The organism is Actinomycetospora chibensis (assembly GCF_028737215.1).
Lineage (GTDB): Bacteria > Actinomycetota > Actinomycetes > Mycobacteriales > Pseudonocardiaceae > Actinomycetospora > Actinomycetospora chibensis.
The window spans coordinates 1-113146 of record NZ_JAQZAM010000010.1; the positions used below are offsets into that span (position 1 = coordinate 1).

A 113146-nucleotide genomic window follows, 5' to 3' on the forward strand; every position below is an offset into this window, starting at 1 on the left:
CCGTCGGGTTCTCGCTGTGGAACAGCCGGACGAACTCCTCGGCCACCTCGGGGTCGACGCCGGGCGTCGCCACGTCGGTCGCGGCCAGGTCCGTCGCGGGCAGGGCCGTCGCGGGCAGGGCCGTCGCGGGCAGGGCCGTCGCGGGCAGGGCCCCGGGCTCGACCTCGATCGTGCTCTCGGGCGAGGCGGTCGCGAGGGCGCCCCCGTCCGGCGCAGCGACGGAGCTGGGCTCGGGGGCACCCGCCGGAGACGTGGCTCCGGGGGCGGGGTCGGGCCCGTGGATCGGTCCCGGCGGCACCACGGGAGCAGGCGGTCCGGCCACCCCGACGACCGCGGGCACCCGGGGCCGGGGCTGGGGTCGACGGTCCCGGGGGTGCGGGGTGGGGACCACGGGGTCCCCGGAGCCGACGACATCGATCGCCACGCCGCGCGTCATGCCACCTCCGTGTCTCGTGCCGTCCCCGCGCGGCCGTCGTCCACTGTGCCGCCCCTGTGCTCGAAGCGGATCTCGCCGTTCGGGTCAATCACACACGAGGGCGTCCGAACCCTGATGGTCTGTTCGGCGCATCGAACGCCACGCCGCCGGCGCGGCACGCCCCGGCACGGCGGTCGGCGAGCCTGCGTTCCCAGCACCTCCGGGTGCCGCCGTCGACGGACAGGGTGGCCCCGACCACGGTGACCACGATCGGGTACGCGGCGACCTCGGCGGACACGCGGCGTCCCGATGCCGGGCACGCTCGCGTCCCGGCTCCCCGTGACGGCTCCACGCGCGCCCACTGTAGTGGGTCGTCCGGGCACCCATTGCACACACCGGGCCTGTCACCCGGACGCCCGAGAAGCGGGTCGTCAGCGGCCGGTCGATCGCATCTGGCACGCTGACCGGTCGACAACGTGTGATGGCCTCGTGCACAGCGCGTCACGTCGTCGGGGACGACGCGCGGACGGGGCCGGGAGGTGCACCGTGACGCGAGCCCCGGGGCCCGCGGGCCGCGAGCCGGACGGCGCGCGGCTCACGCACGCGCCGGCCACGGGCGCGCACCGCGGCCCGGCCGACGCACCGACCGTCGCCCTGCCGGTCGTGCGCCCTGGGGCCGCCCCCACCCGACCGCGTGTCGAGCGCGCCGCCCCGGCGGTGCCCGAGGTGCCCGCGATCGCCGACCTCGCCGCCCCCGGGCGTCCCGACGTCGACGCCGTCGTCGACGACGGCGAATCCGCCCCGCGCCGTCCCCGCCCGTCGCGGCACATGCGCGCCCGGGCCGACGAGATGGCCCGCCTGCTGGCCCGCGCGACCCCCTCGTCGCGGGCCCGGCGCGGGCTGTCGTCGCTGTCGTCACTGCCGGCGGTGGCCGCGGTGATGGGCGCCGTGGCCGTGGGCGGCGTCGGGATCGCCCTGGGCCTGGACGCCGAGCGCACCGGCGTCGCGCTGCCCGACATGCCCGACATCCCGGCGGACCAGACCCCGGTCCCGGAGACCGGCGACGGCACGGGGACGGGCACGGAGACCGTGAGCCCGACCGCCAACACCGGCGTCGTCGAGGCGCTCGAACCGGACGCCGGCGGGGCGCGGGTCGCGTCCCCGTCCTCGGTGGCCGCGGAGGCGGCACGTCCGGCCCCGGCGGGTCCGCCGAGGGCGACCACACCGACGTCCCGACCGCGGAGCACCACGTCGCCGACCCCCTCGACGCGGACCGAGGAGACGACCGCCACGTCGTCGCCCACCCCGCGCTCGACGTCGTCCCCTCGCCCCACCACCCGCTCCGACGGGCCGGACGAGTCGGACGAGTCCACGGCCGACGAGCGCGGGCTGGACGTCGAGGACGCCCCGGGCGCCGGATCCCCGTTCGACGGCGAGGACGCCACCGCGGGCTGAGGCCCGTCCGGCGACGCACGACGCGTCCGACGCGGCCGATCGTGGCGAGATCACGGGGAACGGTCGACGAACGACGACGGATGACGCGGCCGTTCGGCCCTGTCACCCGATGGGGGCGGGCCCGCATCCCGCTCACCGGGCGTGGCCCTACGCTGACCGCACGAATACACGGCAGAGCGGTCCTGCCCGGAACGCGGAGTAGCGTTCCGTGGTCGGGGACAACCGCTAGGGTGGCGCGGCGTCGGGGGTGCCCACTCATCCGGGACGAGGAGTCGACCAGACGTGACCGCAGCGAGGGACGATCGCTCCCTGGCCGGGGGACCGCTCGGCGGGCACCCGGCCACGGGTGTGGGCTCCGACCGTGACCACGGCCCCCGCCACGGCGACGCCGGGTACGGCGCCGGCCCCCGGGGCTCCGAGCCGGACGGGTACGAGACGTCCGTGCCGGCCCCCTCCCGCCCTCTCGGTGCAGGCCGCCAGGGTGGATCCGACCAGACCGACAGCTCGGTCTTCGACATTGCCGACGACCGTCGCGAAGCTCCGTACGGGTCCGCCGTACCGTCAGGCACCGGACTCGAACGCACGGGTTCGTTCCGCTCCGCGTCCGAGGGGAGCCCGATGACCTACCCGTCCGGGCCGCACGGCCCGCCCGCCGGCGTGCGGTCCCGCTACCCCGGTGCCGCGGCCCCGCCGCAGTACGGCGGTGGAGGGCAGCTGTCCGGCCCGCCGTCGGGCCCGGGCCCCATCCCCACCGCGCCCCCGCCGCCCATGCCGGCGTCGGCCGTGCCCGCCGCGCCCGCCGGGCCGCCGGAGGGCGTCGGCCTGCCCGCGCCCCGCGAGGCCGCCGCGTCGAACGACGTCCACGACATGGTCACGACCATCCGGACGAGCTTCAACGCCGTCTCGCACCGCACCGACGAGCTGACGTCGCTGTTCTACGGCTGGCTGTTCCGGATCGCACCGGAGACCCGGGAGCTCTTCCCGGTCACCATGGAGCTGCAGCGCACCCGGCTCCTGCGCGCTTTGGTGCACGTCGTGCAGATGGTCGACCGGCCCGACGAGCTCTCGATCTTCCTGCGCCAGCTCGGCCGCGACCACCGCAAGTTCGGGGTCATCGGCGAGCACTACGACAGGGTGGGCGAGGCGCTGCTCGGCGCCCTCGGCGAGATCGCGGGCCCGCTGTGGACCCGCGAGGTCGAGGAGGCCTGGACCGGCGCCTACGGCATCGTCGCGCAGTCGATGCGCGACGCCGCCGACGCCGAGCGCGGGCCCGCGGTGTGGATGGCCCGGGTCATGGAGCACCGGCGCATCAACCAGGACCTCGCCGTGGTCCGCGTGCAGACCAGCCAGCCGGTGCCCTACCTCGCGGGCCAGTACGTCAGCGTCGAGACGCCGCAGCGCCCGCGCATGTGGCGCTCGATGTCCCCGGCCAACGCCCCGGGCCCCGACTGCGTGCTCGAGTTCCACGTCCGCACCGTGCCGGGCGGGTGGGTCAGCCGCGCGATCGTGTCCCACGCCCGCGTCGGCGACGTGTGGCGCATCGGCCCGCCGATGGGCCAGATGACGCTCGACCCGCGCTCGCGCTCCGACCTGCTGATGGTCGCGGGCGGCACCGGCCTCGCGCCGGCGCGGTCGATCATCGAGCAGCTGATGTTCGAGGGCACCGACCGCAAGGTCTGCCTGTTCGTCGGCGGCCGCACGTGGTCCGACCTCTACGACATCGAGAGCCTGCGCCGTAGCGCGCAGGAGAACCCCTGGCTCACCGTCGTGCCCGTCGTCGAGGACGACGGACGTCCGCACGGGGCGGAGACGGGCACGGTCGGCGAGGTCGTGGCCCGCTACGGCGCCTGGGCCGACCGCGAGATCACCGTCAGCGGCTCGCCGCCCATGGTGCGCGCGACCACCAACGCGCTGCTCGACGCGGGCACACCGTTCCGCAACATCCACTACGACCCGTACCACACGGACTGAGCCCTTCGGGGGTGTCCGCGGGGCCGAGTGCGCCGCCACCTCGACGAACGAACGGCGCTTTCGCTGCTTCCGAAGCAGCGGAAGCGCCGTTCGTTCGTCCGTGGGCGGCCGGTGCTCAGGCGCTCGCGGCCTGGCGCGGGGTCATCTCGACCGACAGCTCCGGCGGCTTCGCCAGCGTCTGGAAGACGACGCAGTACCGCTCAGTGAGCTTGTGCAGCGTCGCGAGGGTGTCGGCGTCGGCATCGGTGTCGATGTCGAAGCGCAGGCGGACCTCGCGGAACCCGACGGGGGCGTCCTTGGCGACGCCGAGCGTGCCCCGGAAGTCGAGGTCGCCCTCGGCGTGCACGTTGCCGCCGCGGATCTCGACGCCCATCGAGGTGGACACCGCGCGCAGGGTCACCCCGGCGCACGCGACGAGGGCCTCGAGCAGCATGTCCCCGGAGCACAGCTGGGTGCCGTCGCCGCCGGTGGCGGGGTGCAGGCCGGCCTCGACGAGCGCCTGGGACGTCTGCACCCGGCACGCGATGCCCGAGCCGTCGACGTCGCCGTCGGCCTTGAGGGTCACGACGGCCGACTCGGGGTCGTTCTTGTACTGCGACTTGAGCGGGCCCTGGGTCTCGGCGAGCTTCGACTTGTCCATGGCCCCGATCCTGCCTCGGTCGTGCCCGTCCGTCACCCGGTGGTCACGGACTGGCGCACGCGGCGCGGACGGCAGGCGGCGACGGCGGCCGCCCCGACCAGCGAGAACGCGATCGCGATCGGCAGGGCGTCGTTCCAGCCCGCGACGAGCCCGGCCGCTCCTCCGCCGAGCGAGGGGCGCGTGGCCACGACGGCGACGACGGTGGTGCCGATCGCCGAGCCCACGTAGCGGGCGGTGTTGTTCGCGCCGCCGCCCATGGCTCCGCGACCGGCGGGCACGCTGGCGACGGCCTCGCGTCCGAGCGCGGCGTTGACCATCCCGCTCGCCGCCCCCGCCACCGCCAGCCCCGGGACGAGCGAGAGCGGGGAGTCGCCGGTCGCGAGCCCGAGCAGCAGCGCCTGCCCGGCCGCCACGACGAGCAGCCCGGCGGCGAGCTGGAGCCGCCCGGACCACGCGGCGGGCAGGCGCCGGGCGAGCACGGCCGTCACCACGCTCGTGCCCGACCACGCGAGCAGCAGCAGGGCGCCCACCAGCGCGGTGCTGCCGAGGCCCCGCTCGACGACGGTCGGCAGGAACGACGTCGTGGCGATGATGCCCATCCCGGTCGCGAGCGCACCGACCGTCGCCGCGACGAACGCGGGCGAGGCGAAGAGCGCCATGTCGAGCATGGGCGCCGCACGCCGGCGCTCGAGCACCACGAAGACGGCGAGCAGCGCCACCCCGACCGCGAGCAGCACGAGCACCCCCGGGCGCCCGAAGCCCGACCGTCCCTCGACGAGCCCGGCGAGCAGCGCCGCCAGCCCGGCGGCGAGGACCAGCACGCCCGGCAGGTCGATCGGCCGGGGCTCCGCGGCCCGCGACTCGGGTACCGCCCGCCGGGTGACGGCGGCGAGGACGACAGCCGCGACCGCGGTCGCCCAGTAGGGCCCGGTCCACCCCACGAGACGGTCGAGGCCCGACGCCAGGAACGGTCCCGCAGCGATGCCGGCGCCGAGGCTCGCGCCCCACACGCTGCTCGCCGTCCGCGCCTCCGGCGTGCCGGCCGGGAACGCGTGGCCCAGCAGTCCCTGGCTGCAGGCCACCAGCGCGGCGGCGCCGACGCCCTGCAGAATGCGGGCGATCACGAGGACGAGCGCGGACGGCGCGAGGGCGGCGAGGACCGACGACGCCGCCAGGACGGTCGCGCCGAGCACCAGCACGAGGCGCCGGCCGAGGTCGTCACCCAGCGCGCCGACCGACAGCAGCGCCACGCCGAGCCCGATGCTCATCGAGCTGAGGATCCAGGCCTGCGCCGCGGGGCCGGCGTCGAGCGCGCTGGCCGTCGACGGGAGCGCCGCCAGGGGCACGGTGAACGCCACCAGCGCGAGGAACGTGGCCGCCGCGGCGACGGCGAGGGTGGCGCGGGGCCGGTCGACCGGGCTCGGGGTCACGTCGGGGGACGCTAGCAGGTCGGGTTCGATGGTTGAACCGAACTGCTAGCGTGGTCACCGTGCCGCTGGGCCGCGACTACGACCGTCAGGACTGCGCCCTCGCCCGCGCCCTCGAGGTGGTCGGCGAGCGCTGGACGCTGCTCGTGCTGCGCGACTGCTTCTTCGGCGTCCGCCGCTTCGCCGACCTGCGCGCCCACCTCGACATCCCCCGCGCGGTGCTCTCCGAGCGTCTGGGCACCCTCGTCGACGCCGGGGTCCTCGAACGCCGGCCGTACGCCCCCGGGCGCGACGAGTACGTGCTCACCGATACGGGCCTCGACCTCTGGCCCGTGGTCTTCAGCCTCGCCCGGTGGGGCGACCGGCACCGTGTGGGCCCTGATGGGGGTCGGCGGCGCTTCCGCCACGCCGACTGCCCGGCCGGCGGCGCCGACCTCGCCGACGGCGGCGTCTGCCCCGCCTGCGGCATGCTGCCCGCGCCGGCGAGCCTGGAGACGCGGCCGCTGGAGCCGGACGCCGGGGCCGACGGCGAGCGCCACGTCCGCGATGACGCCGTCAGCCTCGCCCTGCGCCGCCCGCACCGTCTCCTGGCGCCGCTCCTCTGACGTGCGTGATCTTCTGAGCTGTCAGCTCAGAAGATCACGCACGTCACCACGCGCCCACCGGCCGGCGGATGGTGACGTTGGCGTGGTTGAACAGGTTCGTCAGCGCGATCTGCGCGACGAGCCCGGCCAGCGCCGTGGCGTCGAAGTGCCGGGCCGCCTCGTCCCAGATCGCGTCCGGCACCGGGTCCGGACGGTCGGCGATCCGCGTCGCCGCCTCGCCGAGGGCGAGGGCCGCGCGCTCGGCGTCGGTGAAGCCGGGCGCCTCCCGCCAGACGGCGACGAGGTCGATGCGCTCGTCGGGCTCCCCGTTCTTGCGCAGGCCCTTCGTGCCGGTGTCCACGCAGAACGCGCAGCCGTTGATCTGGCTCACGCGCAGGTGGACGAGCTCCAGCGTCGTCTCCGGCACGCCGGCGCCGCGGATCGCGCCGATCACCGTGCCGATCCCCTCGCCGAGGCCGGGCAGGGCGCGGGTGAAGGTGTCGAGTCGTCCGGTCATGACAAGCTCCTCGTTCGGTGGTCACATCCGCCGGTCCCCGGCGGTCTCCCTGGAGACGTCCCACGAGCGGAGGATGTGACCGATGGACGAGACGGTTCTCGCGGCGGACTTCGAGAGCCACCGCCCGCACCTGCGGGCTGTGACGCTGCGCCTCCTGGGCAGCCCGGCCGAGGCGGACGACGCGGTGCAGGAGACGTGGCTGCGCCTCGCGCGCACCGACGTCTCGGAGGTGGAGAACCTGCGCGCCTGGCTCACCACCGTCGCGAGCCGCGTCGCGCTGTCGATGCTGCGGACCCGCGGCACCCGGGCCGAGTCCGACCTCGACCAGGCCGGCGCGGAACCGGACACCGAGCCCGACCCCGAGACCCGCGCGCTGCAGGCGGACGCGCTGGGCGCGGCGCTGCACGTCGTGCTCGAGCGCCTCGACCCCGCCGAGCGGCTCGCGTTCGTGCTGCACGACCTGTTCGCCGTGCCGTTCTCCGAGATCGCGACGGTGGTCGAGCGCAGCCCCGCCGCGGCCCGCCAGCTCGCGAGCCGCGGCCGCCGCCGCGTCCAGGGCGGGTCGGCCGACGCCGAGGTCGACCCGGCACGGCGCCGCGAGGTGGTCGAGGCGTTCCTGGCCGCCGCCCGCGACGGCGACTTCGCCGGCCTGCTCACCATCCTCGACCCGGACGTCGAGCTGCGCGCCGACCGTGTGGCGGTCGCCGCCGCGAAGGCCAACCCGGGTGCCCCGGACGTCGAGGAGACCGTGCACGGCGCCGAGGCCGTGGCCCGCGTATTCAGCGGCCGGGCCCGCATGGCCCAGCCCGCGCTGCTCGACGGCATGCCCGGCGTGGTCTACGCCCCGGGCGGGACGGTCTACTCGGCGTTCGACATCGTCATCGTGGACGGCCGGATCGCAGCGATCGAGATGATCGCCGACCCGGCCGTGCTCGCGGAGCTGGACGTCGAGCAGCTCTAGATCGTGCGGGCTTTCCCGACCCTGTCGGCGTGCTGCGTCGGATCGTCGGCGTGGCCCCCACGCTGGCACCGGAGGTGCTAGATCAGCCCCATCTTCGAGGCGGCGTAGACGGCCTCGGCGCGGCGGGTGACGTCGAGCTTGCGCATGAGGTTGCCGACGTGGAACTTCACCGTGGTCTCGGAGATGAAGAGCTCGCGGCCGATGGTGCGGTTCGACATGCCGCGGGCGAGCAGGCGCAGGACGTCGAGCTCGCGGCCGGTGAGCGGGTCACCGTGGGGCTGCTGGCCGTTGAGCGAGCGCACGACGGCGGCGGCCGAGCGGGAGTCGAACGCCGACTCGCCGCGGGACACCGCGCGGATCGCGCTGGTCAGCTCGGTGGTGTCGACGTCCTTGACGACATAGCCGCGGGCGCCGGCGTGGACGGCCTCGACGACGAGCCGGTCGTCGAGGAACGTCGTGAGCACGAGCACGCCGACCCCGGGGTGCGCCTGGGTGAGCTGGCGGCACAGCTGCAGGCCCTCGGAGTCCGAGCTCGTCGAGAGCTTCAGGTCGAGCAGCACGATCGTCGGACGCTGGTGGGCGACGACGGCGAGCGCCTCGGGCGCGCTCGACGCCTCGCCGACGATCGCGAACTGCGGCTCGCGCTCGAGCACCGAGCGCAGGCCCTGGCGGACGATCGCATGGTCGTCGACGAGCACGATGCGCACCTCGCCCCTGCGGGCGGTGGCGCGGGCGGGGACACGGATCTCGGTCATGACGGCCTCCCGGACGTCTCGGAGGTGTCGGAGAGCGCAGCGGGCCCGGCGGGCTCGGGGGCCGGGCCGGCGGGGGCCAGTGGCACGCCGACCTCGACCCGGATTCCGCCCTGCGGTGCGCGCCGGATGCGCAGCGTGCCGCCGATCTCGCGGGCGCGCTCGGCGATGTTGACCAGGCCGCGGTGCGAGCCGTCGATGTCGCCGGCGGAGGCGATGCGCAGCGAGCGGCGCACGTGCTCGGGGTCGCCGTGGCCGTCGTCGGACACCGAGAGCACGAGGCGGTCCTTGCGGTAGGCCAGGCGTACGACGGCGACGCCCGCCTCGGCGTGCACGGCCGCGTTGAACAGCGCCTCGCCGGCGACGCGGAAGAGCGAGCGTTCGGCGGCCGACGGCAGCACGACCGGCCGTCCCTCGATGCGCACCTCGACCCGCAGGTCCGAGGGCATGTGAACGGTGGAGAGCTCCTCGAGCAGGGCGGGCAGGCTCTGCCGGCCGCGGTCGCCGTGGTGGTGCAGGGCGTAGATCGCCGAGCGGAGCTGCTCCACGGCGCGCCGGGTGAGGGCCTTGGCGGTCTCCAGGCGCTCGCGCTGGCGCTCGTCGCGGATCTCGGAGCGCACGACCTCGATCTGCATGCCGGCGGAGAGCGCGTACTGGGTGACCGAGTCGTGCAGCTCGCGGGCGATCCGGTGCCGCTCGGAGTCGAGCACCTCGCGTTGGCGCGCGACGGTCAGGGCGTCGCGGGTGTGCTGGAGCTGCTCGTTGCGTGCCGCGAGGTCGTCGGCCTGCTGGCTGGCCTCGCCGTAGAGCCGCATCGTGCGCTGGTGCAGCGCCGAGTTCTGCAGCGCGGCCGCGGTCTGGCCTGCGAGGACGCGCAGCACGGAGGCGTCGGTGGCGTCGATGGCGCGGTCGGCCCCGGTCCAGGCGACGATCTCGCCGACGACGTCGCCGTCGAGGTGGACCGGCACGTGGAGGTGGTGCGGGTCCGTCGCGGCCTCGGCGACGCCGTTGCCGGGCCCCCCGCTGTCGGCGTGGGTGTGCCCCTCGCCCGAGCGGACGGCCCGCAGGTGCACCGCCACCCACGGCGGCACGTCGGGGTCGTCGGCGTCGACCTCCTCGCCGGCGGGACCGAGCACGAGGTGGCGCGGCGCGGCCTCGGGCAGCGCGCCGTCGGCGAGCGCGAACACCACCCAGTGCGCCGTGAGGTGGTCGGCGGCGGCCTCGGCCACCGCGCGCACGAGCGTGCCGGGGCCCTCGGTGGTGCGCACGAGCGCACGGGAGATCCGGTCGAGCGCGTGGATGACCCGGCGGAGGCGCTCGGCCGAGGCCAGGTACTCGACGTAGAAGGACGGCTTCCCGGACCGGATCCCCGTGAGCTGGTCGAGGTCGTGGTGATCCGTGGACATCGGGCTGCTCACCGCCTGGCCACCCCTCGCGGGGCCGTTCGTCACTACATCGCCGCCCGGAACAAGGTCTCGATGTCCGCCTGGTCGGCCTCGCGCGGGTTGGTCGAGAGGCAGGCATCGGCCAGCGTCATCGCCGAGAGCACGCCGATGTCGGACTCGCCGACACCGATCTCGGCGAGCCCCGTGGGCACCCCGAGCTCGTCGGCCAGCCTGCGGACCTCGAGCGCCGCCCACTCCGCGGCCTCGGCGGCCCCGGCGTCGGAGTCCGGCGTGATGGTGCCGGGCAGACCCAGCGCCTGGGCGATGGGGACGAAGCGGTGCGGGTCGGGCTCGGCGTTGAACCGGATGACGTGCGGCAGGAGCACCCCGTTGATGACGCCGTGCGGCAGGTCCAGCAGGCCGCCGACCTGGTGGCTCATGGCGTGCGCCGCGCCCAGGATCGCGTTGGTGAACGCGAGCCCGGCCTCGAGGGCGGCCTGCGCCATGCAGGTGCGCGCCGCCTCCTCGCCGGGGTGGTCCATCGTGCGCTCGAGGTGCTCGCCGACCAGGGCGATCGCCTGCAGCGCGTGGTGGTCGGTGAGCGGGTTGTGCGCGCGCGAGACGTAGGCCTCGATGCCGTGGGTCAGCGCGTCGAGGCCCGTGGCGGCGTTGAGCCAGTCGGGCATCGTGGTGAGCAGCTGCGGGTCGACGATCGACATGTCGGGCACCAGCGCGCGGCCCAGGATCGTGATCTTGGTGTTGCGGGCGGTGTCGGTGACGATGCAGAACTGCGAGACGTCGGCGCCCGTGCCCGAGGTGGACGGCACCATGACCATCGGCGGGATCGGCAGCGCCATCCGGTCGACGCCCTCGTAGTCCAGGATCGTGCCGCCGTTGCCGGCGAGCAGCGCGATGCCCTTGGCCGCGTCGATCACCGAGCCCCCGCCGAGCGCGATGATGACGTCGCAGTTCTCCTGCAGGTAGTGGACGTGCCCGGCGGCGATCTCGTGATCCTTGGGATTGGGCGTCACCCCGTCCCACACCGACGTCCGCAGCCCGGCCTCCGCGAGGTGCGCGCTCAGCTGGTTCGGCCAGCCCGCGGCGCACAGCCCGGGGTCGGTGACGAGCAGCGGGCGACGTGCGCCGAGGCGCACCGCGGCGTGCGCGGCCTCGCTCAGCGAGCCGGGGCCGAAGAGGATCTCGGGGACGTGGAACTTCGCCAGGCGGGGGGTCTCCGTGCGCGGCCGCGTCGTGGCCCGGTCGGCCGGGCTCGCCGACGGGGTGACCGCCGCGCCGACCGCGGACCCGGGGGTCCGACGGCGGGCGATGACGGAATCCCCCGCGCGGGTGACGCTGTGGACGAGGACCACGCTGCCCCCTTCGCTGCCGGACGACGACTGTTGCCCACGTTACAGACGGACGCCGGGCGACGGCAGGGTGAGCAGCGGGTTCTCGTGCTGCTCCGCCCGGGCCAGCCGTCCTCCGGCAGCGTTCGTATCACGCTGCTCCCACGGCTGCGGGTGCGGTGCGCACGAAGGCCTCCTCGCCCCACCAGCGCCGGAACGTCGGGAGCCCGACACCCTCGACGAGGCGGCGCGTCTGGCTGTCCTGCGCGCGCATCGCCGCCATCTTCCGCTCGAGGTGCTCACCGTCGAGCCGTAGGTGCAGGTCGGGGGCGACCTCCGGGGCGGGGTCGTCCATGAACACCCCGAAGGCCTCGTTGATGTCGGCGAAGCGCCGGACGAAGCCGGGCGCGAGGACCGCTTCGAGGAGCTCGGCGCGCGGTGCCGCCGCCCGCCACGCGAGGCGGGCCCAGTGGCCCACCGTCCGGTGGTCGGCGTGCCCGGTGACCCCGTCGTCGGCGAAGGTCACGATCGTGTCCGGCCGGACCTCCTCGACGATCGCAGCGATGCGGTCGGCCGCGGTACGGCGCGGGACCAGGGGGCACGCTCCGTCCTCGTAGCCCAGCCACCGGTGCTCGGCGACGCCCAGGAGACTCAGGGCCTCGTCGAGCTCGCGGGACCGCAGGGCGCCGAGGCGGTCGGCGGGCCAGCGGTCCGGATCGTCGGTGCCGTGCTCGCCGCGGGTGGCGGTGACGACGACGACGCGGTCGCCCCGCTCGCGGGCCGCCAGCATCAGTCCGGAGGACAGGAAGGTCTCGTCGTCGGGGTGGGCCCAGACGCCGAGCAGGGTGCGGGTCACGACAGCACCTCCAGGACGGTCATGACCGCGACGGCGGCCAGGACGGGCAGGGCGGGGTTGCGGAAGCGCCACGCGACGAGCGCGGCGACGGCGAGCGCGAGGTGCATCGGGCCGAGCACCACCAGGGCCGTCGCGCCCCGGGAGCCGACGAGGGCGGTGACCACCAGCGCGGCGAGCGCGGCCGGCGCCAGGTGGGACAGCCCGCGGCGCATCACGGCGGGCAGCCGGTGCGCGGGCACGAGGGTGATGAGCACGACCCGCAGTCCGTAGGTCGCGGCGGCCGTCACGAGCAGGATCACGACGCCCTCCGGGACGGGTCGGTGGTGCGGGTGCGGGTGAGGGGGGTGACGGTGGCGGCGACGACGCCGGCGGCGATCCCGCACAGCAGGCCGAGGCCCGACGGCAGGGGCGAGGCGAGGGCGGCGGTGACGCCGGCGGTCCCGGCGCCCACCACGGCCGGGCGGGCGCGCAGCTGCGGCACGAGCATCGCGAGGAACATCGCGGGCGCCGCGACGTCGAGCGCCGACGACGCCGACAGCACCGGGGCGAGCAGGCCGCCGAGGGCGGTCATCGCCACCCACGCCACCGCGAGCACCCCGCCGGCGGTGAGCCAGTAGCGGCGGAAGCGCGCCGGGTCGTCGAGGTCACCGAGCGCACCGCGCCGGGTCACCATCGCGTAGGTGGGGTCGACGACGAAGTGCGCCGCCGCCCAGCGGAACCAGCGCGGCTGGCCGCGGAAGTGGGGCTCGAGCGCGGCGGCGTAGAGCAGGAAGCGCGCGTTGACCAGCGTCACCGCGGCGAGCACGGCACCGGCCCCGGCGCCGCCGCCCATCAGCGTGATGGCCGTGAGCTGGCCGCTGCCGCCGTAGAGGAGGGCGGACGAGAGGACGCCGGTGCCGGCGCCGACGCCGGAGCGCACGGCCGTGACGCCGATGAGCATCGCGAACGGGGCGAGGCCGAGGACGACCGGCGCCAGGTCGCGCACGGCGTCCATGACCCCGTCGGCCCGGCGGGTGTGACGGAGAGTGATGTCCATGCCGCCACGATGCGGCTGTCCGGGTGGCCGCCACATCGGTGGCCGTTACCCATCCCCGGGCGTCGGCTCCCTAGGTCGCGAGCTCCCGGCGCCGGCGCTCGGGCACGACGCCGAGGCGGCGGGCGACGACCGCGGCCTCGCGGCGGGTCGGCACGTCCAGCTTCGCGAGGATCGCCGAGACGTGGTGGTCGGCGGTCTTCTCGGAGATGAACAGCCGCGCGGCGATGCCGGCGTTGGTGAGGCCCTCGGCGACGAGGCGCAGCACGTCGACCTGCCGGGCGGTGAGCCCCGCAGGATTGGTGCGCGTGGTGGCGCGCGGCCGGGCGGGCACCCCGGTGACGCCGCGTCCCCGCAGGTCGCGGCGCACCTTCGCGGCCACCGCGTCGGCCCCGAGACGATCGAGCAGCTCGAGCGCCGCGAAGACGTCGGCGGGCTCGCCGGTGTCGACGAGCGCGAGCGCCTGGTCGTAGGGCGACCCGAGCTCCGCCCAGCGCTCGGCGCCCGACCTCGGGTCGCCCGCGAGCATCAGGGCGTACGGCGACCCGGGCGGGAGGGTCGGCGCCTCCACGTCGCGCCCGAGCCTGCGCAGCCACACCGCCAGCTCGCCCGCCGACCACTCGGTACCCGTCCGCGTGGCGGCCTGCGCCAGCAGCTCGGCCGCGCCGTCGAGGCGACGGTCCTCCGTCCCGGTCACCCAGCACCGTTCGGCCAGCGCCGACGCGGCCGGGAGCAGCCGCAGGGGCTCGGCGTACCGGACGGCCAGGTCCCAGCCGCGCTCGAGGGACACGTCCGCCCCGGGGCCGCCGCGACGCAGCTCGACGAGGCCCTGCACCAGTGACGGCCAGGTGTGGGTCAGGGGCGCCGCGCTCTCGGTGAGCACCGCGCCCGCGTCGAGGGCGGCCTCGTCCCAGGCGCCGCGCAGCATGTGCAGGCGCCCGCGCACGCCGCGCTGCCAGCCGTGACACAGCGGGACGTCCCACTGGACGGTCAGCGGCAGGCTGCGGTCGAGGGCCTTCTCCGCCGCGTCGAGCCGCCGGTGCTCGACGTCGGAGTTGACCACATTGCTCCAGCCCGCCGAGTGCGCCTCGCAGAACCGGTCGCCGGCCGCGTCGAGCACCGCGAGGATCCGGTCGCGTGCCGCGAGGTCGCCCGACATCATCGCGACCACCGAGTCCACCACCGAGAGCCGCACGTCCAGGCGGTAGTCGACCACCCCGGCGGCGACCGTGCGGGCCCGGTCGTGGCGCTCGCGGGCCGCCACCAGGTCGCTCTCCTGCATGGACTGGACGGCCTGGATCATGAGCGCGCTGCCCAGGAGGGCCGCGCTGCGGCTGCCGGGCTCGGCGCGGGGGGTGAGGATCTCGACGGCCCGCGCCGCGTGCTCCTCGGCGCTCGGGCGGTTGCCGTTGTACCACTCGAACACGGCCAGCGACTGGTGCCCGGCGCCGACGCCGTCGAGGTCGCCGTCCGCCTCCCAGCAGGCGATGGCCCGGCCGCACATGGCGATCGCCTCCTCGAGACGATCCGTGAGGTAGAGCTCCTGGGCGAGCAGCTCGCACAGCCCGGCCCGCGCGGCGTCGGCCTCCTGCGGGGCGTGCTCCAGGGCCGTGGTGAAGAACCGCGCGGCCTCCGTGTGCGCCCCGGACCCGGCCGCGACGCGTCCCGCCCGCGCGGCGTACCGGAACACCCGGCCAGCGTCGCCGGCGGCGAGGGCGTGGTGGGCGAGCACCGCCGGGTCGGGATCCGGCAGCGTCTCGAGGGCCTCGATCATCCGGCGGTGCAGGTCGATCTCGCCGCCCGGTGGGATCGCGCCCGCGACGGCGAGCCGGCAGATGTCGTGGCGGTAGGCGATGCCGCGGCGGTCGCGGGCGATCAGGCCGGCGGTGTCGAGCGTGCGCAGCGGGCCGATGCCGACCCCGAGCGCGGGCAGCAACGTGTCCGGCACGGCCCCGGGGGCGCAGGCGAGCAGGTCGGCCAGGTCCCGGGCGCCCGCGTCGAGCCCCGCCGTCCGGGCGAGCACCGCGTCACGGACCGAGACGGGCAGCGCGCCGTCGACCAGGGAGGAGTCCTGGCTGACGACCTCGGTGACGAAGAAGGAGTTCCCGCGCGTGAGCCGGTGGAGGTGGGCGGGGTCGATGTGGCGCTCCCCCACCAGCGTCGTCACCGCCGCCACCGACAGCGGGTCGAGCTCGACGCGCGTCGCCGACGGCGTGCGCGCGACGTCTCCGAGCAGGGCGCGCAGCGCCGGCTGGGGGTCCGGCTCGTCCGCCCGGTAGGTGGCCAGGATCAGCGAGCGGGTGCCGGCGATCCGGCGCAGCAGGAAGCGCAGCAGGTCGATGGTCGCCTCGTCGGCCCACTGCAGGTCGTCGACGACGAGCAGCACCGAGCGGGCCGTGAGCGCGTCGAGGAGCGCGCGGTGGATCTCGTGCGGCGGCGCCCCGGCGCGCAGCAGCCCGGCGGCGGGCTCGCCGAGGTCGTCGGCGACGTCGTGCAGCGGGCCGAGGGGGCGGGGCACGCCGAGTGGGTCGCAGACGCCCCACAGCACCTGGCCGTCGTCGGGGCCGACGTCCGGGCCGGCGGCGAACAGGCGGGCCAGCGAGGTCTTCCCGATCCCCGACTCGCCCGCGAGCAGGACGATCGACCCTTCGCCGCCGCGCGCCTCCTGCCACGCGCGGCCCAGGAGACGCAGCTCGTCGTCGCGCTCGAGCAGCTCCACCTGTGTCACGGTACGTGATCGAAATCACGGGGGGAACTTCCCGATCGGCCTAGGGCCCTCCCCACACAACATGGGGAGGCGCTCCCGATGTCCGGGGTGACCGGCGCGCGGAAGCCTTCTCTCCACCGGGGTCGCCACCGTCCGTGGCCCCCGCGGGAACTCCGACGAGGGAGAACGACGATGACCGAGACCATCACCGACGCCGCCGCAGACCGTGCTCTCAAGGCGAAGCACCGCACGATGTGGGGCCTGGGCGACTACCCCGACGTGGCTGCCCGCCTCATCCCGGAGCTCGGCCCCGTCCTCGTCACCGCGGCCGGGATCCGACCCGGCGAGCGGGTGCTGGACGTCGCCGCGGGGACGGGGAACGTCGCGGTGCCCGCCGCGCTCGCCGGCGCCGACGTCGTGGCCTCCGACCTCACCCCGGAGCTCTTCACCGCCGGGCGCGCGTTCGCGGAGCGCCAGGGCGTGGCCGTGCGCTGGGAGGAGGCCGACGCCGAGGCGCTGCCCTACGCCGACGACTCCTTCGACGCCGTGCTGTCCTGCGTCGGTGTGATGTTCGCGCCCCACCACCAGCAGGCCGCCGACGAGCTCGTCCGCGTGACCCGCCCCGGCGGGCGCATCGGCCTGATCAGCTGGACCCCCGAGGGCTTCGTCGGGGACCTGTTCCGGACCATGAAGCCCTACGTGCCGCCGCCCCCGCCCGGCGCCCAGCCCCCGCCGCTGTGGGGCGACGAGACGCACGTCCGCGCACTGCTCGGCGACCGCGTCACCGACGTCGAGGTGCGCAAGCAGACCGTCACCGTCACGGCGTTCGATTCGCCGGACACGTTCCGGTCCTACTGGCGGGAGACCTACGGGCCGACGATCGTCGCCTACCGCAACAACGCCGACGACCCCGAGCGCACCGCGGCCCTCGACACCGACATCGCGGCCGTGGCCGAGCGTCACGACCGCGGCAGCGGCACGACCGTCATGGACTGGGAGTACCTGCTGCTGACCGCCCGCGTCGTCTGACGCGGAGCGAGAACGACGCGCCACACCCGTCGTGACCGGCGACGGACCCGGTCCTCATCCCAGGAGAGCGACATGCCGAAGTACATCATCGAGCGCACCGTCCCCGGCGCGGGCCGGCTCGGCCCGCAGGAGCTCCAGGAGATCGCCCGGACCTCCAACGCCGTCGTCGACGGCCTCGACTCGCCCTACACGTGGCACCAGAGCTTCGCGGCGGGCGACAAGATCTACTGCGTGCACACGGCGGTGTCCGCCGACGTCGTGCGCGAGCACGCCCGGTGCGGCGGCTTCCCGGCCGACAGCGTCACCGAGATCGGGTCCGAGTTCGGGCCCTGGAGCGCCTGATCCGGGGGTGGGGTCTGCGGTTCAGGACCCCGCCGCGGCGGAGAGCGACGCGGCCGACACCACCGGCTCGACGTTGGACTCGGTGTGGATGGGGCCGTCGCGACGCGAGAGCGGCGTGCCCCGTCCGCCCCACTGGTGGGCGATCATCTCCGCGGCGATCGACACCGCGGTCTCCTCGGGCGTCCGGGCCCCGAGGTCCAGGCCGATCGGGCTCGACATGCGGGCCAGCTCCGCCTCGGTGACCCCGGCCTCGACGAGGCGCTGCTCGCGGTCCTCGTGCGTCCGGCGCGACCCCATCGCCCCGATGTAGCCGATCTCGGGCAGTCGCAGCGCGACCTCGAGCAGCGGCACGTCGAACTTCGGGTCGTGGGTGAGCACGGCGAGCGCGGTGCGCCCGTCGATCCGCCCGGCCTCGGCCTCGGCGGCGAGGTAGCGGTGCGGCCAGTCGACCACCACCTCGTGCGCCTCCGGGAAGCGGCTCGACGTCGCGAACACCGGGCGCGCGTCGCAGACCGTGACCCGCATGCCGAGGAACGTGCCCATCCGCGCCACCGCGGCGGCGAAGTCGATGGCACCGAAGACGATCAGGCGCGGCGGCGGCGCGAACGACTCCACGAAGACCTGCAGGCCCTCGCCGCGGCGCTCGCCGTCGGGGCCGTAGGACACCAGCGCGGACCGGCCGGCGGCGAGCAGCCCGCGGACGTCGTCGCGCAGCGCGTCGTCGAGGCGAGCCGACCCGGTGCTGCCCTCGACCTCGTCCGGCCAGACGACCAGACGACGGCCGACGCGCTCGGCGGGCCCGGAGACCACGGTGGCGACGGCGACCGACCGGTGCTCGCGCACGGCTTCGGCGATCGCGCCGAGCTGGGGGAAGGACTCGCGGTCGACCCGCTCGACGTAGACGTCGAGGATGCCGCCGCAGGTCAGGCCGACGGCGAAGGCGTCGTCGTCGGAGACGCCGTAGCGCTGCAGCGTCGCGTCGTCGGTGCCCTCGAGGATGCCGGAGCCGAGCTCGTACACGGCGCCCTCGACGCAGCCGCCGGACACGCTGCCCACGGCCTGTCCGTCGTCGCCGACGAGCATCGAGGCCCCGGGCTGTCGCGGGGCGGACCGGAAGGTGCCGACCACGGTCGCCAGGGCGACCGGTCGGCCTTCGGCCCACCAGCCCTCGAGAGTCGGGAGAACGTCACGCATCCCGCAGCACCTCCAGCAGCTCGGCCAGCGTCGTGAGGGAGTGGCCCGCCAGCAATCGGTCAACGTGCGGGAGGGCCGCCGCGATTCCCCCCTGCACCGGGGCGTAGCCGCTCTTGCCCGCGTGGGGGTTCACCCAGACGACCTTGTGGGCCAGCCGCGCGAGACGCGCCGACTGCTCGCCGAGCAGCTCCGCCCCGCCGCGCTCCCAGCCGTCGGAGAACACGACGACGACCGCGCGGCGGGCGACGCCACGCTGGCCCCACCGGTCGAGGAACGCCCGCAGCGCCTCGCCGAGGCGGGTGCCGCCGGACCAGTCGGGGATCGCCCGGGCCGCGTCGCCGAGGGCGCGCTCGGGGTCGCGCTGGCGCAGCTCGCGCGTCACGCGGGTCAGCCGGGTGCCGAGGGTGAACGTCTCCACCGCGGTCGGGGTGCGCCGGGTGAGGACGTGGGCGAAGCGCAGCAGGGTGTCCGCGTAGGGGCTCATCGAGCCGGAGACGTCGACCAGCAGCACCACGCGACGCGGTCGTTCCCGCCGCCGCCGACGGCGCATCTCGCCGATCTCACCGCCGTTGGCGAGCGCCGCCCGCAGCGTGCGGCGCGGGTCCGGCTCGCCGCGGCGGGCCGGGCGGCGGCGCCGGGCCCGGCGCCTCGGGGGTGCCGGGCGCAGGAGCGCGAGCAGGTTCTTGAGGTGCTCGCGCTCGCCGATCGAGAGCTCGGCGATGTCCCGGTCGCGCAGAATCTCCTCGCCGGACGCGGCGACCCGCAGCTCGGGGGTCTCCTCCTCCTCGCCGTCCTGGCCCGAGCCCGGCGGGGGCTCGGTGAGCGCGGCCATGGTCGAGATGCGCGGCTTCGGCGGCGCCGACCGTCCCATGCGCTGGTCGCGGGGGTCGGCGGAGAACCAGGCGGCGAACGCGTGGTCGTAGCGCACGACGTCGTCGGGGTCGGCGCACAGCGTCAGGCGGCCCGCCCAGTACGTGGAGACCTCGCTGGTGAGGTCGGACAGGCGCAGCGCCTGCAGGTACGCCGCGACGCGGTCGGTGGTGACGGGCACCCCGGCGTTGCGGACGAGGCGGGTGAAGGCGACGAAGTCCTCGAGGACGGCGTCGGGGCCCCCGTCGGCCCGGGTGGCATCGGTGGCGGTGTCGGTGCCCCCGCCGAGCGTCTCGACGACGCCGGAGGCCACGACCGCGCCGGCGTGGGGGCGGGGGGCGAGCCCGTCGCTGCTCCCGCCCCGGTCACCTGTACTCATTCCCCGTCGCTCCGCTCGCCCCGGGTGCTCATGACGCGAGCAGGGCGTCCAGCTTGTCGCGCGCCCGGTCGGCGTCCTCGCGGTACTTCAGCACCGCACCCAGCGTCGCGGTGGCCGAGGCGAGGTCGAGGTGACGCGCGCCCACGAGCTGCAGGGCCTGGGCCCAGTCGATCGACTCGGCGACGCCCGGCGGCTTGAGCAGGTCCAGCCCGCGCAGGGCCTGGACCGCGCGGGCGACCTGCTCGGCGAGCTCCGCGGGCAGGTCGGGCAGGCGGCGGCGCAGGATCGCCGTCTCACGGGCCAGGTCGGGGTGCTCGAGCCAGAGGTAGAGGCAGCGTCGCTTGAGGGCGTCGTGGACCTCGCGCGTGCGGTTGGACGTCAGGACCACCAGCGGTGGCGTCTCGGCACGGACGACGCCGATCTCGGGGATGGTCACCGAGTTCTCGGCGAGCACCTCGAGCAGGAAGGCCTCGAACTCGTCGTCGGCGCGGTCGACCTCGTCGACGAGCAGCACGCAGGGCGCGTCCTGCAGCGCCTGCAGGATCGGGCGCGCGAGCAGGAAGCGGCGGTCGTAGAGGGAGGCCTCCACGGCGTCGACGTCGAGCGGCGACTGCGAGGCGGTCGCCGCCGCCTCGAGGGAACGCAGGTGCAGCAGCTGGCGCGGGAAGTCCCAGTCGTACAGGGCCTGCGCCGCGTCGATGCCCTCGTGGCACTGCAGGCGCACCATCGGCAGCCCCAACGCCTCGGAGAGCGCCTGTGCCAGCGCGGTCTTGCCCGTCCCGGGCTCGCCCTCGCAGAAGAGGGGGCGGCCCATGCGCAGTGCCAGGAAGGCGGCCGACGCGAGACCCGCGTCGGCGAGGTACCCCGTGCCGTCCAGGGCCTTCGCCAGGTCGTCCGGACTGGTCGGTGTGGTACTCGCGGTCACCCCACCAGCATCCCGCAGGAGGGAACCCGCAGCCACCGGACGGTCCGTTCGATGAGGACGACCCGTCGCCGTCCTCAGGTTCGGCTGCTCCGAACGGCCGTGCACAACCGTGAGGCCACGCACAGATTGGATCTGCGACACGCAGGGGGAACAGGTCCCGCACGGAGATCAGATCCGGCCTGGAGCAGGGAATCTCCACCGCGACAGGTCACGAAACGGTGTCGGCGGCGTGACCGCGCTCGCAACTGGTCGGCTTGAAAGACGCACTGTGCTCCGTACCGTTCGGACACGGCTCCCGACGACGCGCCGGACTGGTGTGTGCGGGTGCCTGACACCCCCGAGGTCGCCGCGCCGGATGCCCGTCCAGCGGCCCCGGGTGACCCGAAACGAAAGTGGCGGACCGGACGGGCGCGAGGACGTGAGACCGAGGGTGCTTGGCACCCGCGGGCGGTGAGGCCGCGTGGAACCGGCCGTCGACCCCGCCCGTGTGGTCCCTCCCGCGGGGCGCGGTACGGAGAGAGGTCATGCTTCGGAACACCGATGAGTCGCTGACGCGCGCCTTCACCCGGCGCGCAGCCCAGGTCGTCCTGGTGGGCGCGATGGCGGCGGCCCCGCTGGCCCTGAGCACCGGTCTGGCGTCGGCCGACACGGACTGGGACGCGCTCGCCGAGTGCGAGAGCAGTGGCGACTGGAGCACGAACACCGGCAACGGGTTCGGCGGCGGTCTGCAGTTCACCGATTCGACGTGGAAGGCCTTCGGCGGCTCCGGCTCGCCGGAAGACGCCAGCCGCGAGGAGCAGATCCAGGTCGCCGAGCGCGTCAAGGCCGAGCAGGGCATGAACGCCTGGCCGACGTGCTCGAAGAAGACGGGCAACACCGACAGCTCGGCGAACACCAAGGACTCGGGCTCGTCCGACTCGAGCTCGTCCGACTCGAGCTCGTCCGACTCGGACTCCTCCGAGGCCGAGAGCATCGCCGCGACCCCGCAGGCCCAGCCGGCCCAGAAGGCCACGGCCCCGGCCGGCGGCGCCTACACGGTCGCGAGCGGCGACACCCTGAGCTCCGTCGCGTCCGCGCACGGCGTCTCGTGGCAGTCGATCGCGCAGAACAACGCCATCGCCGACCCCGACTCGATCTCCCCGGGGCAGCAGCTGAAGCTGGGCTGAGGCACTCCCCCGGCGCACCTCCCGCACGTCCGACGGCCCCGGCTCCACCCAGGAGCCGGGGCCGTCGTCTGTGATGCCGCTCACGTCTTCTCAGCGACGGACTGTGCGGAAGCGTCGCACTCGGTGACAACGAGACCGCGGAGCAGCATCTTCGTCACTCGTTCGTGACCTCGCGACCGATTCACGAAGCTGAGAGCCACGCACCGTGGCCCCGACGCGGATCTAGCCTCGACGCGTCGGTCCGCTCGAGCGGTGCCGACCGGAGCCCGGGCGCCACCCTGTCCGACGGGCCCCCGCTCCCCGCGACGTACGGCCCGGACAGGGACCCGACCCCGAGCGCCGTCCGCTCCCCGACCCGCGACGGCCCGGGACAGGTCGGCCGTGGCGCGGCTCCGGGAGAACCCGTGGACCTCGTTCGTGCCGTGCTGCCCACCGCCACCACCGGACGCCACCGCGCGCCGCGCCGTCCCGGCCGGCTCGGCCGGGCGACCCTCGCCGTCGTCGCCGCGGGCGCCCCGGTCGTCCCCGCCGCGCTGCTCGCCGCACCCGCGGCGCACGCGGACACCGACTGGGACGCGCTCGCCGAGTGCGAGAGCAGCGGGAACTGGGCCATCAACACCGGCAACGGCTTCGGCGGCGGGCTGCAGTTCACCGACTCGACCTGGCGTTCCTTCGGCGGCTCCGGACAGCCCGAGGACGCCAGCCGCGAGGAGCAGATCCAGGTCGCCGAGCGCGTCAAGGCCGAGCAGGGCATGAACGCCTGGCCGACGTGCTCGAAGAAGACGGGCAACACCGACGACTCGCCCAACAGCAGCGTGCCGTCCGCGGGGTCCTCCGACGACAGCGGCTCCGGCTCCGGGACCAGCTCCGACTCCGACTCCGACTCCGACTCCGCCTCCGCCTCGGGCGACTCCGACTCCGGCTCGTCGTCGGACGACGCCACCCCCGACGCCCGCACCGTGCGCACCACCCCCGCGTCGGGCTCGGCCGGCTCCTACACCGTGAAGGCCGGGGACACGCTGAGCTCGATCGCCGCCTCGCACGGCGCGACCTGGCGGACGCTGGCCCAGGCGAACCCCGACGTCGCCACCGACCCGAACCTGATCTTCCCGGGCCAGACGCTCACGATGAGCTGAGGCCGGGGGCGGGGTCCGTCAGGGGCAGTTGACCCATTCCTCGGTGCCGTCGGTGAACTCCTGGCGCTTCCACACCGGCAGCTCCCGCTTCACGGCGTCGACGAGCTCGCTGCACGCGTCGAAGGCCTGACGGCGGTGCTCCGCGGCGACCGCGCAGGCGAGGGCGACGTCGCCGATGCCCAGCGCACCGACGCGGTGGGTGACGGCGAGCGCGCGCACCCCGGGGAACGCGGCGGCGACGTCGGCGGCCACCTTCTCCACCACGGCCGCGGCGCTCGGGTGGCCCTCGTAGTCCAGGGCCGTCACCGAGCGGCCGTGGTCGTGGTCGCGCACGACGCCCGCGAAGGTCACCACGGCGCCCGCGGCGGCGTCGTCGACCAGCGCGGCGTGCTCCGAGACGTCCAGGAGCTCCTCGGTGACGGTGGCGCGCAGGACGCGGGCCGGGGCAGTGGACGTCACGGGTGGTCCCCTCCGAGAATCTGGTCGACGGCGTGGGCCAGCACCGGTGCGAGCACCGTCAGCCCGTCGCGCACCCCGCCCGGGGAGCCGGGCAGGTTCACCACCAGGGTGCGCTTCGCGACCCCCGCCACGCCACGTGAGAGCACGGACGTCGGCACCGCGTCCGCGCCGGCGCGCCGGATCGCGTCCGCGAGCCCCGGGATCTCGTAGTCGATGACCGCCCGCGTCGCCTCGGGCGTCGCGTCGGTCGGCGAGATACCGGTGCCGCCGGTGGTGACGACGACGTGCGCGCCGTCGGCGACGGCGTCGCGCAGCGCGGCGGCCACGGGCTCCCCGTCGGGCACCACCACGGGGTCGGGCGTGGTGAAGCCCTGCTCGCGGAGCCAGTCGACGATGATCGGCCCACCGCGGTCGGTGTAGACACCGCCCGCGGCGCGGTTGGACGCGGTGACGACGCGCGCCCGGCGCGTCGGGTCCGCTGTGGGGGCCGCTGCGGGCTCCTCAGCGGCCCTCGGGTCGGGTCCAGACACCGGAACGTCCCCCTTCCTTGCGCTCGAGGCGCACTCCGTCCAGCGTCGCCGCCGGGTCCAGCGCCTTGATCATGTCGTGCAGCGTCAGCCCGGCCACGGCGACGGCGGTCAGCGCCTCCATCTCCACCCCGGTGCGGTCCGCGCTGCGCGCCGTCGCGGTGATCGCGACGTGGTCGTCGCCGACGTCGAGGTCGACGGTGACGCCCGCCAGCGGGATCGGGTGGCACAGGGGGATCAGGTCGGGCGTGCGTTTCGCGCCCATGATGCCCGCCACCCGGGCCGTGCCCAGCGCGTCGCCCTTCGGCACGGTGTCGTCCCGCAGGGCGGCGACGACCTCGGCGGTGGTGCGCAGGACCCCGGTGGCCGTCGCCGTGCGGCGCGTGACCTCCTTGTCCCCCACGTCAACCATCCGCGCCGCGCCGGTGGCGTCGACGTGGGTGAGGCCCTGGTGCTCACTCATCGGCGCCCTCCACCGCCTTCGCCGTCTCCTCGCCCAGGGCCAGGGCGGCGCCGACGTCGACGGCCTCGGCACCCTGCTCGCGGGCCCGTTCGACGGTCTTGCGCACAGCGCCGGCCACCGCCGAGGCGACGGTGCTGTCGAAGACGCTGGGCACGATGAACAGCGGGTTGGGCTCCGCGACGACGTCGCCGATCGCGGCCGACGCGGCGAGCAGCATGTCGTCGGTGATCCCCCGGGCCTGGGCGTCGAGCAGCCCGCGGAAGATGCCGGGGAAGGCGAGGACGTTGTTGATCTGGTTCGGGTAGTCCGACCGCCCGGTGGCGACGACGGCCGCGTGCCGTTGCGCCAGCGACGGGTCGATCTCGGGGTCGGGGTTGGCCAGCGCGAACACGACCGCCTTGTCGGCCATCGCGGCGACGTCGGCCTCGTGGAGCAGGTTCGGGGCCGAGACCCCGATGAAGACGTCGGCGCCGGGCATCGCGTCGCGCAGCGTCCCGGTGCGGTTCTCCCGGTTGGTCTGCCGGGCGACCCACTCCAGGCTCGGGTGCAGGCCCTCGCGGTCCGGGTGGATGATCCCGTCGACGTCCACCGCGATCAGGTCGGCGGGCGCCAGCGGCAGCAGCAGCCGGATGATCGCCGACCCGGCGGCACCGACGCCGCAGACCACGATCCGGCAGTCGTTCATCTCCTTCTCCACCACACGCAGCGCGTTGCGCAGCGCGCCGAGGACGACGACGGCGGTGCCGTGCTGGTCGTCGTGGAAGACCGGGATGTCGAGCTTGTCGCGCAGGCGCTCCTCGATCTCGAAGCAGCGCGGTGCCGCGATGTCCTCGAGGTTGATCCCGCCGTACACCGGGGCGAGGACCTCGACGGTGCGGATGATCTCCTCGGTGTCCTGGGTGTCCAGGCACACCGGCCAGGCGTCGACGCCGGCGAAGCGCTTGAACAGCGCCGCCTTGCCCTCCATCACCGGCATCGCGGCGGCCGCGCCGAGGTTGCCGAGCCCGAGCACCGCCGAGCCGTCGGTGACGACGGCGACGGTGTTGCGCTTGATGGTGAGGCTGCGGGCGTCCTCGGGGCGGCGGGCGATCGCCTGGCAGACCCGGGCGACGCCGGGGGTGTAGGCGCGGGAGAGGTCCTCGCGGGTCCGCAGACCGACCTTCGGCGTCACCTCGATCTTGCCGCCGAGGTGGATGAGGAACGTGCGGTCGGAGACGTTGCGGACCCGCACGCCGTCGAGGCCGTCGAGCGCGTCGGTGATCTGCCCGGCGTGCTCCTCGGACAGGGCGTTGCAGCTGATGTCGATGATGATGGCGTCGGTGCGCGACTCGACGACGTCGAACGCGGTCATGACCCCGCCGACGCGGCCGACGGCCACCGCGAGGTCGCCCGCCGCCGTGGCGCTGGCCGGCGCCTCGACGCGGGCCGTGATCGCGTACCCCGGTCCCGGGACGGTCACGGTGTGCCCCTTTCTGTCGTTGTCCCGCGCGCCCAGCGCGCGAGGTCCTCCGGGGTGTCGAGGTCGTCGGGCACCGCCACGTCGGAGATGTCCACCGCCACCACGTCGTCCCGGCCGCGCAGGAAGCCCCGCGCGCCGGCGTCGCCCTCGGCCGCCGCCCGCACCTTCGCCCAGTGCGCCCGGCCGAGCAGCACCGGGTGCCCGGCGCGGCCGTCGACGGCGCCGCGCGCCAGGACGTCGGGGCCGGTCGCCCGCGCGGCCACCCGGGCCAGCGCCGCGGGGCCGATGCCCGGGGTGTCGACGAGCGCCACGAGGACCGCGTCCGCGGCGGTGTGCTCCAGGGCGTCCAGACCGGCGCGCAGCGAGGCGGCCTGTCCCTCGGTGTCCCAGCCCGGGGCGGGCACCCAGTGGGTCCCGGCCGGCAGCAGCTTCGCGACGTCCGGCAGGCCGGCCCCGAGCACGACGACCACCGGGTCGAGCCCGGCGTCGCGCAGCGTCCGCACGCCGCGGGCCACCAGGGGCTCGCCGTCCAGCGCGACGGCGGCCTTGGGCCGGCCCATCCGCCGGCCGCCGCCGGCGGCGAGCAGGAGACCGGCGGCGGTACTCAGCGGTTGATCTCGGTGACCGGGTGCTCGTAGCCGAGCTGGTCGGCAGGCAGCGGGAACTGCGTCTCCCCGAACGGCGACGGCGAGCCCTGGGTGGGCGCCATCAGCTCGGTGATCGGGTGGTCGCCCTCGTCCGCGGGCCACCACGGATCCTGGCGCGGGGTGGTGGTCTCGTCGTCGTCTGCCATGGCCGCTGGCTCCTCCCGCCGTCTCGCACACGCACCCGCCGGGGCGGCGGGGCTCCAGTCTGCCGCACCTCGGGAGTGCGCGCGCCGGAGCCCGACTACCGTGGGGAGGCGATGTCCGGCCGGACCCTGCTCGATCACCTGCGCGCCCAGGACGACGACACCCTGGGCGCGTTGTTGCGCGCGCGTCCGGACCTGGCCCTGCCCGCCCCCGCCGACACCGGCGTGGTGGCCACGCGCGCGAGCGTGCGGATGTCGGTGGGACGGGCCTGCGAGGACCTCGACGCGTTCACGCTCCAGGTGGTCGACGCGCTGCTGGTGGTGCGCGCCGACGAGATGTCCGCCGCCATCGGTGACGTGCTCGCCCTCCTCGGCCCCGACCGCGCCGACGCCGGCCGGACCGCGCTCGCCGACCTCGAGCGCCGGGCGCTGGCCTGGTCCGACGGCGCCACCGTGCCGCCGGAGCTGGCGCGCGCGGACCCGTCGGCCACCGCGGGCGTGCGCGCCGTCCCCGCGCTGCGCGACGTCTCGGTGCGCTATCCCGGCGGCCTCGGGCGGCCGGCGCCGGAGTTCTCGGCGATCGCCACCGCCGACGACCCGGCCGAGATCGTCGAGGCCCTGCCCGCCGACGAGCGCCGGGTGGTCGACGCGCTGGCCGCCGACGGCCCCATCGGCCGCAGCCGAGCCCAGGGTCCCGGTTCAGGGGAGCACGCCGATCGGGGGCCGGTGGGCCGGCTGCTCGCGGCCGGCATCCTCGTGCGCGTCGACCTCGAGACCGTGGAGCTCACCCGCGAGGCGGCCCTCGCGGTGCGCGGCGACCGCCCGCTCGGCGACGTCGCGGTCACCGACCCCATGCCCCCGCCCCGCCACCGCGACCCGGCCGACGTCGACGCCACCGCCGCCGGCGAGATCCTCGAGGTCACCCGGCGCGCGGAGGCCGTGCTCACCGCGTGGTCGGCGAGCCCGCCGGCGGTGTTGCGCTCCGGCGGGCTCGGTGTGCGCGACATGCGCCGGGTGGCCCGCGACCTCGGTCTCACCGAGCAGGACGCGGCCCTGCTGGTCGAGGTCCTCGCCGGCGCGGGGCTCGTCGCGGTCTCCGAGGGGAACGACCCCGCGTGGACACCCACCAGCGCCGTCGACCGCTGGCTCGCCGCCGGCCCCGACGTGCGCTGGGTGACGCTGGCGCGCGGGTGGCTCGACACGCCCCGCGCGCCGTCGCTGGTGGGCGCCCGCGACGTGGGCGACAAGCTCATCGGCCCGCTCTCCGACGAGGCGCGCCGGCCCTGGGCGCCCGCGCTGCGCCGCCGGGTGCTCGACCGGCTCTGCGAGTTCGACGACGGCGACGGTCCCCCGAGCGCCGACGACCTCGTCGCGTCCCTCGCGTGGCGCGCCCCGCGCAAGGGTGGCCGGCAGCGCGACGAGATGGCGCGCACGGTGCTGCGCGAGGCGACGACGCTCGGGCTCGTCGCCCACGACACGGTCACCTCCGCCACCCGCGAGCTGCTCGTCGTCGCCCGCAGCCCCGGCGACGACCCCGACGGCGCCGCGGCGGCCGCGCTGCGCCGTGCCCTGCCCGAGCCCATCGACCGCGTGCTCCTGCAGGCCGACCTCACCGCCGTCGCCCCGGGCCGCCTCGAGCCCGAGCTCGCCGCGGCGCTCGACCGCGTCGCCGACGTCGAGTCCGCGGGGAGCGCGACGGTCTACCGGATCAGCGAGGGCTCGGTGCGCCGCGCGCTCGACCTGGGGCAGACGGCCGCGGACCTGCACGAGCTGTTCCGCACCCGCTCGGCCACGCCCGTTCCCCAGGGGCTCACCTACCTCGTCGACGACGTGGCCCGCCGCCACGGACGCCTGCGCGGCGGGGCGGCGGCCTCGTTCCTGCGCTCCGAGGACGAGGCGCTGATCGCCGAGGTGATGGTCCACCCCGAGGCCGAGCGCCTCGAGCTGCGGCGCATCGCCCCCACCGTCCTGATCAGCACCCAGCCGCTGGTCGAGGTGCTCGAGGCCCTGCGCGCCGCCGGGCTCTCCCCCGTCGCCGAGGACGACGTCGGCGGTGTGCTCGACCTGCGCCCCAAGGGCCGGCGCACCGCCGCGCGGCGTCCCGAGCGCGCGGTCGGCACCGCGCCGACGCTCTCCGACGACCAGATCACCGCCCTCGTCGCCCAGCTCCGCGCCGGCGACCGCGCCGCGAGCGCCGCCCGGGGCCGCGGGGCGACGGGGAACCCGACGCGCTCGGCGACGACCTCGGCCACCGTCGCGGTCCTCGCCGAGGCGGCGCGCTCCGGGCGCAGCGTGTGGATCGGCTACGTCGACGCCCACGGCACGGCGTCCCAGCGCGTCGTGCGCCCCCTGCGTGTCGGCGGCGGGGTGCTCGAGGGCATCGAGGACACCGACGAGGACGGCGAGACCAACGGCGACGTGATCGGCCGGTCGCCCCTGTCCTTCGCCCTGCACCGCATCACCTCGGTCAGCGTCCTCGCCGACCGCTAGGTCCCGGTCTGTCGGCGCGAACGCCCTATCGGCGTGCTCCCCCGATTCGCTGCTTCTGCTCGCGCACAGTCCCCGTGGATCGGGACGGGCACCGCCGTGGTGTCGGACGAGGGGCACGTTCAGCACGCGCGACGGCCTGATGATCATGCGCAACGTGCCCGTCGTGACGGGAACCCCGAGCCGGAGGGGGACCACCGCCGACGGCGGGCGCCTGGCGGGATCAGGCGCGGGCGCCGACCGCCCAGACCTGCATGGCGTGCTCGACCAGCGAGATGAGCGCCTGCTTGGTCGACTCCCGGTCGCGGGCGTCGACGGTCAGGATCGGCACGGACGGGTCGATGGCCAGGGCCTCGCGGACGTCCTCGAGGTCGTGGCGGAGCATCCCGTCGAAGAGGTTGACGCCGAGCACGTAGGGCAGGCGCCGGTCCTCGAAGAAGTCGACCGCGGCGAAGCAGTCGGCGAGCCGGCGGGTGTCGGCGAGCACCACGGCGCCGATGGCGCCGCGCACGAGGTCGTCCCACATGAACCAGAACCGGTCCTGCCCGGGCGTGCCGAACAGGTAGAGGATCAGGTCGGAGTCCAGGGAGACGCGACCGAAGTCCATGGCGACCGTGGTGGTGCGCTTGTTCGGCACCGCCGAGAGGTCGTCGACGCCGGCGCTCGCGTCGGTCATCACGGCCTCGGTGGTCAGCGGGTCGATCTCGGAGACCGAGCCCACGAACGTCGTCTTGCCGACCCCGAATCCCCCCGCCACGACGATCTTGGCCGAGGTGGTGGTCGGGACGGGGTCGGCGACCGCTGCGTCAGAGCCGTCGAAGTCCACTCAACACCCTCTCCATCAACGCCATGTCCGGGACGTCGCCCGAGGTCGAGGCGGTCTGGTGCACCACGACGGTGCCCTGCGAAGCCATGTCGCCGATGAGGACCCGGGCGACGCCCAGCGGCAGCGTCAGCAACGCCGCCACCTCCGCCACCGATCGGGGCTCGCGACACAGCTCGGCCACGGCACGGTGCTCGTACTGGGGGATCCGCGAGGTGTCGCGGCCCGCGTTGCCGATCGAGACCAGGGTCTCGATGGCCAGGTCGTAGACCGGGCGGGTCCGCCCGCCGGTCCAGGCGTAGGGGCGCACGATCGCGACATCGTCGGCGCGCTCGTCCGGCGGCTCGGGCTCCGGGAGCTCGTGCCGCGGCACGCCGCCCGGGCTCGGGACGCCGTAGGGCGCGGTCGCCGGCTCGCCCTCGGCGAGGGCGTGCGCGCCGTCGGGCTCGCCGCTCCCGTAGAGGTAGCCGTCCGCGGCGACGGTGCCGGGCGTGGTCTCGGAGGAGACGTCGTCGGACCCGTCGGACCCGTCGGACCCGTCCGGGACGTCCGACGGCTCGTCGCGGCGACGCCGGAACAGCCCCCGCCGCTCGCCGCGCGACCCCTTCGGCCGCGGCGGTCCGCTGATCCCGTTGAGGACGTCGGCGAAGGACTCGCCGGGGTCATCGCTCACGGGTCGTCACCCCCTCGACGCGCTCATCGCACCGCCGACCCCTGAAGCTCGGCACGGAGCTCGGGGGTCAGCAGCTGGCCGACCCGGTCGACCAGCAACGTCATCTCGTACCCCACCAGGCCGATGTCGCAGTTCGGGGCGGCCAGGGTGGCCAGGCACGAGCCGTCGCTGATCGACATGAGCAGCACGATCCCGCGCTCCATCTCGACCACCGTCTGCACGACATCGCCCGCCTCGAAGCACCGCGCGGCGCCCTGCGTGAGGCTGATCAGCCCCGACGCGACGGCCGCCAGCTGGTCCGCACGATCGCGCGGCAGCCGGCTGGACCCCGTGAGCAGCAGCCCGTCGGCGGACACCACGACCGCGTGCGCCACCCCGGGCACCCGCTCGGCGAAGTTCGAGACCAACCAGCCGAACCGGCTCGGCTGCGACTGGGCTCCCGTCACTGCTCCTCCTCATCCCCGGAACGCGCGTCGCGCTCCGCTCCGGTGTCGGCCGGTCGGGCCTGACGGCTGGTGCGCCCGTCGGCCACGCCTCGTTGGTAGCTCGCGAGACGCCCACGGATCGCGTCAGCGCTGCGCCGTGGTCCGGCGGCGGCTCCGTCCGGGGCTCCGCCGGGTGCGGCGGCGCCGCCGGAGCGGGCGGCACCGGGCACGAGCTGTGCCCGGGGACGCCGCTTGGGCAGGCCCGCCTCGGTGGTGCCGCCGGCGCTGACGCCGGCGTCGAGGGCGTCCGCGGTGGCCGCGGCCGCCCGCCAGCCCTCGTCGCCCGAGCTCGAGGCCCACTCGGCCTCGTCCGGTCCCGCCGACGGCGGCGCCTCCCGGAACCAGGCGGACGCGACCTCGTCGTAGATCGGCGTGCGCTCCCGCTGCGGCGCACCGGGGCGGCCCGGGGGGCTCCCGGGCGTCGCGCGCCCGGGGGCTGCGCCGCCGTTGCGGGTGCGGCCCTCGCCATCCGCAGGTGGCGGTGCGTCGAAGAGCCGTGCGCCGTCGCCCGCCCCGGTGGCTGACCCGTTCGCACCGGCCGGGACCTGTGGCGGCCGGGACGACCGCTGCGGCAGGGCGCCCGGCGCCGACGGACCGGACGGGGCCGGCGGTCCGGACGGCCGCTGCGGCAGCCCACCCACCGCGGGCGCGCCGTTCGGCGCGGGCGGACCGGCGGGACGTCGGGGCAGCCCACCCGGGGAGGGCGGCGGTCCGGCCGACGCGTCCGGCGTCTCCGGCTCGGCCGCCGCGATCTCGTCGGGCGCCCCGGCGGCCGGGGTTCCGACGGCCGGGGGCTCCTCGGTCGTCTCCTGCTGCTCGGCGGGGACGTCGTCGCCCTCGGCCGCCGACCCCGTGCGTCGCGGACGCAGACGGGGCGCCATGCCGGGGGCGAACGGCACGCCGCTGGGCGACAGGCGGCGACCCGCCGGGCGAGCGGGACGGGCGTCCTCGGACTCCCCCGGTTCCGCGGAGGGGTCCGAGGAGGCCATCGGGTCCTCGCCGGCGGGCTCGGCGTCGGCGTCACGCGCCGGTACCTCGACGGCCTGCTCGGGCTCGGCCTCCGGGGCCGGGCCGGCGGGCGTCGCCGTCGTCGCGCCGGCCGGGCTCTCGGCCGGGCTCTCGGCGGCTTCGGCCTGCGGCTGGGGCCGCACGACCCGGGGGCGCAGCGGGAAGGTCCCGCGACGCGACGGGAGTGGCGCGGCCTGCGGGGTCTCGCTCGGCGCGGCGGCGACCTCGGCCTCGGGCGACTCCTCGACCCGCTCGTCGGCCGGGGTGTCGACCGGGCTCTCGACCGACCCCTCGGCCGGCGTCTCGACCTCGTTCTCGACGTCGTCCACGACCTCGGCCGGCGCCTCGTCGGACTCGGCCGGACCCGGTCCGGGCGGCGGCACGACGGGCGCGCCGTTCCACATCGGCGGGCCGGCGGCGGCGGGCCGTCCGGCACCGGCGGACGGCGGTCCCCAGCCCGGGCCGGCCGGCCCGCGGCCGGGCGGGGCGCCGGGGCCGCGCCAGCCGGGGGGCGGTCCGCCGCGCGGGGCGTCGGGAGGTCCGGGGGGACCCCAGCCGGGTCCGGCCGGTCCACCCGGACCGGGGCGCGCAGGCATCGGGCCGGGCGCCTGACCGGGCGCCTGACCGGGCGCGAGCCCGGTGGGACGCAGGACGTGCCGGCCCGCGTCCGCCTCGTCGGGGTCGTGCGCCTCGCCGCCGGAGCCGTCGGAGCCGTCCGAGCCGTTCGCCTCGACGACCTCGTCGGCCCCGGGGGCCTCCGCGTCGGGAGCGACGTCCTCGTCGGCGTCCTCGGGACGGCGGCTGCGACGCCGGGCGGCGGCCGCACCGATGAGGGCGGCGGCCCCACCGGCGGCCGCACCACCGACCAGGCCGTGGCGACCCCGCTCGTCCTGCGAGGCGGCGCCGTCGGCGGCCGTGTCCTCGGCGGGCGTCTCGGGGGTCTCGGGCTCCTCGGCCGGGGCGCGGCCGGCAGGCTCGCGCGGCGGCTCGGAGGGCGCCGGCCCGGGACGTCCCGGGCCGGTCGGTCCCCCCGGACGCCCGGGACCGGCGGGGCCCGCGGGCCCCGGCACCGACCCATGGGTGCCGTTCGTACCGTGGCCGTGGGAGCCGTTCGAGCCGTGGGAGCCGTTGGTGCCCGGCACCCCGTTCGCCGGCCCGCGCCGCGGCAGCATCGACCGGCGCTCGCGTCCGCTACCGGGACGGGCACCGTCCCCGCCACCCTGCTCGGGGTCGACGCCGGGCGCGAAGAACGACCCGGGCGCTCCGCCACCCTGGCGCTGGCCGCGCTGCGGGAGCCCGGAGGCGCCACCGCGGGCCTGGTCCGGCACGGCCGTCGAGGCCCCTGCGGGCGCCCCGGCCGTGACCGCGGGGGTCGCCGCGCCCTCGGGCGCGACGGCGAGCACCGCGGACGCGGGCACCAGGGCGGTGGCGGCGACGCCGCCGTCCTCGCGGTTGCGCAGCGAGACGGTGATGCCGTGGCGGGTGGCCAGGCGCCCGACCACGAACAGGCCCATGCGCCGCGAGGCGGACACGTCCACGGTCGGCGGCGAGTCGAGCCGCACGTTGGCGTCGTGCAGGTCCTCCTCGCTCATGCCGACACCGGAGTCGATGATCTCCACGAGCAGGGAGCCGTCGCCGTTCTGCGTCGCCTGCACCCGCACGCGGGTGTCCGGGGCGGAGAACGTGGTGGCGTTCTCGAGCAGCTCGGCGACGAGGTGCACGACGTCGCTCGCCGTGCGGCCCAGCAGCTGGGCCGAGGGCGGCGGCGCGAGGTCGATGCGCTGGTACTGCTCCACCTCCGACGCCGCGGCGCGCAGCACGTCGACCAGCGGCACCGGGCGGCTGCCCCGGCGGGAGAGGTCGGTGCCCGAGAGCACCAGCAGGTTCTCCGAGTTGCGGCGCATGCGCGTCGCGAGGTGGTCGAGCTGGAAGAGGTTGGAGAGCGCCTCCGGGTCCTCCTCGGAGTTCTCCAGCTGCTCGATGAGACGCAGCTGGCGCTCGACGAGCGCCTGGGAGCGCCGCGACAGGTTCACGAAGATCGAGTTGAACGCCGACCGCAGGCCCGCCTGCTCGGCGGCGAGGCGGACGGCCTGCTCGTGCACCTGGTCGAAGGCGCGGGCGACCTGGCCGATCTCCTCGCGCGTCGTGATCGGCGTCGGGACGATCGTGGTGTCCGGCGCCTCGCCCTCGCGCAGGCTGCGGACGGCCTGGGGCAGGCGCCGCTCGGCGACGTCGAGCGCGCTGCGGCGCAGCAGGCGCAGCGGGCGCAGCAGCGAGCGGGTGACGAAGAAGACCACCGCCGCGCCGGCCATCAGGGCCAGCAGCAGGATCACCGACGCGACGCCCGCGCCGTTGCGGGCGGCCTGCTGCAGGGCGCCGGCCTGCTCCTGGAGCTGGCCACGCAGCTGCTCGGAGGTCGCGGCGTCCCGGTCCTCGACGGCCGACGACGCGCGCTCCCAGTCGGGGCCCGAGACCTGCAGCGGGAGCCCCGCGGCGCCGCGGCCGAGGACGACCTGGGCGAGCAGGTCGCGGTTGTCGACGTCCGGGCCCACGACGGCGTCGGCCAGCCCGGCGTTGTCGGTGCCGACCGCCGAGCGGAAGTCGTCGACGGCGATCGAGCGGCGCAGCGTGGCGTTGCGCGCCTGGTCGATCGACGGGGCGTCGATGCGGCCCGCGGCGATACCGGCGGCGACGACGGCCTGGACGTAGGCGTCCTCCTCGCGGACCACCGACAGCGAGTAGAGACCGGAGGAGAGCCCGGCGACGCTCGGGTCGGCGGCCTCCCGGGACAGCGACCGGTCGAAGACCTCGAGGTTGTCGACGACCTCCGTGTACCGGGCGATCGCACCCGCGGCGTCCACCCGGCCGTCGATGACGTCGTCGCGCAGGCGGTCGAGCTGGTCGAGCTCGGCGTCGGCCTGGTCGAACGACGTGCGGGTCTGCTGGTCGAGCGAGTCGGCCAGCCCGGAGGAACGCCGCAGCTCGGAGACCGCGCCGCGGGTGGCGCCGATGCGCTCCTCGACCGGGCCGGAACCACCGGCGCGCCCCGCGGCCACGTAGACCGCCGCGGCGGAGCGCTCGTCGGCGAGGCTGCCCATCACCCGTGCCGTGCCGTCCTCGAGCGCCACGGCCTGCTGGACGCCGTCGAACTCGGCGGCGTCCCGGGTCTGCTCCACGATCCGCAGGACGCCGAGGGTCAGCACGAAGAGCGTCGGCACCAGCAGGACCGCGGTGAGCTTGACCGGCAGGCTCCAGTTGCGCAGCGCCAGGCGCTCCGTCCAGTCACCGCCGTCGGGGCCGTCCGGACCGGGACGGCCGTCGCGCGGGTCGTGGTACCGGACGGAGGCCCGATCCGGGCTTCGCTCGGGGGTGGTCACGGACGGGTCCTCCCGGTTCCTCCGGTCGGTCGGACTTCGCCCGACCCTCCCCCACGCCGAAGGCCTGCCTGGTCCACGCTCGGTGACCAGCGATGGGCTACAGTCGCTGCCGTCCGAATCGAGCGGTGGCACACGGGTGACTCCGCGACGTCACGCGGGCGCACGTCGGTGCGACGGTCGGAGAACGAGGCGAGCGGGCGCATCAGGGTGGTCAGGCGTCCAGGGCGGTCGGCGCGAGAACCGTGGAACGGTTCTCGCTGGTGACGGGCCCCGGCGCTGCGCCGTGAGCCCATCGGGGCGGGTGGTCACTCCTCGAGGGCGGGGTCGAGCGCGCTCACTGTATCCGTCGTGCCCCAGGGAATGACCGGGCGTGTCCGTGCGCTCCCCGAGCGGCGTCCCAGCTCCGCCCGACGGTGTGTCGTACCGGCGGGGACAATGGGACGGACCACCCGTCGATGTGCCCGGAGGTCGAGAGGTTGAGCCAGCCCGGCAACGGACCGCTCATCGTGCAGTCCGACAAGACCTTGCTGCTCGAGGTCGATCACGAGGCGGCGCCCGCCGCTCGCCAGGCGATCGCGCCGTTCGCCGAGCTCGAGCGCGCGCCCGAGCACGTCCACACCTACCGCGTCACCCCGCTCGCGCTGTGGAACGCCCGCGCGGCGGGCCACGACGCGGAGCAGGTGGTCGACGCGCTCGTGCAGTACAGCCGCTACGCGGTCCCGCAGGCCCTGCTCGTCGACGTCGTCGACACCATGGGCCGCTACGGGCGTCTGCAGCTGACGAACTCCCCCGTGCACGGCCTCGTCATGATCTCCAACGACCGCGCCGTGCTCGAGGAGGTCCTGCGCAACAAGAAGATCAGCCCGATGATCGGTGACCGCATCGACGACGACACCGTCGTCGTGCACCCGTCGGAGCGCGGGCGGCTCAAGCAGGCGCTGCTCAAGGTCGGCTGGCCGGCCGAGGACCTCGCGGGCTACGTCGACGGCGAGGCCCACGCGATCGAGCTCGACCAGTCCGACTGGCAGTTGCGCGACTACCAGGCCGACGCCGTCGAGGGGTTCTGGCACGGCGGTTCCGGGGTGGTCGTGCTCCCCTGCGGTGCGGGCAAGACCCTCGTCGGCGCCGCCGCGATGGCGCGGGCCGGGGCGACGACGCTCATCCTGGTCACCAACACCGTCGCCGGGCGGCAGTGGAAGCGCGAGCTCGTCGCGCGCACGTCGCTCACCGAGGACGAGATCGGCGAGTACTCGGGCGAGCGCAAGGAGATCCGCCCGGTCACGATCGCCACCTACCAGGTGATGACCCGCAAGACCAAGGGCGAGTTCCGGGCGCTGGAGCTGTTCGACACCCGCGACTGGGGCCTGATCATCTACGACGAGGTGCACCTGCTGCCCGCGCCGGTGTTCCGCATGACCTCCGACCTGCAGTCGCGCCGCCGCCTCGGCCTCACCGCGACGCTCGTGCGCGAGGACGGGCGCGAGGGCGACGTCTTCTCGCTCATCGGGCCCAAGCGCTACGACGCGCCGTGGCGCGACATCGAGGCCCAGGGCTGGGTGGCGCCCGCCGACTGCGTCGAGGTCCGCGTGACGATGACCGACAACGAGCGGATCATCTACGCCACCGCGGAGGCCGAGGAGCGCTACCGGCTCTGCGCGTGCGCGCGCACCAAGATCCCGGTGGTGAAGAGCATCCTGGCGCGCCACCCCGGCGAGCCGACGCTGGTCATCGGCGCGTATCTCGACCAGCTCGACGAGCTCGGCGTCGCCCTCGACGCCCCGGTCATCCAGGGCTCGACGAAGAACAAGGAGCGCGAGCTCCTGTTCGACCAGTTCCGGCACGGTGAGCTCCCGGTGCTGGTGGTGTCGAAGGTCGCGAACTTCTCGATCGATCTGCCCGACGCCTCGGTGGCCATCCAGGTGTCCGGGACGTTCGGCTCCCGCCAGGAGGAGGCCCAGCGCCTCGGCCGCATCCTGCGGCCGAAGACCGACGGCCGGCAGGCGCACTTCTACTCGGTGGTCGCGCGGGACTCCGTCGACGCCGAGTACGCCGCGCACCGCCAGCGCTTCCTCGCCGAGCAGGGCTACGCCTACCGGATCGTCGACGCCGACGACCTGCTCGGGCCGGTCATCCCCGACGTGCCCACCGAGACCGAGGGCGAACCCGAGACGGAGCGTCCCGACCCCTCGTAGGCGGGGCGGCCGCCCCGGCGGACCGCGGCGCCGTCAAGCCGCTCGACACGGCCCGCACCATCGTCGGATGGACCACGGCCGCCTTCGCCCGGCGCGGGTGGACGAGGCCACCGCGCTCGAGGACCTCATGCGCGAGGCCTCGATGATCTGGAACGACCACCGCGAGGACCTGCTCGCCCACCCCGACGCGATCGAGGTGCCGCGCGCGGACCTCCGGGCGGGTCGGGTCCGCGTCCACGAGGTCGACGGCGCCGTCACCGGCTTCGCCACCGTGCTGCCCCTGCCCGACGGGACCGCCGAGCTCGACGCCCTCTTCGTGCGCCCGGCCCTGATGCGCCACGGCATCGGCGCCCGGCTCGTCGAGGACGCGGTACGGGGGGCCCGCGAGGCCGGCGTCCCGCTGCTCGTGGTCACCGCGAACCCGCGCGCCGAGGCCTTCTACGTCCGCTGCGGCTTCCGCACCGTCGGCGAGGCGCCCACGCGCTTCGGGCCCGCGATCCGCATGTACCGGGACATGGCGCCCCGGTGAGCGCCGAGTAGACCGCGCGCCCCGGCATGGGGACCGGCGCGTGCCGAGATGGGGAGTACTCACCGACGAGGGGACCGGTCCCCGCGCAGCACGCTCGATCCCGTCGCCGGACGAGGTGTCCGGCCCCGACGGGAGGATCCACCGTGGACGTGCTGCAGCTCGTCACCACCACGACATCGACGACCACCGGGACGCCGGAGACACCCGCGCCCCGACCCCTCGGTCGGGCGCCCGACGTGACCCTGCGCGAGCTGGGACGTCACGAGGTCGACGTCCTCGACGCCGTGTTCGCCGGCCTCTCCGCCCACAGCCGCTACCTGCGCTTCCACGGCGCGACCCCGCGCCTGACCCGGGCGGTGCGCATGAAGCTCGCCGCCGTCGACGGACGGCGCCACATCGCCGTCGCCGCCTTCGGTCCGGACGGCGCGCCGATCGGCATCGCGCGGCTCGTCTCCCTGGGTCTCCGTGACGCCGAGCTCGCCATCGAGGTCGTCGACACCTGGCAGGGCCGCGGTGTGGGGCGCCGCCTCCTGCGCACCGTCGCCGCCCGCGGTCGTGAGGAGGGCTACTCCCGCCTCGTCGCCGATGTGCTCACCGAGAACACCGGGATGCGCGTCCTGCTCGCCTCGGTGCTCCCGATCGTCACGGTCGAGACCGAGGGCCACGAGACGACCCTGACCGCCGACCTCTCCGTCGGCACCCCGTCCCGCCTGACCGCCGCCGCCTGAGGAGAACGCCGTGACCACCGCACTCGTCGCCCCGCTGACCGCCCTCACCGACGACCTCGACGCCGCCGTGCGCGGCGCGCACCCCGGCCCGGCCCGGGTCGCGGCCGTCGGACACGCCCTCGCTCCGTATCTGGGCGATCCACGACTGCTCCGACCCGACCAGTGCGTCGGGGACCCCGAGCACTACACGCAGCACGTCCTGCACGTCGCCCCCGACGGCGCGTTCTCACTGGTGGCGCTCGTGTGGCTGCCCGGGCAGACCACCCCGATCCACGACCACCTGTCGTGGTGCGTGGTCGGGGTGCACACCGGCGAGGAGCACGAGACCCGGTACCGGGTGGAGGACGATCACCTCGTCGTCGACGGCACCGACGTCGCCGGCCCCGGCAGCGTGGCGGGGCTGCTCCCGCCCGGCGACATCCACCGCGTGACCAACAGCGCGGCGGTCACGACGATCTCGCTGCACGTCTACGGCGTCGACGTCAGCCGGCTCGGGTCGAGCATCCGCCGGCGCTACGACCTGCCGGTCGAGTGCTGACGATCAGCGTCGCGCGGCCATCGGGGGCGCGGCGTGGTGCCCGTCCACCCCGAAGCCCCGCGGGTCGTCCGTGTCGACGATCCGTCGGCCGAGCGGGGTGAGCGACACCGGGATCATCTTGAGGTTCGCCCAGGCGAACGGGATGCCGATGATGCTCACCGCCAGCGGGATCGCGGTGACGACGTGCCCGATCGCCAGCCACCAGCCGGCGACGATGATCCAGATGACGTTGCCCAGCGTGGAGCCGACACCGGCGTCCTGACGACGCTCGATGCGGCTGCCGAACGGCCACAGCGCGAACAGGGCGATCCGGAACGACGCGATCCCCCACGGGATCGTGACGATCAGGATGCAGCAGATGATGCCGGCGAGCAGGTAGCCGAGGGCCATCCACACCCCCGCGAGGACCAGCCAGACGAGGTTGAGCAGGGTCCGCAGCAGCGCCATGACACCAGGGTGCCACCGCGTGGGTGTTTCGTCCGCTACATCAGCTGGCGGCCCTTGGTCTCGGGCATCGTCAGGATGATCAGGAACGCGATCAGGGCGCCGCCGGAGACGTACCAGAAGAAGAGGTCGGGGCGGTCCGCCGCGGACAGCGCCGAGATCAGCAGCGGGGCGGTGCCGCCGAAGAGGGCGACCGTGAGGTTGTACCAGGCGCCGATGCCCAGGGCCCGGAGCTCGGTCGGGAACAGCTCGCTCATGATCGCGGGCGCGATCGAGGACATGAACGTGTAGAGCCCGAGGCCGACCGAGAACACGATGATCAGGTTGAGCAGCGGTGGCCGGTCGGTGATCAGCAGGCTCAGCGGCACGGTGATCACGGTCATCAGCCCCGACCAGATCAGCAGCTGGGGCTTGCGCCCGAACCGGTCGGCCGCGGCGCCCATGGGGTACTGCAGGGCGATGAACACGACCGTGCCGATCGAGAGGGCGAGGAACACCTCGCTGCCGTCGGCCTGCCGGAACTGCACCGCGAACGGGGTCAGCGCGCTGAAGAACGTGTAGAAGCACAGCGTCGAGAGCAGCGTGAAACCGAACAGCTGCAGGACCGCCTTCGGGTGCTGCGTGAGGGTCAGCAGCAGCGGGTTGCGCACGGCACGGGCTCGCTCGGCGTTCTCCTCGAACTGCTCGGTCTCGGCGAGCGTGCGGCGCAGCCACAGCCCGAGCAGGCCGAGCAGGCCACCGACGAGGAACGCGATGCGCCAGCCCCACGTCTCCAGCTCGGGGCGGGACAGCGTCGTCGTCAGGACGAGGCCCAGGATCCCGGCGGCGAGCAGGGCGATGCCGGTGGAGATGTAGAAGAAGCTCGAGTACCGGCCGCGGCGCGACGACGGGGCGATCTCGGCGAGGTAGGCGCTGGCGTTGGAGACCTCGCCGCCGAGGCTCAGCCCCTGCGCGATGCGGGCGAGCAGCAGCAGGATCGGCGCCAGCCACCCGACCATCTGGTAGGTCGGCAGGATCGCGATGACGAACGACCCGCCCGCCATCAGCAGGATCGTCACGAGCATCGCCCAGCGACGCCCGCGGACGTCGGCGAGGCGGCCGAGCAGGATCCCGCCGAGCGGACGGAAGAAGAACGCGAGCGCGTAGGTGCTCGTGGTGCCGATCAGCGCGAGCGTCGGGCTCGACTTGTCGAAGAACTGCGACGAGAAGTAGACGGCGAACGTCGCGTAGATCGTCCAGTCGAACCACTCGATCGCGTTACCGATGCTCGCCGCAACGAGCGTCCGCACCGGTAACTGGTGGCGCTCGGTGCTCGCCGGATCGGACACCTGACTCATCGGTGCTCCCTACACTCGCCCCCGTGCGACGCACCGTAGGCGAGCGCGCGCCCTGCGTACAGGCTCACTCCGCCATCACGATGCCGACCTTGCCGGCGGTGCCGGCGTCGGCGACCTCGTACGCCCGCGCAGCCTCGGTGAGCGGGAACCGATGGGTGACGACGCGCTCGGGGTGCAGGTCCCAGCGCGCGAGGCGCTCGAGCAGCTCGGCCATGCGCCAGGTCGGCGCGACCCACGAGCCGTGCACGGTCAGCTGGCGGTGGATGAGAACCTCGCTGACGTCGACCGTCAGGGTCCCGCCCTCGCCGATCAGCGCGCAGCGGCCGTGGCGGCGGGTGTGCCGCAGGGCCGTGAGCTGCGCGGCGCCCGCCCCGGAGCACTCGACGGTCACCTCGGCGCCGTCACCGAGGAGGTCGCCGAGCTCGTCCTCGTCGCCCTCGACCGCGACGTCGACGGCGCCGAGATCGCGGGCCAGCGCGCGGCGCTCGGGCGAGGGATCGGTGCCCACCACCCACGGCGAGCCCATCGCCGAGGCGAGCATCCCCGCCGCGAGCCCCACGGGACCGAGCCCGGTGACGAGCACCTGCTCACCACCCGCGAGCGCGACCCGGCACAGCGCCTCGTAGGCGGTGGCGAAGCCGCAGGCCACGCACGCGCCGTCGAGGAAGGTCAGCGGGTCGGGCAGCGGCAGGAGATCGCGCTCGCGGGCCAGCAGATGTTCGGCGTGCCCGCCGTCGCGCTGCCAGCCGTAGGCCTGGCGCCGCGGCGAGGTGCAGCTGATCTGGTAGCCGCGACGGCATTCGTCGCACTGCCCGCAGCCGCTGATGTGGTGGACGACGACGCGGTCGCCGACCCGGACCCGCTCGACCTCGGGGCCGACGGCGAGGACCTGCCCGCACGGCTCGTGCCCGGCGATGACGTCCTGGTAGGCCTCGGGACCCTCGCCCCGGTGCTCGCGGTAGATCGCCCGCAGGTCGCTGCCGCAGATCGTCGAGGCCCGCACCGCGAGGACGACCTCGCCGGACCCGGGCTGCGGTTCGGGCACCTCGCGCACGTCCACCCGGCGCCCGCCCGGCAGGTACACACCTCGCACCGGAGCCTCATCCCTTCTCGAGAGCCCGCTCCGTCGCCCACCGCCGCAGCTCCGCAGCCTTGATCTTGGTGCCGTTGGTGCCGGTCGTCGTGGGCATGGCCTCGACGACGTGCACCGCCCCCGGCACCTTGAACCCCGCGAGCGTCGCGCGGCACCAGGCCACCAGATCCTCCCCCACCGGCGCCCGCCCCGCCCTCGCGACGACGAAGCCGACCGCCGTCGTAGCGCCGTCCTCGCCGGGCACGCCGACCACCTTCGCCGTCGCGACGTCCTCGTGCGCCGCCAGGCGACGCTCGATCTCGGCGGGGTCGACGAGGAACCCGCGCAGCCGCAGGGCGTCACCACGGCGGCAGACGTAGACGAACGCGCCCTCGTCCACGAGCACGCCGAGGTCGCCGGACGAACCAGCCGTCGGCCGTGAACGCGTCGGGCACCTCGGCACCGAGGTAGGCGTCGACCACGTTCGTGCCGCGGAACTGGACCTCGCCCTCGTGCCCGGGCTCGAGGACGGCGTCGGTGTCGGGGTCGGCGACGCGGACGGCGATGTCCGGGTGCACGACGCGCCCGCCGCCGGCGAGGCGGCCGGGCGCGGGCTCGTCGTCGGGCCAGGTCGCGGCGAGCGCGAAGACCTCCGACGAGCCGTAGACGCCGGCGACCCGCGTGCCCTGCTCGCCCAGCCAGGCGGCCAGCGCGTGCGAGCGGCCCTGGAAGTCCGCGACGCCCCACCACCGCCAGCTCGACAGGTCGCGATGCTTCACGGTCCAGGCCTCGTGCAGCCGCAGGACGAGGTCGTCGCCGCTGGCGAGGTGCGTGACGCGGTGCGCCTCGACGTGATCGAGCACGCGGTCGGCGTCGAACGTGGGCTCGAGCAGCACCGTCGCGCCCGCCGCCAGCCCGGCCGTGATCGCGTTGTAGCCGAAGACCCCGGACAGCGGCAGCGCTCCGAGCACGACGTCGCCCTCGACGAGCCCGAGCACGGCGGCGTCGGCGACCGCGTGGATCAGGACCGCCCGCGTGGTGTGTGCGGCGAGCTTCGGCAGGCCCGTGGAGCCGGACGTCGTGAACGCGACGGCGAGCGCGTCCGGGTCCGACGGCGCGGGGTCCGGCCCGTCGTGGCGACGCGGGGTCCAGGCGCCGGCGCCGACGTCGCAGGTCTCCGGCTCGGGGGTCGGTCCGCCCGGCCCGGTGACGACGGCGACCGCAGGCACCACACCGGAGCGCTCGACGGACGCGCGCAGGCGGTCGAGCAGGTCGAGCCCGTGGAAGCCCTGGGCCAGGGCGACGAGCCGCGGACGCGCGCGCTCGAGCACGTGGGCGGCCTCCTCGAGGCCGTAGCGGGTGTTGATGCCGACGACGTGCGCGTCGCGCGCCGCGACGGCGGCCTGCCAGACCAGCGCGTCGCTCCAGTTCGGCATCCACACCGCGACGGCGTCGCCCCGCCCGATCCCGTGCGCGCGGAGCTCCTCGGCGAGCGCGCGGGTGCGCCGCCAGAGATCGCCGCGGCTCACGGGGTGGGTCACGCCGTCGGGCGTCGTGTCGAGCACGGCGGTGACCTCGGGGTCGCGACGGGCGAGGCGGCCGAGGAGGTCCGGGAAGTCGGCGGGTACCTCGCCGGGGGCGGGGAGCGCGGACACGGCGTGCGGCACGGGGGCGGTCGCCACGAGGACAGCCTAGGCGCGGGTCGCGTGGAGCGAGGGTCACCTCCGCTGCGTGGGAGGCAGCCGGGGACGCCCTCGCGGGACGCGTGGCGGGGTCTCTGGAGATCACGGGCACCTGGTGCACCTCGAGCGCGCGTCCGACGTCGACGAGGTGCCCGTGATCTCCGGGCACGCGACCCGCGCACGACGAAGGGCCGCACCCCCGGAGGGGATGCGGCCCTTCGCGTGATCAGCTGGCGCTGACGGCGTGGATCAGAAGTCCATGCCGCCCATGCCGCCGGTCGGGTCGCCGCCGGCGCCCGCGCCGGCCTTCTCCGGCTTGTCCGCGACCACGGCCTCCGTGGTCAGGAACAGCGCGGCGATCGACGCGGCGTTCTGCAGCGCCGAGCGGGTGACCTTGGCGGGGTCGATGATGCCCGCGGCGATCAGGTCCTTGTACTCGCCGGTGGCGGCGTCGAGGCCCTCACCGGTGTTGAGTCCACGGACCTTCTCCGCCACGACGCCGGGCTCGTGGCCGGCGTTGTGGGCGATCTGCTTCAGCGGCGCCTCGAGCGCGGTGCGCACGATGTTGGCGCCGGTGGCCTCGTCCCCGTCGAGCCCGAGGCCCGAGAAGACGTCGCCGACCGAGGCCTGCAGCAGGGCGACGCCGCCGCCGGCGACGATGCCCTCCTCGACCGCGGCCTTAGCGTTGCGCACCGCGTCCTCGATGCGGTGCTTGCGCTCCTTGAGCTCGACCTCGGTGGCGGCACCGGCGCGGATCACCGCGACGCCGCCGGCCAGCTTCGCGAGGCGCTCCTGGAGCTTCTCGCGGTCGTAGTCCGAGTCGCTGCGCTCGATCTCCGAGCGGATCTGGGTGACGCGGCCCTGAATCTGGTCCGCGGCGCCCGCGCCGTCGACGATCGTGGTCTCGTCCTTGGAGACGGTGACCTTGCGGGCGCGGCCCAGCAGGGTCAGGTCGGCGGTCTCGAGCTTGAGGCCGACCTCCTCCGAGATGACCTCGCCGCCGGTGAGGATGGCCATGTCGGCCAGCATCGCCTTGCGGCGGTCACCGAAGCCGGGGGCCTTGACGGCGACCGACTTGAAGGTGCCGCGAATCTTGTTGACGACCAGGGTGGCCAGGGCCTCGCCCTCGACGTCCTCGCAGATGATCGCGAGCGGCTTGCCGGACTGCATGACCTTCTCCAGCAGCGGGAGCAGGTCCTTCACCGACGAGATCTTGGAGGACATGAGCAGGATGTAGGGGTCGTCGAGCTCCGCCTCCATCCGGTCCTGGTCGGTGACGAAGTAGGGCGAGATGTAGCCCTTGTCGAAGCGCATGCCCTCGGTGAGCTCGAGCTCGAGCCCGAAGGTCTGCGACTCCTCGACGGTGATGACGCCTTCCTTGCCGACCTTGTCCATCGCCTCGGCGATGAGCTCGCCGATCTGCGAGTCGCCGGCCGAGATCGACGCGGTGGCGGCGATCTGCTCCTTGGTCTCGACCTCCTTGGCCGACTTCAGGAGCTGCTGCGAGACAGCCTCGGTGGCCTTCTCGATGCCCTTCTTCAGGGCCATCGGGTTGGCACCGGCGGCGACGTTGCGCAGACCCTCACGGACGAGCGCCTGGGCGAGGACGGTCGCGGTGGTCGTGCCGTCACCGGCGACGTCGTCGGTCTTCTTCGCGACCTCCTTGACGAGCTCGGCCCCGATCTTCTCCCAGGGGTCCTCGAGCTCGATCTCCTTCGCGATCGAGACGCCGTCGTTGGTGATCGTGGGGGCGCCCCACTTCTTCTCCAGGACGACGTTGCGGCCACGCGGGCCGAGGGTCACCTTGACGGCGTCCGCGAGGGTGTTCATCCCACGCTCGAGGCCGCGACGGGCCTCTTCGTCGAACGCGATCATCTTGGCCATACGGGTGGTCCTCCGATGTGGACACGTGTGCGCAGTCAGGCGGTGCCCGCGACGGACGACCGGCTCCATTGCGCCGGCCTCACCGACCCGACCTGGCACTCGACACTACCGAGTGCCAACGCCATGTTGGCACTCGGGTGGGGCGAGTGCAACCGAGGTGGTCCCGGGTGTCGGCGTCAGGCCAGGAGCAGGACGAGCAGGACCACGAGCACCAGGAGCACGGCGGCCCCGGCGCCGGCGATCACCCGCGGCGGGACGGCCCCGGTGTTGCGGGCGAACGACCCGTCCCGGTCAGGCGGCACGGGGTCACGCAGACGCATCGGCGGCGCGACCGACGCCCGCGTCAACGGGCCCGGCGGCGGGCCGGGGGGCCCCGCATGTCCGGGGTGGCCGACGCGGCCGGACGCCGGTAACGGGCCCGACGGCGGACGCCTCGCAATCGGGGGTCCGGACGGCGCACCCCGCGGGGTACTCGCGGGTGCCGTGGCCGGTGCGGCCTCGGACGGCGGCCCGTCGCCGGTGGTGGGCGCGTCCGGGGCCGACGACTCGCCGGTGCCGTTCCTCGCGGCCCCCACGGCGGGGACGGGCGGCACCGGGGCGGCGGGTGCCACCGGGGCGACCGGGGGCACCGGGGGCACCGGGGGCACCCCGGCCCGGCGGGGCGGACCCGCGGCGGGACGTCGCGGCGGCGGACCGACCAGCGGCGCGGGGCCGGGGACCATGAGGGCACCCCGCGCGGCCTCGATGACGGCGCTGGCCGACTCGTGGCGGCGGGGACGGTCGGGATCCATGCCCCGGCGCACGACGTCGTCGATGCGCGGGTCGAGCCCGGCGAGCTCGGCCGCCGACGGGACCTCGCCGCCCAGGTGGCCGTCGATGACCTCGGTGACCGAGCCGAGGTAGGGCGCGCGGCCGGTGAGGCAGGTGAACAGGACGCAGGTCAGCGAGTAGACGTCGGTGCGCGCGTCGACGGGCTCGCCACGGAGGTGCTCGGGCGCCGCATAGGTGGGCGAGCCGAGGAAGTCGCCGCCCGAGGTGCGGTGGCCGGTGGCGCCGCGGCGGGTGAGGCCGAAGTCGGCGAGGTAGACGTGCTCGCCGGCAGACTCCCGCGTCGTCACCAGCACGTTGGCGGGCTTGACGTCGAGATGCACGAGGCCGCGGGCGTGCACGGCGTCGAGCGCGTCGGCGACCTGCCCGAGCAGCCGCAGCGTCCGGGCGACCGTCAGCGGCCTGCCGTCGATGACGCTGGCCAGGTCCGGGCCCTCGACGTGGCGCATGGCGATGTAGAGGTGGCCGTCGGTCTCGTCGAAGTCGTAGAGCGGCACGACGTGGGAGTGGTCGACGGCCGAGGTGTTGCGGGCCTCGTCGACGAAGCGCTCGCGGAACTCGCGGTCGGCCGCGAGGACCTCGTCGATGACCTTGAGCGCGACGCGGCGCCCGAGCCGGGTGTCGGTGGCGCGGTAGAGCACGCTCATCCCGCCGCGGCCGATCACCCCGTCCACGCGGAAGTGACCGAGCCGCTGCCCGGTCAGGTCCTGCGTGTTGCGGTCCGCCACGCCGCCGACCCTAACGCCGCAGGGATGCTTGCCCGGGCCGGATCGCGGGGCCCGATCGCGACGTCACCGCGCGGGCGGGACGATGCGCCCCGTGACGGGACACGGGCACGACCACGGCAATCCCTCGGCCATGCGGCCGGTCGCCGAGCACGCCGAGGCCGTGGCCGCCCTGCTGGGGCCGACGGCGACGGAGACGGTGCCGCTGGCCGGGGCGCTGGGACGGATCCTCGCCGAGGACCTCGTCTCCCCCATGGCGCTGCCGCCGTTCTCGAACTCGGCGATGGACGGCTACGCGGTGCGCAGCGCCGACCTGGCGGACCTGCCCGCCGAACTGCCCGTCGCCGCCGACATCCCCGCCGGCCGGACCGACGGCCCCGCCCTCGACGGCGGCACCGCGCACCGGATCATGACCGGCGCCGCGATGCCGGACGGCGCGGACGCGGTGGTGCAGGTGGAGTGGACCGATGCCGGCACGGAGCGGGTGCGGATCGAGCGTGCGGTCGCCGCCGGGCAGAACGTGCGCGTCGCCGGCGAGGACGTCACCGCAGGTCAGGTCGTCCTGCCCGCCGGCACGGTGCTCGGCCCCGCTCAGGTGGGGCTCGCGGCCGCCGTCGGCGCAGGGTCGCTCCCGGTGCGCCGCAGGCCGCGGGTGCTCGTGCTCTCCACCGGCTCCGAGCTCGTCGCCCCCGGCGAGCCGCTGCGCCACGGCCAGATCCACGAGTCGAACGGGCCGATGCTCGCCGCGGCGGTCACCGACGCGGGCGCGGTCGCCGAGCTCCTGCGCTTCGTGCCCGACGACGTCGAGCAGTTCCTCGGGACCCTCGACGAGGCCCTCGCGGCCCGCGCCGACGACCCCGTCGACCTCGTCCTCACCTCGGGCGGGGTCAGCGCGGGGGCGTACGAGGTGGTCAAGGACGCCTTCACGGACCGCGGGATCACCTTCGCCAAGGTCGCGATGCAGCCGGGAATGCCGCAGGGGCTCGGGCACCACCACGGTCCGACGGGCGATGTCGCGGTGGTGACGCTGCCGGGCAACCCGGTCAGCTCGCTGGTGTCGTTCGAGGTCTTCGTCCGGCCGGTGCTGCGCGCCGCGCTCGGTCACCCGCAGCCCGGGCGCCCGCGCGTGCGGGCCCGTCTCGCCGAGCCCCTGGACTCCCCGCCCGGACGCCGCCAGTTCCGTCGCGGACGCCTGGACGCCGTCGACGGGACGGTGACCGCGGTGGGCGCGCCGGGCTCGCACCTGCTCGCCGCGCTGGCCCGCGCGGACTGCCTGCTCGTGGTGGGCGAGGAGACGACGCGCGTCGAGGCCGGCGAGGTCGTCGAGGTGTGGCTCCTGGACGGGTGATGCGCGTGGGGCTCGATGGAGCCCCGGGCGGAGGCTCGACCGGGGGTCCACCGTCCTGTCGAGCGCGTCGGTTGCGCCGTTGGAGCGACCCGGACTACCGCCGTGACGCGACATCGGGCACCATGTGTGACAGGTGTCATGGGTCGCGTCTCGCCGCGTCCGGACACCTGACCGGGTGGGCCCCTCACAGGACCAACCGCTTGTCGCTGGGGAGCGGACGAGCGGTTCCCGGCCGGGGTCGCCGACTCGGGGGTTGGCGGCCCCGGCCCCATCCCGGGCCTTCCCACCTCGTCGCACCTCCCGCCCGGCCGATAGGTTTCCTGCGCGCGCCGTCGACGAGAGGGATCCGTACCGACGATGGTCCTGTCCGACCACTCCCCCCGAGAGGCCGACCGCCCGTCCGGGCCGCCCGGCGGCACGGTGCGCCACGCGTTGACCCTGGTCCGCGACACCCTGCCCCCGCTGCACCCCGGCGGTCGGCCCGTGATCGGTGCGGTCGCCGCCGCCGCGTTCGGCCTGCGCGCCCTGCGCGGGCGGGGCACGTTCACCGCCCTCGCCGTCACCGCAGGCGTCGCCGCCTTCTTCCGCGCGCCGCACCGGCAGACACCGCGCCGTGCGGGGATCGCGGTGGCGCCCGCGGACGGCACGGTGAGCCTCGTCGACACCGCCGAGCCGCCCGACGACCTCGTCGCCCTCGGCCTCCCGCCCGGCCCGCGACCGCGGGTGAGCGTCTTCCTCTCGGTCTACGACGTGCACGTCCAGCGCGTCCCGGTCGACGGCCAGGTCCAGGCCGTCGAGCACCGTCCCGGCGGCTACCTGTCCGCCGACCTCCCCGCGGCCAGCGACACCAACGCCCGCACCGCGATGTGGGTGCACGGCACCGACGGCCACGACCTCGCCGTCCTGCAGATCGCCGGGCTGGTGGCGCGGCGCATCGTGTGCGACGCGGCCCCGGGCGACGAGGTGCGGGCGGGCGACGTCTACGGGCTCATCCGGTTCGGCTCACGGGTCGACCTGCTGCTGCCGCCCGGGAGCACGGTGCTCGTCGAACCCGGCCAGCGCGCCGTGGGCGGGGAGACGGTGCTGGCCGACCTGCCCGGCACCGTGACCCGATGACCCCCGACGTCGCCGAGCGCAGCGGCGCCCGCGGGGTGCGCCTGCTGCCGAACGCGGTCACCGTCCTCGCGCTGTGCTCCGGGCTCTCCGGCGTGCAGTTCATGCTCACGGACAACCGCGCGGCCGCCCTCGCCGCGATCACGCTCGCCGCGGTGTTCGACGCCCTCGACGGGCGCCTCGCCCGTCTCCTCGACGCCACCAGCCGCATGGGCGCGGAGCTCGACTCGCTCTCGGACTGCATCTCGTTCGGGGTCTCGCCCGCGCTGATCCTGTTCCTCTGGACGCTGAACGACATCCGCATCGGCTGGGTCGTCGCGCTCGCCATGGTCGTCTCGGCGGCGCTGCGTCTCGCCCGCTTCAACACGCTCTCCGACGACGAGGAGGCCCCGCCGTATGCGGGCGAGTTCTTCGTCGGCGTCCCCTCACCCGCCGGCGCGCTCGTCGCGCTGGCCCCGCTGGCGCTCGACGTCCAGCTCGGCCCGGGCTTCTGGTCGCAGCCGCTCGTGGTGTCGGTGTGGACGGTGATGGTCGGCGCGCTGATGATCAGCCGGGTGCCGACGGCGTCGCTGAAGAGCGTGCGGGTGCCGCCGCGGCTCGTCGCCCCGCTGCTCGTGGCCGTGGCGCTCGCCGCCGCCGCGCTGGTGACCTTCCCGTTCGTCGTCTACGCCGTCGCCATCGGCGCCTACCTGCTGCACATCCCCTACGCGGCCAACCGCTACCGCTGGCTGGGCCGGCACCCCGAGGTCTGGCACGTGCCCCCGCGCCAGCGCCGCGCGGTGCGCCGCGCCCACCGCCGGCTCGGGCTGGCGCCGCCCCGGCGCCCGCTGCGCCGACGGGTCGCGGGAGCCGCGGCGCGCGCCGGGACCGCCGCCCGCAACATCGGCCGCGACCGGGACCGCAACGGCGACGGTGACTACCCCCGCGAGTTCGACTACCAGCGGGACTACGAGCGCGACCGCGCCCGCGGCCCGGAGCGCACCGGCCCGCAGCCGCCGCCCGCCCAGCGCGGCATCCCGGACGGCCGTCGCCCGCGGGGCTCCGGCCGGCTCGGGCTCCGTCGGCACCGGGAGGACGACCGGCCCCGCGAGGACCGACCCCGCGACGACCGACCCCGCGACGACCGGCCCCGCGACGACCGGCCCCGGGACGACCGGCCGTGACCGCGCCGAGCGGTGTCGACCTCCTCGCGCGTCTCGGCACCTCCGCGGGCGACGCGCGCCGCGGGGTCGTCCGCCTGCACCCCGAGGTCATCACCGCCCTGGGCGTCGAGGCCTGGGGCGCCGTGCGGGTCACGGGGGCGCGCACCACCGCCGCCCTCGTCGCCCCCGCCCCCGCGCCGGCGGCACCGGGTGCGGCGGTGCTCGACGAGACCACGATGGTCAACGCCGGCGTCGTCGACGGCGCCATCGTGGGCGTCGCCGCCGCGCCGGTGGCCGTGGCGCGCGGCATCGAGCTGGCGGGCTCCCGCCTCGCGACCGTCGCCCTCGCCCCGGAGACGCTGCGCCTCGCTCTGACCGGCAAGGTCCTGCTGCCCGGCGACACGCTCTCGCTGCTGCCCCAGGACCTCGCCCCGACCCCGGGCTCCGACGCCGCGGGCGCCCGGCGCGGGCTCGCGGCGGCCCTGGGCGGCACGTGGACCACCGAGCTCGTGACGGTGACGGCCGCCGAGCCGCCCGCGGGCGCCGACCCCGCCGCCGCCCTCGCGGTCGGACCGACGACGGTCGTGCGCTGGCGCAACGGCGCGAGCACGGACGGACCGGCCGCGGTGGAGTCCGCTCCCGCGAGCGGCACGCGTCCCGCCACCCCCGCCCCTGTCCGCGAGGTCCCGCCCCCGCCCTCGGTCGCCGTCGCCGACCTCGTCGGGCACGCCGACCCCGCCCGTCGTCTCGGCGAGTGGTTCGACCTCGTGTTCCGCCGTCCCGAGCTGCTCGAGCGTCTGGGCGCAGCCCCGCACCTCGGAGTGCTGGTCAGCGGCCCCGAGGGCGTGGGCAAATCGACGCTCGTGCGGGCCACGGCCGCGGAGGTGGACGCGCGCGTGGTGTGCCTCGAGGGGCCGTCCGTCGCGGCGATCGAGGCGGGCGCGGCCGCCGCCCGCGTCCGCGAGGCCGTGGACGACGCGGCGTCGGCGACACCGGGCGTGCTGCTCGTGACCGACGCCGACATGCTGCTGCCCGCCGCCGACCCGCCGCCCGTGTCGACGCTGGTGCTCGAGGCCCTCGGACGCGCCGCGAGCACCCCCGGCGTCGCGCTCGTGGTCACCTCCGCGCACGCCGAGGCCCTCGACCCCCGCCTGCGCGCGCCCGACCTCGTCGACCGCGAGCTGACCCTGCCCGCCCCGGGCGACCGCGACCGCACCGAGCTGCTGAGGATCCTGCTGCGCGGCCTGCCGCTCGCCGAGGACGTCGACCTCGTCGCCGTGGGTGCCCGGACCCCGGGCTTCGTGGCCGGCGATCTCGTTGCGCTGCGCCGCGAGGCGGCCGTCCGCGCCGCGCTCCGGGTGGGCGCGGGCGAGGACGACCCGATACTCCAGACCGACGACCTGCTCGGCGCGGTGTCGTCGGTGCGCCCGGCGTCGCTGTCGTCAGGCTCGCAGACGCTGTCGTCGGGCGGGCTGACGCTCGAGCGGGTCGGCGACATGGTCGAGACCAAGCAGGCGCTCACCGAGACCGTGCTCTGGCCACTGCGCTACCCCGACTCGTTCTCGCGCCTCGGCGTCGACCCGCCGCGCGGTGTGCTGCTCTTCGGCCCGCCGGGGTGCGGCAAGACGTTCCTCGTGCGGGCGCTGGCCGGCACGGGCGCGCTCAACGTGTTCGTCGTCAAGGGCGCCGAGGTGCTCGACAAGTACGTCGGCGAGTCCGAGCGCGCCGTCCGCGCGCTGTTCCGCCGAGCCGCGGCCGCGGCGCCCGCGCTGGTGTTCCTCGACGAGGTGGACGCCCTGGCGCCGCGCCGCGGAGGGTCCACCGACGCCGGGGTCGCCGACCGGGTCGTCGCCGCCCTGCTCACCGAGCTCGACGGGGCCGAGCCGCTGCGCGACGTCGTCGTGCTCGCGGCCACCAACCGCCCGGAGCTCATCGACCCCGCGCTGCTGCGTCCCGGGCGTCTCGAGCGCCGCGTGTACGTGCCGCCGCCGGACGCCGCCGCCCGCGCGGACATCCTGCGGGCCTCGTCCCGCGACACACCGCTCGCCGACGACGTCGACCTCGACGCGCTGGCCGAGGAGCTCGACCGCTACTCGGCGGCCGACTGCGCCGCGCTGATCCGCGAGGCGGCCCTGACGGCGATGCGGACGTCGCTGGAGTCCACCGAGGTCTCGGCGCGCGACCTCGCCACCGCCCGCGAGGCCGTCCGGCCCTCGCTGGACCCGCAGCAGCTCGCCGCGCTCGAGGCCTACGCCGGGGAGAACTAGCTGCCGGGGAGAACTAGCTCGAGCCCCAGTTGTTGGTGGCGATGACGATGACCCCGGGCGAGGCGCTCTGGATGCCGTCGAAGCGGGGCTCCGAGCGCAGACCGAACTCGCCCGCGATGGCGCCGGCGGCGCCCTGCTCGTCGGTGCCGGGGCGGTAGTAGGCGGTGCTGACGGGGATCGTGCCCCACGGGTAGTTGCCGACCTCGACGACGTTCCAGCCCTGCGAGCGCATCTCGCCCGCCGCACGGTCGGCAAGACCCGGGATCGTCGAGTTGTTGAACACGCGGACCGGCACCGCCGAGACGGCACCGCCGCCACCACCACCGGAGCCGCCGCCCGACCCGCCGGCCACTACGCCGCCACCACCGCCGCCGCCACCGGGCGCTCCTGCACCGCCCGGGCCACCAGCACCGCCGCCGGGCACGATCGGTGCGCCGACGGCAGGAGCGCCGCCGGGAGCGCCGGGGGTGCCGGGAGCGGGGACACCGGGCGCGCCGGGTCCACCCGGGCCGCCGGGGATCGGGCCGCCGGGGATCGGGCCGCCGGGGATCGGGCCGCCGGGAAGGGCCGGACCACCGGGCGTACCCGGCGCCGGCGCCAGACCGGCCTGGTTCGGCGCGGCGGGATCGCCGGGAGCGGGGGCGCCGTTCGCGCCGGGGAGCGGTGCGGCTGTCGGGCTCGCGGGGGCGGCCGTGGGGCTCGAGGGCCCCTCCCCGCCGAGCGCGAGCAGACCGACCACGGCGGCCACGCCGGCGATCGCGAGCAGGACGATGCCCGCGATACGCATCCGCGAGGCGTCGGCGGATCCGGGCCCTGTCATCTCGTGCTCCCCTCGGCGGACCGTGTCCGCCCTGCTCGCTCGGCGGAAAACCGCCTCGGAGTCAGGAGAACATCAACGGGGCTCGACTCCGAGGCGACGCGCCGCACGGGCCCGCTGCCGGCTCTGACGGAGCCTGCGGAGGCGCTTCACGAGCATGGGGTCGGCCGCGAGGGCCTCCGGACGGTCGACCAGGGCGTTGAGAACCTGGTAGTAGCGCGTCGCGGACATGTCGAAGAGCTCGCGGATCGCCTGTTCCTTGGCGCCGGCGTACTTCCACCACTGGCGCTCGAACGCGAGGATCTCCCGGTCGCGACGGTCGAGCCCGTCCGACGGCTCGTCCTGAGGAGGATGCACCCGTACGGCGTCCGCCACGCTTCTCGCCTCCCGCTCACCCGGCGCTGGCCCACGAATGACACGCCTGTCATTCGGGCCCCTCCATTCAAGCACGGCGCCCCGACAGCGCGGGCGCTCCTCGCCCGCATCTCCGTCGAGCGGGGGCACTACGGTGCCCGCCGTGACCGTCAGGCCCGTCCTCATCGTCGGAGAACCGGTGCTGCACCGCCCGACCCGGCCGGTGACCCCCGAGGAGTTCGGCGGGGACTCGCTGCGCACCCTCGTCGACGACCTCTTCGAGACGATGGACGCCGCCAACGGGGTCGGGCTCGCCGCGAACCAGATCGGCGACGACCGCCGCGTCTTCGTCTTCGACTGCCCCGACCCCGAGCTCGACGGCGGGAACCGCCGCGGCGTCGTCGTCAACCCGGCGCTCACCGCCGACCCGGCGCCGGAGACCATGCCGGACCCCGACGACGACCACGAGGGCTGCCTGTCCGTGCCCGGCGAGTCCTTCCCGACCGGTCGCGCCGAGCACGCCGAGGTCCGCGGGGTCGACGTCGACGGCCACGACGTCGTCGTGACGGGCACGGGCTACCTCGCCCGCTGCCTGCAGCACGAGACCGACCACCTCGACGGCTACACCTACCTCGACCGACTCGTCGGTCGGTACCGGCGCTCCGCCAAGCGCGCCGTCCGCGACCACGGCTGGGGCGCCCCCGGCCACTCCTGGATGCCCGGCGTCGACCCGGACCCCTTCGGCCACTAGCCGGTCGCAGGGAGAGGGGTTCACCCACAGCGGACAGAGCGGCCGGGAGCACGTGCAACGGTGTAAGCACGATGGCGTGGACGAGCTCGATGCCTACTCCCGGACGGTCAGCGCAGTCGCGGCGCACGTGGGCCCGTCGGTGGCCGCGGTGCGGGCGGGCCGGGGCAGCGGGTCGGCGGTGGTCGTCGACCACGGCGTCCTGGTCACCAACGCGCACGTCGTCGGCGGGCACCGCGAGGGCTCGGTGGCCTACGCCGACGGCACGGAGGGCGCGGTGACGGTGCGCGGCACCGACCCGCTCTCCGACCTCGCGGTCCTCGTCACCCCCGACCCCACCCCGCCGCCGCTGGAGCTCGGCGACGCCGCGGAGCTCGTCGTCGGCCAGCTCGTGGTGGCCGTCGGCAACCCGCTGGGCCTGGCCGGATCGGTCACGGCGGGCGTGGTCAGCGGGCTGGGGCGGGCGCTGCCGGTGCGCAGCGGCCGCGCGAGCCGGGTCGTCGAGGACGTCATCCAGACGGACGCGGCGCTCAACCCCGGCAACTCCGGCGGCGCGCTGGCCGACGCCGCGGGGCGCGTCATCGGCATCAACACCGCCGTGGCGGGCGTGGGTCTCGGGCTCGCGGTGCCGGTCTCGGCCACCACGCGGCGCATCCTCGAGTCCCTGCGGGCCGACGGCCGGGTGCGCCGCGGCTACCTCGGTCTCGTCGGCGCGCCGGCCCCGCTGCCGGCCGAGGTCGCCGCGCGCCTCGGGCGCGCGCGGGGCCTGCGGGTCGCGGAGGTGGTCGCCGGCAGCCCCGCCGCCCGGGCCGGGCTGCGCGCGGGCGACCTGGTGGTCTCCGCCGACCGCGAGCCCGTCTCCGACGCCCAGGGCCTGCAGCGGAGGCTGTTCGCGGCGTCGATCGGGCGGACGATGCCGGTCACCGTGCTGCGCGGCGCCGCGATGGTCGACGTGCTCGCCGTCCCGACGGAGCTCGCCGACCACTGAGTCGACCCCCGAGCTCTCCGCTCCAGGAGTTGCCCACCCGCGACCCGCGGGGTGAGCTGGCCGGGTGACCGCGGAACCACGCACCCCACCCGTCGCCCTCGCGATCGCGGGCACCGACTCCGGAGGCGGCGCCGGGATCACCGCCGACGTCCGGGCCTTCACCGCCTGCGGGGTGCACGCCGCCGTCGCGATCGCGGCGGTGACCGTGCAGAACTCCGTCGGCGTCTCGGGGTTCCACCCGATCCCGCCCGACGTCGTCGCCGACCAGATCCGCACGGTGGCGGGCGACATGGGCATCGACGCCGCGAAGACCGGCATGCTCGCCTCGACGGAGATCATCGAGGCCGTCGTGGCGGCCGGGGACGAGGTCGGGCTCGGGACGCGGATCCCGTTCGTCGTCGACCCCGTCGCCGCCTCGATGCACGGCCACCCGCTGCTGGCGCCGGACGCTCTCGGCGCGCTGCGCGACGACCTGATCCCGCGCGCCACGCTCGTCACCCCCAACCTCGACGAGGTCCGGCTGCTCGTGGGCGTCGAGGTCGTCGACGACGACACCGCGCGCGAGGCCGCCCGCGCGCTCGTCGCGCTGGGTGCCGGGGCGGCGCTGGTCAAGGGCGGGCACCTCGAGGGCTCGCCCGAGGTCGTCGACCTCCTGCTCACCGCCGACGGCACCGAGCACCGCTTCACCTCGCGGCGCCGGGAGACCAAGCACAGCCACGGCGGCGGCGACTCGCTCGCGTCGGCGGTGACCGCGGGCCTCGCGCGCGGGCTCCCGCTCGTCGACGCGGTCGCGCTGGGCAAGGCCTACATCACCCGGGCCGTCGAGCACGCCTACCCGCTCGGCGCGGGGCACGGCCCGGTGTCGGCGCTGTGGTCGGTGGCCGACTGGGAGCCGTGAGGGGCCCGGCCGTCGTGTGTCAGGCCGCCTCGTACTCGCTGCCCGCGGCGATCTTCTGCAGACCGCGGTAGGCCTGCGCGGGCGTGCGGCCGGAGTTGACGACGCCGTCGACCTCGACCGCGATGGGGGCGGCGACGTCGTGCTCCTCGGCGAGCTCGACGACGCTGCGCGCGGTCTTGACCCCCTCAGCGACCTGGGTCATCCCCTCGAGCACCTCGTCGATGCTCTTCCCGCTCGCCAGCTCCTCGCCGACCCGCCGGTTGCGCGACGCGCTGCTCATGCACGTGGCCATGAGGTCGCCGAGCCCGGTGAGCCCGGCGAAGGTGCGGGGGTCGGCGCCCATGGCCTCGCCGATCCGCGTCATCTCGGCCAGCCCGCGGGAGATCACCATCGCGCGGGTGTTCATGCCGACCCCGAGGCCGTCGCCCATCCCCGACGCGATGGCGACGATGTTCTTGAGGATGCCGCCGAGCTCGCAGCCCAGGACGTCGTGGTTGGTGTAGACGCGGAAGCGGGGCCGGGCGAACAGCGGCTGCAGGGCGGTGGCCACCGCGGTGTCCGGCGTCGCGATCACCGCTGCGGCGGCCAGCCCCTCGGCGATCTCACCGGCGATGTTCGGGCCGGCGAGCAGGCCGACCGAGTGCCCGGGCAGGACCTCCTCGAGGACCTGCGTGGGGCGCTTGCGGCTGTCCGGCTCCAGGCCCTTGGCCAGCGAGATCACCGGGATCCACGGGCGCAGGTGCGGGGACGCCTGGGTGAGCACCGCCCGCATGCTGTGCGACGGCACGCCGACGACGAGCACGTCGGCGTGCTCGGCGGCCTCCTGGAGGTCCGAGGTGGCCCGCAGCTTCGAGGAGAGCCGCCGGTCGCCCAGGTAGCGACCGTTGGTGTGCTGGGTGGTGATCTCCTCCGCGGTCTCCGGCGAGCGGGCCCAGAGCAGGGTCGGCGCGTTCGACGCGGCGAGGCCCGCGACCGTCGTCCCCCAGGATCCGGAGCCGAGCACGGTGACGCGGACGTCGCGGGTCATGGAGCCTCCTTGCGCGCGGGTGAGCCGGGCCACGCTAGCGACGCTGGTCCCGGCGGCGCGACGCCGTGTTCCGAAGGGTGAGGATGACCGCCGTGAACCCCACCCCGCCGCGCGCGCTGACCATCGCCGGCTCCGATTCCGGCGGCGCCGCGGGCCTCGAGGCCGACCTGCGGGCGATGACCGCCTGCGGGGTGCACGGGTGCGTCGCGGTCACCGCGGTGACCGTGCAGAACTCGCTGGGCGTGTCCGGCGTGCACCTGGTGCCGGCGGAGACGGTCGCGGCGCAGGTGCGCGCGGTGGTCACCGACATCGGGGTGGGCGCCGCCAAGACCGGGATGCTGGCCTCGCGGGAGATCATCGACGCGGTCGCGGACGTCGTCGACGAGGTGGGGATCGGGCGCGGACCGAGGCGCACGCCGTTCGTCGTCGACCCCGTCGCCGCCTCGATGCGCGGCGACCCGCTGCTCACCGAGGACGCGATGGAGGCGATCCGCACCCGCCTCTTCCCGCGCGCCGAGCTCGCGACCCCGAACCTCGACGAGGTGCGCCTGCTCGCCGGGATCGCGGTGACCGACGCGGCGACGGCGCGCGAGGCCGCCGAGGCCCTGCACGCGATGGGGCCGCGGTACGTGCTGGTCAAGGGCGGGCACCTGCGCGGTTCGCCCGAGGTCGTCGACCTCCTCTTCGACGGCGAGCAGACCTGGGAGTTCTCGGGGCCGCGCATCGACACCCCGCACGTCCACGGCGCGGGCGACGCCCTGGCCAGCGCGACCTGCGCGGCGCTGGCCCGGGGCCTGTCGATGCCCGACGCCGTCGCCTCGGCCGAGCGCTACATCCGCCGCGCCGTCGCCGAGTCCTACCCCCTCGGCGCCGGCGTCGGCCCGGTCTCGCCGTTCTGGGCGGTGCAGGCGCACGTGTGATGCGGCTCCGCCGCACGACGGCCCTCGACCCTCAGAGCTCGCGGATCGGTGCCCCGTCCGCCCACGCCCGGATGTCCTCGACCGCCTCGCGGAAGAAGACGTCGTAGGTGCCCTCGGTGACGTAGCCCAGGTGCGGGGTGAGGACGGTGCGCGGGGCCGTGCGCAGCGGCGAGTCGGCCGGGAGCGGCTCGGTGCCGAACACGTCGAGCCCGGCGCCGCCGATCGTGCCCGCGTGCAGCGCCTCGACCAGGGCGTGCTCGTCCACGATCGGCCCGCGCGAGGTGTTGACCAGCAGCGCACTCGGCTTCATCCGCGCCAGCTCGTCGCGTCCGAGCAGGCCCGTGGTGCGCTCCGAGAGCTTGAGGTGGATCGTCACGACGTCGGACGTCTCCAGCAGCTCCTCCTTGCTCACCGCGGCGACGCCGGCGGCGCGGGCGTCGTCGGGGTCGAGGTGCTGGCTCCAGGCGACGACGTCCATGCCGAAGGCCAGGCCGACGGTCGCGACGGGCCGCCCGAGGCCCCCGAGCCCGATCACCCCGAGACGGCGACCGGAGAGGTCGCGCCCCACGGTGTGCTGCCAGCGCCCCTCGCGCACGGCGCGGTCCTCGGCGGGGACGTGGCGGGCGAGCGCGTGGATCAGCGCCCAGGTCATCTCGACGGTCGGGGTGGACGGGCTGACGCCCCCGGTGCCCGACACCGTGACGCCGCCGGCACGGGCCGCCTCGACGTCGATCGCGGCGTTGCCCGGGCCCGTCGTCACCAGCAGCCGGAGGTTCCGCAGGCGGGCGAGGACGTCCGCCGGGAAGGCGGTGCGCTCGCGCATGGCGACGACCACGTCGTAGGGCTCGAGCGCGGCGACGACGCCGTCGGCGTCACCGAGGTGCTCGGCGAAGAACGTCACCTCGTCCGCCCCGAGGGCGTCCCAGTCGGCGTACGTGGCCGCGACCTGCTGGTAGTCGTCGAGCACGGCGACGCGACGGGATGGGCGGGGCGGGGTCGGCACGGGCCGGGTGTGCCCCGGGCGCCCCGGGGGCAGACACCCGCCGTGCGTCCCGAGGCCGGCGACCCGGTGCCCGTCCTGAACCCCACGCGGGCCCGCTGGCCGGTCTACGCCGAGCGGCCGCGGCGGCGGGCGCGCCAGTTCGTCGCCGACGTCGCCGTCCTCACCTGGGTCGCGGTCGTCGTCTCGGTCGCGATCCTGCTCTACGACGCGGTGCTGACCCTCCAGGGACCGGGACGCCAGCTCGGCGGGGCCGGCGTCCAGGTGCGCGACACCTTCGCCGGCGCCGCCGACACCGCCTCCGGGGTCCCGTTCGTCGGCGACGACCTCGCCCGCGCGCTCTCGAACGGCACCCGGGCGGGTGAGGGCCTGGTGGCCGCCGGGGACCAGGAGATCGCCGCGGTCGAGGCGCTGGCCTGGGGCCTGTCGTGGGCGGTCGCCCTGCTCGCGATCGTCCCCGTGGTCGTGGCGTGGGTGTGGCTGCGCGTGCGGTGGATGCTCTCGGCCCGCGCCGTCCTCCTGCTGCGCGACGGGCTGCGCGGAGGGGAGGCCGATGCCGACCTCCTCGCGCTGCGGGCGCTCGCCCACGCGTCACCGCGCAGACTCACCCGATCGGTGCCCGGTGCGGCGAGCGGTTGGCGTCAGGGCGACCCCCATGTGCTCGCGCGGCTGGCCGATCTCGAGCTCGCGCGGCTCGGTCTGGGCAGTCCGACCCTGGTCCGAGGCCCGGTCATGCCCCGGACGGTGGACGGCAACGGCGACATCGGGGACGATCCGGACAGCACGGCAGAGCGGTCGCCCGGACATCCTGCGGGGGGCGACCCCGACGGACGGTGGGGTGACACACCCCCTCCACCGGGTCCGACCGGGGGTTACACGGCCTAGCCTCGGTCCCCGGTCGGCGTCGCACCGGGCAGGGAGGGCACAGTGGACACGGTGGTGGACCGTTCACGACTGGCCGCACTGCGGTCGCGCGTCGTGGGATGGGCGGCCCGGCAGTACCTCGCGTGGCGTAGCCGCCGCGGCCTGGACCCGGTGACGCTTCTCCCCGACCACGCGCTGATGCCCCTGCGGCGCGAGGGCCTGGACCCGGTGCCGGCGTTGCGCGAGGCGCGCGAGGACGCACCGGTGCGGCACTTCCCGCTGCCCTTCGGGGTGACGGCGTGGCTGATCACCGGCCACGAGGAGGCGCGCGCCGTCCTCGGCCGCACGCGCGGGCTGTCGAACGACTTCGGGCACCTCGTCGGCCAGGCCGGCATCGAGGGCGGCCAGAACCCCGGCGGGCTGGGTTTCACCGACCCGCCGGAGCACACGCGGTTGCGCCGGCTGCTCACGCCGGAGTTCACCTACCGGCGTCTGAGCCGGCTCCGCCCCCGGATCGCCGAGATCGTCGAGGGCCGCCTCGACGCCATGACGGAGCTGGCGGCGGCGGGCGAGCCGGTGGACCTGGTGCGTGACTTCGCCACGCCCATCCCGTCGCTGACCATCTGCGAGCTGCTCGGCATCCCCTACTCCGAGCGCGACGAGTTCCAGGCGCTCTCCACCGCCCGGTTCGACCTCTTCGGCGGCGCGGGCGCGGTGTTCGACAACATCTCCGGCTCGCTGCAGTACCTGCGCGGCGTCGTCGAGCGGCAGCGGATCGAGCCGGGCGAGGGCCTGCTCGGGCAGCTGATCCGCGAGCACGGCGACGAGCTGGACACCGACGAGCTCGCCGAGCTCGCCGACGGCCTGCTCACCGGCGGCCTCGAGACCTCGGCGTCGATGCTGGCGCTCGGCGCGATGGTCCTGCTGCGCGACCCCGACAGCTTCGCCCTCGTGCGCGACGAGCCCGAGGCCGTGAACGGCTTCGTCGAGGAGCTGCTGCGCTACCTGACCGTCGTCCAGATCGCGTTCCCCCGGTTCGCCACCGAGGACATGACCCTCGGCGGCGTCGCGATCAGCAAGGGCGACGGGCTGCTCGTGTCGCTCTCGGGCGCCGACCGCGACCCGCGCCTGACCCCGGACCCCGAGCGCTTCGACCCCCGCCGCGCCCCGACGCCGCACCTGGCCTTCGGCCACGGCATCCACCGCTGCATCGGCGCCGAGCTCGCCCGCATGGAGCTGCGCGCGGCCTACCCGGCCCTCCTGCGCCGCTTCCCGGAGCTGCGCCTCGCCGACGACGCCGGCACCCTCGACGACCAGCCCTTCCGCACGACCTCGATCGTCTACGGCGTCGACGCCCTGCCGGTGGCCCTGAGCTGATCAGGGTGCCGTGTTGTCAGCATGGGGCCGTACCGACGATCCAAGACAGCACGCCCATAGGGTCAGAAGGCCCCCACGTCGTCGAGACGGTCAGCGACGGGTCCCGCCCACGACCGTGAACTCGGGCTCCCGCTCGGAGAGCGCGCGGTCGGAGGCAGCGATCCGCTCGGTGTCGATGAAGAAGTTCTCATGGTCGACGACGCGGCCCCAGCGTGTGCGCAGCACGAGCACCGCCCGGTTCTCGTAGAGGCGCGTGCCGTCGTCGGCGTCGGCGTGGTCGTCGAAACGCACCGAGCGCTACTCCACCGAGGGGCTCGACGCCTGGGCCCAGTGGCGGCGGGGGATGCGCCCGGCGCCGCGGGCCAGCCTGCCCGCCTCCACCCCCAGGCGCATCGCGTGCGCCATGGCCTCCGGGTCGGAGGCGCGGGTGACGGCGGTGGCGAGCAGGACCGCGTCGCACCCCAGCTCCATCGCCTGCGCCGCCTCGGACGCCGTGCCGATCCCGGCGTCGAGCACCACAGGCACCGAGGCCGCCGACGTGATCATCTCGATGTTGTGCGGGTTGCGGATGCCCAGCCCCGTGCCGATCGGGGCGCCCAGCGGCATGACCGCCGCGCACCCGGTGTCGGCGAGCTTCGCCGCGAGCACCGGGTCGTCGTTGGTGTAGGGCAGGACGGTGAAGCCGTCGTCGACGAGCTGCTCGGCGGCGTCGAGGAGCTCGATCGGGTCGGGCAGCAGGGTCCGCTCGTCGTGGACGACCTCGAGCTTGACGAGGTCGGTCTCCAGCGCCTCGCGGGCCATCCGGGCGGTGTGCACGGCCTCGGCGGCGGTGCGGCAGCCGGCGGTGTTGGGCAGCACCTCGATGCCGAGGCGCTCGAGCAGGGCCAGCACGCCCGGTCCGCCGCCGGCGTCGAGGCGCCGCATCGCGACCGTCGTCAGCTCGGTGCCGGACGCGACGAGCGCGCGTTCGAGCACCGCCAGGCCGGACGCACCCCCGGTACCCATGATCAGCCGCGAACCGAATTTGCGGTGGCCGATCACCAGCGGGTCCATGGTCATCCTCCCTGCACCGCCGTGAGCACCTCGAGGCGCGCGCCCTCGAGCAGCCGGACGGTCGCCCAGCTCGCCCGGGGCACGACCGCGCCGTCGAGGGCCACGGCCACGCCCCGCTCGGGCACGCCGTGCTCGGCCATCAGCGCGGCCAGCGTCGTCCCGACCGGCACCTCGCGGCTCTCGTCGTTCAGCCAGACGGTGGTCATCGCGTACCCCTCACTCCCTGCGCCGGCATGACCCGGATCAGGTTCGACGGTCGGGGCCCGGAGGCCCCCTCTCAGCCCCTGACGGGGCTCCCGTGGTGTCCGTTTCCACCGTACGCGCGGACCTCAGCCCGGCGCGACGGCCGAGCGGTCGGCCGCGGCCGCACGGGCCGCGTCGGGGAGGGGGTCCCCGCGCAGGGCGGCCGCCAACGCCCCGACCGTGACGGCGACCAGCAGCATCCCGTTGCGCCCGTGCCCGGTGGCGGCGAAGAGTCCCGAGGGCCCGACCGGCCCGAGCAGCGGCAGGTTGTCGTCCGTGCCCGGACGGAACGACGCGGCGGCCTCCTCGAGCGCGTAGTCCGCGACGCCCGGCAGGACCCGCTCGACGTCGCCGACGAGATCGCGGACCCCGCCGACGAGGACGTCGGGATCGAACCCGGCCTCGTACTGCGTCGCGCCGACCACCAGCCGCCCGCCCTCGCGCGGCACCGCGTACACCGGCCGCCCGCTGACGGCCGCGCGCACGGTGCGCGACGGCGGCGGCAGCGACGACCGGCGCGCCCGCACGCGCAGGATCTCGCCCTTCACCGGACGCACCCGGCCCTCGAGGACGGGGTGCAGCGCGCCCGACCAGGCGCCGGCGGCCACGACGACGCGGTCGGCCTCGAGCACCTCGCCGTCGAGCTCGATCCCCGTCACGCGGACCCCGTCGTCCAGGACCCGCGACACGGACCGCCGGGAGACCACCACCCCGTGCGCCCGGCCCGCGGCCTCGAGGGCGGCGAGCAGCGCGCGGTTGTCGACGGCGAGGTCGTCGGGGATCAGCAGCCCCGCCCGCACCGCGGGCCCCAGCGCGGGCTCGCGACGGCGCAGCTCGCGGCCCCCGCACCGCTCGACGTCGCGACCCCACGCGCGCAGGTGCTCGACGACGCGGTCGAGGTCGGCGACGTCCGCGGCGTCGACCGCCACCTGCACCGTGCCCTCGCGACGCAGCCCGACCGGGAGCCCGCCGTCGGCGGCGACGGCCTCGGCGAACCCCGGCCAGAGCGCCAGCGACGCCGCGCCCAGCTCGAGGACCTCGCGCTCCCCCGGCCACGCCTCGCTGATCGGCGCGAGCATCCCGCCCGCCACCCGCGAGGCCCCGGAACCCGGGTCGGGGTCGACGAGCACCACCTCGCCCGCGAGCCGGTCCCGCGCTGCGACCCACGCGACGGCGGCGCCCACCGCCCCCGCGCCCACGACGACGAGCCGGTCCGTCACGCCCGCCGACGCTACGCGCTAGCGTCGTGACGGTGAGTGCCACGCCGATCGCCGGAGCCGCCGGCCGCACCGACCGCCGCGCCCGCCTCGGGGCGGCGCGGCTGTACCTGTGCACCGACTCCCGCGCCGCGCAGGGCGATCTCGCCGAGTTCGCCGACTCGGCGCTGCGCGGCGGCGTCGACATCATCCAGCTGCGCGAGAAGGGCCTCGAGGCGCGCGACGAGCTCGCCGCGCTCGCGGTTCTGGGCGGGGTCGCGCGGCGTCACGGCGCGCTGCTGGCGGTCAACGACCGTGCCGACCTCGCCCTCGCCGCCGACGCCGACGTCCTGCACCTCGGCCAGGACGACCTCCCGGTGCCGTGGGCGCGCCGGGTGGTGGGCGACGACGTGCTGATCGGGCGCTCGACCCACGACGCCGACCAGGCGGCCGCGGCCGCCGCCGAGCCCGGCGCCGACTACTTCTGCACCGGCCCCTGCTGGCCCACGCCGACCAAGGCGGGGCGCCCGGCCCCCGGCCTCGACCTGGTCCGCGAGACCGCCGCCCGGGCCCCCTCCCGGCCGTGGTTCGCGATCGGCGGGATCGACGACGCCCGCCTCGACGAGGTCCTCGCCGCCGGCGCCACCCGCGTCGTCGTCGTCCGCGCGATCACCGAGGCCGACGACCCCGAGGCGGCGGCCCGCCGTTTGCGCACGCACTCACGAGGCGAGAGCCAATCCCTCGGCGCGCAGCACCTCGTCGATCGGCTGGTAGAGGCTCGTGCCGCCGGCGGTGGTGCAGTCGCCCGTCCCGCCCGAGAGCACTCCGAGCGCGGAGCTGCCGGAGACGAAGGGCCCGCCGGAGTCCCCGCCCTCACTGCACGCCGTGGTGAGCACGAGGCCCTGGACGGGGCCCGCCGCGTAGTTGGCGGTGACGTCGACGGCGGTCACCGTGCCGCACCGCCAGCCGGTGGTGGAGCCCGAGCGGCAGACGGCCGCGCCGACGGGGGCGGTCGCGGTCCCGGTGATCGAGCGCGTGCTCGACCCCTCGGCGGCCACCGACGGCGTCGCGCGCCAGCCGGGGCCCACGTCGACGACGGACCAGTCGCCGGTGCGGTCGAACACCGAGCTGCGCACGGGCCCGATGGGCACGTTGTTGGCGCCGGCGACCTCGCCGCCCCGCTGCGTGCAGTGGCCGGCCGTGACCAGGCGTTGCGCGCCGGAGGCGGCCGTCGCGGAGAAGCCCACGGAGCAGCGCCGCCCGGTGATCCGGATCGCGTCACCGCCCACGACGTCGTAGACGGGCGGGTCCGCGCGCGGCGTCGGCGCCGCGACGCCGTCGATCACACGGACGGCCGGGTCGACGGCGCGGGCCTCGTCCACCCACCCCGAGTCGCGGGCGTCGCGCGGGGTCGTGTTGAGCGCCAGGACGACCGAGCGGCTCGTCACGTCCACCCACCACGCGCTGACCGCCGTCGGGGCGCTGCGCTGCTCGGCGAGCGCGTCGATCGACTCCTTCACCTTCCCCAGCTCCGCAGGGGTCTCGGCCGGCGCCGCGAGCGCCGGGACCGGAGCGCCCAGCAGAGCGGCGGCGACGACCAGCAGGAGCAGGACCCGCCGACCCATCCACACCCCCGACTCGTCTGCCCGTTGGGCCGTTCGGCCTACAGACGCCGACGGCCGGACGAACGCTAGAACGTTCGTCCGGCCGTCGGTGGGAGATCACCGGAGATGTCAGCCGTTGGTGGAACCGCCTCCGGAACCCTGGCCGGCGGAACCGCCCCCGAGGTTCGGGAGGATCCCGTTCTGCGAGGTCCGCGGCGGCTGCGTGGTCGACCGCGTGGACGGCGCCGTCGTGGTGTCGCCGTTCGACGGAGCCTGCTGCTGCTCGGTCTCCTGGGTCGTCGTCGCGGTGTCCTGGTCGTCGGTGGACGACTCGGCCGGCGTGGTCGTGGCCTCGCTCGTGCCGGTCTCCTGACCGAACAGGCTCCCCACCGAGGTGCCGCCCGATCCGCCGGACAGCGGGTGCCCGGTGGCGGTCTCGACGCCGATGGTGGCGAGCAGGGCGATGACGAACACACTGGCCGCGACGCCGCCGAGCGTCACCCAGGTCTTCCAGCCGAGGCCCTTCAGCCCGGCCTTGAGGCCCGCCAGGGTGAACCGCGGACGCGCGGGTTCCGGCTCGAGCGGTGCGACCCGGGTGGCCGGGTCGTCCGGACCGCCGGGCCCACCGGGACCCAGGGGACCGACGGGCCCACCCGGGCCGGGACGCCCGGGCTGACCCATGACCGCGGTCGGACCGCCGCCGGGAGGCGTGCCGGTCTGGCGGCTCTGCGGGATGAACGTCGTGGGACGCACCTCGGTGGGCGCGGCGTTCGGGCCCGCGTTCGGGTCCATCCGCGGGTGCACCCGGGTCGGGTCCGCGAGCCCCTCGGCCCGCAGCGCGACTCGGCCGGGCGGCATCTGCGGCTGGCCCGGCTGACCGGGGCGCGCCGGCGGCGGACCGGTGGGGACGCGGCGGGTCGGGTCGAGCGGCGGCACGCCCGGGCGGCCCTGCGGAGGCGGCATCGGCACCCCGGGACCGGGCGTCGGTGGGGCGGCCATCGGCCGGCCACCCTGCACGCGGGTCGGCCCGGGCTGCCCCGGCTGCACCGCCGCCGCACCCGCGACACCGGCGACCTTGCCGACAGCGGCGGCGACGCGGGTGTTGCCGGCGCTCGTGACGACGAGCTTCTGCTTGACCCGGTCACGGGTGGCCTCGAGGGAGCGCTGGTACAGCGCCGACCCGACGGTACTGACGATCGACGCGACAGCGGCGCCACCGATCGTGCCGAGGACACCCATGAACGACCCGAGGATCGCCGCCGTGGCGGCCGCCAGCGCGCTGGCTGCGATCTGCGGGAAGGTCAGTCCCATTCCGGACGAGGCTGCGGCGGACTTCTCTTCGGAGGTCTTGTCGGACATGGCTCCCGGGCTGCACGGATCGGGGGCGGTCGGCGCCGTGTGAGGGCACCGGATGGCAGGTCGACATCACGTCGGCCACTACGGACGACGTCTCCCATCGTGCCTCGTTGTCCGTCGGTGAGAGCGTTCACCCACGGACGATCTGTGTCTCCACCGCTCGGCCCAATCGCTGGTCCGAAAGGCTCACGACTCGTGGACGACGGGACGCCGGGGTCCCGGGTGCCCGGGCGGCAGGGCCGAGCGAACCAACGGCCACGACGCTGCGATGCACGCCACGACGAGCGGCCAGGTCAGGGCCACCTGCGCGACCCCCAGGGCGACGACCTGGTCGGCCGCCCAGAGTCCCGTGAACACGACGACGCGCACCGCGTACTGGGCGACCCACACCCAGCTCGCCCGGCAGTACCCGCGCACGAGATCCGGGTCGCGGCGCCAGAGCGTCGGGTGGCCGGTGAGGGCGCCCACGACGAGCCCGAGCAGGGGCCAGCGGATCGCGATCGACACCAGCCAGGCCGCGAGGCTCCCGGCGTTGGCGATGATGCGGGGCAGGAAGAAGTCCTGTGCCCGCCCGGTGTAGAGGGCGAGCAGCGCCGCGCCGACGGCCAGCAGCAGCCCGACCGCGACCGCGCGCGGACGCTCCCCGCGCCGGTGGCGCCACAGGGCGACCCCGCCCGCGACGACCACGGCGGCGATCCCGCCGGCCAGCACCGACTGCGGCCGATCGAGTGCGTCCGCCGCGAGCCAGACGGCGACGAACGCCACCGACGGGAGCGAGGCGTCGATCGCCTGGCCCTTGCCACCGAGCAGTTCGGCGAGCGGGTTCGCCCCGGGACCCCGATCGTCGGGCACGTTCAGCCGGTGGTCTCCGGGGCGCGGCCCCGGCGGAGGAGCTCCGCGGCGAACGCGGGCGACGGCGTGCTCGGGCTCGACACCTCGACGAGCATGCCGTTGGGGTCGGTCACCAGCATCTGGCGGCGGCCGTGGAACAGGTCACGCGGCGGGGCGACCACGGGGATCCGCGCCCGGCGCGCCTCGGCGTGCACCGCGTCCACGTCGTCGACGAGGAACGTGAGGATCACGCCGGCGGGGTCGGCGCGGTACGGGGGCGGCACCAGCTCGTGGCCGACCGCCCAGATCGCCAGCTCGTGGGCCTCGTCTCCGTCGAGACGGGTGAGGGCCACGTACCAGTCGCTGTCGAACGCGACCTCGAAGCCGAGCAGCGCGACGTAGAAGTCACGCGTCTCGGGCAGCCGGTCGGACAGGACGGTGGGGAACGAGCGGCGCATCGCCATGCGTCGGATCCTCTCTCCGGCGGGGGCCCCAATCGTGGCGCACCGCCGCCGGGGACCGGAGCACGGGGCCGATCACGGACCGGCGACGGCGTCGGTCCCGAGCGAGGCGCGGATGACCGCCCAGCAGGACTCCGTGAGCTGGCTCACGAGCTGGTCGAGGCTCGCGCCGTGGGGCTCGTCGAGCCAGTGCGCGCTGGCCGAGTCGACCATCCCCACGAGCCCGAAGGCGAGCGGGTGGGCCACCGCGGGCTCGATCTCCGCGCCCAGCGAGCCGTCGACGAGCATCCCGGCGACGTGCGACGCGACGGTCGCGCGCACGTTGGTCGTCGCCGACTCGCCGCCCGTGCCGAAGGACGTGCGCTTGAGGTAGCGGTAGACGTTGCCGTTGGCGCCCAGCCAGCGCAGGTGCGCCCGCAGGGCCTTGGCGAGCATGTCGAACGGGCGTCCCGACGGACGCCACACCGGCTCGAGCTCGGCCACGAGCCGCTCGACCGAGCGCGCCGCGATGGCGCTCTGCAGGTCGTCACGGCCGTCGAAGTGGCGGTACAGCCCGGGCCGGGACACCCCGGCGCGCGCGGCGATCTGCTCGGTGGTGACCTCGGGACCGTGCTCGGCGATCGCGGAGCACGCGGCGTCGACGAGCTCCAGGCGCCGTGCCTCCCGGTGCCCGGCCCACCGCCGCGCCCGGCCGTCGGTGGTGGGCGTCTCGCTCATGGTCCGCCGAGGGTCCCACCGCCGACAGGACGGTACCAACTAGGCGTAACACCATGTATCCGTTACATTGCGTTGCACCTACCCGCGGCACGAGAGGCTCGCCATGACCCGCGCGCTCGCACCGACCGACCGGGAGCACACAGCCGCCCGACTCCTGGCGTCCTCGGCCCGCCACACCCTCGACCCGTCCCTCGAGGTCGACTGGGACGCCCCACTCGTCCCCGGCGGCTGGGGCATGCCGCCGGAACGGACCTCGCTCTACGGCACCGAGCTGTGGGACACCCTCGACGAGCAGCAGCGGATCACGCTCTCCGAGCACGAGGTCGCGAGCATGCTCTCGGTCGGACTGTGGTTCGAGGTGATCCTCATGCAGATGCTCGCCCGCTACGCCTACGACCTCGACCTGCGCGAGGGCCACGCCCAGTACGCGCTCACCGAGGTCGGCGACGAGACGCGGCACTCGGTGATGTTCGCGCGGGCCGTCACCAAGCTCGGGACGCCGGACTACCGCCCGCACGGCCTCCTGCACCGCTCCGGCGGGCTGTACGGCCACCTCGGGGCCGGGCCCAGCATGTTCGCGAGCGTCCTGGTCGCCGAGGAGACCACCGACCGCCTGCAGCGCGAGTCCCTGCACGACGAGCGCATCCAGCCGATGCTGCGCGCCGTGAGCCGGGTGCACGTCGTCGAGGAGGCCCGGCACGTGCGCTTCGCCCGCGAGGAGCTCGTCCGGCTCGTCCCGACGCTGTCGCGGGCGGCGCTCGAGCGGGAGCGCTGGCTGACCGCGCTCGTGTCGACGCAGGTGGTGAACGCCCTGGTCCAGGCCCGGGTCTACCGCTCCGTCGGGATCTCCGGGCGGGTCGGGCGCGCCGCGGCGCTGGCCAACCCGCACCACCTCGCGACCAAGCGCTTCATGCTGGAGAAGGTCCTGGACTTCCTGCGGGGCGTGGGCATGGTCGGCGGCCCGTCGGAGCTGGTCTGGCGGCGTGCCGGGCTGGTCTGAGTCAGCTCCGGGTCGGCCTGATCCGGGTCACCACCGCGCCGCCACCTGCTCGCTCGAGCGTCCGACGAGCACCAGCAGGCACCCGGCGAGGATCCCGGCGATCACCGCGCGGCCGCCGGAGTCGGGCGCGGCGAGGGCGACCAGCGCCGAGAACACCGTGACGCCCCATCCGAAGGCGGCCAGCCAGCTCGAGATCGGCCGCAGGCCGGCGACGGTCGTGGGGTCCCGGCGGGCCCGCACCGCACGCCAGCCGGCGAGCGCGAAGGCCAGGACCACGGCGACCACGATGGCGACCGTGCGCCCGGGGCTCGGCGGGACGAGGCCGACCAGGACCAGCGTGGCGACGGCGACGAGCAGCGCCGCCGCGGTGACCAGCCACCCGGCCCGGCGCACGCGCGCGGCACCGTCGTCGGAGGCCGTCCCGATCGGCATGCCGTGCAGGGTATCGCCGACGGGATCCCTTCGAAGTGCGCTCCCGGACGGGTGCCGTCGTGGGCTACCGTGACGGGCCGGTTGACCGCCCAGCCGCTGCACCCCGGTTGTCGCGGGAATGTCACGTGGGACGGAACCGGGATCGTGAGCACCGAGCAGCGTTCGCCCGGGTCGTCGGACGCCGTCGGCCTGGCCGACCTGCTCGACGGGCGGGCGCAGGTGCTGGCCCGCGAGGCCCGTCGCACCCCGGAGCGCGACCCCGGTGCCGGGCGGCCCCGGCTCGAGGCGGAGGCGGTGCCCCTCGGCGCCCTGGAACGGATGTGCGGGCACGCGCTGCAGGTCGCGGGCGCGGTGCAGTGGGCCCAGGTCGCGGTCGCCGTCCGGGGCGCGGCGCCGGTCGTCGCGTCGGCGGGCGACGTGTCACCGACCACCGCCGAGGCCCTGGCCCGCGGGCCCCGCGCCGCGGCGTGCCGATCGGGGACCACGGTCGTCGTCGACGACGTCGCCGCCGGCCCCCGGTGGACCGGCCTGCGCGACGGCACCCGGACGCCCGCCTCGCTGCTCGTCCTCCCGCTCCCCGGCGGCGACGGGGCCCTCACCCTGGCCGCCCACACGCGTGCCGCCTTCGACGCCGCGACGCGGGCGGTCGCCGCCGAGCTCGCCCGTCACGTGCACCGGCTCCTCACCCCGTCGGACACCCCGGCGGACGCGGAGACGGCGGTCCGGGCGCGCGACGTCGTCGTCGCGGCCCGCGCGCTGCTCTCCCGCCATCACGGGATCACGCCCGACGCGGCGTTCGACGTGCTCCTCGAGCGCGCCACCGGTGCCGGCGCCTCGATCCTGGCGTGCGCGGAGAAGGTGGTCGACGAGCTCACTCAGGAGCAGGCCGCCGCGCCGGTCCATCCCGCCGAGCCCGCGAACGTGCGCCGCGCCCTCGCCTACCTCGAGGAGCACGCGACGGAGGACGTCGACGTCGCCGACGTCGCCGCGGCCGCCGGGCTCGGCACCCGTGGCCTGCAGATGGCGTTCCGCCGCTGGCGTGCCACCACGCCGCTGGCCCACCTGCGCGACATCCGGCTGGCCGGGGCCCACGAGGAGCTGCTCGCCGCCGACTCCCGCGACGGCCGGACCGTCGCCGACATCGCCTCGCGCTGGCGCTTCACCCACCCCGGGCGCTTCTCCGTCGCCTACCGCCGGTGCTACGGCTGCTCGCCCAGCGAGACGCTGCGCGCCTGAGGGGCGAAGGTTCACACCGTCAGAGACTCTCGGTGAACCGGAGGACCTCGCCGGTGAACAGGTCGGTCCCGGTGTCCATGGCCACGTGGCCCTGGCCGGCCATGACGACGACGCGGGAGTCCGGCAACGCCTCGTCCAGGGCCTCCGTCGCCCGTCGCAACGCGGGCGAGCTCTCGCTCCCGGTGAGCAGCAGCGTCGGCACTGCGAGCTCCCGGAATCGCTCCGGGTCGAACCGGTACGCCTTGGCCGCACGCAGCTCCCGCGGGATCGTGTGCGCGGTGGCCATCCGCGCGCGCCACACGGGCAGGAACCGCGTGGACTGAACCACCTCCGGCGGCACCCCCGCGACCTCGCGCGCCATGGTCGCCACCACTCCGTCCCGGTCCCCCGCCCGCAACAAGCTCTCGAGTCGCTCGAGGACCTCGGGAGGGTTCATCTCCGCGCCCGCCGCCTCGAACGGGGGCTCGTAGAGGACCAGCGCCCGGACCCCGGAGCTGATCAGGGCGGCCTCCAGCGCGCACAGCCCACCGTGCGACTGGCCGAGGAGGATCACCGGCTCCCGCAGCGAGTCCACCACGGCGGCCACGTCCTCGAACTCCCGCTCGATCGCATAGTCCTCCGCGTCACCGCTGCCGCCGCGGCCGCGGCGATCGATCGCGCAGACCGTGTGGTGCGGCTCGAACGCCGGCAGGACGGGAGCCCACCGGCTGTGGTCCGCGGATGTCCCGTGCACCAGCACGAGCGGTGGCCCGTGGCCGCTCCGCCGGTAGGCGATGGGCGTGCCGTCGCGGGACGTGACCGTCACCTGGTCCATGGCCCCCTCCTGAGTAACGTGCCGCCCTTCCCGCCCCCGCTGCGGGACCCGCCCCTACGCGGGGTTCCCGCGGGCGCGGTGCTCCCCGAGCTCCAGGGCGATGAAGGCGTCCACCATCGCGGCGTAGGTCGCCGCCACCACGTCCGTGTCGGCCCCCTCGACCTCGGCCCGCTCGCGCACGCGGGCCATGAGGGCGGCGCGCCGGTCCGGAGCCCGCACCGCCGCGTCGTCGGCCTTGAACGCGGCCGCGGCCCGGACCTGCTCCTGCCGCTGCGCGAGCAGCGCCACGATCTGGTCGTCGATGCGGTCGATGGCCGCGCGGACGTCGTCGAGGGACATGCGTCGCGATGGTGCCCGAGATTTCGCGGATCGTCGCCGGCTCAGCCGTCCCGAGCCGGGGCGGGCGGGCGCCGGTCGAGGATCATCTCCGGCATCGGGCCGGGCGGCGGTTCCGCGAGGTCGGGACCGTAGATGTTCATGACCGCGCTCCGGCGAAAATCATCGACATCAGGCGCTCCGTGGTTTCGCCGTTCAGTCCCGCCGAGCGTGACAGCGCGCCGAGCGGGCCGACCCACCTTCACTCGATCTGCGCAGTGCCCTGAGCAGCACTTTCACCCTCGTGCCGGAGGGCGAGCCATGTCCTGATCGTCCACATGCCACGAGCTAGGTCGGTCGACCCCCGGCAGTGGTGCTCATGGCCTCGCGGGCAGGGCCGGGTAACGCCGTGACGTCGGCGGGTCCGACCCGGTCACCGCAGCTAATGCATGTGAGGCGGGTGTGGACGGCGCCGCCGCACCCGGTGTGCACGAGAAGGCGGGTGGGCCCGTCGGGATGCGGGTAGTACCGCTCGCCCCACTCCAGGAGTCGCGCGAGCACGTCCAGCAGTTCCGCGCCCTTGGCGGTGAGCCGGTACTCGTAGCGCTCGGGGTGCTGCTGGTAGAGCTCGCGTTCGACGAGGTCCTGCTCTTCGAGGTGGCTGAGCCGGCGGGTCAGGACGCTGCGGGTGACTCCCAGGCTGTGCACCAGGTCCTCGAACCGCACCTCCCCGAGGAAGAGATCGCGCAGGATCAGCAGCGTCCACCGCTGTCCGACGACCTCGAGGGCGCGTGCTGCCGCGCAGACCTGCCCGTCGTAGTCACTGCCCAGCACGACCGCGAGTCTAGACCCCGAGTCGCGTGACGAAACGCACTCGCTACAGTGCGTCGCATGAACGAACCCGCCACGGAGCAGCTCGAGATCGGCCGCTCGGGCGAGCCTCCGGTGGGCCACACGCGTCGCACGCGTCTGCTGGCGCTCTCCGGCCTGGGGATCGTGCTGATCGCCGGGCTGCTCCTCGCCATGGCACAGGGGGCCATCGCGGCCTCGTTCACGATCGCCGGAGTGGCGGGCAAGCTCTCCGCCGATCGCTTCGTCGCCCAGGGCGTCGCCCAGTATCCCGCGGTGCAGAACACCGAGGAGGCCGCGGTCCCGGTGTTCACCTCCGGGTTCCGGCAGGCGCAGGCGGCGAACTTCTGCTTCTCGGTCCCGGTGGTCGACCTGGCCGGTGTCGGACCAGTCGTCCTGCGCATCACCACCCCGGGCGCCGAGGGGTTCCAGGCCGACAACCTCCTCACCACCGCCGAACAGATCGACGGCGACCTCGTGCAGCGCAACGTCGAGCTCGGCCGCGATGCCGGCGAACTGGACAAGGGACCGGCCGAGGCGACGGGCCGGCCCGGTGGGTTCGGCCTGCAGTCCGACACCCTCGAGGTCGACAACATCCGCATCATCACCCGCTCGGTCACCGCCGGCACGTTGCGGCTCAACCAGGTCCGGATCGCCATCAGGGCCCAGGAGCGGGAGTGCTACTGATGGCCCCGTCGACGCGCCCAGCGATGTCCGCAGACAGGTTCCGCCGCTGGCGGCGCACCCGCCCGTTCTGGGGCGGGCTGGGCATCCTGGTCGGCGCGGCCGTCGTGCTCGCCATCCCGTTCGTCACCCTGCGCATCGGCGAGATCACCGTGTCGCTGTCCACCCCGGGAGGCTCCGCCGCCACCCTGGTCGCCGCGGTACTGGCCTGCTGCGGAGGCGCCGCCTGGTGGCGCCCGGAGTTCAAGACCGCCGCCGGCGTCGTCGCCATGATCGCGGCGCTCGTCGCAGTGGTCACCACCAACCTGGGTGGACTGATCATCGGCAGCCTGCTCGCGATCCTCGGCGCGGCAGCGACGCTGGCCTGGACCCCGGCCCCCCGCTCACCACGTGCCGACTCCCAGCGCTGAGCTCCCGGGCCGCTGGAACGCGACCTGCGCGCGGCTCGCCATCTGCGTCCTGCTCCTGGCCATCGGCCTGCAGAACGACACCCCTACCGCGGACGCCACCGAAGCTGCCGCACCCCGCCCCGCGTCAGCGGCCGAGTTCGCCCTGACCGCCGCCGAGATCACCATCGACGGCCTGCGCATCGAAGGGACCGGTCCCGCACCCGGTGACTCGCAGCAGCGGACCGCCCTGCGCCTCAGCGCACTCCGAGCCCTCGCCCGGCAGCTCGCCGTGCAGGCCCCCGCGCCGGCGGGACGGCTCGCGATCACCTGTCCCGCGGACTGCCTGGTCGCCGGGCGCCCCGCCCGGCTCTACGTCCTCGAGCTCACCGCCACCCCGGTCGTCGCGGGCATCCCCACCGTGCCCATCACCCTCTCGCCGACCTTCCCGCTCCCGCCGCCGGCAGCACTGGGCATCCTCCAGCTCCCCCGACTCACCTTCCGCGACCTTCGCGCCCGACTGACCCTGGTCACCAGCGACCTCGTCGCGACCCCTACGACACGGATCGACCTGCTCCCTCGCGGCTGACCCCGGGGCGAGAGGCCTGGATGATCGCCGACCAGACCGTGGGAGCGGCCTCGTGGGTCGCCGTGACCGTGATGTCGGTGAGGCCGGCGCGTTCGAGCTGCGCTCGGTAGTCGCCGACGGGCACGACCCCGGTGATCGCTCCGACCGTCGCAGCGGCCCGCGCCTGGTCGCGTGGGTCGGCATCGTCATCGCCGACGAGGTCGGACACGCCGACCCGGCCGCCGGGTCGCAGGACGCGGGCGATCTCGGCGAACACGGCCGGCTTGTCGACCGACAGGTTGATGACGCAGTTGGAGATGACCACGTCGACCGATGCGTCGGGGAGCGGGATGGCTTCGATCTGGCCGCGGAGGAACTCGACGTTGGTCGCACCGGCCTCGGCGGCGTGCCGGCGGGCGAGGTCGAGCATCTCGTCGGTCATGTCCAGGCCGTAGGCGAACCCGTCGGGCCCGACGCGGCGGGCGGAGAGCAGCACGTCGAGGCCGGCGCCGGAGCCGAGGTCGAGCACGGTCTCCCCGGCCACGAGCTCGGCGACCGCGAGGGGGTTGCCGCAGCCCAGACCGGCGGCCCCGGCGCCCGGGAGACCGGCGAGCTCGGCGGGGTCGTAGGCGTCGCCACACATGCCGGCGGGGTCGGCGTCGGAGCAGCTCGGGGTGCGGCCGGCGCGGACCTGGCCGGCCGCGGTGGCGTAGCGGGCGCGGACCCGCTCGCGTGCCGCGGCCGACCCGTCCGCGTGATCGATGGTCACGCGACGCACCCGCAGCCGGCAGCGGTCTTGGCCTCGGTGACGGTCACCCCGGGCTCGGCCGCAGCCTCGTCGTGCGAGCAGCACGCGGTGACCCCGCAGCACGCCGAGGCTCCGACGCTCTCGCTCCCGGCGTCGCCGGTGGCGTCGTCGGGCATCGTGCCGAGGATCCCGGAGGTGCCGAAGTCCTGGGAGTCCTCCTTGACGGTGTAGACCTCCCACGGCTCGTGGCCGGGTCCCCGGACCCACACCTTGTCCTGACGGGCGTAGCAACAGGTGGCGTCGTCCTCGACCTGGGTGAACAGGCCCAGGGACGACAGTCGCTCGGTGGCGTCGTCGACCTCGTCGGTGGACTCGACCTCGACCCCGAGGTGGTCCATCACCGTCGGCCGGTCGGCCTCGCCCTCGAGGAGCACCAGCTTCAGAGGTGGTTCGGCCACCGCGAAGTTGGCGTAACCGGGACGGCGCTTGGCCGGCTCCACCCCGAACAGCGAGCTGTAGAAGCGGATCGAGCCCTCCAGATCGGAGACCCGCAGGGCGAGCTGCACACGGGACACGACGTCCTCCTCGAACTCCTCCGACATCTGCTTTGACGTCGGTCTAATCAGAGGTTGCTCCTTGGTTCGACACATGTCAAGGTAGATGTATGTCGAAGCAGGGTGACGAGGAGCGGGTGCTGGCTCAGCTCGCCGAGGTCGTGGGGTGCTGCGAGCCGCTGGCCCGAGAGCCACTCTCCGCGCAGCAGTCCATCGAGCTGTCGCGGGTGTTCAAGGCGATGGGCGACCCGGTGCGTCTGCGGCTGCTCTCGCTGATCGCCTCCCACGTCGGCGGTGAGGCGTGTGTCTGCGACCTGACCGACGTGTTCGACCTGGCCGCACCCACGATCAGCCACCACCTCAAGGTGCTGCGCGAGGCCGGGCTGATCACCGGGGAGCGCCGCGGGACCTGGGTGTACTACCGCGTGCGCCCCGAGCTGCTCGCCACGGTCTCCGCGGTGCTCGTGCCCGGAACGGCGGAGGAGACCCTCCCGGTGGTCGAGGCGTGAGCACCGAGAACGCCACCAGTTCGACGGCGAACGACCCGGCGGACGCCGGCGTCGTCGCGAAGCTCTCCACCCTCGACCGGTTCCTGCCGGTCTGGATTCTCGCCGCGATGATCGTGGGGCTCCTCGCGGGCCGGCTCATCCCGGGGCTCGGTGAGGCCCTGGGCGCGGTCGCGATCGACGGGGTCTCCCTCCCCATCGCGCTCGGGTTGCTGATCATGATGTATCCGGTGCTGGCCAAGGTCCGCTACGACCGCCTCGACACCGTCACCGGCGACCGCCGACTGCTGGTGTCGTCGCTGGTGTTGAACTGGGTCCTCGGGCCGGCGCTGATGTTCGCCCTGGCCTGGCTGCTGCTCCCGGACCTGCCCGAGTACCGCACCGGGCTCATCGTCGTCGGGCTCGCGCGCTGCATCGCCATGGTGATCATCTGGAACGACCTCGCCTGCGGCGACCGCGAAGCCGCCGCCGTGCTCGTCGCCCTCAACTCGGTGTTCCAGGTGATCGCCTTCGGCGCCCTGGGGTGGTTCTACCTCGCCGTGCTGCCCGGCTGGCTCGGGCTCCCGACGGCCGGGCTCGACGTGTCGGCGTGGGCCATCGTCAGATCGGTGCTGATCTTCCTCGGCATTCCGCTGCTCGCCGGCTACCTCACCCGCCGTCTCGGCGAACGGTCCCGCGGCCGTGACTGGTACGAGTCCCGGTTCCTGCCCCGCATCGGGCCGTTCGCGCTCTACGGGCTGCTGTTCACCATCGTGGTCCTCTTCGCCCTCCAGGGCGACGCCATCACCAGCCGGCCCCTCGACGTCGTCCGCATCGCGCTGCCGCTGCTGATCTACTTCGCGCTGATGTGGGCCGGCTCCTACGCCCTCGGACGTGGCGTCGGGCTCGGCTACGAGCGCACGACCACGCTCGCGTTCACCGCCGCCGGCAACAACTTCGAGCTCGCCATCGCCGTCGCGATCGCCACCTGGGGCGCCACCAGCGGCCAGGCCCTCGCCGGCGTCGTCGGACCGCTCATCGAGGTGCCGGTGCTGGTCGCCCTGGTCTACGTGTCCCTCTGGCTGCGCCGCCGACTGTTTCCCACGCCACCGCGCCCTCTCGACGATCCAGCGTCCACCCACTCGCAACGGAGCCAGCGATGACCAAGACCTACCAGCGGCACGACCTGTCGATCGATCAGCGTCTCGCGCTCAAGACCGCGGCGACCAACCTGCAGCGCGAATTCGCCGAGACCTTCGGACTCGAGACGATCGAGCGCTTCCTGCACTCGTCCTACGACGAGTTCGCCGGCCGCGCCACGATCATCAAGTTCCTGCCCCTGCTCGCCGAGCGTTTCGCCCGCCAGCGGCTACAGGCCCTGGCCAAGGCCGAGGGCCTGTCCCACGACGAGCGCCCGACGGTGCTGTTCCTGTGCACCCACAACGCCGGCCGCTCCCAGATGGCGCTCGGCTTCTTCACCCACCTCGCCGGTGAGCAGGCGGTCGCCTGGTCGGGCGGCTCGGAGCCGGCCAGCGAGGTCAACCCCGCCGCGGTCGCCGCGATGGCCGAGTGCGGCATCGACATCTCCACCGAGTTCCCGAAGCCGTGGACCGACGAGGTCGTCCGCGCCGCCGACGTCGTGATCACCATGGGCTGCGGCGACGCCTGCCCGGTCTTCCCCGGCAAGCGCTACGAGGAGTGGGTCCTGGAGGACCCGGCCGGGCTCGACCTGGAGTCGACCCGGCCCATCCGCGACGAGGTCGAGCGCCGCGTGCGCGGCCTGCTCAACGACATCGGCGCCACCCCGCTCCACTCGACCGTCCGCTGACACACCGGGGCGGGGACCTGCCCTCGTGCAGGTTCTCGCCCTCCAGCTCCTGCTCTTCCGACTCGCGCGACAGCCCTCCCCCGCTCCCCGCTCAGGAAGGTCCTCCCGCCGCGCTGCGCGCCCGCGAGCTCGACCCCTCGACCGACGTCACCGTCGTCGTCGCCGACGCCGACCCCAACTTCTCGATCTGCGGCAGCCTCTCGACCGGCTCACCGGCGCCGACGTCCGGCGGACAGGCGCCGCGCCGTTCGTCGTGGCGACTGCCGCCTCGTGCGGGACATCGCGGCTGGAAGGCCCTCGTCCCCGACTCTCGGCGAGCGTCGTCGGTGCAGTCGTTGGTGCAGTAGCGCCAGGAACAGGACCGCTGCGGGGAGCGTTGTCCCTGGTCGGACGTGGAGCCGGCGCGGGGAATCGAACCCCGGACCTTTCGCTTACAAGGCGAGTGCTCTGCCGATTGAGCTACGCCGGCACGGGAGCCATGGTACGAGGCGCCTGCCAGCGGGCAGCCCCCGCCCGGCGCGGCGGTGGCTAGTGTCGTCGCGCGGGGGTGGCGGTCGGGCCGGGGCGGCCCCGCCCCCCTGTCCGGGTGGGGCGTCACACGCGCCACCGGGGCAACGTCGATCGGCTCCCACACGTCTGGGCAGGTGCTGGATGAAGTTTCCCGGAGTGCCCCGTCATCAGCGTGAGCACGCCGGCGAGCAGGGAGAGGAAGGTCCGCCCGTGGGGGTGGCCCAGCGAGCACGAGGCTCGCTCCGCCGACAGTTCCCGGTCACACCCGATCTTCGTCGCGCGATCGACGCGCCGACGATGCGCGACACGCTGCTCCCGGCCGTGCCGGGGCCGCAGGTCGCCGACGACACCCTCGTGCTGCGCGTGCTCGACCTCGCGCTGCGCATCGGCGAGGTGCAGCTCGCCACCGGCGCGGGCGCGGCCGTCGCGCACGACACGATGCTGGCCATCGCGAGGACCTACGGCCTGCCGACGTGCGACGTCGACATCGCGTTCTCCACGATCACGATGTGCTGCCACCGCGGCAACGAGGCCGGCCCGGTGACGACGATGCGCAACGTCCGCTACCGGACCCAGGACTACACGCGCCTCGCCGACGTCGACGCGATCATCTCCGAGATCGTCGACCACGAGGAGCCGTTGAGCGTCGAGGAGGCGTTCACCCGCCTCGGCGCCGCTGTCGACGGCCCGCACCCCTACCCCCGGTTCGTCGCCGGCATGGCCCGGTCGCTGTTCGCCGGCGCGGTCGCCTTCCTCATCGGCGGCGGCCTGCTCGTCGCGGCGCTCGCCGCCCTGGCCACCGGGGTCATCTGGACCGCGGCGCGCTGGCTGCGCAAGCAGGGGGTCCCGATGTTCTTCCAGCAGATGGTGGGCGCGACCGTCGTCACGCTCAGCGCGACGACCCTGGCGTGGACCGGGACCCTCGAGGACTCCCCCGCGTTCGTCATCGCGGCCGGCATCGTCGTGCTGCTCTCGGGCCTGTCGTTGGTCGGCCTGGTGCAGGACGCGATCTCGGGCTTCCCCCTCACGGCCGCCGGACGTGCGGTCGAGGTCGTGCTCGCGTCGTCGGGGCTGCTGGTCGGCGTCGTCGTCAGCATCAAGCTCGTCGCGACGGTCCTCGGCACCGACGCCGGCGCCTATGCGGCCGTGGTGCCGCAGAGCCCGGCACCGTCGCTGCACCCGATCTCACTGCTCGCCGCCGCGGCGGCCGGGATGCTGTTCGCCCTCTCGGCCTACGCGCCGTGGCGCTCGCTGCCGCTCGCGGCGCTCGCGGGCGCGGTGGCGTGGGCCGGGTACGGCCTGCTCGGGATCCTCGGCGCCGGTGAGGTGGTGGCCGCGGCCCTCGCGGCGGCCGCACTCGGCCTCGTCGCGATGGTCCTGCCCCGCTCACTGGGTACACCCCCGCTGGTGCTGGTGGTCGCCGGGATCACGCCGCTCCTGCCCGGCCTCACGATGTACCGCGGGTTCTCCCAGCTCGCGTACGGCGGTGTGGCCGTGGGCGCGGTGACGATCCTGCTCGCCCTGACCTTCGGTCTCGCTCTCGCGGCCGGGGTCTCGGTGGGGGAACAGATCGGCTGGCCGCTGCAACGGCTGCTCCGCCGTGTGCTGCCCGGAGAGAACGCGGAGGACAGAGAACGTGACGCACGCCGAGGGCGCCCCCGGGTCTTCTGACCTGGTGGTCGTCGCCAACCGCCTACCCCTCGACATCGACGAGGACGGTGGTTGGCAGCGCAGCCCGGGCGGGCTGGTCACCGCCCTCGAGCCGACCCTGCGCGCACGCGAGGGCGCCTGGGTCGGGTGGCCCGGGCGGCCGGACGTGGACCCCGAGCCGTTCGACGACGACGGCCTGGCGATCCGCCCGGTGTCGATCAGCGCCGACGAGGTCGCCGAGTACTACGAGGGCTTCGCCAACGCCACGCTCTGGCCGCTCTACCACGACGTCGTCGCGACGCCGCGCTTCGAACGGTCCTGGTGGGAGGCCTACCGCCGGGTCAACGAGCGTTTCGCGGACGCCGCGGCGCAGGCGGCGGCCGAGGGGGCGACGGTCTGGGTGCAGGACTACCAGCTCCAGCTGGTCCCCCACCTGCTGCGCCGGCGCCGTCCGGACCTGCGCATCGGGTTCTTCCTGCACATCCCGTTCCCGCCCCCCGAGCTCTTCGACCAGCTCCCGTGGCGGGACGCGGTGGTGGAGGGGCTGCTGGGTGCCGACGTCATCGGTTTCCAGACCGCGGGCGGCGCCGAGAACTTCCGTCGCGTCGCCACCCGGCTCACCCACGCCGAGGCCGCCCCCGAGACCGGTGGAGACCACCTCACCGCGCCGGACGGCCGTACGGTCGGCGTCGCCGCCCACCCCATCTCGGTGGACGCGTCCCAGCTCGACGAGATGGCCCGCGATCCGGAGACGGCCACGCGCGCCGAGGCCCTGCGCCACGAGCTCGGCGACCCGCGCACCGTGCTGCTCGGCGTCGACCGCCTCGACTACACCAAGGGCATCGACGTCCGCCTGCGGGCGTTCGCCGAGGTCCTGGGCGACGGGCGGCTCGACCGCGCCGAGACGGTCCTGGTCCAGGTGGCGACGCCCAGCCGCGAACACGTCGAGCACTACGCCGAGATGCGCGACGTCGTCGAGCGGACCGTCGGGCGCGTCAACGGCGAGTACGCCACGATCGGCCGGCCGGTGATCCACTACCTGCATCAGGGCATCCCCCACGAGGAGCTCGTCTCGTTCTACCGCTGCGCCGACGTCATGCTCGTGACGCCCTACCGCGACGGCATGAACCTCGTGGCCAAGGAGTACGTCGCGTCCCGGCCCGACGGCGGCGGGGCGCTGGTGCTCTCGGAGTTCACCGGCGCGGCCGACGAGCTGGGCGACGGCTCGTACCTGGTCAACCCGCACGACCTCCACGCGGTGGGCGACGCGATCGTCGCCGCCGCCTCGCAGGACCCGCAGGAGGCCCGGCGACGGATGGGCCTGCTGCACGCGCAGGTGCTCGAGCACGACGTCGAGCGCTGGGCGGCGGGCTTCCTCGCCGCGCTGGGCGTGGGCTCCTAACGCTCGGGCGGGGGCCCCGAGGTGGCGCGGGCGAGCAGCTCGGTGGGCAGCAGCAGGGTGCGGGAGCGCTGGCGGTCGCCGCGGTCGAGCAGGAGCTCGCCGGCCGCGCGGCCCTTGTCGAGGGTCGGCTGGCGGATGGTGGTGAGTTCCGCACGCTCGGCCGCGGGGACGCCGTCGAAGCCGGTGATGGAGACCTCCTCGGGCACGCGGCGTCCCGACTCGCGGACGTGGCGCAGCGCGCCGAGGGCGAGGAGGTCCGACGTGCACGCGATCGCCGTGACGTCGTGGCGCGCGAGCAGCTGCTCGGCCCCCGAGGCGCCGGCCGACTCGCTGTGGTCGAAGCGCTCGACCACCGGCACCGTCGACCAGTCCACGCCGGCCTCGGCGAACCCCTCGCGCAGCCCGGACAGGCGACGGCGCTGCACCTCGTAGCGGGCGTTCTCCTGCCGTCCGACGCTGGCGAAACCGTCGTTGCGCTCGGTCGACAGGCGCATGCACAGCACACCGACCCTGCGGTGGCCGAGCCCCGCGAGGTGCCGGGCCATGTCGACCATCGCCGCGTGGTCGTCGATGCCGACGCGGTCGACGTCCGAGACGGCCGTGGGCTGGTCGCACACCACGACGGGCACGGGGCGCTCGAGCACCGCGGCGAAGTTGTCGTCGTCGTCGGGCATCGAGTAGACGACGAAGCCGTCGACGCCGGCCCGCGCGACGGCACCGGGGTCGTCGGCCTCCGGGCTCACCGGCACGAGCAGCAGGCCGGAGCCGTTGTCCTCGCAGGCGAGCGCGAGACCCTCGAGGAACTGGACCGCCACGGGGTCGCGGAAAGCGTAGGACAGCGCCTCGGTGAGCAGCAGGCCGACCGCACCGGCCTTGCGGGTGCGCAGCGACCGCGCGACCGGATCCGGGCCTGGGTAGCCGAGGCGTCGCGCCGTGTCGAGGACGCGGCGGCGCAGGGCCGGCGAGAGCTGGTCGGGGCGGTTGTAGGCGTTCGAGACCGTCGTCCGGGAAACGCCCAGCTCAGCCGCCAACGAGGCGAGCGTGGCGGTACGCCGCGACCGGCGTCCCTCGAGTGCCTCTCCCACCGCCCGAACGTATCGACTGTTTCGATCTAGGGCCACTCCGCGCGACCGATCGGGGGTGAAGTGCGCCGGGTGCGCACCGCATGTGACCGGGTCGGGTGAACCCGCCCCTGCCTCTCGCAATCGATAACCGTTATCGTTTCGGGCGAACGGACCGGATTCCGCCGGACCACCGTCGACGAGGAGCCCGCCCGTGCACGTCCGTCCCCGTCCTGTGGCCGTCAGAGCTCTGGTCGCCCTCGCGCTCGGTGCGCTGCTGCTGGTCGCCGGCTGCGGAGGGTCCGGTGGCACGCCCGCACCGGCGCCGCAGGCGACCCCCGCTCCACAGGCTCCGGCGCCGGGGCGGACGCTGACCGTCGTGGCCACCACCAACGTCTGGGGATCCGTGGCGAGCGCGATCGCCGGCCCCGGGGTCGAGGTGCGCTCGATCATCCAGGACCCGTCAGCCGACCCGCACTCGTACGAGAGCACCCCCGCCGACGCCGCGGCGATCACGAACGCCGACCTCGTCGTCTACAACGGCGGCGGGTACGACGAGTGGGTCGAGCAGATCCTCGACGGCGACCCCGCCCTGCAGGGCCGCGCGGTCGAGGCGTTCGCGCTGCGCGGCGACCAGGCGCAGGAGAACGAGCACGTGTGGTTCGACCCGACCGCGGTCAGGGGCGTCGTCACCCAGGTCGCCGACCGCCTCGCGGCCGTCGAGCCCGCCCAGGCCGACGCGCTGCGCCAGCGGGCGGCGGCGTTCTCCGCTCGTGTCGACGAGGAGACGGCGCGGCTCGCGGCGATCGGCCAGGCCCGTCCCGGCTCGCGCGTGCTCGCCACCGAGCCGATCGCGCACTACCTGCTCGCCGGCGCGGGCGTCGCCGACGCCACCCCGCCCGCGTTCAGCGAGGCCGTCGAGAACGAGACCGACCCGCCGGCCGCGACGCTGGCCGAGGCCAACCAGCTCGTCGGCACCCGCGGGGTGAACGCGCTGGTGTTCAACCCGCAGACCGAGACCCCCCTCACCACCGGTCTGCGCGACGCGGCGACGGGTGCCGGTGTGCCGGTCGTCGACGTGACCGAGACACTGCCCGCCGGACAGGACTACCTGACCTGGCTCGGCGCCACCCGCACCGAGCTCGCCCGCGCCCTGGGAGCACCTGCATGAGCTCGACCCCGTCCTTCCGCCTCACCGGCGCCGAGGTGCGCCGCGGCGGGCGCACGCTGTGGACGGGGCTCGATCTCGACGTCGCGCCCGGCGAGTTCGTCACCGTGCTGGGCCCGAACGGCTCGGGCAAGACGACGCTGCTCTCGGTGCTGCTCGGGCTGCTCCCGCTGGCCGCCGGCACGTGCGAGGTCGGCGGGCACGCGCCGCGTCGCGGGAACGCGACCGTCGGGTACGTCCCGCAGCACACGAACGTCGACCCGCTGACCCCGCTGCGCGGGCGGGACCTCGTCGGGCTCGGCCTGGACGGGCACCGCTTCGGGCCCGCCCTGCGCGGACGGGCCGAGCGGGCCCGGAAGGTGCGGGAGGCGTTGCTGCAGGTCGACGCCCTGGATCTGGCCGACGACCCGGTGGGCGCGCTGTCCGGCGGGGAGCAGCAGCGGCTGCGGATCGCGCAGGCGCTCGTCGGGGACCCGGGGCTGCTGCTGGCCGACGAGCCGCTGCACTCGCTGGACCTGGCCCGTCAGCGCACGGTGGTCGACCTGCTCGAGCGGCGCCGCCGTGAGCACGACACCGCGGTGGTGCTCGTGACCCACGAGCTCAACCCCGTCCTGCCCGTCACCGACCGGGTGCTCTACCTCGTCGACGGGCAGTTCCGGATCGGAACACCCGACGAGGTGATGACCTCCGAGACGCTCTCCGAGCTCTACCGCACCGAGGTCGACGTCGTCCGGATCCGCGACCGCATCGTCGTCGTCGGGGCCGAGGACCGCCTCGTCCACACCGGGGGCGGTCCGTGAGCACGGTCGACCTCCTCTCGCTCGACTTCGTCCGCAACGCGCTCATCGCGGGCGTCGTCCTCGCGGTCCTGTCCGGGCTGCTCGGCCCCGTGGTCGTCGGGCGGGGCATGGCGTTCTCGGTGCACGGGACCGCCGAGCTGGCGTTCGCCGGCGGCGCCGGGGCGCTGCTCGTCTTCGGCACCGACGCCGTCGGTTGGGGCGCGCTCGTCGGTGCGGTGCTCGTCGCCCTGCTCTTCGGCGCCCTCGGCAGGGCGCAGCGCGAGCGCGACTCCGTGATCGGGGTGCTGCTGTCGTTCGGGCTCGGCCTCGGCGTGCTCTTCCAGTCGCTCTACACCGGGCGATCGGCCAACAAGTTCGGGCTGCTCGTCGGCCAGATCGTCGGCGTGGACGTCGGCGACGTGCTGACGCTCGCGATCGTGGGCGTCGTCGTGCTCGGCGTGTTCGCGGTGGTCCGCAGGCCGCTGCTGTTCGCGAGCCTCGACCCCGAGGTCGCCGCCGCCCGCGGCGTGCCGGTGCGCGCGCTCTCGATCGTCTTCGCGGTGTTGCTGGGCGTGACGGTGGCTCTGGGCGTGCAGATCGTCGGCGCCCTGCTCGTGCTCTGCCTGCTCATCACGCCGGCCGCGGCCGCCGCGCAGGTCACGGCGTCGCCGACGCTGGCGTCCGTGCTCGCCGTGGTGTTCGCCGAGGTCGCCGTGATCGGCGGGATCGTCGCGTCCCTCGACGCCGGGCTGCCGATCAGCCCGTTCGTCGCCTCGATCGCGTTCGCGATCTACGTGGGGTGCCGCGCCCTCGGGGCGCTGCGGACCCGGCGGCGGGCGACGCGCGCGACCATCATGGCCGGGTGAGCTCCGGCGACGCGGCGATCATCGTCGTCGCGAGCGTGTGGGCCGGGATGGTCAACACGATCGTCGGCTCCGGGACGCTGGTGACGTTCCCCGTCCTGCTCGCTCTCGGCTACCCGCCGCTGACCGCGAACGTCTCCAACGGGCTCGGCCTCGTCCCCGGCTCCCTGACCGGCTCGATCGGCTACCGGCGCGAGCTCCGCGGCCTGCGCGGGCGGGTCGTCCGGCTCGGCGTCGCGTCGGTGCTCGGCGGGCTCACCGGTGCAGTGCTGCTGCTCTGGCTGCCGCCGGACGCGTTCGACGCCGTGGTGCCGGTCCTCGTCGCCCTGGCGGTGGTGCTCGTGGTGATCCAGCCCTGGGTCTCGCGCCGAATGGCCGCGCGACGTCCCGACGGCGCGCCCCGCACCCGCGTCGGTCCCGCCGTCTCGGCCGCGACCTACGGCACCGGGGTCTACGGCGGGTACTTCGGCGCCGCGCAGGGCGTCCTGCTGCTCGCGACGCTCGGCCTGCTCATCGACGACGACCTGCAGCGGCACAACGCCGTGAAGAACGTGCTCGCGACGCTCGCGAACCTCGTCTCGGGGATCGTGTTCGCGCTGGTCGCGCCGGTGTCGTGGCCGGTCGTGGCGTGCGTGGCCGGCGGGTCGATCGTCGGTGGCGTGATCGGCTCGCTCGTCGGGCGGCGGCTGCCGCCGGTGGTGCTGCGCGGGGTGATCGTCGTGGTGGGAGTGGCGGCATTGGTGCAGCTCCTGGCGCGGTGATGCTCCGCGAGAGCGCTGCTCTTGTTTCTCGTCTCTCGGCGTGTCGCTCTGAGAGCAGTGCTCGCAGAGGTGAGCAGTGGTCACACATCGGGGAGCGTCCCATGTCCGTCACCGTCACCAGCCCGTCGCCGACGACCGGGCGCCTGCCGCGCTCCCCCGCCATCGCCGCCGGGGCGGTCGCCGTCATGGTCGTCGGCCAGTTCGCGATGCTCGCCGTCGTCCCGGTCGCGATCGTCGTCGTCAGCAGCTGGCGCAACATTCGGCTCGGCGCCCTGCGGTGGTGGGCGGCGGGTCTCGCCGTCGCCCTCGCGACGCCGCTCGTGCTCTGGGCGGTCGGCCCGGACCGCGCGCCGAGCCTCTCGAAGGACATGCACCCGGTCCTCGCGGCGGTGGTCGTTGCCGCGGCGGTCGCCTACGTCGCCGCGTGGGTGGTCGTCCGGCGCCGTCGCGCTGTTCCGCCCACGGGGGAGTGAGCCTCCCGGTGGTGTGACGCGGGTGGTCCACGGCCCGCCGCTAGGGTCCGCCCATGTCCGGAGCGTCCCGAGCTGCTGCGACCGAGGAGCGCGGGCTCCGGACGGTCACACGCCTCGCGCTCGCCCTCGTCGTCGTCATCCCCAACATCGTGGGCGCGGGGGTCGTGCTCGTCGTCGCCGCCTGGGTGCTGCCCCTCGGCGAGCTCGCCGAGGACGACCCCGGCGCGCTGATGCGCAACCTCATCGCGTTCGGGGCCTACCTGCTCGGCGCCGTGCTCGTCGGCGTCGTCTGGGGTCATTTCCGGATGCGGGTCCCGCCGCCCCCGGGTCCGGGCGCCGACGACCGTGCCGTGCGACGGCAGCGCAAGCGCCTGCGTCGCGTCGTGCTGCGCGGGCCGCTGCGGCTCGCGACGGTCCAGACCGTCCTGTGGGCGGCGGCCGTCGTCGTCTTCGTGCTCATCAACGTGTTCGCGAGCCCCCGGCTGGGGGTGTCGGTGGGCATCACCGTCGCGCTCGGCGGGGTGGCGACGGTCGCGGTGACGTACCGGCTCGTCGAGCGCGTCCTGCGCCGCGACGTGGCGCGCGTGCTCAACGACCGCCCGCCCTCGGGACGCGTCCTGCCCGGGGTGGCGCTGCGCGCCGTGGGCTCGTGGGTGCTCGGGACCGCGGTCCCGCTGGTCGGGGTCCTGCTCGCCGCCGTGGCCTCGCTGGCGTTCGGTGGCTACACCACCGACCGGCTCGCCCTCGTCGTCCTCGTGCTCGGCGGCGTCGCCCTGGTGGTGGGCCTCCTGGTCACGGTGCTCACCGCCATGTCGACGGCGGCGCCGGTGCTCGCCGTGCGTCGCGCCCAGCGCCAGGTCGAGGACGGCGACTACGACGCCGAGGTCCCGGTGTTCGACACCACCGAGCTGGGCCTGCTCCAGGCCGGCTTCAACACCATGGTCGGTGGGCTGCGCGAGCGGGAGCGCGTGCGGGACCTGTTCGGCCGTCACGTCGGCGAGGACGTCGCGCGCACCGCGATGGAGAACGACGTCGAGCTCGGGGGCGAGGTGCGCGAGGTCGCGGTGCTGTTCGTCGACCTCGTCGGCTCCACCCGCCTCGCCGCGACCCGGCCCCCGCACGAGGTCGTCGAGGCGCTCAACGCGTTCTTCGCCGTGGTGATCGACGTCGTCGAGCAGCACGACGGCTGGATCAACAAGTTCGAGGGCGACGCGGCGCTCGCGGTCTTCGGCGCACCGACCGCCCTGGACGACGCCGCCGGATGCGCCCTGCGCGCCGGGCGGGAGATGGCGCGGCGCATCGCCGACGAGCTCGACGACATCTCCGCGGGCATCGGCGTGTCGGCCGGCGAGGCCGTCGCCGGCAACATCGGAGACACCCGCCGCTACGAGTACACGGTGATCGGCGACCCGGTGAACGAGGCCGCGCGGCTGACCGAGGTCGCGAAGGAGCTCGACGGCGGGGTCGTGGCGTCGGGGGCGGCGCTGTCGCGCGCGGGCGACGAGGCGGAGCGCTGGGAGGTCGTCGAGTCCCGCGTGCTCCGGGGTCGCGAGGCCGACACCGACCTGGCTGTGCCGCGCGAGTACGCGCCGGCCGGTTCGGCGCGCGAGGTGCCCGACGATTCCGGCCGAAGGGCACCTTCGCTCGGATAGAGCGGCGAGGGGTGCCCTTCGCCAGGAGCTCGGATGCGCCCGTGCCCGTGCCCGCCACGAGAGATCACGGGAGCGGTATCCACCCCCGCGGCGCCCGGAGGGTGGTCGTCGCGCTCCTGATCTTCATGGCACACGTCGGACGTGCCCGTCGCACCGCTCAGTTCGCGGTGCCCGCCGCGTCGTCGGCGGGACTCCTCGCGCGTCATGCCGGTCTGCTCGATGCAGGCGTCGAGCGCGGCCTCTCCCGGGTCCTCGATCCTCACCGAGGAGGTCGCCGTCGCCGCGGGCGGAGTCGCCACCGGTACCGCCGAAGGAGGGGTCGTCAGCGATACCGGGGACCTCAGGCGCGGCGCCGCCGGGCGATCTCGGCGAGGGCCACGCCCGCCGCGACGGAGGCATTGAGCGACTCGAACTCGCCGGCCATGGGGATCGACACCGAGGCGGTGCAGGTCTCGCGCACCAGGCGCGACAGCCCCTTGCCCTCGGAGCCGACGACGAGCACGAGGGGCCCGCGGGCGGCGTCGGGGCCCGCGGCGTCGTCGAGATGGTCGATGTCGGCGTCCGCGCCGCCGTCGAGCCCGACCGCGACGAGGCCGTCGTCGAGCCACGCCGACAGGGTGCGACTGAGGTTCGTCGCCCGGCCGACGGGCACGCGCGCGGCCGCCCCGGCCGAGGTCCGCCAGGCCACCGGTGTCACGCCGACCGACCGGCGCAGGGGCAGCAGCACGCCGTGCGCGCCGAACGCCGCCACCGAGCGCAGGACCGCGCCGAGGTTGCGGGGGTCGGTGACCCCGTCGAGGGCGACGAGCAGCGGCTCGACCTTCTGCAGGTGGGCGCGCTGGCGCGCCTCCTCGAGCAGGTCGTCGGGGTGGAGGTAGTCGAACGCCGGCACCGAGAGCGCGAGCCCCTGGTGCACCGCGCCGTCGGCCATCCGGTCGATGTCGCCGCGCGGCACCTCGAGCACCGAGATCCCGCGCTCGGAGGCGCTGCGGATCGACTCGCGGACGCGGTCGTCGACGTCGATGTTCTGGGCGATGTAGAGCGCGATGGCAGGGCTGTGCGCGCGCAGGCTCTCGACGACCGGGTTGCGACCGAGCACGGTCTGGGGGCCGTCGGGGTCGTCACGCCGCGTCGGGGAACGGCGCGGCGCCGAGCGGTCGTCCTGGGTGGCGGGCCGCCGGGGCGCGGACGGTGAGCTCGACCCGCCCTCGCCCCGGTACGACTTGTGGTTCGGGCGCTTCTCCGCCGGCGGGGTCGGGCCCCGGCCCTCGAGACTCTTGCGGCCCTTGCCGCCGGAGCCCTTCGTCGGGCCCTTCTTCGAGCCCGGGTTGCGGCGGGCGCCGGGGCGGCGGGAGTTGCCGGCCATGGGGTTCAGGCACCGTCCTTGAGTGACCAGATCGGGCCGTCGGAGGTGTCCTCGACGGTGACGCCGGCCGCGGTGAGCTCGTCGCGCAGGGCGTCGGCCCGCGCGAAGTCACGGTCGGCGCGCGCTCGGGTGCGCTGCTCGAGCAGCGAGTCGACCAGCGAGCCGAGCGCCTGGTGCGCGGCGTCGTCGGCACCGCCACCGGCGGCGGCGTCGCCCCAGGTGACGGGATCGAGGCCGAGGATGCCGGTCATCGCCCGCACCCCGCTCGCGGCCGCCATCGCGGCGACGCGGTCGCCGGCGTCGAGGGCGGCGTTGCCGGCGCGCACGGTCTCGTGCACCTCGGCCAGCGCCGCGGGGGTGGCGACGTCGTCGTCCATCGCGGCGGCGAACGCGTCGGAGATGTGGCCGACCTCCACGGCGCCGACGCGATCGTGCACGCGGTGCACGAACGTCTCGACGCGCCGGTACGCCGCGGCCGCCTCGGCCAGCGCGTGCTCCGAGTACTCCAGCGTCGAGCGGTAGTGCGGCGCGACGAGGTAGTAGCGCAGCTCGACCGGCCGCACGCGCTCGAGCACCGCGGGGATCGTCAGCGTGTTGCCGAGCGACTTCGACATCTTCGAGCCCGACATCGTCACCCAGGCGTTGTGCAGCCAGTACTCGGCGAACCCGTCACCGGCTGCGCGCGACTGGGCGAGCTCGTTCTCGTGGTGCGGGAAGACCAGGTCGAGGCCGCCGCCGTGGATGTCGAAGCGCGGGCCCAGGTAGTGCGTGGCCATCGCCGAGCACTCCAGGTGCCAGCCCGGGCGCCCGCGGCCCCACGGCGTCGGCCAGGACGGCTCGCCGGGCTTCGCGGCCTTCCAGAGCGTGAAGTCGCGGGCGTCGCGCTTGCCGCGTGGATCGGCCCCCTCGCCCTGCTCCATCTCCTCGACGCGCTGGCCGGACAGCTCCCCGTACGACGGCCAGGTGCCCACCGCGAAGTAGACGTCTCCGTCGACGGCGTAGGCGTGGTCGCGCTCGACGAGGCGCTCGATCAGCTCGACCATCTCGGTGATGTGGCCCGTGGCGCGCGGCTCCACCGAAGGCGGCAGGCAGCCCAACGCGTCGTAGGCCGCGGAGAAGGCGCGCTCGTGCGTCGCCGCCCACTCCCACCAGGGCCGGCCCGCGGCCTCGGCCTTGTTCAGGATCTTGTCGTCGATGTCGGTGACGTTGCGGACGAGCAGCACGTCGTACCCGCTGTGGGCGAGCCAGCGGCGGAGCACGTCGAAGTCCAGACCCGAGCGCACGTGGCCCACGTGGGGCACGCCCTGCACGGTCGCCCCACACACGTACATCGACGCCGTGCCGGCGCGCTGCGGGTGGAACTCCCGCAGCTCGCGTCGTGCGGTGTCGTACAGGTGCAGGCTCACCGTCCGGATCCTACGGAACCGCGGATCCGTTCCCACGGACGCATCCGGAACGCAACCGACCGATCGTTCGGTAACCCTCTTCCCAACGTGTGAGGCGAGACATAGAGTCGGCTGCATCATTCGACGGTTTCGCTACGCAAGGAGTGGTCAGCGTTGTCCATCACGTGCCGGACGTCCCTCGTCCGCCAGGCCCCGGGCAAGTACGAGACGGCGACGGTCGAGGTCGACGACCCACGTCAGGACGAGATCCGGGTGAAGATGGTGGCCTCGGGCCTCTGCCACTCGGACGACCACATCGCCACCGGTGACATCCCGGTGGGCACCTACCCCTTCGCCGGGGGCCACGAGGGCGGCGGCATCGTCGAGTCGGTCGGCCCGAACACCAAGGGCTTCGAGGTCGGCGACAAGGTCCTCTTCTCCTTCCTCCCCGCCTGTGGGCAGTGCCGCTGGTGCGCCACCGGCCACTCGAACCTCTGCGACCTCGGCGCCGGCCTCCTCGCGGGCACGCGCTGGACCGAGGACTCCACCCGTCTGCACCTCGAGGACGGCACCAACGTCGGCCAGATGTGCGGCATCTCGACCTTCTCCGAGTACTCGACCGTCGCGGTCGACTCGGCGATCAAGGTCCCGCAGGACACCAAGCTCGAGGTCGCCTGCCTGCTCGGCTGCTCGGTGGGCACCGGCTGGGGCACCGCCGTGAACACCGGCGAGGTCGCCCCCGGCGACACCGTGATCATCCAGGGCATCGGCGGCATCGGCGCCAACGCCGTCCAGGGCGCGGCCCACGCGGGCGCGGCCAACGTCATCGCCGTCGACCCCGTCGCGTTCAAGCGCGAGAAGGCCCTCGAGCTCGGCGCCACCGAGGCCGTCGAGTCGATCGAGGAGGCCACCGAGCTCGCCAAGGGCTACACGAACGGCCAGGGCGCCGACGTCTCGATCGTCACGATCGGCATCACCAAGCCCGAGCACGTCGGCAACGCCTTCGCCTCGATCCGCAAGCAGGGCACGGTCGTCGTCACCGGCCTCGGCGACATCACCGAGGTGGGCGTGCCGATCCCGATCGGCGAGCTGACCCTCTTCGAGAAGAAGATCAAGGGCTCGCTGTTCGGCTCGTCCAACCCGAAGGCGGACATCCCCAAGATGCTCGACCTCTACAACCACGGGAAGATCAAGCTCGACGAGCTCGTCACCAAGCAGTACAAGCTCGACGAGGTGGCCCAGGGCTACGAGGACATGCACGCCGGCAAGAACATCCGCGGCGTCCTGATCTTCGACTGAGGTATCGACTCCCTGTGACGAACGGTTCCGCGGCCCCGGTCTCCCTCGTGGACACCGGGGCCGCCCCCCGTCTGCCCACCGCGGGCGGCCTGCCGGTCCGCGCCATGATCGACGCCTCCCGCGCCCGGGTCATCGGGCGTGTGCGCGAGTCCGAGGTGATCGCCGCGGCGCTCGCCGCCGGGCGCAGCGTGCTGCTCGAGGGCCCGCCCGGCACCGGCAAGACGACGCTGCTGCGCGCGCTCGCGGAGGGCGCCGGCGTCGGGCTCGAGCTGGTCGAGGGGAACGCCGAGCTCTCGCCGGCGCGCCTCGTCGGCCACCACGACCCCTCGCGCGTCCTCACCGAGGACTACACCCCCGAGAACTTCGTGCCCGGCCCGCTGGTCCGGGCGCTGACCTCGGGCGCGCTGCTCTACGTCGAGGAGCTCAACCGCGTCCCCGAGGAGACCCTCAACGTCCTGCTCGGCGTGCTCTCCGAGCGGCGCCTGCACGTCCCCCGGCTCGGGATCGTCGACGCGGCGCCGTCGTTCCGGCTCGTCGCGGCGATGAACCCGTCGGACGCCGTCGGCACCGGGCGCATCACGCCCGCGCTCTACGACCGGTCGTGTCGCGTCGGGTTCGCGCACCAGGACGCCGACGAGGAGACCGCGATCGTGCGGCGCGACCACGGCGTCGTCGACGAGGGCTTCCTCGCGCGCGCGGTCCGGGCCACGCGGGCGACCCGCGAGCACCCCGACCTGCGCCTGGGCTCCTCGGTCCGCGGCGCGCTGGACCTCGTGGCCGTCGCGGCCTCGCTGGCCGAGCTGCGCGACGTCGGGCTCGCCGGCCGGCTGGCCCCGGACGCCGAGACCACCGGCACCGACGCCGCGCTGGCCGCCCTCTCCGGGCGCGTGCAGCTGCTCGAGGGCTCGACACGCACCGTCGAGGAGGTCGTCGCCGACCTGTGGGCGGCGAGCGCACCCGTCGACGAGCCCGTCGGCGCCGAGGGCGGTGGCGAGGGAAAAGCCTGAGCCCCGGAGGTTCGCCGCCCCCGCAGGCGGGCCACTCGCCCGGGGCGCCGCCGAAGGTGGTGTCGGACCCCCGCGAGGTCGCCGACCTGCTGCGCGACCAGGCCCGGCGCACCGAGACCCGCGCCGACCTGCAGCGTCGCCACGACGACCTCGAGAGCGTCAGCCCGACGGTGGGGGTGCTCGACGAGGCCGCCACTGCCGGGGCCTTCGGCGAGGACGCCGACGGGACGATCGACCTGCTCGCCGACCTCGCCCGCGCCACCGACCCGTTGCTGCGCGCGAAGGCACGGCGCCTCGCCGTCCGCCTGCTCGTGCCCCCGGCCCGGGCGGGCGAGACGGAGCGACGGGGCTCGACCCGGCTCGCGACCGTCACCGGCGACGGCCTCGACCTGGACCTCGACGCCACGCTCGAGCAGTCGCTGGAGCACCGGCCGATCCGCGCCGAGGACCTCCGCTGGCGGGGCTGGCGCTCGCCGGGGCGTGCGATCGTGCTGCTGGTCGACGCGTCCGGCTCGGTGGCCGGCAAGCCGCTGACCACGGCGGTGACCACGGCCGGCGCCCTCGCGGCCGGGCTCCGGACCGACGACGAGCTCGCGGTGATCGCGTTCTGGTCGCGCGCGGTGGTGCTGCGTCACCTGCACTCCCCCGCTCCGACCTCCGCGGTGCTCGACTCGCTGCTCGACCTGCGCGGCGGGTCCACCACCGATCTCGCGCTCGGCCTGCGCACCGCCCTCGCGCAGGCCACGGCCGCGCGGGTGCCGCACGCCGACGTCCTGGTGCTCACCGACGGCGCCTGGAACGAGGGCGAGGATCCGGCTCCGATCGCCGGGGCCTCCGGCGCCGCGCGGGTGCACACGCTGGTGACGGTGGACGACGAGGAGGCGCGGACGTCGTGCGCCCGCATCGCCGCCGCAGGTGGCGGACGGTCCGTGCCGCTGCTCCGGCCCTCGGACGCCCCGGCCGCCGTGCGGGCGGTGCTGCGCTGAGCCTCCGGTCGTCTCGACCCTCAGCACGATGCTTCGGAAACCGAAGCATCCGCGGTGCGGCAAGGACGGCTCCGCCGGACCGGCCGTCGAGCTACCACCCATGGCGCTGACGCTTCGGAAACCGAAGCGTTCGCGGTGCAGCGAGGACACCTCCGCGTCGGCTCCGGGTCCTACCGGCGACGGGAGCTCGTGGCGACGTCCCGCTCGTGACCCTCGAGGAGGGCGGCGAGCTCGATGCGCAGGCGGGGACGATCGGTGGGACGCACCACGATGCGGGAGCCCGTGGCGTCGGGCCCCATCGCGAGGCGGCCGCCGGCCGTGTCGAGCACGGTGATCACCCGGAGTCCGCGACGGCGGACCCCTGCCGCGTCGCGGACCGCGACCCCGAAGGTCGCAGAGCGCTCGGGCGGGGCGGCCCACATCGCACGCAGTCGCTCGACGTGGTGGGCGGCGACGCCGGCGCGGCGCAGGCGGCGCGCGCGCTCGTCGAGGGTGACCCCGTCGCCGAGCAGGGCGTCGGCGGGCAGGGACATCGGGACGCCGGGGGCGGCGGGCCGGTCGGGGAGGCGGGCGAGCAGTGCGCCGGCGGGGTCGTCCGGATCGGCGGGATCGAGGCGCAGACCGCCGGGGACCAGAAACGACACGACACCGAGCACGCCCCGCGTCGCGGCGACGACGCCGAGCGGCGGCCCGCCCTCGACCATCACCCGGACGTCGACCTCTCGGGCGGGGACGGCGAGCACGGACAGCATGTCGGCGAGGGACGGGTCGTCGAGCAGACCCTGGGCCGCGAGCCGGTCCCGGGCCGCGGCGTCGAGGGCGTCGCGCTCGGCGTAGGTGCGGCCGTGGTCGAGGACGGAGAGCAGGAGCGGGTGCTCGCCCAGGCCGAGATGCCGCCACAGCGCGAGGTACTGGCCGGTGTCGAGGTGCACGCCGGCGCGGAACCCGGTCGTCATTCGCCGAGCACCGGGGGTGTCGTCGCGGGCAGGGCGCCCGCGATGGCGTCGGGGTCGTCCTCGTGGAGGTAGTCCGGCCGGCGCCGATCCCCGCCGCCTGCCTGGCCGCCGACCATCCCGCCCGGCGGGATCATCGGGACCGCACCGCCACGGCCCTCGGCGGCGGCCCCGGCCGCGCGGGCCGCGGCCGTCTCCGCCACGGCGCCACCGCCGCCGACCCCGGCGCGCGCGCCGACCTCACCGGCGCCTCCCCCACCGAAAGCGCCGCCGCCGACACCGCCTCGTCCCGTGCCCGCGGCGGCACCCGGGCCGGCACCGACACCGCTTCCCCCGGACCCGTTCCCGACGCCACCGCCGACCCCGGCGCCCGGCACGAGTCCTCCCGACGCCGAGGCTGCACTGCCCGGGACGCCCGCGCTTCCCGGGACACCGGACCTACCCGCGCCGGTCGACGCCCCCGTCGGGAGCCGGCCCGCCCCACCAGCCGTTCCGCCCGGCACGGCCCCCACGGGTGGGACGACGGCGCCGGCACCGCTCCCCGTGCTCGGCGCACTCCCGGTGGGGACGCCGCCCGCGCCCGGTAGCCCCGCCGCGCCCCCCGCGGGCGCCGGGACCCCGTTGGGGGGCGGTGTCCCGGCCGCCGGCGACGGCGACGGCACGACCGGTGCCGCGGCGCCCGTGCCTGCTCCCCCGGCACCACCGCCGGGAGCACCGCCGGCACCGCCCCCGCCGGAACCTCCGCCGCCCGGGGAGAGACCGGCCCCGGCGCCACCGGGCACCGCACCGGCGCCTCCGCCGGCCCCACCACCGCCGGCTCCACCACCGCCGGCTCCACCACCGGTACCGCCCATCCCGCCGCCCTCGGACCCGGCGCCACCGCCCACCGACAGGTCGGCCGGCGTGATCTGCGGGCCGACGGGGCCGGCGAACTGCGGCAGCGTGGTCATCCGGTCGGCGCTGAAGTGCTGGTAGCGCTCCATGGTCTGCTGGGCGGCCCGCTCGCTCTCCGCCTGCGCGGCGAGCGCGTTCTGGTAGTCGCTGCCGAGCGGGCCCGCCGAACCGAAGACGTCGCCCCACCCGAGAGCGGCGGGAACAGGCGCGGGCGTCGGCGCCCGAATCGCGAGGCGAACGTCCTGGAGGTTGGCGGCCTGCTCGTGGGAGACGCTGCCCACGGCGCGACCGAGGGCGCGCGCCTGGTCGACCCAGGGCTTGAGGGGGTGGATCGACCTGTCCGCGGACTCGGCGGCCTGCCCCTGCCAGTGCGCGCGCAGGCTCGAGCCGGCGGCGTCGACGGTGTCGGCGACGCGCTGCATCCGCCCGACCAGGCGGTGCCACGACTGGCCGCTGTCGACGAACCCGTCGCCTGGCACGCCGCTGGCGGGACCGCCGTTCACCTGGTCGTAGATCTCCTGGTGGCTCTTCCCCTGCCAGTTGGTCGCGAACACCGGCCCACCTCCCCTCGCGGATCGTAGGAACCGGGAGCGAGCCGTGGGTGCCGTTCGGAGGAACTCGGCGCGGGGATTCAGGCGGGGACGAGCAGGGCCGTCGCCACGGCGGCGAGGCCCTCGCCGCGGCCGGTGAGCCCGAGCCCGTCGGAGGTCGTGCCCGACACGGCCACCGGGCCCCCGAGCGCCTCCGACAGCGCCGCCTGCGCCTCGGCGCGGCGGGTGCCGATCTTCGGGGCGTTGCCGATCACCTGGACCGCGGCGTTGCCCAGCACCCAGCCCTCGGCCGCGGCGAGCGCGCGCACCTCGGCGAGCAGCCGCACCCCGGACGCTCCGGACCACTCCGGTCGCCCGGTGCCGAACACCGCGCCCAGGTCGCCGAGCCCCGCGGCGGAGAGCACGGCGTCGCACAGCGCGTGCGCGGCGACGTCGCCGTCGGAGTGCCCGGCGCAGCCGTCGACGCCCGCCCAGAACAGGCCCGCCACCCAGCACGGCACGCCGGCGCGGACCGGGTGGACGTCGGTGCCGATCCCGACCCGCGTCACGCCGGCCCCGCCGTGACCAGCGCCTCGGCCATCGCGAGGTCGAGCGGGGTGGTCACCTTGAAGGCGCGTGGATCGCCAGGGACCGTCACGACGGTCACACCGAGGTCCTCGGCGAGCCCGGCGTCGTCGGTGGCCGCGACCGGCTCGCCGGCGTCGCGCCGGGCGCGGGCACGACCGTGGGCCGCGCGCAGCGTCGCGGGCTCGAAGCCCTGCGGGGTCTGGACGGCGGCCAGGTCGGAGCGGTCGACGGTCGCGAGGATCTGCCCCGCCGGACCGGTTCGCTTCAGCGTGTCGGCCACCGGTGTCGCCGGGATCACGGCGCGATGGCCCGCACGCACCGCCCCGACGACGGCGCGCACGACCTCCGGCGGGCAGAGGCACCGCGCGGCGTCGTGCACGAGCACCACGTCGGCGTCGGCCGGCAGCGCGTCGAGGCCCGCCGAGACGGAGCCGACGCGGTCGTCGGCACCGGCCACCACCGTGACGTCACGGTCGCCGAGAGCACGACGCATCGCGTCCTCGCCGCCCGGAGGGGCGACGACGACAACGGTGTCCACTCCACCCGCGACGAGTCCGTCGACGGCACGCGCGACCAGGCTGAGACCGCCGACGACCGCCAACGCCTTCGGCAGGCCGAGGCCCAGTCGTTCGCCTCGACCCGCCGCCGGCACGATCGCGGCAACGCTCACCGCGTCACCGCGGCCATCACGTCGGTTTCAGGACCGGATCAGGACGCCAGCACCTGGTCGAGCAGCGACTCGGCCGCCACCTCGTCGGTGCCCTCGGCCAGGGCCAGCTCGCTGACCAGTATCTGCCGGGCCTTCGCCAGCATCCGCTTCTCACCCGCGGACAGGCCGCGGTCCTTCTCACGGCGCCAGAGGTCGCGGACGACCTCGGCCACCTTGTTCACGTCGCCCGACGCGAGCTTCTCGAGGTTCGCCTTGTACCGGCGCGACCAGTTGGTCGGCTCCTCGGTGTGCGGCGCACGCAGCACCTCGAACACCCGATCCAGCCCCTCCTGGCCAACCACGTCACGGACGCCGACGATCTCGGCGTTGTCCGCGGGAACCCGGACGGTCAGGTCGCCCTGAGCAACCTTGAGGACGAGATACTTCTTCTCTTCGCCCTTGATCGTCCTGGTTTCGATGGCCTCGATGAGAGCGGCACCGTGGTGCGGGTAGACGACGGTCTCGCCGACCTTGAAAACCATGTGTCCCGAGCCCCTTTCGCTACACCCAGATTAACACGCCCAGCGAGCGGGCATCGCAGGGGATTGAGCCGTCTTCGCAGGTCAGGGACTTGACAAGAGGCATCGGGGCGTGCTGGCCCCGGCACCCCGCGCTCCCGCGAGGCCGGGACCCGGCCCTGGTACTAGGGTGTCGCTGCCCGGAGACCAGTGTGCCCCACTTCCCGAGAGGACACTCGGAGATCATGAGCCGCCGCCCGCGCGGGACCCGACCGTCGATCGTCGTCGCGACGCTGCTGACCGCGGGCCTCGCGCTCGGGGGCTGCAGCGCCGGCTCCGTGACCCAGACCGACACCATCGTCTCCCAGGCCGACGGGGCGACCGGACAGGTCGGCGGCATCCTCCTGCGGGACGTCTCCCTCGACGCCGGGCCGACGAACACCGTGTCCTCGGGCGCGGAGGTCCCCCTGCGTCTGACGATCATCAACCAGACCCCGACGGAGGACCGGCTCGTGTCGGTCACCTCGCCGTACGCCGTGAGCGTCCGGCCGGAGGGCCCGACGACGATCCCCGCCAACAACTCCCTGCGGATCATCGGCAACGACCCCGGCCCGCTCGGCCCGCCCGACCCCTTCGTCCGCGTGGGCGGCAGCGCCCGCATCGTGCTCACCGGCGTCACGCAGCAGTTGCGTCCCGGGCCGACGTACGAGGTCACCTTCACCTTCGAGAAGGCCGGCACCGTGACCGTGCCCGTCATCGTCGTCGGCGAGGGCGAGGCCGAGGGCTGATCCGCCCGGCGGGCCCCGCGCTGTCGGGGGTCCGGCCTACGGTGCGGACCGTGCCCCCACGGACCCGCGCCCCCCGCTTCGAGTGCACCGCCTGCGGGCACGCGTCCGCGAAGTGGGTGGGCCGCTGCTCGGAGTGCGGCGGGTGGGGCACGGTCGAGGAGGCCCCGAACCTCCCCGCCGTGACGACGGGCGGCGGCCGCACCGGCGTCCCGCCCTCCCCCGCGGCGCGCCCGTCGAGCCCCGTGCGGCTGATCAGCGAGGTCGATCTCGAGACGGCGACGGCGCGCCCCACGGGCGTGGGCGAGCTCGATCGGGTGCTCGGCGGCGGCTTCGTGCCCGGGGTCGTCGTGCTGCTCGCGGGCGAGCCAGGGGTGGGCAAGTCCACGCTCCTGCTCGAGGTCGCGGCGCGACGCGCCCGGCTGGGGGCGACAGTGCTGTACGTCACCGGGGAGGAGTCGGCGGGCCAGGTCCGGCTGCGCGCCGAGCGCACCGGCGCTCTCGCGCCGCACCTGTTCCTGTCCGCAACGGCCGACCTCGAGGAGGTCGCGGCGCACGTCGAGGCGGTCGACCCGGAGCTGCTCGTCGTCGACTCCGTGCAGACCGTGGGCACCGCCACCGTGGACGGCACGCCCGGCGGCGTGTCGCAGGTCCGCGCGGTCACGTCGGCGCTCGTCGCCCTCGCGAAGCAGCGGGACCTGCCGGTCGTGCTCATCGGTCACGTCACCAAGGACGGCGCGGTCGCCGGTCCGCGCACGCTCGAGCACCTCGTCGACGTCGTGCTGTCGTTCGAGGGCGAGCGCCACTCCCCGCTGCGGCTGGTGCGCGGGATGAAGAACCGCTTCGGGGCCACCGACGAGGTCGGCTGCTTCGAGATGAACGACGGCGGCATCGCCGAGGTCAGCGATCCCTCGGGCCTGTTCACGGGCGGGCGCGTGCAGACCGTGGCGGGTCAGGCGATCACGGTGGCGATGGAGGGCAAGCGCCCGCTCATGGCCGAGGTGCAGGCCCTCGTGGCCACGCGCAGCTCGGAGAGCGCGCCGCGCCGCGTCGTCTCCGACCTCGACGGCGGGCGCGTCGCCAAGATCCTCGCCGTGCTGCAGGAACGCTGCCACCTGCGCCTGCACGACAAGGACGTGTTCGTCGCCACCGTCGGCGGCCTGCGTCTGCGCGAGCCCGCCTCGGACCTGGCCATCGCCATCGCCATCGCGTCGGCGTACCGCAACGAGGCCGTCCGGCCCGGGCTGATCGCCGTCGGCGAGGTCGGGCTCGGCGGCGAGGTCCGCCGGGTGGTCGCGCTCGAACGCCGCCTCGCCGAGGCCGGCCGGCTGGGCATCAGCCGGGCGCTCGTGCCGCCCGGCGACGTGCGCTCGCCGCAGGGGCTCGGGGCGGTGGTGGTCGACGACCTCCAGGGCGCGCTGCTCCGGGTCGGGCTGACCACGGCGCAGACGGTCTGAGCCCGGCCGGTCAGCGTACCTGCGTGATCTCCTCAGCCATCACTGAGAAGATCGCGCACGTGGGGGTCAGCCGGCCAGCGTGAACCTCGCCGGCTCGCTGACGATCCCGTCGAGGCGGGCGAGCAGCTGGTAGTCGCCGGGGGGCACGACGGTGCGTGCTCCGGCGCAGCCGGGCGCCGAGGTCCTGCCCGACCAGCGCACCGAGAACACCGCCTCCTCGCCCGGCGCGAGCGTCCGGACGTCGTCGGTGTCGCCGGGCGAGCAGTCGTTGCTCCCCCACAGCCCCTCGCCGGGACGGACGACGACGGCGACCGCCTGCTTGGCGGCGTCGAGATCGCGCACGCAGGGCGCGCTGCCGGAGTTGGTGACGACGAGGCTCAGCACCGGCTTGGTGCCGGCGGCGTAGCGCGGGGCGTCGGTGCGCGCCGTGACCGTCAGGTCGCCGTCGGCGCAGGGGCCGGGGGCGGCCGCCCGCTCCGGCGGGGGCTCGGCCGGAGCGGCCTCGGTGGTCGGCGCCGAGGTGGCCGGCGGCGAGGTGACCGGCGGCGTCGTGCTCGGCGGCACCACCGGGGCGGGGGTGCTCGTCGGCGTCGAGAGCAGCGGCCCCGCCGAGCCCGTCGGCACCCCGGGCGGGAGGAAACCGCGGAAGCCGTCGCCGCCCGGGGGCGCGAACAGGGCGTCGTCGGGCGAGGGCGGCGCCACCAGGCCCGGCGCGCCGCCGGGCGGGACGACCGCCGGCAGCGCGGCCTCGATGGGCCCGGGGGTACCGGTCTCTGCGGGCCCAGTGGGCCCAGTGGGCCCAGTGGGCGCAGCGGGCTCCGGCGTCGGCGCACTCGCCATCGCCGCCGCGCGGGCGCGGGCCTCGACGGCGGCGCTGTCGGGCTCGCCCCCACTCAGACCCGCCACGGCCCAGACGAAGCCGCCGAGCACGGCGAGGACCACCCCGAGCGCGGCGATCCGGCGCCGCCAGTAGACCGACGGCGCGAGCGGTCCGAGCGGCTCCCACACGTCACGGAAAGTAAGTTCCACTGCGCTCTCCGCGACCGACCACCACGCGGTGGCCCGCCCGTTTCACCCGACGGTGGCGTCAGCGGGCGGCCGGGGCAGGATCGGCGGTCGATGGGCCCCACCACCACGACCCTCGCCGACGTCCTCGTCCCGTGGTTCCGCGCGCACGCCCGGGACCTCCCCTGGCGCCGCCCCGGGACGACGGCGTGGGGCGTGCTCGTCTCCGAGATCATGCTGCAGCAGACCCCGGTGGCGCGGGTCGAGGAGCCGTGGCGGTCGTGGCTCGAGCGCTGGCCGCGACCGTCGGCGATGGCCGCCGCGCCCGCCTCCGAGGTGCTGCGGGCGTGGGGCAAGCTCGGCTACCCGCGCCGGGCGCTGCGCCTGCACGCGGCCGCGCAGGCGATCGCCGCCGACCACGGTGACGTCGTCCCCGCCGACGTCGAGACGCTCGAGTCGCTGCCCGGCATCGGCACCTACACGGCTCGCGCGGTGGCGGCGTTCGCCCACGGCCGACGCGTCCCGGTGGTCGACACCAACGTCCGCCGGGTCGTGGCGCGCGCGGTGCTCGGTCGCGCGGACGCCGGGGCCGCCGCGTCCCGCGACCTCGCCGACACCGAGGCGCTGCTCCCGGACGACACCACCGACGCGGCGACCATGTCCGCCGCGCTCATGGAGCTCGGCGCCACGATCTGCGTGGCGCGCACCCCCCGCTGCGCCGACTGCCCGGTGTCCGGCGCATGCGCCTGGCAGCGCCTCGGGCGTCCCGCCGGCGACGGTCCGGCGCGCAAGGCGCAGCGCTGGGCGGGCACCGACCGCCAGGTCCGCGGGCGGCTGCTGGACGTGCTGCGGGGAGCGCCGGGGCCGGTGCCGGCGGCGGCGCTCGACGCGGCCTGGCTCACCGACCCCGCCCAGCGCGCCCGGTGTCTCGACTCGCTGCTCGTCGACGGGCTCGTCGAGCAGCTCGCCGACGGCCGGTTCTGCCTACCGGGAGAGCAGTAGGCTCGGGTCATGGCCGTCGTGAAGATCAATGCCATCAAGGTCCCCGAGGGCAACGAGGCCGAGCTGGAGCGCCGGTTCGCCGCCCGTGGCGACGCGATCAAGGACACGCCGGGGTTCCTCGGCTACGAGCTGCTGCGTCCCACCGCCGGGGACGACCGCTACTTCGTCTACACCCGCTGGGAGTCCGAGGAGGCGTTCGCGAACTGGCGTGACGGGGGCGCCGCGGCCGCCGCCCACGCGGGCGAGCGCGCCAAGCCGGTCTCGTCGGGCGCCGACCTCATGGAGTTCGAGGTCGTGCTGCACGTCGACGGATCGGGCTCCTGACCTCTCCGGAGTCCCCGGACCCGGAGGACGTCGCCGAGGCCGCCGAGCGACTCACGCAGGCCAGGGCGCTGCTCGTGTGCGCCGGGGCCGGGATGGGCGTCGACTCGGGGCTGCCCGACTTCCGTGGTCCCGAGGGTTTCTGGCGCGCCTACCCGCCCTACCGCCGGCTCGGGCTGCGCTTCGAGGAGATCGCCGATCCCGAGCACTTCCACGCCGACCCCGAGCTCGCCTGGGGCTTCTACGGCCACCGCCTCGCGCTCTACCGGCGCACCGTGCCCCACGCGGGGTACGCGGTCCTGCGCCGGTGGGCCGACCGGTGGCCGACGCGCGTGTTCACGTCCAACGTCGACGGCGCGTTCCAGGCTGCGGGGTTCGACCCCGAGACGGTCACCGAGTGCCACGGCGCGATCGGGATCCTGCAGTGCACCCGGCCGTGCCACGACGGGACCTGGTCGGCGGACGGTTCGGCGAGCGAATCGACGGGGAAGTGGGATCGGGTCGACCTCGCGGTCGACGAGGACACGATGCGCGCCCGGCCTCCCCTGCCGGCCTGCCCGCGGTGCGGGGCCGTGGCGCGGCCCAACATCCTGATGTTCGGCGACGGCTTCTGGGTGCCCGGCCACCATGCCGAGCGCGCCGCCGCCCACCGCGGGTGGCTGCGCGCCCAGGACGCGCAGGGCCTCGCCGTCGTCGAGCTGGGCGCCGGGACGGCGGTGCCGACCGTGCGCCGGCACGCCGAGCTCGCGTCGGCGGCCTCCGGGGCGCTGATCCGGATCAACGTGCGCGAGCCCGGGATCCGGCACGGTCGCGGCGTCTCCCTGGCCTCCGGAGCACGGGCCACGCTCGAGGCGATCGACGCGGTCCTCGCGGCGTCCTAGACGCCCGTGAGGCCGGCGAGCGTGAGGCCGCGGGCGGCGGCGACGCGCTCGGCCTCGTCGTCCAGGCGCGCGCGGACGTCCGGCTCGAGCTCCGCGACGGGAGCGACCTCGATCGTCAGGCGCTTGCCCGAGGCCCGCGGCCTCCAGCTCCCGACGATCTCGCCGTCGGCCAGCAGCGCGCCCGGGTTCCCGATGACGCGATAGAGGTCCTTGCGCACCGCGGGGTCGGGCGCGAGGAGCTCGCGGTCGCGGGCCTGGAGCATCGGGTCCAGCGGCGGCAGGAGCCGCACGAGGTCGGGCTCCGGGGCGCCGAGCGCCGCGTCGAGGTCCGCGGCCGGCAGCCACGCGGGCCGGTCGTCGACCCGGACCTCGACCAGCTGCGGCAGGGCGGCCTCCCACCCGGGCGCGAAGGCGGTCGGGGACGTCCCGACGAAGTCGGCGACCTCGCGGGGCCCCGCCGGCCCGAGGACACGCAAGTAGTCGAGCACCAGGCGGGCGGCGCGGGCCGGGTCGCCCTCGACCGGGCGGGACCAGTCGGGCGGCGGCGGGGTGAGCAGCAGCGTCCTGCCCGTCGCGTCCAGCCCGACACCGACCGGGAACGCCGAGAGCCGCATGAGCTGCTCGTTGACGTGGACGCACGCGCAGGGCCGGCAGTCGCGGAGCAGCGCCTCGGGCAGCAGCTTGGTGACGGCGGTGCTCGCCGCGCCCTTGGTCATCGGCTCGGTGACGACCTCGGCGAGCGCGTCTGCCGCCCGGTCGATCGCCTCCCGCGCCGGGATGCCGACCCGCCGCTGTTCCGGCCCGCTCCAGTGGAGGCGGGCGCCCGCGTCGGCGTCGCCGAACGGCCGCGCCGCCGCCGCGATGTCGTTGCGCTGCGGCGTCGGGTGGTGGTGCGGGGCGCCGCGGTGCGTCCACCCGTCCGTCAGGTCGTGGGCCGCCGGGTCGACCTCGTCATCGTCATCGATGCGGGCGGCGAGGACGAGCCGTGCGGTGGGACCCGAGTCCTGGATGCCGAGCGAGGCCAGGGCCGCGACCGCACCGGGGCGGTCGCGGTGCAGTCCCTGCACGGCGATGCGGTGCGCCATGACCTGCTCGCGCGTCATCGTCTCCACCATGGTGGCCAGCTTTCCGCACCGTCCCTGACACCTCCCGTCAGGTTGCGGGGGAAGATGGGCGCGTGAGCTCGGTGCGCGCGGTGCCCGTCACGACGGACATGGACGGGGACGCGCTGTCGGCCGACGACGCCTGGCACACCGCCCGCCGGATCGGGCTGGTCGCGCTGCTGCGGGACGCGCTGGTCCGGTTCCGCTTCGGCGACGGGTTCAGCCACGCGCGCGGCTTCGCGCTCCAGCTCGCGCTGGCGATCGTCCCGCTCGTCATCGCGGGCAGCGGACTGGCGACGGCCGTGGGCGCCGAGTCGGTCGCGCAGGTCGTCGCGCAGACCGTCGTGGCCGTGTCCCCCGGGGCGGGCGACCAACTGCTCGCCGACGTCGTCGCCCGCGGGCCCGCCGAGCTCCCCGAGGAGGCCGGCGGCGACGACACGCGCTCGGAGAACGTCGGCGAGTTCGCGGTGGCGTTCGGGCTGATCACCGCGTTCCTCGCCATGACGAGCGCGATCGCCCAGCTCGAGCGCGGCACCAACCGCATCTACGGCACCGAGCGCGACCGGCCGTTCCTGCGCAAGTACACCCGCGCCGCCGTCCTCACGCTGACGGCGGGGTCGTCGCTGGGGCTGGGCCTCGTGCTGATCATCGCGGGTGGGCCGCTCGGGGACGCCGTGGAGCAGGTCTACCGGTGGGGCGACGTCGCCGAGACGATCTTCGACGTGCTGCGCTGGCCCGTCGGGCTCGCGGCCCTCGTCGTCGCCGTCACCGTGCTCTTCCGGCACTCGCCGCGGCGCCACCAGCCCGGGCTCTCCTGGCTCGCGCTCGGCGCCGGCCTCACCGTGATCCTGTGGCTGGCGGCGTCGGGCTGCGTGGCGCTCTACGTCGCCGTGTCCGGGGACTTCAGCGACACGTACGGCCCGCTCGCCGGGATCATGGCGCTGCTGCTGTGGGCGACGGTCACCGGCGTCGCCCTGCTCCTGGGGATCGCCGTCGCCGCGCAGCTCGAGGGCGCACGGGCCGGGATCGACGACCCGCTGCTGCGCGACGACGACGCCGACGGCATCCCCGACGAGCTGCAGCCCGAGCCGCAGGACCAGCAGTCGGCTGAACCCGTGACGCCGGACGGGGGACGTGCCTGACAGGCGATGTCAGGGATGGGGTAGGACTGACCCCGTGCGCGCCAGCCGGCTGCTCTCCGTGCTCCTCCTGTTGCAGAACCGAGGACGGGTGACCGCGCGCGAGCTCGCGGACGAGCTCGAGGTCTCGATCCGCACGATCTACCGGGACATGGACGCCCTGTCGGCGTCCGGGGTGCCCGTCTACGCCGACCGCGGTCCGGACGGCGGCTACTCACTCCTGGAGGGCTACCGCACCCACCTGACCGGGATGACCGCCGAGGAGGCCGACGCGCTCGCGCTCTCCGGGATGCCCGAGGCCGCCGCCGAACTCGGTCTCGGGCGGGTGCTCGCGGCGGCACAGCTCAAGGTGCAGGCGGCGCTGCCCGGCGAGCTCTCCGACCGCGCGGGCCGCATCGCCGAGCGCTTCCACCTCGACGCCCCCGGCTGGTTCCGCGAGGCCGACCATGTCCCGACGCTCACGGGGGTCGCGGACGCGGTGTGGAACCAGCGCGTGCTGCGCGTGCGCTACCGGCGCTGGGCCACCGGCGGGCGCGAGCCGGAGGTGGAGCGCGAGCTCGAGCCGCTCGGGGTCGTCCTCAAGGCCGGCACCTGGTACCTGGTCGCCCTTCCCCACGGCGGCGACCCGGGCGCGACGCCGCGCACCTACCGCGTGGCCCGCATCCTGGCGCTCGAGACGCTCGACGTGCGCTTCGACCGGCCCGAGGACTTCGACCTCTGGAAGTACTGGCACCGGCGCACCCAGGAGCTCACCGACGCCCTCTACCAGGCCGAGGCGACCGTGCGCCTCTCCCCGCGGGCGATAGAGCTGGCCCCGGCCCTCCTGCGCCCGCACACCGCCCGCGCGCTCGCCGAGGGCAGCTGGCCGGCCGACGACACCGGCTGGGTGCGCGCGGTGATCCCGATCGAGTCGCTCGCCCACGCCCGCTCCGAGCTGCTGGCCCTCGGCGCCGAGGTCGAGGTGCTCGCCCCGGTCGCCCTGCGCGAGCAGATGGCCGACGTGGCCCGCACCCTCGCCGGGCTCTACGCCTGACTGCCGTGTCAGCGAAGTGCCGTCGCAGACGTTGAGTGTCCGTATTGGTACTTCGATCACCGCGCGACGACCGAGCCCGGGTGCGAGGTCGATCCGTTTCGATACCAGCCCGCTCGGTGGTGCGTCGGGGCCCGCCGTTGCGGGTGCAGCCGAGGTCCATCCACAGGAGCCGACCTCGTCCACAGCAGACTGCGCTCGGCGTGACGTCTCACCTCGCCGAGGCCGACGCTGCTCGACATGCGACGGGGAGGGTGGGCCCAGAATCTCGACGTCCTCCGGGCCAAGAGTTGGGAGGGCATCATCTCGGCCCGCGATCTCGTCCGCCTGGGCGTGCCCGAGCGAACGGTCTACCGGCGGACGCAGGAGGACGGTCCCTGGACCTTGCTCTACCCGGCGACGTTGATGCTCACGAAGGGCACGCCGACGCTGCGGCAGTGGGAGATCGCGGCGCTCGTCCACGCCGGGCCGGGTGCGATGCTCACGGGTCTGGGGGCAGCACGCCACCACGGCCTACGCCGCGGCGGGGAACCTGAGTTCGACCATGTCCTGATCTCCATCGAGCGGCGGGCGCTCAGCATCGGCCGCGCCCGGGTCGAACGGACAACCCGGCTGCCGCGAGCCATGGAGCGCGCCGGGCTTCCTGTGGCGCCGCTGGCGCGATGCATCATCGACCACGTCCGCAGGCTCAAGGACCAGGAACAGATCGCCGCCGTCGTCACGGAAGCCATCCAGCGGGGAATGGTGCTCGAGGAGACGTTGTGGGCCGAGCTCGAGAGGAGCACCCGTAAGGGCACCGCAGCTCCGCGGCGGGTTCTCGAAGCGACCCGCGCAGGGGTGCTCTCGCCTGCCGAGTACACCGCGCGCGGCTTCTGGGAGTCGTACGACGACCTACCGCCCATCGAGTGGAACATCGATGTCTACACCGAGGACGGCGAGTTCGTCGCGACCGTGGACGGGCTCTGCCGAGAGCTCGGCTTCGTCTGGGAGATCGACTCCGTCGAGAACCACTTCGCGACACCGCAGCAGGTGCGCGAGACGCTGGCTCGGCAGCGTCGGCTGCGCGCGCTGGGGTTGCACGTCCTCGGGACCCGGCCTGCCCAGCGCCGCGACGATCCAGAGGGTCTGCACGAGGACATCCTCGCGAATCTGGCGATCGCTGCGGCCCTTCCGGCGCCGCGTGCGCTCTACGGCCCCGGCCCTGCCGTCCGGCAAGCCGGGTGATCGAAGTACCGATACGGACACTCAACGTCTGCGACGGCACTTCGCTGACACGTCCCCCACACACGCCGGAGCCCCGGCCCCCACGAGGGGGACCGGGGCTCCGGGCGTGCAGCGATCGGAAGGCTACTCCGCCGCGGCGACCTCGGGGGTGTCGGGCACCGGGGTCGGCTTGGCCTCACCCCGGAAGGTGAAGGTGGCCGTCTCCGGAGCCTGCTTGGTGACCCCGTTGTCGTCGGTCTCGGGCTCCCAGCCCTCGACGTCGACCAGCACGATCTGACCGCCCTCGATCTCGCCGAAGAGAATCTTCTCCGAGAGCTGGTCCTCGATCTCGCGCTGGATCGTGCGGCGCAGCGGCCGGGCCCCGAGCACCGGGTCGAAGCCGCGCTGGGCGAGCAGCTTCTTCGCGGCATCGGTGAGCTCCAGGGACATGTCCTTGTTCTGGAGCTGCTTCTCGGTGCGCCCGATCATCAGGTCCACCATCTGAACGATCTCCTGCTCGGTCAGCTGGTGGAACACGATGATGTCGTCGATGCGGTTGAGGAACTCGGGACGGAAGTGCTTCTTCAGCTCGTCCGTGACCTTGTTCTTCATCCGCTCGTAGTTCGAGCCGCTGTCGGAGCCGGACTGGAAGCCCAGGCCGACCGCCTTCGAGATGTCCTGGGTGCCGAGGTTCGACGTGAACACGATGACCGTGTTCTTGAAGTCGACGATGCGGCCCTGACCGTCGGTCAGGCGACCGTCCTCGAGCACCTGCAGGAGGGTGTTGTAGACCTCGGAGTGGGCCTTCTCGATCTCGTCGAAGAGGACCACCGAGAACGGCTTGCGGCGCACCTTCTCGGTGAGCTGGCCGCCCTCCTCGTAGCCGACGTACCCGGGGGGCGCGCCGAAGAGCCGCGAGGCGGTGTACCGGTCGTGGAACTCACCCATGTCGATCTGGACGAGGGCGTCGTCGTCACCGAACAGGAACTCCGCGAGCGCCTTGGTGAGCTCGGTCTTACCGACACCCGAGGGGCCGGCGAAGATGAACGAGCCCGAGGGGCGCTTCGGGTCCTTGAGGCCGGCCCGCGTACGGCGCATCGACTGCGAGACCGCCTTGACGGCGTCCTCCTGGCCGATGATCCGCTTGTGGAGCTCGTCCTCCATGCGGAGCAGACGGGTGGTCTCCTCCTCGGTGAGCTTGAAGACGGGGATGCCGGTCCAGTTGGCCAGCACCTCGGCGATCTGCTCGTCGTCGACCTCGGCGACGACGTCGAGGTCGCCCGACTTCCACTGCTTCTCGCGCTCGGTCTTCTGCCCGATGAGGTTCTTCTCCTCGTCGCGCAGCCGCGCCGCCTTCTCGAAGTCCTGCGCGTCGATCGCGGACTCCTTCTCGCGACGGACGTCGGCGATCTTCTCGTCGAACTCGCGCAGGTCCGGCGGCGCGGTCATGCGGCGGATGCGCATGCGGGCGCCGGCCTCGTCGATGAGGTCGATGGCCTTGTCCGGCAGGAAGCGGTCGTTGATGTAGCGGTCGGCCAGCGTGGCCGCCGCGACGAGCGCCGGGTCCGTGATCGAGACGCGGTGGTGCGCCTCGTAGCGGTCGCGCAGCCCCTTGAGGATCTCGATGGAGTGCGCCACCGAGGGCTCCCCCACCTGGATGGGCTGGAAGCGGCGCTCGAGGGCGGCGTCCTTCTCGACGTGCTTGCGGTACTCGTCGAGGGTGGTGGCCCCGATGGTCTGCAGCTCGCCGCGGGCCAGCATCGGCTTGAGGATCGACGCGGCGTCGATCGCGCCCTCGGCGGCACCCGCACCCACGAGCGTGTGGAGCTCGTCGATGAACAGGATGATGTCGCCGCGGGTGCGGATCTCCTTGAGCACCTTCTTGAGGCGCTCCTCGAAGTCACCGCGGTAGCGCGAGCCGGCCACCAGCGACCCGAGGTCGAGGGTGTAGAGCTGCTTGTCCTTCAGCGTCTCGGGGACCTCGCCCTTGACGATGGCCTGGCCGAGGCCCTCGACGACGGCGGTCTTGCCGACGCCGGGCTCGCCGATGAGGACCGGGTTGTTCTTGGTCCTCCGGGAGAGGACCTGCATGACCCGCTCGATCTCCTTCTCCCGGCCGATGACCGGGTCCAGCTTGCCCTCGCGGGCCGACTGGGTGAGGTTGCGACCGAACTGGTCGAGCACGAGGGACGACGACGGGGTGCCCTCGCCACGCTGGCTGCCCGACTCCGCGGGCTCCTTGCCCTGGTAGCCCGAGAGCAGCTGCAGCACCTGCTGGCGCACACGGTTGAGGTCCGCGCCGAGCTTGACGAGCACCTGGGCGGCGACGCCCTCGCCCTCACGGATGAGCCCGAGCAGGATGTGCTCGGTGCCGATGTAGTTGTGCCCGAGCTGCAGCGCCTCGCGCAGCGACAGCTCCAGCACCTTCTTCGCGCGGGGGGTGAAGGGGATGTGCCCGGACGGAGCCTGCTGGCCCTGGCCGATGATCTCCTCGACCTGCTGGCGCACGCCCTCCAGGGCGATGCCCAGCGACTCGAGCGCCTTGGCGGCGACTCCCTCGCCCTCGTGGATCAGCCCGAGCAGGATGTGCTCGGTGCCGATGTAGTTGTGGTTGAGCATCCGGGCCTCTTCTTGGGCCAGGACGACCACCCGCCTCGCGCGGTCGGTGAACCTCTCGAACATTCGTCACTCCTGACTGCTGCGCCGGCGGTCCTCCACCGAGTGTCCACGAAGAGACGGCCCGGTGGCCCCTTGGCTGGTGCCCGATGACGGATCGGGACGCCCACGATGCCCAAGCTGGCAGAACACCGCAGCCCCATCCTAGTCGTCGCGCGGGACGTCACGGGACGGTGACGGTTCCCCGGCCGTGACGGCCGTCACGCGCGCCGACATCGATCCTGCTC

At 74.9% G+C, this 113146-nt stretch carries 108 protein-coding genes, 1 tRNA gene, 3 pseudogenes and 1 riboswitch; of the genes and pseudogenes, 51 read left to right on the forward strand and 61 right to left on the reverse strand.

The window, feature by feature from the left end; translation table 11 throughout:
- A pseudogene (locus PH189_RS16200) lies at positions 1 to 436 on the reverse strand (hypothetical protein); the annotation flags it as partial.
- A gap of 525 nt (positions 437 to 961) precedes the next feature.
- Here PH189_RS16200 and PH189_RS16205 point away from each other — a divergent pair.
- Both PH189_RS16205 and PH189_RS16210 read left to right on the forward strand, forming a co-directional pair.
- Positions 962 to 1870 (forward strand): hypothetical protein, encoded by a 909-nt coding sequence (locus PH189_RS16205; RefSeq protein ID WP_274189849.1) that lies wholly within the window; start codon positions 962 to 964, stop codon positions 1868 to 1870.
- A gap of 867 nt (positions 1871 to 2737) precedes the next feature.
- Positions 2738 to 3841: an FAD-binding oxidoreductase gene (locus PH189_RS16210; protein WP_274190078.1), complete on the forward strand. Its 1104-nt coding sequence runs from the start codon at positions 2738 to 2740 to the stop codon at positions 3839 to 3841.
- A 115-nt stretch (positions 3842 to 3956) separates the two neighbouring features.
- On the opposite strand, the gene PH189_RS16215 is transcribed toward PH189_RS16210, so the two are convergent.
- Both PH189_RS16215 and PH189_RS16220 read right to left on the reverse strand, forming a co-directional pair.
- Complete coding sequence (locus PH189_RS16215; protein WP_274189850.1) at positions 3957 to 4481, reverse strand: OsmC family protein; 525 nt, start codon at positions 4479 to 4481, stop codon at positions 3957 to 3959.
- Between the two features lie 32 nt (positions 4482 to 4513).
- A complete protein-coding gene (locus PH189_RS16220) occupies positions 4514 to 5911 on the reverse strand; it encodes an MFS transporter (RefSeq protein WP_274189851.1) in 1398 nt (465 codons plus the stop codon).
- Between the two features lie 59 nt (positions 5912 to 5970).
- Between PH189_RS16220 and PH189_RS16225 the strand changes: the two genes are divergently transcribed.
- A complete protein-coding gene (locus PH189_RS16225) occupies positions 5971 to 6513 on the forward strand; it encodes a winged helix-turn-helix transcriptional regulator (RefSeq protein ID WP_274189852.1) in 543 nt (180 codons plus the stop codon).
- Between the two features lie 43 nt (positions 6514 to 6556).
- On the opposite strand, the gene PH189_RS16230 is transcribed toward PH189_RS16225, so the two are convergent.
- Positions 6557 to 7009, reverse strand: coding sequence for a carboxymuconolactone decarboxylase family protein (locus PH189_RS16230; RefSeq protein ID WP_274189853.1), 453 nt, complete (start codon positions 7007 to 7009; stop codon positions 6557 to 6559).
- A gap of 82 nt (positions 7010 to 7091) precedes the next feature.
- Between PH189_RS16230 and PH189_RS16235 the strand changes: the two genes are divergently transcribed.
- Positions 7092 to 7970, forward strand: coding sequence for a sigma-70 family RNA polymerase sigma factor (locus PH189_RS16235; RefSeq protein WP_274189854.1), 879 nt, complete (start codon positions 7092 to 7094; stop codon positions 7968 to 7970).
- A gap of 77 nt (positions 7971 to 8047) precedes the next feature.
- Here PH189_RS16235 and PH189_RS16240 read toward each other — a convergent pair whose 3' ends face one another.
- The 7 genes from PH189_RS16240 to PH189_RS16270 form a co-directional block, all read right to left on the reverse strand.
- A complete protein-coding gene (locus tag PH189_RS16240; RefSeq protein ID WP_274189855.1) occupies positions 8048 to 8725 on the reverse strand; it encodes a MadR family response regulator transcription factor in 678 nt (225 codons plus the stop codon).
- Complete coding sequence (locus tag PH189_RS16245; protein WP_337994163.1) at positions 8722 to 10140, reverse strand: MadS family sensor histidine kinase; 1419 nt, start codon at positions 10138 to 10140, stop codon at positions 8722 to 8724. The genes PH189_RS16240 and PH189_RS16245 overlap by 4 nt, the downstream gene beginning before the upstream one ends.
- A 32-nt stretch (positions 10141 to 10172) precedes the next feature.
- Complete coding sequence (locus PH189_RS16250; RefSeq protein WP_274189856.1) at positions 10173 to 11477, reverse strand: iron-containing alcohol dehydrogenase; 1305 nt, start codon at positions 11475 to 11477, stop codon at positions 10173 to 10175.
- Between the two features lie 127 nt (positions 11478 to 11604).
- Positions 11605 to 12309 (reverse strand): PIG-L deacetylase family protein, encoded by a 705-nt coding sequence (locus PH189_RS16255; RefSeq protein WP_274189857.1) that lies wholly within the window; start codon positions 12307 to 12309, stop codon positions 11605 to 11607.
- A complete protein-coding gene (locus PH189_RS16260; protein WP_274189858.1) occupies positions 12306 to 12608 on the reverse strand; it encodes an AzlD domain-containing protein in 303 nt (100 codons plus the stop codon). The genes PH189_RS16255 and PH189_RS16260 overlap by 4 nt, the downstream gene beginning before the upstream one ends.
- Positions 12605 to 13345, reverse strand: coding sequence for an AzlC family ABC transporter permease (locus PH189_RS16265; protein ID WP_274189859.1), 741 nt, complete (start codon positions 13343 to 13345; stop codon positions 12605 to 12607). Before PH189_RS16265 ends, PH189_RS16260 begins: the two co-directional genes overlap by 4 nt.
- 70 nt (positions 13346 to 13415) lie before the next feature.
- A complete protein-coding gene (locus PH189_RS16270; protein WP_274189860.1) occupies positions 13416 to 16061 on the reverse strand; it encodes an ATP-binding protein in 2646 nt (881 codons plus the stop codon).
- A 180-nt stretch (positions 16062 to 16241) separates the two neighbouring features.
- Here PH189_RS16270 and PH189_RS16275 point away from each other — a divergent pair, with 180 nt between their 5' ends.
- Positions 16242 to 17078 carry a class I SAM-dependent methyltransferase gene (locus tag PH189_RS16275; RefSeq protein ID WP_274189861.1) on the forward strand — a complete coding sequence of 279 codons (837 nt, stop codon included), beginning with the start codon at positions 16242 to 16244 and terminating at the stop codon, positions 17076 to 17078.
- Positions 17079 to 17150: 72 nt separating this feature from the next.
- Positions 17151 to 17420, forward strand: a complete 270-nt coding sequence (locus PH189_RS16280) for a DUF4242 domain-containing protein (protein WP_274189862.1) — start codon at positions 17151 to 17153, stop codon at positions 17418 to 17420.
- Between the two features lie 21 nt (positions 17421 to 17441).
- Here PH189_RS16280 and PH189_RS16285 read toward each other — a convergent pair whose 3' ends face one another.
- Genes PH189_RS16285 through PH189_RS16295 form a run of 3 tightly spaced genes read right to left on the reverse strand, consistent with a single transcriptional unit; the run spans position 17442 to position 20788 of the window.
- A complete protein-coding gene (locus PH189_RS16285; RefSeq protein WP_274189863.1) occupies positions 17442 to 18614 on the reverse strand; it encodes an XdhC family protein in 1173 nt (390 codons plus the stop codon).
- A complete protein-coding gene (locus PH189_RS16290) occupies positions 18607 to 19863 on the reverse strand; it encodes a vWA domain-containing protein (RefSeq protein ID WP_274189864.1) in 1257 nt (418 codons plus the stop codon). Before PH189_RS16290 ends, PH189_RS16285 begins: the two co-directional genes overlap by 8 nt.
- A 28-nt stretch (positions 19864 to 19891) precedes the next feature.
- On the reverse strand, positions 19892 to 20788 hold the full coding sequence (locus PH189_RS16295; protein WP_274189865.1) for an AAA family ATPase: 897 nt from the start codon (positions 20786 to 20788) through the stop codon (positions 19892 to 19894).
- Between the two features lie 524 nt (positions 20789 to 21312).
- Here PH189_RS16295 and PH189_RS16300 point away from each other — a divergent pair.
- Together PH189_RS16300 and PH189_RS16305 are read left to right on the forward strand one after the other, a co-directional pair.
- Positions 21313 to 21954 (forward strand): LysM peptidoglycan-binding domain-containing protein, encoded by a 642-nt coding sequence (locus PH189_RS16300; protein WP_274189866.1) that lies wholly within the window; start codon positions 21313 to 21315, stop codon positions 21952 to 21954.
- Between the two features lie 404 nt (positions 21955 to 22358).
- Positions 22359 to 23090 carry a LysM peptidoglycan-binding domain-containing protein gene (locus tag PH189_RS16305; protein WP_274189867.1) on the forward strand — a complete coding sequence of 244 codons (732 nt, stop codon included), beginning with the start codon at positions 22359 to 22361 and terminating at the stop codon, positions 23088 to 23090.
- Between the two features lie 18 nt (positions 23091 to 23108).
- Here the strand turns inward: PH189_RS16305 and PH189_RS30525 are convergent.
- The 5 genes and pseudogenes from PH189_RS30525 to PH189_RS16330 form a co-directional block, all read right to left on the reverse strand.
- A pseudogene (locus PH189_RS30525) lies at positions 23109 to 24079 on the reverse strand (molybdenum cofactor biosynthesis protein MoaE).
- Positions 24051 to 24539 (reverse strand): cyclic pyranopterin monophosphate synthase MoaC, encoded by a 489-nt coding sequence (gene moaC / locus PH189_RS16315; RefSeq protein ID WP_274189868.1) that lies wholly within the window; start codon positions 24537 to 24539, stop codon positions 24051 to 24053. Before moaC ends, PH189_RS30525 begins: the two are co-directional and overlap by 29 nt.
- Positions 24532 to 25998 (reverse strand): NAD-dependent malic enzyme, encoded by a 1467-nt coding sequence (locus tag PH189_RS16320; protein WP_274189869.1) that lies wholly within the window; start codon positions 25996 to 25998, stop codon positions 24532 to 24534. Before PH189_RS16320 ends, moaC begins: the two co-directional genes overlap by 8 nt.
- Entirely contained in the window at positions 25995 to 26558 is a 564-nt protein-coding gene (locus PH189_RS16325) for a nucleotidyltransferase family protein (protein ID WP_378014926.1), read from the reverse strand. Before PH189_RS16325 ends, PH189_RS16320 begins: the two co-directional genes overlap by 4 nt.
- A 44-nt stretch (positions 26559 to 26602) precedes the next feature.
- Positions 26603 to 26791, reverse strand: a complete 189-nt coding sequence (locus tag PH189_RS16330) for a hypothetical protein (protein ID WP_274189870.1) — start codon at positions 26789 to 26791, stop codon at positions 26603 to 26605.
- Between the two features lie 111 nt (positions 26792 to 26902).
- On the opposite strand from PH189_RS16330, the gene PH189_RS16335 reads away from it, so the two are divergent.
- A complete protein-coding gene (locus PH189_RS16335) occupies positions 26903 to 29278 on the forward strand; it encodes a helicase-associated domain-containing protein (protein WP_274189871.1) in 2376 nt (791 codons plus the stop codon).
- Between the two features lie 220 nt (positions 29279 to 29498).
- Here PH189_RS16335 and PH189_RS16340 read toward each other — a convergent pair whose 3' ends face one another.
- From PH189_RS16340 to PH189_RS16355, 4 genes are read right to left on the reverse strand one after another with little or no spacing between them, the layout of a single operon-like run.
- Positions 29499 to 30101 (reverse strand): GTP-binding protein, encoded by a 603-nt coding sequence (locus PH189_RS16340; protein WP_274189872.1) that lies wholly within the window; start codon positions 30099 to 30101, stop codon positions 29499 to 29501.
- Positions 30082 to 30771, reverse strand: a complete 690-nt coding sequence (locus tag PH189_RS16345; RefSeq protein WP_274189873.1) for a DUF742 domain-containing protein — start codon at positions 30769 to 30771, stop codon at positions 30082 to 30084. Before PH189_RS16345 ends, PH189_RS16340 begins: the two co-directional genes overlap by 20 nt.
- 23 nt (positions 30772 to 30794) lie before the next feature.
- Complete coding sequence (locus PH189_RS16350; RefSeq protein WP_274189874.1) at positions 30795 to 31217, reverse strand: roadblock/LC7 domain-containing protein; 423 nt, start codon at positions 31215 to 31217, stop codon at positions 30795 to 30797.
- The gene (locus PH189_RS16355; protein ID WP_274189875.1) at positions 31214 to 35641 is read right to left on the reverse strand and encodes a nitrate- and nitrite sensing domain-containing protein; all 4428 of its coding nucleotides are present in this window, start codon (positions 35639 to 35641) and stop codon (positions 31214 to 31216) included. Before PH189_RS16355 ends, PH189_RS16350 begins: the two co-directional genes overlap by 4 nt.
- Before the next feature lie 476 nt (positions 35642 to 36117).
- Between PH189_RS16355 and PH189_RS16360 the strand changes: the two genes are divergently transcribed.
- From PH189_RS16360 to PH189_RS16375, 4 genes are all read left to right on the forward strand, one after another.
- Positions 36118 to 37833, forward strand: coding sequence for a DNA repair helicase XPB (locus PH189_RS16360; RefSeq protein ID WP_274189876.1), 1716 nt, complete (start codon positions 36118 to 36120; stop codon positions 37831 to 37833).
- A gap of 67 nt (positions 37834 to 37900) precedes the next feature.
- Positions 37901 to 38362 (forward strand): GNAT family N-acetyltransferase, encoded by a 462-nt coding sequence (locus tag PH189_RS16365; protein WP_274189877.1) that lies wholly within the window; start codon positions 37901 to 37903, stop codon positions 38360 to 38362.
- Between the two features lie 143 nt (positions 38363 to 38505).
- Positions 38506 to 39090, forward strand: a complete 585-nt coding sequence (locus tag PH189_RS16370) for a GNAT family N-acetyltransferase (protein WP_274189878.1) — start codon at positions 38506 to 38508, stop codon at positions 39088 to 39090.
- Between the two features lie 10 nt (positions 39091 to 39100).
- A complete protein-coding gene (locus tag PH189_RS16375) occupies positions 39101 to 39628 on the forward strand; it encodes a cysteine dioxygenase family protein (protein WP_274189879.1) in 528 nt (175 codons plus the stop codon).
- Positions 39629 to 39631: 3 nt separating this feature from the next.
- Here the strand turns inward: PH189_RS16375 and PH189_RS16380 are convergent, their stop codons facing one another.
- The 7 genes from PH189_RS16380 to PH189_RS16410 form a co-directional block, all read right to left on the reverse strand.
- Positions 39632 to 40066, reverse strand: coding sequence for a YccF domain-containing protein (locus PH189_RS16380; RefSeq protein ID WP_274190081.1), 435 nt, complete (start codon positions 40064 to 40066; stop codon positions 39632 to 39634).
- Positions 40067 to 40110: 44 nt separating this feature from the next.
- Entirely contained in the window at positions 40111 to 41409 is a 1299-nt protein-coding gene (locus tag PH189_RS16385) for an MFS transporter (protein ID WP_274189880.1), read from the reverse strand.
- A 64-nt stretch (positions 41410 to 41473) separates the two neighbouring features.
- Positions 41474 to 42502 (reverse strand): zinc-dependent alcohol dehydrogenase family protein, encoded by a 1029-nt coding sequence (locus PH189_RS16390; protein WP_274189881.1) that lies wholly within the window; start codon positions 42500 to 42502, stop codon positions 41474 to 41476.
- Between the two features lie 7 nt (positions 42503 to 42509).
- Positions 42510 to 42887 carry an AMP-binding enzyme gene (locus tag PH189_RS16395; RefSeq protein WP_274189882.1) on the reverse strand — a complete coding sequence of 126 codons (378 nt, stop codon included), beginning with the start codon at positions 42885 to 42887 and terminating at the stop codon, positions 42510 to 42512.
- Complete coding sequence (locus PH189_RS16400) at positions 42841 to 44163, reverse strand: AMP-binding protein (protein ID WP_274189883.1); 1323 nt, start codon at positions 44161 to 44163, stop codon at positions 42841 to 42843. Before PH189_RS16400 ends, PH189_RS16395 begins: the two co-directional genes overlap by 47 nt.
- A 249-nt stretch (positions 44164 to 44412) precedes the next feature.
- Positions 44413 to 46047, reverse strand: coding sequence for a chaperonin GroEL (gene groL / locus PH189_RS16405; RefSeq protein ID WP_274189884.1), 1635 nt, complete (start codon positions 46045 to 46047; stop codon positions 44413 to 44415).
- A 176-nt stretch (positions 46048 to 46223) separates the two neighbouring features.
- A complete protein-coding gene (locus tag PH189_RS16410; RefSeq protein WP_274189885.1) occupies positions 46224 to 47603 on the reverse strand; it encodes a serine/threonine-protein kinase in 1380 nt (459 codons plus the stop codon).
- 130 nt (positions 47604 to 47733) lie between these two features.
- On the opposite strand from PH189_RS16410, the gene moeA reads away from it, so the two are divergent.
- The 4 genes from moeA (at position 47734) to PH189_RS16430 (ending at position 53470) form a co-directional block, all read left to right on the forward strand.
- Positions 47734 to 48948: a molybdopterin molybdotransferase MoeA gene (gene moeA / locus PH189_RS16415; protein WP_274190082.1), complete on the forward strand. Its 1215-nt coding sequence runs from the start codon at positions 47734 to 47736 to the stop codon at positions 48946 to 48948.
- 357 nt (positions 48949 to 49305) lie between these two features.
- Positions 49306 to 50064 carry a phosphatidylserine decarboxylase gene (locus PH189_RS16420; RefSeq protein ID WP_274189886.1) on the forward strand — a complete coding sequence of 253 codons (759 nt, stop codon included), beginning with the start codon at positions 49306 to 49308 and terminating at the stop codon, positions 50062 to 50064.
- Entirely contained in the window at positions 50061 to 51224 is a 1164-nt protein-coding gene (gene pssA / locus PH189_RS16425) for a CDP-diacylglycerol--serine O-phosphatidyltransferase (protein ID WP_274189887.1), read from the forward strand. The genes PH189_RS16420 and pssA overlap by 4 nt, the downstream gene beginning before the upstream one ends.
- A complete protein-coding gene (locus PH189_RS16430) occupies positions 51221 to 53470 on the forward strand; it encodes an AAA family ATPase (protein ID WP_274189888.1) in 2250 nt (749 codons plus the stop codon). Before pssA ends, PH189_RS16430 begins: the two co-directional genes overlap by 4 nt.
- Positions 53471 to 53483: 13 nt before the next feature.
- On the opposite strand, the gene PH189_RS16435 is transcribed toward PH189_RS16430, so the two are convergent.
- Positions 53484 to 54290, reverse strand: coding sequence for a LytR C-terminal domain-containing protein (locus PH189_RS16435; RefSeq protein ID WP_274189889.1), 807 nt, complete (start codon positions 54288 to 54290; stop codon positions 53484 to 53486).
- A 72-nt stretch (positions 54291 to 54362) separates the two neighbouring features.
- Positions 54363 to 54662, reverse strand: a complete 300-nt coding sequence (locus tag PH189_RS16440; RefSeq protein ID WP_116707140.1) for a DUF3263 domain-containing protein — start codon at positions 54660 to 54662, stop codon at positions 54363 to 54365.
- A gap of 142 nt (positions 54663 to 54804) precedes the next feature.
- Here PH189_RS16440 and PH189_RS16445 point away from each other — a divergent pair, with 142 nt between their 5' ends.
- The 3 genes from PH189_RS16445 (at position 54805) to thiD (PH189_RS16455) (ending at position 57275) form a co-directional block, all read left to right on the forward strand.
- On the forward strand, positions 54805 to 55392 hold the full coding sequence (locus PH189_RS16445) for a peptide deformylase (RefSeq protein ID WP_274189890.1): 588 nt from the start codon (positions 54805 to 54807) through the stop codon (positions 55390 to 55392).
- Between the two features lie 76 nt (positions 55393 to 55468).
- Positions 55469 to 56377, forward strand: a complete 909-nt coding sequence (locus PH189_RS16450) for a S1C family serine protease (RefSeq protein ID WP_274189891.1) — start codon at positions 55469 to 55471, stop codon at positions 56375 to 56377.
- 64 nt (positions 56378 to 56441) lie between these two features.
- A complete protein-coding gene (gene thiD, locus PH189_RS16455) occupies positions 56442 to 57275 on the forward strand; it encodes a bifunctional hydroxymethylpyrimidine kinase/phosphomethylpyrimidine kinase (RefSeq protein ID WP_274189892.1) in 834 nt (277 codons plus the stop codon).
- 19 nt (positions 57276 to 57294) lie between these two features.
- On the opposite strand, the gene PH189_RS16460 is transcribed toward thiD (PH189_RS16455), so the two are convergent.
- Positions 57295 to 58302 (reverse strand): NAD(P)H-dependent glycerol-3-phosphate dehydrogenase, encoded by a 1008-nt coding sequence (locus PH189_RS16460; RefSeq protein ID WP_274189893.1) that lies wholly within the window; start codon positions 58300 to 58302, stop codon positions 57295 to 57297.
- Positions 58303 to 58385: 83 nt separating this feature from the next.
- Between PH189_RS16460 and thiD (PH189_RS16465) the strand changes: the two genes are divergently transcribed.
- A complete protein-coding gene (gene thiD, locus PH189_RS16465; protein ID WP_378015035.1) occupies positions 58386 to 59222 on the forward strand; it encodes a bifunctional hydroxymethylpyrimidine kinase/phosphomethylpyrimidine kinase in 837 nt (278 codons plus the stop codon).
- Between the two features lie 31 nt (positions 59223 to 59253).
- Here thiD (PH189_RS16465) and PH189_RS16470 read toward each other — a convergent pair whose 3' ends face one another.
- Positions 59254 to 60225: a D-2-hydroxyacid dehydrogenase family protein gene (locus tag PH189_RS16470; protein WP_274189894.1), complete on the reverse strand. Its 972-nt coding sequence runs from the start codon at positions 60223 to 60225 to the stop codon at positions 59254 to 59256.
- A gap of 42 nt (positions 60226 to 60267) precedes the next feature.
- Between PH189_RS16470 and PH189_RS16475 the strand changes: the two genes are divergently transcribed.
- The gene (locus tag PH189_RS16475; protein ID WP_274189895.1) at positions 60268 to 61107 is read left to right on the forward strand and encodes a hypothetical protein; all 840 of its coding nucleotides are present in this window, start codon (positions 60268 to 60270) and stop codon (positions 61105 to 61107) included.
- A gap of 69 nt (positions 61108 to 61176) precedes the next feature.
- The gene (locus PH189_RS16480) at positions 61177 to 62463 is read left to right on the forward strand and encodes a cytochrome P450 (RefSeq protein WP_274190084.1); all 1287 of its coding nucleotides are present in this window, start codon (positions 61177 to 61179) and stop codon (positions 62461 to 62463) included.
- A gap of 90 nt (positions 62464 to 62553) precedes the next feature.
- Here PH189_RS16480 and PH189_RS16485 read toward each other — a convergent pair whose 3' ends face one another.
- The 4 genes from PH189_RS16485 to thiO form a co-directional block, all read right to left on the reverse strand.
- A complete protein-coding gene (locus tag PH189_RS16485; RefSeq protein WP_274189896.1) occupies positions 62554 to 62754 on the reverse strand; it encodes a hypothetical protein in 201 nt (66 codons plus the stop codon).
- Between the two features lie 6 nt (positions 62755 to 62760).
- Positions 62761 to 63522: a thiazole synthase gene (gene thiG, locus PH189_RS16490; protein ID WP_274189897.1), complete on the reverse strand. Its 762-nt coding sequence runs from the start codon at positions 63520 to 63522 to the stop codon at positions 62761 to 62763.
- On the reverse strand, positions 63519 to 63722 hold the full coding sequence (thiS, locus tag PH189_RS16495) for a sulfur carrier protein ThiS (protein WP_274189898.1): 204 nt from the start codon (positions 63720 to 63722) through the stop codon (positions 63519 to 63521). Before thiS ends, thiG begins: the two co-directional genes overlap by 4 nt.
- Positions 63719 to 63826, reverse strand: a riboswitch (TPP riboswitch). Its footprint overlaps the gene before it by 4 nt.
- Positions 63827 to 63845: 19 nt before the next feature.
- Positions 63846 to 64979 (reverse strand): glycine oxidase ThiO, encoded by a 1134-nt coding sequence (thiO, locus tag PH189_RS16500; RefSeq protein WP_274189899.1) that lies wholly within the window; start codon positions 64977 to 64979, stop codon positions 63846 to 63848.
- 47 nt (positions 64980 to 65026) lie between these two features.
- On the opposite strand from thiO, the pseudogene thiE reads away from it, so the two are divergent.
- Positions 65027 to 65671 (forward strand): annotated as a pseudogene (thiE, locus tag PH189_RS16505) (thiamine phosphate synthase); the annotation flags it as partial.
- 3 nt (positions 65672 to 65674) lie between these two features.
- On the opposite strand, the gene PH189_RS16510 reads toward thiE, so the two are convergent.
- The 5 genes from PH189_RS16510 to PH189_RS16530 all read right to left on the reverse strand — a co-directional run bounded on the left by PH189_RS16510 (position 65675) and on the right by PH189_RS16530 (position 69924).
- Complete coding sequence (locus PH189_RS16510; RefSeq protein ID WP_274189900.1) at positions 65675 to 66580, reverse strand: S1 family peptidase; 906 nt, start codon at positions 66578 to 66580, stop codon at positions 65675 to 65677.
- A 108-nt stretch (positions 66581 to 66688) separates the two neighbouring features.
- Entirely contained in the window at positions 66689 to 67870 is a 1182-nt protein-coding gene (locus tag PH189_RS16515) for a hypothetical protein (RefSeq protein ID WP_274189901.1), read from the reverse strand.
- A 231-nt stretch (positions 67871 to 68101) separates the two neighbouring features.
- Positions 68102 to 68767 (reverse strand): DUF3159 domain-containing protein, encoded by a 666-nt coding sequence (locus tag PH189_RS16520; protein ID WP_274189902.1) that lies wholly within the window; start codon positions 68765 to 68767, stop codon positions 68102 to 68104.
- A 2-nt stretch (positions 68768 to 68769) separates the two neighbouring features.
- A complete protein-coding gene (locus PH189_RS16525; RefSeq protein WP_274189903.1) occupies positions 68770 to 69210 on the reverse strand; it encodes a VOC family protein in 441 nt (146 codons plus the stop codon).
- Positions 69211 to 69282: 72 nt separating this feature from the next.
- Positions 69283 to 69924 (reverse strand): TetR/AcrR family transcriptional regulator, encoded by a 642-nt coding sequence (locus tag PH189_RS16530; RefSeq protein WP_274189904.1) that lies wholly within the window; start codon positions 69922 to 69924, stop codon positions 69283 to 69285.
- A gap of 103 nt (positions 69925 to 70027) precedes the next feature.
- On the opposite strand from PH189_RS16530, the gene PH189_RS16535 reads away from it, so the two are divergent.
- Positions 70028 to 70924 carry an AurF N-oxygenase family protein gene (locus tag PH189_RS16535; protein WP_274189905.1) on the forward strand — a complete coding sequence of 299 codons (897 nt, stop codon included), beginning with the start codon at positions 70028 to 70030 and terminating at the stop codon, positions 70922 to 70924.
- A 27-nt stretch (positions 70925 to 70951) separates the two neighbouring features.
- Here the strand turns inward: PH189_RS16535 and PH189_RS16540 are convergent, their stop codons facing one another.
- Positions 70952 to 71356, reverse strand: coding sequence for a hypothetical protein (locus PH189_RS16540; RefSeq protein ID WP_274189906.1), 405 nt, complete (start codon positions 71354 to 71356; stop codon positions 70952 to 70954).
- Positions 71357 to 71500: 144 nt separating this feature from the next.
- On the opposite strand from PH189_RS16540, the gene PH189_RS16545 reads away from it, so the two are divergent.
- Positions 71501 to 72592 (forward strand): helix-turn-helix domain-containing protein, encoded by a 1092-nt coding sequence (locus PH189_RS16545; protein ID WP_274189907.1) that lies wholly within the window; start codon positions 71501 to 71503, stop codon positions 72590 to 72592.
- A 19-nt stretch (positions 72593 to 72611) separates the two neighbouring features.
- Here PH189_RS16545 and PH189_RS16550 read toward each other — a convergent pair whose 3' ends face one another.
- The 3 genes from PH189_RS16550 to PH189_RS16560 form a co-directional block, all read right to left on the reverse strand.
- Entirely contained in the window at positions 72612 to 73406 is a 795-nt protein-coding gene (locus PH189_RS16550; protein ID WP_274189908.1) for an alpha/beta fold hydrolase, read from the reverse strand.
- A 54-nt stretch (positions 73407 to 73460) separates the two neighbouring features.
- Positions 73461 to 73745 (reverse strand): chorismate mutase, encoded by a 285-nt coding sequence (locus tag PH189_RS16555; RefSeq protein ID WP_274189909.1) that lies wholly within the window; start codon positions 73743 to 73745, stop codon positions 73461 to 73463.
- A gap of 324 nt (positions 73746 to 74069) precedes the next feature.
- The gene (locus tag PH189_RS16560) at positions 74070 to 74555 is read right to left on the reverse strand and encodes a winged helix-turn-helix transcriptional regulator (RefSeq protein ID WP_274189910.1); all 486 of its coding nucleotides are present in this window, start codon (positions 74553 to 74555) and stop codon (positions 74070 to 74072) included.
- A gap of 57 nt (positions 74556 to 74612) precedes the next feature.
- On the opposite strand from PH189_RS16560, the gene PH189_RS16565 reads away from it, so the two are divergent.
- From PH189_RS16565 to PH189_RS16575, 3 genes are read left to right on the forward strand one after another with little or no spacing between them, the layout of a single operon-like run.
- Positions 74613 to 75257 (forward strand): DUF6230 family protein, encoded by a 645-nt coding sequence (locus tag PH189_RS16565; protein WP_274189911.1) that lies wholly within the window; start codon positions 74613 to 74615, stop codon positions 75255 to 75257.
- Positions 75258 to 75280: 23 nt separating this feature from the next.
- The gene (locus PH189_RS16570; protein WP_274189912.1) at positions 75281 to 75664 is read left to right on the forward strand and encodes a DUF6114 domain-containing protein; all 384 of its coding nucleotides are present in this window, start codon (positions 75281 to 75283) and stop codon (positions 75662 to 75664) included.
- Positions 75645 to 76229, forward strand: a complete 585-nt coding sequence (locus tag PH189_RS16575) for a hypothetical protein (RefSeq protein WP_274189913.1) — start codon at positions 75645 to 75647, stop codon at positions 76227 to 76229. The genes PH189_RS16570 and PH189_RS16575 overlap by 20 nt, the downstream gene beginning before the upstream one ends.
- Here the strand turns inward: PH189_RS16575 and PH189_RS16580 are convergent.
- Both PH189_RS16580 and PH189_RS16585 read right to left on the reverse strand, forming a co-directional pair.
- On the reverse strand, positions 76195 to 76977 hold the full coding sequence (locus PH189_RS16580) for a methyltransferase domain-containing protein (RefSeq protein ID WP_274189914.1): 783 nt from the start codon (positions 76975 to 76977) through the stop codon (positions 76195 to 76197). The two genes, PH189_RS16575 and PH189_RS16580, sit on opposite strands and share 35 nt — an antisense overlap.
- Positions 76974 to 77531, reverse strand: coding sequence for an ArsI/CadI family heavy metal resistance metalloenzyme (locus PH189_RS16585; protein WP_274189915.1), 558 nt, complete (start codon positions 77529 to 77531; stop codon positions 76974 to 76976). Before PH189_RS16585 ends, PH189_RS16580 begins: the two co-directional genes overlap by 4 nt.
- A gap of 89 nt (positions 77532 to 77620) precedes the next feature.
- Between PH189_RS16585 and PH189_RS16590 the strand changes: the two genes are divergently transcribed.
- The 3 genes from PH189_RS16590 to PH189_RS16600 are packed head-to-tail and all read left to right on the forward strand — an operon-like array spanning position 77621 to position 79823.
- Positions 77621 to 78019: an ArsR/SmtB family transcription factor gene (locus PH189_RS16590; RefSeq protein ID WP_274189916.1), complete on the forward strand. Its 399-nt coding sequence runs from the start codon at positions 77621 to 77623 to the stop codon at positions 78017 to 78019.
- The gene (gene arsB, locus PH189_RS16595) at positions 78016 to 79158 is read left to right on the forward strand and encodes an ACR3 family arsenite efflux transporter (RefSeq protein ID WP_274189917.1); all 1143 of its coding nucleotides are present in this window, start codon (positions 78016 to 78018) and stop codon (positions 79156 to 79158) included. Before PH189_RS16590 ends, arsB begins: the two co-directional genes overlap by 4 nt.
- Entirely contained in the window at positions 79155 to 79823 is a 669-nt protein-coding gene (locus tag PH189_RS16600) for an arsenate reductase ArsC (protein ID WP_274189918.1), read from the forward strand. The genes arsB and PH189_RS16600 overlap by 4 nt, the downstream gene beginning before the upstream one ends.
- 393 nt (positions 79824 to 80216) lie before the next feature.
- Here the strand turns inward: PH189_RS16600 and PH189_RS16605 are convergent.
- Positions 80217 to 80292: transfer RNA gene (locus PH189_RS16605), tRNA-Thr, on the reverse strand.
- A gap of 338 nt (positions 80293 to 80630) precedes the next feature.
- Here PH189_RS16605 and PH189_RS16610 point away from each other — a divergent pair.
- The gene (locus tag PH189_RS16610; RefSeq protein WP_274189919.1) at positions 80631 to 82004 is read left to right on the forward strand and encodes a threonine/serine exporter family protein; all 1374 of its coding nucleotides are present in this window, start codon (positions 80631 to 80633) and stop codon (positions 82002 to 82004) included.
- Entirely contained in the window at positions 81970 to 83385 is a 1416-nt protein-coding gene (locus PH189_RS16615) for an alpha,alpha-trehalose-phosphate synthase (UDP-forming) (protein ID WP_274189920.1), read from the forward strand. The genes PH189_RS16610 and PH189_RS16615 overlap by 35 nt, the downstream gene beginning before the upstream one ends.
- Here the strand turns inward: PH189_RS16615 and PH189_RS16620 are convergent.
- Complete coding sequence (locus tag PH189_RS16620; protein WP_274189921.1) at positions 83382 to 84416, reverse strand: LacI family DNA-binding transcriptional regulator; 1035 nt, start codon at positions 84414 to 84416, stop codon at positions 83382 to 83384. The two genes, PH189_RS16615 and PH189_RS16620, sit on opposite strands and share 4 nt — an antisense overlap.
- Positions 84417 to 84660: 244 nt before the next feature.
- Between PH189_RS16620 and PH189_RS16625 the strand changes: the two genes are divergently transcribed.
- The 6 genes from PH189_RS16625 (at position 84661) to PH189_RS16650 (ending at position 90142) form a co-directional block, all read left to right on the forward strand.
- Positions 84661 to 85617 (forward strand): metal ABC transporter solute-binding protein, Zn/Mn family, encoded by a 957-nt coding sequence (locus tag PH189_RS16625; protein WP_274189922.1) that lies wholly within the window; start codon positions 84661 to 84663, stop codon positions 85615 to 85617.
- Positions 85614 to 86414 (forward strand): metal ABC transporter ATP-binding protein, encoded by an 801-nt coding sequence (locus PH189_RS16630; RefSeq protein WP_274189923.1) that lies wholly within the window; start codon positions 85614 to 85616, stop codon positions 86412 to 86414. Before PH189_RS16625 ends, PH189_RS16630 begins: the two co-directional genes overlap by 4 nt.
- Positions 86411 to 87259 carry a metal ABC transporter permease gene (locus tag PH189_RS16635; protein WP_274189924.1) on the forward strand — a complete coding sequence of 283 codons (849 nt, stop codon included), beginning with the start codon at positions 86411 to 86413 and terminating at the stop codon, positions 87257 to 87259. The genes PH189_RS16630 and PH189_RS16635 overlap by 4 nt, the downstream gene beginning before the upstream one ends.
- Positions 87256 to 88017 (forward strand): sulfite exporter TauE/SafE family protein, encoded by a 762-nt coding sequence (locus tag PH189_RS16640; protein WP_274189925.1) that lies wholly within the window; start codon positions 87256 to 87258, stop codon positions 88015 to 88017. Before PH189_RS16635 ends, PH189_RS16640 begins: the two co-directional genes overlap by 4 nt.
- A 101-nt stretch (positions 88018 to 88118) precedes the next feature.
- Positions 88119 to 88490 carry a hypothetical protein gene (locus PH189_RS16645; protein WP_274189926.1) on the forward strand — a complete coding sequence of 124 codons (372 nt, stop codon included), beginning with the start codon at positions 88119 to 88121 and terminating at the stop codon, positions 88488 to 88490.
- A gap of 53 nt (positions 88491 to 88543) precedes the next feature.
- Positions 88544 to 90142 (forward strand): adenylate/guanylate cyclase domain-containing protein, encoded by a 1599-nt coding sequence (locus PH189_RS16650; RefSeq protein ID WP_274189927.1) that lies wholly within the window; start codon positions 88544 to 88546, stop codon positions 90140 to 90142.
- Positions 90143 to 90482: 340 nt separating this feature from the next.
- Here PH189_RS16650 and rlmB read toward each other — a convergent pair whose 3' ends face one another.
- A complete protein-coding gene (gene rlmB / locus PH189_RS16655) occupies positions 90483 to 91508 on the reverse strand; it encodes a 23S rRNA (guanosine(2251)-2'-O)-methyltransferase RlmB (RefSeq protein WP_274189928.1) in 1026 nt (341 codons plus the stop codon).
- Positions 91509 to 91513: 5 nt separating this feature from the next.
- Positions 91514 to 92914, reverse strand: a complete 1401-nt coding sequence (gene cysS, locus PH189_RS16660; protein ID WP_274189929.1) for a cysteine--tRNA ligase — start codon at positions 92912 to 92914, stop codon at positions 91514 to 91516.
- A 153-nt stretch (positions 92915 to 93067) separates the two neighbouring features.
- Between cysS and PH189_RS16665 the strand changes: the two genes are divergently transcribed.
- Genes PH189_RS16665 through PH189_RS16675 form a run of 3 tightly spaced genes read left to right on the forward strand, consistent with a single transcriptional unit; the run spans position 93068 to position 96185 of the window.
- Complete coding sequence (locus PH189_RS16665) at positions 93068 to 94192, forward strand: NDMA-dependent alcohol dehydrogenase (protein WP_274189930.1); 1125 nt, start codon at positions 93068 to 93070, stop codon at positions 94190 to 94192.
- Between the two features lie 14 nt (positions 94193 to 94206).
- Complete coding sequence (locus PH189_RS16670; RefSeq protein ID WP_274189931.1) at positions 94207 to 95199, forward strand: AAA family ATPase; 993 nt, start codon at positions 94207 to 94209, stop codon at positions 95197 to 95199.
- 59 nt (positions 95200 to 95258) lie between these two features.
- Positions 95259 to 96185 carry a VWA domain-containing protein gene (locus PH189_RS16675; protein WP_274189932.1) on the forward strand — a complete coding sequence of 309 codons (927 nt, stop codon included), beginning with the start codon at positions 95259 to 95261 and terminating at the stop codon, positions 96183 to 96185.
- A 170-nt stretch (positions 96186 to 96355) separates the two neighbouring features.
- Here PH189_RS16675 and PH189_RS16680 read toward each other — a convergent pair whose 3' ends face one another.
- The 5 genes from PH189_RS16680 to PH189_RS16700 form a co-directional block, all read right to left on the reverse strand.
- Complete coding sequence (locus tag PH189_RS16680) at positions 96356 to 97141, reverse strand: ESX secretion-associated protein EspG (protein WP_274189933.1); 786 nt, start codon at positions 97139 to 97141, stop codon at positions 96356 to 96358.
- Complete coding sequence (locus tag PH189_RS16685) at positions 97138 to 98586, reverse strand: hypothetical protein (RefSeq protein WP_274189934.1); 1449 nt, start codon at positions 98584 to 98586, stop codon at positions 97138 to 97140. Before PH189_RS16685 ends, PH189_RS16680 begins: the two co-directional genes overlap by 4 nt.
- Positions 98587 to 98663: 77 nt before the next feature.
- The gene (gene ispF, locus PH189_RS16690) at positions 98664 to 99131 is read right to left on the reverse strand and encodes a 2-C-methyl-D-erythritol 2,4-cyclodiphosphate synthase (RefSeq protein WP_274189935.1); all 468 of its coding nucleotides are present in this window, start codon (positions 99129 to 99131) and stop codon (positions 98664 to 98666) included.
- Entirely contained in the window at positions 99128 to 99820 is a 693-nt protein-coding gene (gene ispD / locus PH189_RS16695) for a 2-C-methyl-D-erythritol 4-phosphate cytidylyltransferase (RefSeq protein ID WP_274189936.1), read from the reverse strand. Before ispD ends, ispF begins: the two co-directional genes overlap by 4 nt.
- 38 nt (positions 99821 to 99858) lie before the next feature.
- Positions 99859 to 100341 (reverse strand): CarD family transcriptional regulator, encoded by a 483-nt coding sequence (locus PH189_RS16700; RefSeq protein ID WP_116707106.1) that lies wholly within the window; start codon positions 100339 to 100341, stop codon positions 99859 to 99861.
- A 221-nt stretch (positions 100342 to 100562) separates the two neighbouring features.
- Between PH189_RS16700 and PH189_RS16705 the strand changes: the two genes are divergently transcribed.
- Complete coding sequence (locus PH189_RS16705; protein WP_274189937.1) at positions 100563 to 101105, forward strand: copper chaperone PCu(A)C; 543 nt, start codon at positions 100563 to 100565, stop codon at positions 101103 to 101105.
- Positions 101106 to 101155: 50 nt separating this feature from the next.
- Complete coding sequence (radA, locus tag PH189_RS16710; RefSeq protein ID WP_274189938.1) at positions 101156 to 102559, forward strand: DNA repair protein RadA; 1404 nt, start codon at positions 101156 to 101158, stop codon at positions 102557 to 102559.
- Positions 102560 to 102625: 66 nt separating this feature from the next.
- On the opposite strand, the gene PH189_RS16715 is transcribed toward radA, so the two are convergent.
- Positions 102626 to 103567, reverse strand: coding sequence for a DUF4232 domain-containing protein (locus tag PH189_RS16715; RefSeq protein ID WP_274189939.1), 942 nt, complete (start codon positions 103565 to 103567; stop codon positions 102626 to 102628).
- Positions 103568 to 103678: 111 nt separating this feature from the next.
- On the opposite strand from PH189_RS16715, the gene PH189_RS16720 reads away from it, so the two are divergent.
- The 3 genes from PH189_RS16720 (at position 103679) to PH189_RS16730 (ending at position 105768) form a co-directional block, all read left to right on the forward strand.
- Positions 103679 to 104566 (forward strand): HhH-GPD family protein, encoded by an 888-nt coding sequence (locus PH189_RS16720; RefSeq protein WP_274189940.1) that lies wholly within the window; start codon positions 103679 to 103681, stop codon positions 104564 to 104566.
- 9 nt (positions 104567 to 104575) lie between these two features.
- A complete protein-coding gene (locus tag PH189_RS16725) occupies positions 104576 to 104890 on the forward strand; it encodes an antibiotic biosynthesis monooxygenase family protein (RefSeq protein WP_274189941.1) in 315 nt (104 codons plus the stop codon).
- Between the two features lie 74 nt (positions 104891 to 104964).
- Positions 104965 to 105768, forward strand: a complete 804-nt coding sequence (locus tag PH189_RS16730; protein WP_378015036.1) for an SIR2 family NAD-dependent protein deacylase — start codon at positions 104965 to 104967, stop codon at positions 105766 to 105768.
- On the opposite strand, the gene PH189_RS16735 is transcribed toward PH189_RS16730, so the two are convergent.
- On the reverse strand, positions 105765 to 106883 hold the full coding sequence (locus PH189_RS16735) for a winged helix DNA-binding domain-containing protein (RefSeq protein ID WP_274189942.1): 1119 nt from the start codon (positions 106881 to 106883) through the stop codon (positions 105765 to 105767). The genes PH189_RS16730 and PH189_RS16735 overlap by 4 nt on opposite strands.
- 62 nt (positions 106884 to 106945) lie before the next feature.
- Here PH189_RS16735 and PH189_RS16740 point away from each other — a divergent pair, with 62 nt between their 5' ends.
- From PH189_RS16740 to PH189_RS16750, 3 genes are all read left to right on the forward strand, one after another.
- On the forward strand, positions 106946 to 108013 hold the full coding sequence (locus PH189_RS16740; protein ID WP_274189943.1) for a YihY/virulence factor BrkB family protein: 1068 nt from the start codon (positions 106946 to 106948) through the stop codon (positions 108011 to 108013).
- Positions 108014 to 108047: 34 nt separating this feature from the next.
- The gene (locus PH189_RS16745) at positions 108048 to 109043 is read left to right on the forward strand and encodes a helix-turn-helix transcriptional regulator (RefSeq protein WP_274189944.1); all 996 of its coding nucleotides are present in this window, start codon (positions 108048 to 108050) and stop codon (positions 109041 to 109043) included.
- Between the two features lie 237 nt (positions 109044 to 109280).
- Positions 109281 to 110264, forward strand: coding sequence for a hypothetical protein (locus PH189_RS16750; RefSeq protein WP_274189945.1), 984 nt, complete (start codon positions 109281 to 109283; stop codon positions 110262 to 110264).
- 123 nt (positions 110265 to 110387) lie between these two features.
- Here PH189_RS16750 and PH189_RS16755 read toward each other — a convergent pair whose 3' ends face one another.
- Positions 110388 to 112925 (reverse strand): ATP-dependent Clp protease ATP-binding subunit, encoded by a 2538-nt coding sequence (locus PH189_RS16755; protein ID WP_274189946.1) that lies wholly within the window; start codon positions 112923 to 112925, stop codon positions 110388 to 110390.
- Positions 112926 to 113146 lie beyond the last annotated feature (221 nt).

Bases quoted from the DNA above. Each gene is read 5' to 3' on its own strand.
- PH189_RS16275 (WP_274189861.1), top strand. From the start codon at position 16,242: ATGACCGAGACCATCACCGACGCCGCCGCAGACCGTGCTCTCAAGGCG.
- PH189_RS16435 (WP_274189889.1), bottom strand. From the start codon at position 54,290: ATGACAGGGCCCGGATCCGCCGACGCCTCGCGGATGCGTATCGCGGGC.
- PH189_RS16325 (WP_378014926.1), bottom strand. From the start codon at position 26,558: ATGGGCCGGCCCAAGGCCGCCGTCGCGCTGGACGGCGAGCCCCTGGTG.
- PH189_RS16335 (WP_274189871.1), top strand. From the start codon at position 26,903: ATGTCCGGCCGGACCCTGCTCGATCACCTGCGCGCCCAGGACGACGAC.
- PH189_RS16720 (WP_274189940.1), top strand. From the start codon at position 103,679: ATGGGCCCCACCACCACGACCCTCGCCGACGTCCTCGTCCCGTGGTTC.
- PH189_RS16650 (WP_274189927.1), top strand. From the start codon at position 88,544: ATGTCCGGAGCGTCCCGAGCTGCTGCGACCGAGGAGCGCGGGCTCCGG.
- PH189_RS16330 (WP_274189870.1), bottom strand. From the start codon at position 26,791: ATGGCAGACGACGACGAGACCACCACCCCGCGCCAGGATCCGTGGTGG.
- groL (WP_274189884.1), bottom strand. From the start codon at position 46,047: ATGGCCAAGATGATCGCGTTCGACGAAGAGGCCCGTCGCGGCCTCGAG.
- PH189_RS16385 (WP_274189880.1), bottom strand. From the start codon at position 41,409: ATGAGTCAGGTGTCCGATCCGGCGAGCACCGAGCGCCACCAGTTACCG.
- PH189_RS16525 (WP_274189903.1), bottom strand. From the start codon at position 69,210: ATGGCGATGCGCCGCTCGTTCCCCACCGTCCTGTCCGACCGGCTGCCC.
- PH189_RS16610 (WP_274189919.1), top strand. From the start codon at position 80,631: ATGCGCGACACGCTGCTCCCGGCCGTGCCGGGGCCGCAGGTCGCCGAC.
- thiG (WP_274189897.1), bottom strand. From the start codon at position 63,522: ATGACCATGGACCCGCTGGTGATCGGCCACCGCAAATTCGGTTCGCGG.
- PH189_RS16540 (WP_274189906.1), bottom strand. From the start codon at position 71,356: ATGCCGATCGGGACGGCCTCCGACGACGGTGCCGCGCGCGTGCGCCGG.
- PH189_RS16680 (WP_274189933.1), bottom strand. From the start codon at position 97,141: ATGACGACCGGGTTCCGCGCCGGCGTGCACCTCGACACCGGCCAGTAC.
- PH189_RS16230 (WP_274189853.1), bottom strand. From the start codon at position 7,009: ATGACCGGACGACTCGACACCTTCACCCGCGCCCTGCCCGGCCTCGGC.
- PH189_RS16535 (WP_274189905.1), top strand. From the start codon at position 70,028: ATGACCCGCGCGCTCGCACCGACCGACCGGGAGCACACAGCCGCCCGA.
- PH189_RS16570 (WP_274189912.1), top strand. From the start codon at position 75,281: ATGTCCGCAGACAGGTTCCGCCGCTGGCGGCGCACCCGCCCGTTCTGG.
- PH189_RS16460 (WP_274189893.1), bottom strand. From the start codon at position 58,302: ATGACCCGCGACGTCCGCGTCACCGTGCTCGGCTCCGGATCCTGGGGG.
- PH189_RS16755 (WP_274189946.1), bottom strand. From the start codon at position 112,925: ATGTTCGAGAGGTTCACCGACCGCGCGAGGCGGGTGGTCGTCCTGGCC.
- PH189_RS16750 (WP_274189945.1), top strand. From the start codon at position 109,281: ATGCGACGGGGAGGGTGGGCCCAGAATCTCGACGTCCTCCGGGCCAAG.
- PH189_RS16365 (WP_274189877.1), top strand. From the start codon at position 37,901: ATGGACCACGGCCGCCTTCGCCCGGCGCGGGTGGACGAGGCCACCGCG.
- PH189_RS16705 (WP_274189937.1), top strand. From the start codon at position 100,563: ATGAGCCGCCGCCCGCGCGGGACCCGACCGTCGATCGTCGTCGCGACG.
- PH189_RS16280 (WP_274189862.1), top strand. From the start codon at position 17,151: ATGCCGAAGTACATCATCGAGCGCACCGTCCCCGGCGCGGGCCGGCTC.
- PH189_RS16285 (WP_274189863.1), bottom strand. From the start codon at position 18,614: ATGCGTGACGTTCTCCCGACTCTCGAGGGCTGGTGGGCCGAAGGCCGA.
- moaC (WP_274189868.1), bottom strand. From the start codon at position 24,539: ATGAGTGAGCACCAGGGCCTCACCCACGTCGACGCCACCGGCGCGGCG.
- thiS (WP_274189898.1), bottom strand. From the start codon at position 63,722: ATGACCACCGTCTGGCTGAACGACGAGAGCCGCGAGGTGCCGGTCGGG.
- PH189_RS16210 (WP_274190078.1), top strand. From the start codon at position 2,738: ATGGTCACGACCATCCGGACGAGCTTCAACGCCGTCTCGCACCGCACC.
- PH189_RS16420 (WP_274189886.1), top strand. From the start codon at position 49,306: ATGGTCCTGTCCGACCACTCCCCCCGAGAGGCCGACCGCCCGTCCGGG.
- PH189_RS16645 (WP_274189926.1), top strand. From the start codon at position 88,119: ATGTCCGTCACCGTCACCAGCCCGTCGCCGACGACCGGGCGCCTGCCG.
- PH189_RS16735 (WP_274189942.1), bottom strand. From the start codon at position 106,883: ATGGTGGAGACGATGACGCGCGAGCAGGTCATGGCGCACCGCATCGCC.
- PH189_RS16300 (WP_274189866.1), top strand. From the start codon at position 21,313: ATGCTTCGGAACACCGATGAGTCGCTGACGCGCGCCTTCACCCGGCGC.
- PH189_RS16290 (WP_274189864.1), bottom strand. From the start codon at position 19,863: ATGAGTACAGGTGACCGGGGCGGGAGCAGCGACGGGCTCGCCCCCCGC.
- PH189_RS16240 (WP_274189855.1), bottom strand. From the start codon at position 8,725: ATGACCGAGATCCGTGTCCCCGCCCGCGCCACCGCCCGCAGGGGCGAG.
- moeA (WP_274190082.1), top strand. From the start codon at position 47,734: ATGCGGCCGGTCGCCGAGCACGCCGAGGCCGTGGCCGCCCTGCTGGGG.
- thiD (WP_378015035.1), top strand. From the start codon at position 58,386: ATGACCGCCGTGAACCCCACCCCGCCGCGCGCGCTGACCATCGCCGGC.
- PH189_RS16700 (WP_116707106.1), bottom strand. From the start codon at position 100,341: ATGGTTTTCAAGGTCGGCGAGACCGTCGTCTACCCGCACCACGGTGCC.
- rlmB (WP_274189928.1), bottom strand. From the start codon at position 91,508: ATGGCCGGCAACTCCCGCCGCCCCGGCGCCCGCCGCAACCCGGGCTCG.
- PH189_RS16215 (WP_274189850.1), bottom strand. From the start codon at position 4,481: ATGGACAAGTCGAAGCTCGCCGAGACCCAGGGCCCGCTCAAGTCGCAG.
- pssA (WP_274189887.1), top strand. From the start codon at position 50,061: ATGACCCCCGACGTCGCCGAGCGCAGCGGCGCCCGCGGGGTGCGCCTG.
- PH189_RS16555 (WP_274189909.1), bottom strand. From the start codon at position 73,745: ATGTCCCTCGACGACGTCCGCGCGGCCATCGACCGCATCGACGACCAG.
- PH189_RS16565 (WP_274189911.1), top strand. From the start codon at position 74,613: ATGAACGAACCCGCCACGGAGCAGCTCGAGATCGGCCGCTCGGGCGAG.
- PH189_RS16510 (WP_274189900.1), bottom strand. From the start codon at position 66,580: ATGGGTCGGCGGGTCCTGCTCCTGCTGGTCGTCGCCGCCGCTCTGCTG.
- PH189_RS16590 (WP_274189916.1), top strand. From the start codon at position 77,621: ATGTCGAAGCAGGGTGACGAGGAGCGGGTGCTGGCTCAGCTCGCCGAG.
- PH189_RS16530 (WP_274189904.1), bottom strand. From the start codon at position 69,924: ATGAGCGAGACGCCCACCACCGACGGCCGGGCGCGGCGGTGGGCCGGG.
- PH189_RS16630 (WP_274189923.1), top strand. From the start codon at position 85,614: ATGAGCTCGACCCCGTCCTTCCGCCTCACCGGCGCCGAGGTGCGCCGC.
- PH189_RS16550 (WP_274189908.1), bottom strand. From the start codon at position 73,406: ATGGACCAGGTGACGGTCACGTCCCGCGACGGCACGCCCATCGCCTAC.
- PH189_RS16515 (WP_274189901.1), bottom strand. From the start codon at position 67,870: ATGGGACTGACCTTCCCGCAGATCGCAGCCAGCGCGCTGGCGGCCGCC.
- PH189_RS16265 (WP_274189859.1), bottom strand. From the start codon at position 13,345: ATGGACATCACTCTCCGTCACACCCGCCGGGCCGACGGGGTCATGGAC.
- PH189_RS16600 (WP_274189918.1), top strand. From the start codon at position 79,155: ATGACCAAGACCTACCAGCGGCACGACCTGTCGATCGATCAGCGTCTC.
- PH189_RS16235 (WP_274189854.1), top strand. From the start codon at position 7,092: ATGGACGAGACGGTTCTCGCGGCGGACTTCGAGAGCCACCGCCCGCAC.
- PH189_RS16725 (WP_274189941.1), top strand. From the start codon at position 104,576: ATGGCCGTCGTGAAGATCAATGCCATCAAGGTCCCCGAGGGCAACGAG.